This is a genomic window from Gabonibacter chumensis (assembly GCF_024741215.1).
Lineage (GTDB): Bacteria > Bacteroidota > Bacteroidia > Bacteroidales > Marinifilaceae > Gabonibacter > Gabonibacter massiliensis.
In genome coordinates, this window is record NZ_JANSKB010000001.1 from 230,686 (window position 1) to 346,028 (window position 115,343).

At 42.2% G+C, this 115,343-nt stretch carries 82 protein-coding genes and 4 tRNA genes (2 of these 86 only partly in view); 31 read left to right on the top strand and 55 right to left on the bottom strand.

Annotated features, from left to right (window positions below):
• From NVS78_RS01055 to NVS78_RS01135, 16 genes are all read right to left on the bottom strand, one after another.
• Positions 1–530, bottom strand: the 5' portion of a protein-coding gene (locus tag NVS78_RS01055) for a hypothetical protein (protein WP_286357547.1). Its footprint begins 4 nt before the window's first position; only the first 530 of its 534 coding nucleotides appear in the window; its start codon is at positions 528–530; its stop codon lies off the left edge, out of view.
• A gap of 7 nt (positions 531–537) precedes the next feature.
• Positions 538–1,068, bottom strand: coding sequence for a hypothetical protein (locus NVS78_RS01060; RefSeq protein ID WP_286357548.1), 531 nt, complete (start codon positions 1,066–1,068; stop codon positions 538–540).
• 13 nt (positions 1,069–1,081) lie between these two features.
• Complete coding sequence (locus NVS78_RS01065) at positions 1,082–2,926, bottom strand: hypothetical protein (protein ID WP_286357549.1); 1,845 nt, start codon at positions 2,924–2,926, stop codon at positions 1,082–1,084.
• 130 nt (positions 2,927–3,056) lie between these two features.
• A complete protein-coding gene (locus NVS78_RS01070) occupies positions 3,057–5,750 on the bottom strand; it encodes a S9 family peptidase (RefSeq protein WP_286357550.1) in 2,694 nt (897 codons plus the stop codon).
• 87 nt (positions 5,751–5,837) lie between these two features.
• Positions 5,838–8,438: a zinc-dependent metalloprotease gene (locus NVS78_RS01075; protein WP_286357551.1), complete on the bottom strand. Its 2,601-nt coding sequence runs from the start codon at positions 8,436–8,438 to the stop codon at positions 5,838–5,840.
• A 70-nt stretch (positions 8,439–8,508) separates the two neighbouring features.
• A complete protein-coding gene (locus tag NVS78_RS01080) occupies positions 8,509–11,151 on the bottom strand; it encodes a zinc-dependent metalloprotease (RefSeq protein ID WP_286357552.1) in 2,643 nt (880 codons plus the stop codon).
• 43 nt (positions 11,152–11,194) lie between these two features.
• Positions 11,195–13,582: a S9 family peptidase gene (locus NVS78_RS01085; protein ID WP_434802121.1), complete on the bottom strand. Its 2,388-nt coding sequence runs from the start codon at positions 13,580–13,582 to the stop codon at positions 11,195–11,197.
• Between the two features lie 90 nt (positions 13,583–13,672).
• Complete coding sequence (locus NVS78_RS01090; RefSeq protein WP_286357554.1) at positions 13,673–15,982, bottom strand: S9 family peptidase; 2,310 nt, start codon at positions 15,980–15,982, stop codon at positions 13,673–13,675.
• An 86-nt stretch (positions 15,983–16,068) separates the two neighbouring features.
• Positions 16,069–18,387: a S9 family peptidase gene (locus tag NVS78_RS01095; protein WP_286357555.1), complete on the bottom strand. Its 2,319-nt coding sequence runs from the start codon at positions 18,385–18,387 to the stop codon at positions 16,069–16,071.
• Positions 18,388–18,496: 109 nt separating this feature from the next.
• Entirely contained in the window at positions 18,497–20,152 is a 1,656-nt protein-coding gene (locus NVS78_RS01100) for a PKD-like family lipoprotein (RefSeq protein ID WP_286357556.1), read from the bottom strand.
• Between the two features lie 11 nt (positions 20,153–20,163).
• A complete protein-coding gene (locus NVS78_RS01105) occupies positions 20,164–20,925 on the bottom strand; it encodes a DUF4843 domain-containing protein (protein WP_286357557.1) in 762 nt (253 codons plus the stop codon).
• A 7-nt stretch (positions 20,926–20,932) separates the two neighbouring features.
• On the bottom strand, positions 20,933–22,459 hold the full coding sequence (locus NVS78_RS01110; protein WP_286357558.1) for a RagB/SusD family nutrient uptake outer membrane protein: 1,527 nt from the start codon (positions 22,457–22,459) through the stop codon (positions 20,933–20,935).
• A 12-nt stretch (positions 22,460–22,471) separates the two neighbouring features.
• The gene (locus NVS78_RS01115; protein WP_434802112.1) at positions 22,472–25,897 is read right to left on the bottom strand and encodes a SusC/RagA family TonB-linked outer membrane protein; all 3,426 of its coding nucleotides are present in this window, start codon (positions 25,895–25,897) and stop codon (positions 22,472–22,474) included.
• 110 nt (positions 25,898–26,007) lie between these two features.
• Entirely contained in the window at positions 26,008–27,207 is a 1,200-nt protein-coding gene (locus NVS78_RS01120) for a FecR family protein (RefSeq protein ID WP_286357559.1), read from the bottom strand.
• Positions 27,208–27,519: 312 nt separating this feature from the next.
• Entirely contained in the window at positions 27,520–27,828 is a 309-nt protein-coding gene (locus NVS78_RS01125) for a Fic family protein (protein ID WP_286357560.1), read from the bottom strand.
• 443 nt (positions 27,829–28,271) lie between these two features.
• Positions 28,272–29,171 carry a helix-turn-helix domain-containing protein gene (locus tag NVS78_RS01135; protein ID WP_059027245.1) on the bottom strand — a complete coding sequence of 300 codons (900 nt, stop codon included), beginning with the start codon at positions 29,169–29,171 and terminating at the stop codon, positions 28,272–28,274.
• 240 nt (positions 29,172–29,411) lie between these two features.
• On the opposite strand from NVS78_RS01135, the gene NVS78_RS01140 reads away from it, so the two are divergent.
• A complete protein-coding gene (locus tag NVS78_RS01140; RefSeq protein WP_434802113.1) occupies positions 29,412–30,533 on the top strand; it encodes an alpha/beta hydrolase in 1,122 nt (373 codons plus the stop codon).
• A 145-nt stretch (positions 30,534–30,678) separates the two neighbouring features.
• Here NVS78_RS01140 and NVS78_RS01145 read toward each other — a convergent pair whose 3' ends face one another.
• The gene (locus NVS78_RS01145; RefSeq protein WP_286357562.1) at positions 30,679–31,230 is read right to left on the bottom strand and encodes an RNA polymerase sigma-70 factor; all 552 of its coding nucleotides are present in this window, start codon (positions 31,228–31,230) and stop codon (positions 30,679–30,681) included.
• 589 nt (positions 31,231–31,819) lie between these two features.
• On the opposite strand from NVS78_RS01145, the gene NVS78_RS01150 reads away from it, so the two are divergent.
• Positions 31,820–37,549, top strand: a complete 5,730-nt coding sequence (locus NVS78_RS01150; RefSeq protein ID WP_286357563.1) for an alpha-2-macroglobulin family protein — start codon at positions 31,820–31,822, stop codon at positions 37,547–37,549.
• Between the two features lie 60 nt (positions 37,550–37,609).
• Here the strand turns inward: NVS78_RS01150 and NVS78_RS01155 are convergent, their stop codons facing one another.
• The 6 genes from NVS78_RS01155 to alaS all read right to left on the bottom strand — a co-directional run bounded on the left by NVS78_RS01155 (position 37,610) and on the right by alaS (position 46,862).
• The gene (locus NVS78_RS01155; protein ID WP_041502773.1) at positions 37,610–38,296 is read right to left on the bottom strand and encodes a response regulator transcription factor; all 687 of its coding nucleotides are present in this window, start codon (positions 38,294–38,296) and stop codon (positions 37,610–37,612) included.
• A 39-nt stretch (positions 38,297–38,335) separates the two neighbouring features.
• The gene (locus NVS78_RS01160) at positions 38,336–39,916 is read right to left on the bottom strand and encodes a sensor histidine kinase (protein WP_286357564.1); all 1,581 of its coding nucleotides are present in this window, start codon (positions 39,914–39,916) and stop codon (positions 38,336–38,338) included.
• 133 nt (positions 39,917–40,049) lie between these two features.
• Positions 40,050–40,733, bottom strand: a complete 684-nt coding sequence (locus tag NVS78_RS01165) for a hypothetical protein (protein WP_041502948.1) — start codon at positions 40,731–40,733, stop codon at positions 40,050–40,052.
• Positions 40,734–40,882: 149 nt separating this feature from the next.
• Positions 40,883–42,190: a TlpA family protein disulfide reductase gene (locus tag NVS78_RS01170; protein WP_286357565.1), complete on the bottom strand. Its 1,308-nt coding sequence runs from the start codon at positions 42,188–42,190 to the stop codon at positions 40,883–40,885.
• A gap of 214 nt (positions 42,191–42,404) precedes the next feature.
• Positions 42,405–44,123, bottom strand: a complete 1,719-nt coding sequence (locus tag NVS78_RS01175; protein WP_286357566.1) for a tetratricopeptide repeat protein — start codon at positions 44,121–44,123, stop codon at positions 42,405–42,407.
• Positions 44,124–44,222: 99 nt separating this feature from the next.
• Positions 44,223–46,862 (bottom strand): alanine--tRNA ligase, encoded by a 2,640-nt coding sequence (gene alaS / locus NVS78_RS01180; RefSeq protein WP_286357567.1) that lies wholly within the window; start codon positions 46,860–46,862, stop codon positions 44,223–44,225.
• Between the two features lie 143 nt (positions 46,863–47,005).
• On the opposite strand from alaS, the gene NVS78_RS01185 reads away from it, so the two are divergent.
• From NVS78_RS01185 to NVS78_RS01205, 5 genes are all read left to right on the top strand, one after another.
• Complete coding sequence (locus NVS78_RS01185; protein ID WP_286357568.1) at positions 47,006–47,974, top strand: M23 family metallopeptidase; 969 nt, start codon at positions 47,006–47,008, stop codon at positions 47,972–47,974.
• Between the two features lie 36 nt (positions 47,975–48,010).
• On the top strand, positions 48,011–48,346 hold the full coding sequence (locus tag NVS78_RS01190; protein WP_041502767.1) for a MerR family transcriptional regulator: 336 nt from the start codon (positions 48,011–48,013) through the stop codon (positions 48,344–48,346).
• 33 nt (positions 48,347–48,379) lie between these two features.
• The gene (locus NVS78_RS01195; protein ID WP_286357569.1) at positions 48,380–49,165 is read left to right on the top strand and encodes a Nif3-like dinuclear metal center hexameric protein; all 786 of its coding nucleotides are present in this window, start codon (positions 48,380–48,382) and stop codon (positions 49,163–49,165) included.
• A gap of 3 nt (positions 49,166–49,168) precedes the next feature.
• A complete protein-coding gene (locus NVS78_RS01200) occupies positions 49,169–50,011 on the top strand; it encodes a zinc ribbon domain-containing protein (protein WP_041502765.1) in 843 nt (280 codons plus the stop codon).
• Between the two features lie 108 nt (positions 50,012–50,119).
• Positions 50,120–52,738: a valine--tRNA ligase gene (locus tag NVS78_RS01205; RefSeq protein ID WP_286358445.1), complete on the top strand. Its 2,619-nt coding sequence runs from the start codon at positions 50,120–50,122 to the stop codon at positions 52,736–52,738.
• Between the two features lie 22 nt (positions 52,739–52,760).
• Here the strand turns inward: NVS78_RS01205 and NVS78_RS01210 are convergent, their stop codons facing one another.
• A complete protein-coding gene (locus NVS78_RS01210; protein ID WP_353620708.1) occupies positions 52,761–55,112 on the bottom strand; it encodes a S9 family peptidase in 2,352 nt (783 codons plus the stop codon).
• Between the two features lie 243 nt (positions 55,113–55,355).
• Here NVS78_RS01210 and NVS78_RS01215 point away from each other — a divergent pair, with 243 nt between their 5' ends.
• From NVS78_RS01215 to NVS78_RS01225, 3 genes are all read left to right on the top strand, one after another.
• Positions 55,356–55,925 (top strand): hypothetical protein, encoded by a 570-nt coding sequence (locus tag NVS78_RS01215; protein ID WP_286357570.1) that lies wholly within the window; start codon positions 55,356–55,358, stop codon positions 55,923–55,925.
• A 134-nt stretch (positions 55,926–56,059) separates the two neighbouring features.
• The gene (pckA, locus tag NVS78_RS01220; protein WP_041502763.1) at positions 56,060–57,667 is read left to right on the top strand and encodes a phosphoenolpyruvate carboxykinase (ATP); all 1,608 of its coding nucleotides are present in this window, start codon (positions 56,060–56,062) and stop codon (positions 57,665–57,667) included.
• 278 nt (positions 57,668–57,945) lie between these two features.
• A complete protein-coding gene (locus NVS78_RS01225; RefSeq protein WP_286357571.1) occupies positions 57,946–58,389 on the top strand; it encodes a fibronectin type III domain-containing protein in 444 nt (147 codons plus the stop codon).
• A 40-nt stretch (positions 58,390–58,429) separates the two neighbouring features.
• On the opposite strand, the gene lpxA is transcribed toward NVS78_RS01225, so the two are convergent.
• From lpxA to lpxD, 3 genes are all read right to left on the bottom strand, one after another.
• The gene (lpxA, locus tag NVS78_RS01230) at positions 58,430–59,209 is read right to left on the bottom strand and encodes an acyl-ACP--UDP-N-acetylglucosamine O-acyltransferase (protein ID WP_041502761.1); all 780 of its coding nucleotides are present in this window, start codon (positions 59,207–59,209) and stop codon (positions 58,430–58,432) included.
• Positions 59,210–59,278: 69 nt separating this feature from the next.
• Entirely contained in the window at positions 59,279–60,679 is a 1,401-nt protein-coding gene (locus tag NVS78_RS01235; RefSeq protein WP_286357572.1) for a bifunctional UDP-3-O-[3-hydroxymyristoyl] N-acetylglucosamine deacetylase/3-hydroxyacyl-ACP dehydratase, read from the bottom strand.
• Between the two features lie 2 nt (positions 60,680–60,681).
• Complete coding sequence (lpxD, locus tag NVS78_RS01240; protein ID WP_286357573.1) at positions 60,682–61,713, bottom strand: UDP-3-O-(3-hydroxymyristoyl)glucosamine N-acyltransferase; 1,032 nt, start codon at positions 61,711–61,713, stop codon at positions 60,682–60,684.
• Between the two features lie 325 nt (positions 61,714–62,038).
• Here lpxD and rimP point away from each other — a divergent pair, with 325 nt between their 5' ends.
• From rimP to NVS78_RS01290, 10 genes are all read left to right on the top strand, one after another.
• Positions 62,039–62,503 carry a ribosome assembly cofactor RimP gene (gene rimP / locus NVS78_RS01245; protein ID WP_286357574.1) on the top strand — a complete coding sequence of 155 codons (465 nt, stop codon included), beginning with the start codon at positions 62,039–62,041 and terminating at the stop codon, positions 62,501–62,503.
• A gap of 13 nt (positions 62,504–62,516) precedes the next feature.
• A complete protein-coding gene (nusA, locus tag NVS78_RS01250) occupies positions 62,517–63,755 on the top strand; it encodes a transcription termination factor NusA (protein WP_041502758.1) in 1,239 nt (412 codons plus the stop codon).
• 41 nt (positions 63,756–63,796) lie between these two features.
• Positions 63,797–66,574, top strand: coding sequence for a translation initiation factor IF-2 (gene infB, locus NVS78_RS01255; protein ID WP_286357575.1), 2,778 nt, complete (start codon positions 63,797–63,799; stop codon positions 66,572–66,574).
• Positions 66,575–66,647: 73 nt separating this feature from the next.
• Positions 66,648–67,106: a protein-disulfide reductase DsbD N-terminal domain-containing protein gene (locus NVS78_RS01260; RefSeq protein WP_286357576.1), complete on the top strand. Its 459-nt coding sequence runs from the start codon at positions 66,648–66,650 to the stop codon at positions 67,104–67,106.
• A gap of 35 nt (positions 67,107–67,141) precedes the next feature.
• On the top strand, positions 67,142–68,242 hold the full coding sequence (locus NVS78_RS01265) for a CapA family protein (RefSeq protein ID WP_286357577.1): 1,101 nt from the start codon (positions 67,142–67,144) through the stop codon (positions 68,240–68,242).
• Between the two features lie 40 nt (positions 68,243–68,282).
• Positions 68,283–68,660, top strand: coding sequence for a methylglyoxal synthase (locus tag NVS78_RS01270; protein WP_286357578.1), 378 nt, complete (start codon positions 68,283–68,285; stop codon positions 68,658–68,660).
• A gap of 87 nt (positions 68,661–68,747) precedes the next feature.
• The gene (locus NVS78_RS01275) at positions 68,748–69,170 is read left to right on the top strand and encodes a DUF6769 family protein (RefSeq protein WP_286357579.1); all 423 of its coding nucleotides are present in this window, start codon (positions 68,748–68,750) and stop codon (positions 69,168–69,170) included.
• A gap of 99 nt (positions 69,171–69,269) precedes the next feature.
• Positions 69,270–70,457 (top strand): efflux RND transporter periplasmic adaptor subunit, encoded by a 1,188-nt coding sequence (locus tag NVS78_RS01280; RefSeq protein WP_286357580.1) that lies wholly within the window; start codon positions 69,270–69,272, stop codon positions 70,455–70,457.
• A gap of 42 nt (positions 70,458–70,499) precedes the next feature.
• Entirely contained in the window at positions 70,500–73,613 is a 3,114-nt protein-coding gene (locus NVS78_RS01285; RefSeq protein ID WP_286357581.1) for an efflux RND transporter permease subunit, read from the top strand.
• 9 nt (positions 73,614–73,622) lie between these two features.
• Positions 73,623–74,813: a TolC family protein gene (locus NVS78_RS01290; RefSeq protein WP_286357582.1), complete on the top strand. Its 1,191-nt coding sequence runs from the start codon at positions 73,623–73,625 to the stop codon at positions 74,811–74,813.
• A 54-nt stretch (positions 74,814–74,867) separates the two neighbouring features.
• On the opposite strand, the gene NVS78_RS01295 is transcribed toward NVS78_RS01290, so the two are convergent.
• The 4 genes from NVS78_RS01295 to greA form a co-directional block, all read right to left on the bottom strand.
• Complete coding sequence (locus NVS78_RS01295; protein WP_286357583.1) at positions 74,868–75,503, bottom strand: HAD family hydrolase; 636 nt, start codon at positions 75,501–75,503, stop codon at positions 74,868–74,870.
• Complete coding sequence (locus NVS78_RS01300; RefSeq protein WP_286357584.1) at positions 75,500–75,994, bottom strand: PaaI family thioesterase; 495 nt, start codon at positions 75,992–75,994, stop codon at positions 75,500–75,502. The genes NVS78_RS01295 and NVS78_RS01300 overlap by 4 nt, the downstream gene beginning before the upstream one ends.
• Positions 75,995–76,063: 69 nt before the next feature.
• Positions 76,064–76,462 carry an HIT family protein gene (locus NVS78_RS01305; protein WP_286357585.1) on the bottom strand — a complete coding sequence of 133 codons (399 nt, stop codon included), beginning with the start codon at positions 76,460–76,462 and terminating at the stop codon, positions 76,064–76,066.
• 19 nt (positions 76,463–76,481) lie between these two features.
• Positions 76,482–76,958 (bottom strand): transcription elongation factor GreA, encoded by a 477-nt coding sequence (gene greA, locus NVS78_RS01310; protein ID WP_286357586.1) that lies wholly within the window; start codon positions 76,956–76,958, stop codon positions 76,482–76,484.
• Between the two features lie 299 nt (positions 76,959–77,257).
• Here greA and NVS78_RS01315 point away from each other — a divergent pair, with 299 nt between their 5' ends.
• Complete coding sequence (locus tag NVS78_RS01315) at positions 77,258–77,671, top strand: hypothetical protein (protein WP_286357587.1); 414 nt, start codon at positions 77,258–77,260, stop codon at positions 77,669–77,671.
• Between the two features lie 11 nt (positions 77,672–77,682).
• Here the strand turns inward: NVS78_RS01315 and NVS78_RS01320 are convergent, their stop codons facing one another.
• Positions 77,683–78,420, bottom strand: coding sequence for a tRNA lysidine(34) synthetase (locus NVS78_RS01320; protein ID WP_286357588.1), 738 nt, complete (start codon positions 78,418–78,420; stop codon positions 77,683–77,685).
• Between the two features lie 177 nt (positions 78,421–78,597).
• On the opposite strand from NVS78_RS01320, the gene NVS78_RS01325 reads away from it, so the two are divergent.
• A complete protein-coding gene (locus tag NVS78_RS01325; RefSeq protein ID WP_286357589.1) occupies positions 78,598–80,199 on the top strand; it encodes a YfcC family protein in 1,602 nt (533 codons plus the stop codon).
• A 52-nt stretch (positions 80,200–80,251) separates the two neighbouring features.
• Here the strand turns inward: NVS78_RS01325 and gcvP are convergent, their stop codons facing one another.
• From gcvP to gpmI, 4 genes are all read right to left on the bottom strand, one after another.
• Positions 80,252–83,140, bottom strand: coding sequence for an aminomethyl-transferring glycine dehydrogenase (gene gcvP, locus NVS78_RS01330; RefSeq protein WP_286357590.1), 2,889 nt, complete (start codon positions 83,138–83,140; stop codon positions 80,252–80,254).
• A 435-nt stretch (positions 83,141–83,575) separates the two neighbouring features.
• Positions 83,576–83,651 (bottom strand) — tRNA-His (locus NVS78_RS01335).
• A gap of 65 nt (positions 83,652–83,716) precedes the next feature.
• Entirely contained in the window at positions 83,717–84,304 is a 588-nt protein-coding gene (locus tag NVS78_RS01340) for a DUF3109 family protein (protein WP_286357591.1), read from the bottom strand.
• A 471-nt stretch (positions 84,305–84,775) separates the two neighbouring features.
• The gene (gpmI, locus tag NVS78_RS01345; protein ID WP_286357592.1) at positions 84,776–86,296 is read right to left on the bottom strand and encodes a 2,3-bisphosphoglycerate-independent phosphoglycerate mutase; all 1,521 of its coding nucleotides are present in this window, start codon (positions 86,294–86,296) and stop codon (positions 84,776–84,778) included.
• Between the two features lie 221 nt (positions 86,297–86,517).
• Between gpmI and NVS78_RS01350 the strand changes: the two genes are divergently transcribed.
• Together NVS78_RS01350 and NVS78_RS01355 are read left to right on the top strand one after the other, a co-directional pair.
• Positions 86,518–86,853: a PadR family transcriptional regulator gene (locus NVS78_RS01350; protein WP_041502741.1), complete on the top strand. Its 336-nt coding sequence runs from the start codon at positions 86,518–86,520 to the stop codon at positions 86,851–86,853.
• A gap of 10 nt (positions 86,854–86,863) precedes the next feature.
• A complete protein-coding gene (locus NVS78_RS01355) occupies positions 86,864–88,294 on the top strand; it encodes a PspC domain-containing protein (RefSeq protein WP_286357593.1) in 1,431 nt (476 codons plus the stop codon).
• A 68-nt stretch (positions 88,295–88,362) separates the two neighbouring features.
• On the opposite strand, the gene NVS78_RS01360 is transcribed toward NVS78_RS01355, so the two are convergent.
• The 5 genes from NVS78_RS01360 to NVS78_RS01380 are packed head-to-tail and all read right to left on the bottom strand — an operon-like array spanning position 88,363 to position 94,338.
• A complete protein-coding gene (locus NVS78_RS01360; RefSeq protein ID WP_286357594.1) occupies positions 88,363–91,569 on the bottom strand; it encodes a S41 family peptidase in 3,207 nt (1,068 codons plus the stop codon).
• 17 nt (positions 91,570–91,586) lie between these two features.
• Positions 91,587–91,922 (bottom strand): hypothetical protein, encoded by a 336-nt coding sequence (locus NVS78_RS01365; protein ID WP_286357595.1) that lies wholly within the window; start codon positions 91,920–91,922, stop codon positions 91,587–91,589.
• Positions 91,922–92,809, bottom strand: a complete 888-nt coding sequence (locus NVS78_RS01370; RefSeq protein WP_286357596.1) for a DUF4296 domain-containing protein — start codon at positions 92,807–92,809, stop codon at positions 91,922–91,924. The genes NVS78_RS01365 and NVS78_RS01370 overlap by 1 nt, the downstream gene beginning before the upstream one ends.
• 3 nt (positions 92,810–92,812) lie before the next feature.
• On the bottom strand, positions 92,813–93,601 hold the full coding sequence (locus NVS78_RS01375; protein ID WP_286357597.1) for an ABC transporter ATP-binding protein: 789 nt from the start codon (positions 93,599–93,601) through the stop codon (positions 92,813–92,815).
• Positions 93,601–94,338 carry an MlaE family ABC transporter permease gene (locus tag NVS78_RS01380; protein ID WP_286357598.1) on the bottom strand — a complete coding sequence of 246 codons (738 nt, stop codon included), beginning with the start codon at positions 94,336–94,338 and terminating at the stop codon, positions 93,601–93,603. The genes NVS78_RS01375 and NVS78_RS01380 overlap by 1 nt, the downstream gene beginning before the upstream one ends.
• Positions 94,339–94,473: 135 nt before the next feature.
• On the opposite strand from NVS78_RS01380, the gene NVS78_RS01385 reads away from it, so the two are divergent.
• Positions 94,474–95,550, top strand: a complete 1,077-nt coding sequence (locus NVS78_RS01385) for a mannose-1-phosphate guanylyltransferase (RefSeq protein ID WP_286357599.1) — start codon at positions 94,474–94,476, stop codon at positions 95,548–95,550.
• A 9-nt stretch (positions 95,551–95,559) separates the two neighbouring features.
• On the opposite strand, the gene NVS78_RS01390 is transcribed toward NVS78_RS01385, so the two are convergent.
• The 10 genes from NVS78_RS01390 to NVS78_RS01435 all read right to left on the bottom strand — a co-directional run bounded on the left by NVS78_RS01390 (position 95,560) and on the right by NVS78_RS01435 (position 106,860).
• Positions 95,560–96,810 (bottom strand): hemolysin family protein, encoded by a 1,251-nt coding sequence (locus NVS78_RS01390; protein ID WP_286357600.1) that lies wholly within the window; start codon positions 96,808–96,810, stop codon positions 95,560–95,562.
• Positions 96,807–97,421 carry an LPS export ABC transporter periplasmic protein LptC gene (gene lptC, locus NVS78_RS01395; RefSeq protein ID WP_286357601.1) on the bottom strand — a complete coding sequence of 205 codons (615 nt, stop codon included), beginning with the start codon at positions 97,419–97,421 and terminating at the stop codon, positions 96,807–96,809. The genes NVS78_RS01390 and lptC overlap by 4 nt, the downstream gene beginning before the upstream one ends.
• Positions 97,387–98,715 (bottom strand): tetratricopeptide repeat protein, encoded by a 1,329-nt coding sequence (locus NVS78_RS01400; protein WP_286357602.1) that lies wholly within the window; start codon positions 98,713–98,715, stop codon positions 97,387–97,389. Before NVS78_RS01400 ends, lptC begins: the two co-directional genes overlap by 35 nt.
• 142 nt (positions 98,716–98,857) lie before the next feature.
• Positions 98,858–99,586: a type III pantothenate kinase gene (locus tag NVS78_RS01405; protein WP_286357603.1), complete on the bottom strand. Its 729-nt coding sequence runs from the start codon at positions 99,584–99,586 to the stop codon at positions 98,858–98,860.
• 6 nt (positions 99,587–99,592) lie between these two features.
• Positions 99,593–102,850 (bottom strand): transcription-repair coupling factor, encoded by a 3,258-nt coding sequence (gene mfd / locus NVS78_RS01410; RefSeq protein WP_286357604.1) that lies wholly within the window; start codon positions 102,848–102,850, stop codon positions 99,593–99,595.
• A gap of 221 nt (positions 102,851–103,071) precedes the next feature.
• Positions 103,072–104,121, bottom strand: a complete 1,050-nt coding sequence (queA, locus tag NVS78_RS01415) for a tRNA preQ1(34) S-adenosylmethionine ribosyltransferase-isomerase QueA (protein WP_041502731.1) — start codon at positions 104,119–104,121, stop codon at positions 103,072–103,074.
• 38 nt (positions 104,122–104,159) lie between these two features.
• Positions 104,160–104,879: a tRNA pseudouridine(55) synthase TruB gene (truB, locus tag NVS78_RS01420; protein WP_286357605.1), complete on the bottom strand. Its 720-nt coding sequence runs from the start codon at positions 104,877–104,879 to the stop codon at positions 104,160–104,162.
• On the bottom strand, positions 104,876–105,661 hold the full coding sequence (locus tag NVS78_RS01425; protein ID WP_286357606.1) for an undecaprenyl-diphosphate phosphatase: 786 nt from the start codon (positions 105,659–105,661) through the stop codon (positions 104,876–104,878). The genes truB and NVS78_RS01425 overlap by 4 nt, the downstream gene beginning before the upstream one ends.
• A gap of 67 nt (positions 105,662–105,728) precedes the next feature.
• Complete coding sequence (locus NVS78_RS01430; protein ID WP_041502729.1) at positions 105,729–105,983, bottom strand: DUF3098 domain-containing protein; 255 nt, start codon at positions 105,981–105,983, stop codon at positions 105,729–105,731.
• A 10-nt stretch (positions 105,984–105,993) separates the two neighbouring features.
• Positions 105,994–106,860 (bottom strand): cell division protein FtsX, encoded by an 867-nt coding sequence (locus NVS78_RS01435; RefSeq protein WP_286357607.1) that lies wholly within the window; start codon positions 106,858–106,860, stop codon positions 105,994–105,996.
• Positions 106,861–107,173: 313 nt separating this feature from the next.
• On the opposite strand from NVS78_RS01435, the gene NVS78_RS01440 reads away from it, so the two are divergent.
• Both NVS78_RS01440 and NVS78_RS01445 read left to right on the top strand, forming a co-directional pair.
• A tRNA-Gly gene (locus NVS78_RS01440) sits at positions 107,174–107,246 on the top strand.
• Positions 107,247–107,263: 17 nt separating this feature from the next.
• Positions 107,264–107,351 (top strand) — tRNA-Leu (locus tag NVS78_RS01445).
• 63 nt (positions 107,352–107,414) lie between these two features.
• Here NVS78_RS01445 and clpB read toward each other — a convergent pair.
• The 3 genes from clpB to NVS78_RS01460 form a co-directional block, all read right to left on the bottom strand.
• On the bottom strand, positions 107,415–110,006 hold the full coding sequence (clpB, locus tag NVS78_RS01450; RefSeq protein ID WP_286357608.1) for an ATP-dependent chaperone ClpB: 2,592 nt from the start codon (positions 110,004–110,006) through the stop codon (positions 107,415–107,417).
• 241 nt (positions 110,007–110,247) lie between these two features.
• Positions 110,248–111,306 carry an S-methyl-5-thioribose-1-phosphate isomerase gene (gene mtnA / locus NVS78_RS01455; protein WP_286357609.1) on the bottom strand — a complete coding sequence of 353 codons (1,059 nt, stop codon included), beginning with the start codon at positions 111,304–111,306 and terminating at the stop codon, positions 110,248–110,250.
• Complete coding sequence (locus NVS78_RS01460) at positions 111,303–111,980, bottom strand: class II aldolase/adducin family protein (RefSeq protein WP_286357610.1); 678 nt, start codon at positions 111,978–111,980, stop codon at positions 111,303–111,305. Before NVS78_RS01460 ends, mtnA begins: the two co-directional genes overlap by 4 nt.
• A 294-nt stretch (positions 111,981–112,274) precedes the next feature.
• On the opposite strand from NVS78_RS01460, the gene NVS78_RS01465 reads away from it, so the two are divergent.
• The 3 genes from NVS78_RS01465 to NVS78_RS01475 all read left to right on the top strand — a co-directional run bounded on the left by NVS78_RS01465 (position 112,275) and on the right by NVS78_RS01475 (position 113,844).
• Entirely contained in the window at positions 112,275–112,637 is a 363-nt protein-coding gene (locus NVS78_RS01465; RefSeq protein ID WP_286357611.1) for a M48 family metalloprotease, read from the top strand.
• A 277-nt stretch (positions 112,638–112,914) separates the two neighbouring features.
• Positions 112,915–113,037 (top strand): hypothetical protein, encoded by a 123-nt coding sequence (locus NVS78_RS01470; protein WP_286357612.1) that lies wholly within the window; start codon positions 112,915–112,917, stop codon positions 113,035–113,037.
• A 636-nt stretch (positions 113,038–113,673) separates the two neighbouring features.
• Complete coding sequence (locus NVS78_RS01475) at positions 113,674–113,844, top strand: hypothetical protein (protein WP_286357613.1); 171 nt, start codon at positions 113,674–113,676, stop codon at positions 113,842–113,844.
• 408 nt (positions 113,845–114,252) lie between these two features.
• Here the strand turns inward: NVS78_RS01475 and NVS78_RS01480 are convergent.
• A tRNA-Leu gene (locus NVS78_RS01480) sits at positions 114,253–114,337 on the bottom strand.
• 192 nt (positions 114,338–114,529) lie between these two features.
• Here NVS78_RS01480 and NVS78_RS01485 point away from each other — a divergent pair.
• A protein-coding gene (locus tag NVS78_RS01485) for a TonB-dependent receptor (protein ID WP_286357614.1) crosses the window boundary here: on the top strand, positions 114,530–115,343 show its start. 1,595 nt of this gene lie beyond the right edge of the window; 814 of the gene's 2,409 nt are visible here — the first part of the coding sequence; it begins with the start codon at positions 114,530–114,532; its stop codon lies off the right edge, out of view.

Below are 115,343 nucleotides of genomic sequence, written 5' to 3' on the forward strand. Positions count from 1 at the left end.
TCATACCGGTGCTCGATTCGAATGATCTCCCCGTTAGGATCCCGGATCGTGTCCGTCACTCGTTTTCGAGGCCGTTTTTTATGGTACTGAACGGTTTTTATCTGCTGTTTCTCCTGCTCGGTAAGAGTATCATAATCTGTAATCTCACGTCCATTTCCAAAAAGAATTGAAAAAACTTTACCAGTAGCGCCCCACACGTAAACTTTTACGGAATAATAATTATGAAATACTTCTTCTTTTATATTGTACGGATATTCAATCGTATAATAAGAACGACCTTTATACCTTTCGATCATTTCTACCGTCATATCTACTGTTTTATCCGATACACGTTGACTTTTAATTACCGGAGGTTTATATTCTCTATAAAAACCAGGACCATGGCGCAATACCACCTCTTTTGCCAACTTTATCAGTTTTTTATTACGTTTTTCCGTGGACAAAGAATCCAAATTCTCTGCCGTGACCACCTCCGATAAGCTTAACAAACCTACCGTCATACAAAATAACGCCAATAATCGTTTCAGCATAATCTATCTATTCATACCGGTGCTCGATTCGAATAATCTCCCCGTTCGGATCCCGAAACGTGTCTCTTACGTGTTTTAAAGGTCTTCTCTTACGATGTTGAACGGTTTTTATTTTCCTTTTTTCTTTCTCGGAAAGCATATCATAATTTTGAATACCAAATCCTCCCCCGAACACGATATAAAAAACTTTACCGGTATCCTTCCACACATAAATCTTAGCAGAATATCCCCCCCAAAACAATTCTTCTTTTTTATTATATGGATACTCTATCGTGTAATAGAAACGATTTCTATACTTTTCGATCATTTCAACCGTCATATCTACCGTTTTATCCGATACTCGTTGACTTTTAATTACTGGAGGTTTATACTCTCTATAAAAACCCGGGCCGTGGCGCAGCACCACCTCCTTTGCCATCTTGATTAACTTTTTATCACGCTTTTCTTTGGATAAAGAATCCAAATTCTCTGCCGTGACCACCTCCGATAAGTTTAACAAACCTATCGTCATCCAGAATAATAGCAATAATCGTTTCATAATCTATTTAAATTTAAGGGGTTTCTCGTCGTTCCCTGCCATAAGTATAATATTTTTTAGGATTATTTTCTATATCTACAGGATTGCCTGCCGATATTCTCCTTTCATAATCATATACAATTCCCGGTAATTCACAATTCAAATCTGCATCAGACGGTCCGACTTCTCTTTCAACTCCTCTTACTGCCCAAGTCAACGGATAATGCGAATGGATAGATCCCACGACCAATAAATTGGCTTCCGTGGGGTCCGGGGTATGTTCGGGATACACAAAATTAACAGTAGCTGTCACATCACGATCCAACGTCACGATTTCTCCCAACACGTCTTCACCCGTGGAGTATTCGCCGGTTGCCGTGTTCAGGTAGATCAGGCTCCCGTATTCCCGAACCTGCCGGCTGTTTTGATTTTGAGTCGCAAATGCGACCGTTTTATTCCAAAGATCGACGGCCCGGGATTTCACCGCGGCATGATCTTTAAATTTAGCGATTCCAGGGTATTTCTCCTCGACTCTTACCACATTGGAATATAGAACACTACCGCTCGGGAGACGAACTTCAGCACGCACTTCAAAAAAACCGGGAGATATAGCCGTCCTTATATAACGAAAAGGATTACAGTCAGATTTCTCTGCAACGACCTGCCATCGCGGCATGCCCTCCCGCCGCATCATCACCTCGATATAAGTCACGGACGGATAAACATTTCCGGAAGACGTACGAGTTATCACTTCAACTTTTATATTATACCCTTTCATTAATTCAACAGAGGTCGTGTTAACATCCAATGTTACTTGAATATTTTCCTCTCCACCGCCACCGGTCCCCGGGTCCGGGGTTGTACTGCCACCGCTTCCCCCGGGACCGGTAGAAGACCCACCGCCTTCTCCTTCCGGATCGACAGGGTCACCGCCTCCCACACCGGGATTTGTTGAACCACCACTACCGCCACCGCCTATATCTATGAGGTAGAAAAGATCTACAACCCCTCTCAACGATTTAAAACTTTCTCTACATTTCCCCATATAAATCTGAAATGTCTGTTTAAGTTTCGGTCTGCTAATATCGCGATCGGAAAAAATAACCGCATCCACATACTCCATGTCGACAAAAATTTCCGGAAGCTTTACACCTCCGGTATATTCAAAAAGATATCTCCCGTGATTCAAAAAAATTTCACGTCGCTTTCTCTCACTAACACCATTGACAACAACCTCCCCATCATTCCCTCCATTAATCAGTTCAATATAATAATCAATATGCACCCTGTAATAGGAAGGCTCTATATGTCTTAATGCACTTTTGTTCCATGCAGTATCCGCCATCTGACCATTTGACCGTGCACCTTCTTCTTCTACAAGCAAATCTTGGGAAACACATAACAAAGAATCAACCTTTAATCCGCGTTGTTTCCATTTTCTGAAAAAAACAGAGCGCATCTCTTTTCGGGCGGGAGGCAATTTTACAAATATCCCCCTATCCACCAAACGGGGAATACCGAGTAGAATCTCCGGTTGCGGATTCCCCGCTATATCCGTAATCACGGGAAAGATCACACAAGCGTCGATTACCCCGAATTTTTCACTTTGAACCGGAATAAGGTAATGAAATCCCTCTCCAAAACCGACGCCGTATTGGACATGGTCCATTACCAACTTTCCCCCGCACGAATCGAGTAGCTGTTTTATCTCCTCTTCCCTATTCTGTTCGTTCACCTTCTCTATGAAAGAAAGACCCACCCGGTTCTCGCCTTTATAATTCAATCCTACATCCGTATCTATAATCTCTATGCCATCGTTACATCCATATAAAAACACTCCGATCAGTACAAGGCAGCATAAATAAATTAATTTTTTCATACTAAATTTTTATAATAATTCGAACTTCATACATTCATCCTTATTATTCGTTTGCCTTTTCCCAAACAGCAAACACAAAAAATTAGTACACGATTGTATTAGCAACTAAGCGTATAACCGCGGTAGCTTTTTAATAAAAGTTACCGTAGTTATATTTCTGGTCGATTCCCCTTTCGTTCACATGAATTCCCTCTTTCATCCAGCGAGGCATAGGAAGTCCTTTCAAATAGTGATCGAAGAACTGTTGCATGCGGAAGGTCCAGTCCCGCTCTGCCGCTTTATTGTAGAGAAAATGGCGTTCTCCCTTATAGTTCAGCAACCAGGCCGATTTTTGCAGTCTTCGCATGGCTAAAAACAGGTTGAGTCCTTCCGAATACGGCACGGCCTCGTCCGCGTCGCAATGGAAAATCAACAGCGGGGTCTGAATCCTATCGGCATACAGGATCGGAGAGTGTTTGATGTACATTTCCGGATCTTCCCACAAGGATTTCCCCAAACGGCTCTGGGTCTCCTCGTACATAAACATGCGAGGCATACCGCTACCCGTACGGATTCCCGTGTAGGCCGATATCATACTGGAAACCGCAGCCCCGGGACTGGCACATTTAAACATATTCGTACGGGTTACCAAATAGGCCACCTGATAGCCGGACCAGCTATGTCCCTGTATTCCTATGCGATCCTTGTCCGCTATTCCCCGGTCGATCAACATCTGCGTCCCGCTCACCACGGCATTGTAACTGCTCTCCCCGGGATCTCCGACGGTGAAATGCACGTCCGGCATAAACACGACATACCCGTTACTCACGTAGGTCACCGTGTTGATCATGCCGCTACTCAGAACGGGCACGATATAGTTGTGCAATTCTCTCGAGTGAGTTTCATAAAAATTCACGATCGTGGGATAAGTTTTCGTGGAGTCGTAATTTTCAGGCAGGTAAAGCAATCCCGCGTTTTCCTTTCCCTCAAAATTGGTCCACTTCACTAACCTTACGTTTCCCCATTTATAGTTTTTCTGCTGCGGATTAGCGTCCGTGATCCGTCGGGGACGTTTGAAGTCGCTCCTGCTCCACCACAAATCCCGGAATTCCGTGTAACTCTGTTTCGTCCAGATACAATTTTTTCCATCTTTCGAAAGTTGGTAGACATTGACGGCAAAAGGTCCCTCGATCAAACGGACAAACTTACTTTCAGGCGTAAAACGATAGATTCCCTGATCACCGTTATCCACCTTGGTGAACTCCAGCAAAAGATCTTTTTTCAAATCGATGATTTTTTCATCGTAATCCCGTTTCAACCAACGGAATGTTCTTTGGGTCTCCCGGCCGTACCCCTTCGTCAAACAATAAGTCTTTGTTTTTCCCGTCAGATCCACCACCCACAAATCGTAACGATCGTAAAGGATCACCCGGTCTCCGTCGGCCGTCCATCCCGCGATACCGTAAGGATCGGCAGGTTTAGGCAGGTCATGCCATTCATCGTGTACCGGATGACCGATAGCCCGGGAGATGTTTTCCTGTTTCCCTGTCCGTGGATCTATCTTATACCAGGCCTTCTCTTTCGCATGATAGAGCACGGCGTATTTCCCGTTGGGACTCCACTGAGGTTCCGTCTCAAAATCTTTCTCCAATACGATCGCTTCACCGGAATTCAGATCTATCAGGTAGATATCGGCATTGATATCGCTCTTCCAATCTGCAAAACGCTTGTAAGGCCCCCTGTCCACGGCAAAAGCGTAATCGTAGTAAGTACTCGCGGGAAGGATCAGTTTCTCCATGTTCTGTGTCGTGATCCGGTAACATTTTCGACGTTCCACGTCATAGGCGAACTTGACGTTACTCGGATTATAGCTGCTTTTACTTTGCTGCAAGGAAGAAACCTCATCGTTCCACGTCCACAATTCCAACTCAAAACTCGTATCCGGCCTCTCCTCCCTTTTCCTTCTTCTCGAAGAGATCGTATCCACATCGATAATTACCCGGTTCCCTCCGTTCGACAACCGGTAGGGACGATTCCGGGCAATATATTGTTCGGATATTCCTATTTTCGTGTAATCCAACAAAAAACGCACGGTTCCGTCCCGTAACGAAAAAACATACAATAGATCCGGATTTTTGATCCTCGAGGTATCCGAGGCAGCCACAAAAGAGCCTTCCGCATTTTGGGGTTGCAAAGTAAAATCCGTAACGATGGCTTTCGCATCATTAAAAAGCACCGCGTGACGACCTTTTAAAGGACCGTAATACAGAATCCCCTCTTTTACATAAAGGATATTTTTCCCCTTGTCCAACAATTTATAATCGCCTATACTATCTATCGCTACCGTATCTCCGGTCTCTATATTCCAACATACCAACCGTTTGGGAGCATCCTTTTCCTCCGACAGTTTATAAGTATAGGTAACTAAATGGCAACCGGAAGATTCCGAAAAATCATACTTCCGGTTCCAGTATATTTTTTTCATATCCCTCAAACGCAGTAAAAAGGTCGAATCCTGCATGCCCGTGGTATCGGCTTCCGGCTTCATCACCGTGTACCTTAACCATTTTCCCCCGGCAAAAAAATTCGGACGGGTCACGCGAGGAAGTTCCCGGGTCTCGCGGGTAGCCGTATTATATAAAAAAGTCGTCGGATCTTTCGGATTGCAATCGCTATCGATAAAAGTAAACTGATAGGCGACCCATTTTCCGTCTTCGGACATGTTCTGGGCATCCACCCGTTTCCACAGCTTATAATCCTCCATCGTCAACCTCTTTTTCTGGGCATACCCTTGAAAGCAACAAGCCGTCATCAAAAGAAATAAAAAGATATTTTTTGTCTTCATCAACGTGAATTATTGTGCCCGATTTAAGATCGTACCACGGGAATAAAACCCGTGGTACGAATCGGACTATTATGAAAAATGGATTAACTAATTTTTCTTCAATGCTTTCTTTATTCTGTAAAGCATCAACTCATAATGTAATTTGGTTTCGCCGGAGCTGTTCACGAGAGCCCGATTAATCAAATCCCTCGTTTTAAACAACATTTCCAGATAGATATGCGCCGTGGAGCCGTTCGAGGCTTCAAAATAAGGAATAGACGAATATCCGGCGATCTCCTCTTCCGAGGAATGATCGAGGGCAAAACGGTTTTGCTCGACAGACTGCATCCGATGAACCAACTCCGTTTCCCAAGGATTCAGCGAACGAAGTCCATCGGAGAATTGCGGGGCAAAAACAGTTGCCGGAGCATCTACGCAGGAGGTGGCGATAATACTGGCTAAAAACAATTGTTCCATATCCATATCGTGTTTCGTCAACGGACGGTTCCGGATGGTATTCTTCCATACCTCGTCATAAATATCCTGAATAAACTCCTCCTGAGTATAATCTCCTCCCGATTTCTGGGCTGCAATTCCCACGTAACGGAAACGGGACATAATACCGTTGAAAATTTCATCTTTCATCTTCAAGGAAGGGAGATCGCTGATCTGCATTCGGGTCAATACCTCTTTGTTGTCGATCCAGGAGAGATCCTTCGATAAATCGAACAGGTATCTCAACACCTCTCTTTGCGTCGCTTTCGGGATAACCTTATAGCTTGGCGCCTGATCCCCCTCTTCCACGTCGAAGATCTCGATACCTCCGATATAGATCATCAAAGGGCGGATGGTCGTTGTAAACAAACCCGTCAACTCCATGTTGAACAGACGACGGGCCTCCATATCCAAATCCCCCTCCTTATACCATTCAAAGAAGTTTTTGATAGCCCCTTTCATATTGGGCAACATATAATTCATGGCCTTAATCGGGTCGTCGCCCAAATCTCCCCGGACAACCTTCGGATCGAACTTGGCCCAGGAATCCGGATTCCGTCTATAAACACAATAGGGTTTTGCCTGCATCTCTTTGATCCATTTCTCCAACACGGGCTTTTCGGCCTTTACCTCTTTTACTCCCGGTATCGGCTTATACAAGTACTTAATCACCTCGTAATCGTACTCGCCCAAGCGATCCTGTACCAATAAAACCCCGTTTTTCACGTCTTCCGGCTGAGCAATACGGTTACAGGGAAAATCATCCATGACGGAAGGAACGATTCCGTATTTTCTCGTGAAAGAGGCCGAACGTAACGAATCCACCGGGTAGGCGGAAGAGGCGGCATAATTATCGGTCAACCCCAGGCAACGCCCGATGACCTGCATCATTTTCGCTTTAATCATCTCCCCGGTCTGCTCGTCGGACAACCGTGCTTTCCGCACGCTCGGGTCTGCCACCATGGTCTCTTCCGTGCGCGATGTATAAAAAACAGAAGCCATATTGGCATGCATATACACGGAGGCATTCAGGATCTCTCCCGTCCGGGGATCCGTATGCATGGAAGTTTGCGGGAAATACATCCACAAAGGAGAGTACCGGATGGTCGAATTCCTGATGTTATTGGCATCGAAAGAGGGATCTTTCGGAAATTCCACGGCTTGTACCACATTTTTTAAACCGATCTTTTCAAAAGCGTCATTCCAGGCTTCGGCTCCCTCTTTCACGTATTTTTTCCAGGTTTCAGGCATAAGCGTGTCGATATAAAAAACGATCGGTTTCTTCACGTCCACCAACTCTCCCCGGCTATACCTCTCCTCGTCAACCGGCTCCAATCTCCACCGTTTCGTGAGGTAATCCTGTTTAATTCCCTCGCAAACTCCGCGCAACTCCGATTGCACGACAGGACTCACCCCGATGCGGGAGTCGGCTAACCGAGGACGCATGGGCTCCTCCGGCAGTATCAACAGAATTTTGTTTACCGTAACGGAAACGGGAACGTCCTTCGCTTGCAGAAAAGCACCAAAAACCAAACGATCCACGTTAAATCCCAGGTTACAGGTTATCACGATATTGTCTTCATTCGCTTTTATTCCCAGTAATTCGGAGCGATGTTCTTGAAATTTATGTACCCGCTGTATAAAACCGAACAACGAATTGCCGGCATAACTGGAAAAAGGATTGGTAAAACGGGAACTCTCCATAAAGAATTTAGTCATATCCACCACGACAGCAGTACTATCGGGTGTATAAGCCTCGATCTTGTAGCTCTGGAAAATACCGGGAGTATTGGAACGTTCGATCATATCGTCGGCATTCTCTCCCATTCCCAGGTTCTTCACCTTACGGCGCAAGACCAACCGGGCTTGCAGCAACGAATCCAATTTCGTAAAACGGAAATGGTTGCCCCGGCCGGCAAATTGACCGACAACCCCCTCCCCGTTATCGCTGATATCTTCAATAGAGGAGGTCAACATCATATCCTTATTCAACAAATTCAAAGGGAACTCCACGTACACCTTTCCATTCATCAGGTGCATCTTCATGAGCCCGTCTGCCGTAACCGCCTTTTTCCCCTTAAACAGCTTGTCGTAAGCCGTCAGGGTCTCCTTTTTTTCCGCCTTCTTTTCTCCTTTTTTCTTTCTGGCCCAAGCACCATGGCTTACACCTATCAATAAAAGAGAAATAAAGCCTATATACATCAATTTTTTCATCTAATTCTCGTTTTTGATTTATGATTGACAAATAACCCGTTTCAAATATTTAGATTCTAAAAGTATCGGACTATTTCTCCAACGCCTTTTCGATCTTATAAATCAACAATTTATAATGTTGTTTCGTATCTGTCGATCCCGTACCGGCTTTACTTTTCAACAAAGCCAATGTTTTTTTCAACGTATCGAAATAGATATGATCCGTCGCGACATAGGGAGCCGTAATCCCCAGGAAAGAACCGAAGCCCATTTGTTCGGCTTTCTCTATCAACCGTTCGGAAATTTCCGGAGCTTCTGTTTTCCGGTTGGTATACATTCCCACAAACTCTTCGGACAAAATTCCGTAAGTCGCCCGGCTTTGTTCTTTCACGAACTCCGGAATGCGAATCATATTCGTTGTCAAGGCGAAAGGAGTCGCTTTCTGAACCGTAGCGATACCTGCCTTACCCATAATCGTACTCAACAAGCCGACCTGAAGATTTTTTTCCAACTGGCTCAATGTTTTACCCTGCCGGGTCGGCGCCCACACGAAATCATAAATATCCTTCATGTACTCCTCCGCCGTGTAAGGTTTATCGAACGTCTTGCTGGCACAAACCATCACGTTAGCCGTCTGTTGGATCAGGGCAAAAAACATCTCATCCTGTATATAGGAAGCGATGTTCCCCCGTAAAGGATAACCCTCCTGCATCTCCTCGGCGTCCAACCAATCCATATCCTTCAACTGGGACAACAGAAATTGGACGGCGCATTTCTGTTTCTCCTTAGCTACCGGAGCGTAACTCGGCAGAGCGTCACCGTCATACCGCTCGTTGATATAGATTCCCCCGATATTCATCAACACGTTATTCAGGTAACGGAAGTATTGATACAAGACCTCGTTATACATATTCAAACGGTATTTATACTCCGGATCGTCTTTTCCTACCCACTCGTTCAAATGAGCCAAAATGACCTTCAGGTTTTTAATACCGTAAGCACCTGCTTTCATCGCGTCGTCTCCCAAATCCTCTTCCAAAGAGCTCGGATCGATGCGCGTGCGGAATTGTTGTTTGCCGTAACGATAGATAGGATCTCCCGATTTTTCAGAAATCCATTTAGCCAAAGTGGGAACCTCGTCTTTCGGAGTCGCGGCGTCTAAAAGAGGAGTATACAACCAGGCGATAGAAAAATAATCGTATACGCCCAATTCAGGCGGTGTCAGTTTCACACCTCTCTCCTTATCTCCCGGCTGTGCCACGTAGTTATTCCGGGCATAATCCATGATGGAATAAGTCGTACCGTATTTCCGAGTGAACGAGGGAGAACGCAACGAATCTACCGGAACTGCGGCAGAAGCAGACATATCGTGCATCAAGGAAAGACAATGTCCTACCTCGTGAGAAACGACATAACGAATACAATCGCCGATTACGTCGTCATCCAAAATCACCTTTCTCACGTCCGGGTCAACAGCGGCCGTGTGCAAGAAACGCCAATCCTGCACCAACTTTATCACGTTGTGGTAAACATAAACCGAAGCATTGATGATCTCTCCCGTTCTCGGGTCCGTCCAGGAAGGGCCCATGGCATTGGCAACCGGAGACGGGGAGTAACGGATACAAGAGTATTTCAAATTATCCGGATCGAAATCCGGATCATCCGTCGGAAAATCTTTGGCAACGATGGCATTCTTAAAACCGATCTTCTCGAAGGTCTTTTGCCAGACCTCCACAGCCTGTTTCATGTAAGGCTTCCACATTTCAGGAAAAGCACTGTCGATATAAAAAACAATTTGTTTTTTAGGTTCCACCAATTCACCCCGACGATAGGCAGCCTCATCTTTCGGCTCCAATCTCCAGCGATTGGCATAGTAAAGAGGTTTCATGCCGTTTCCCTCGTTACTGAATTCCGATCTCCCCTGCCAGAAAATATTGATGCGGGGATCGGCAATCCTCGGACGCATCGGCTCTTCCGGCAAAAGCATAAAAGTACGGGTCATCACAGCCGTAAACGGCTCCTTGTACCAGTAATAAAATTTTCGATCCCTCAAGCTAACTAAATAAGTCAAGGAGGACTGTACGCTGATATTATCATCAAAAGCCTTTATTTTAGCAATTTGAGAATCTCCCTTTTTAAACTCCTTTTCAACCCAGGCACCACCCCACGTGATAGGTGCATAAGGAGAGAAGGGATTCAACTGACCGTTATCGCTCAACAGGAAATCGGTCAGATCGATCACCACGGCCGTACTGTCGGCGTTGTAAGCCTTAATCTCAAAATTTTCGATAATGGCCGGAACCGTACTGGTCGCTATCCGCTCCATCAGGTTTTTATCTTCCGAGGTATACGCGCAAACTACCTGGCGCAGGTTGATCGTAGAGTCCATTTTAGTAAACCGGACGTGCATCGGGTCATGCGGCTTTTCTCCCACGTTCGCGAAACCGTTATTGGTGATTTCCGTCACGGTAGAACCGATCAACATATCCTTTCCCAATATATTCAAGGGCAATTCGAAATAGATCTTATTATCCATCTTGTGAAGGGTTATCAACCCCCTCACGGTCTCACACTTTTTTCCTTTGAACAATTTGTCGTAAGAAGTCTCTTTCTTCTTCTCCACTTTTTCCTCCTTGTTATCCTTTTTCTTTTTTCTGGACGCCCCGTAAACCGGCACCACAGCACTTTGGATAAGCAAAAGGCTCGCTAAAAAAATGACCGTTTTTAGTCTCATAATAACTACATTTAATGATTTTATAAAAATTACAATACAAACTTTATCGCTTCATAAAATAATCCAGATCGGTCTGATAACCGGCCGAATCGTCACCCAAAAGGTATTTGGCAAAGTGATGCCACAACTGGTATTCGAAAAAACGACCGGCATTACCAAACCCGTGATTACAGCCGGGAAGAACATACATATCGAAATTTTTCCGGGCTTTGATCAAAGCATCAGCCATCCGTAAAGTATGAGCCGGATGAACATTATCGTCCATATCGCCTGTCACCAGCAAAAGATGGCCTTTCAGATTTTCGGCCAATGCCTGATTGATAGGTACACTCACCGTGTATTCAAATTCTTTCTCCCGCCTCATTTGTACGTCGATCATCTCGTGGGCTGGACGCAAGCGTTCCCATCCCCCGGACTCTCTTTTTTGCTTTTTCTCCGGTTCCATCCCCCGACGAGTCTCTTTCACCCCGTGATGTGTTTCCACCCATCCCGAATTATAAATCCGGTTGTCGTGATTACCGGCAGAAGAGACGGCTGCAGTGTAAAAATCCGGATAGGTACAGATGGCAGCTACCGACATAAATCCTCCTCCCGAATGGCCGTAAATTCCCACCCTCGAAGCATCGATAAAGGAATAACGATCGGCCAGTTGCTCGATAGCATATTTATCATCCGCCAAAGGGTAATCGCGCAAATTCCCGTATCCGTAGCGGTGGTAGAATTTCCCTCTCAAAGGACTTCCTCCCCGGTGGCCCATAGCCACCACGATAAATCCCAGTTGTGCCAGCTCGGTATTATACCCGTCATCCAACGAGAATGTCGTATTTACATACTCGAAAAAAGGGCCCGGATAGACAGAAGAGATAATCGGGTATTTCTTGTCGGGATTGAAGTCCGCCGGCTTCCACATGATACCGTAAAGGTCGGTCATGCCATCGGCAGCTTTCACCGTAAAACGTTCCGGGGCCCGCCATCCCATCTCGTACAGACGTCGTAGATCGGGTTTGGCCAACTCCATCATGACTTTGCCTTTCCTATCCCGCAAAAGGATTTCAGGTTCGTCGCTTACCGTCGCGTAAATATCTACAAAATAGCGACGCGTGGGAGAGAAAAAGGCCCGATGCCGGGCGTTCTCTCCTCCTAACAATTCAACATTTCCCTTGTCGATGTGCGCCCGGTAGATCAGACTGTAATAGGGATCTACCCCTTTTTCGCGGCCGTAGCCGTAAAAATATACCTCTCTTCTCAACGTATCGACGGAAATTATCGTCCCGGCAACCCAATCGCCGGCCGTGATTACATTCTTCAACACCCCATTCCCGTCGTAATGATAATAATGTCCCCATCCGGTACGTTCCGAACGATAAAGGATATCGTCCCCATCATGAAGAAAGGTGATGTTTTTCATCTGATAATCCACGAACGGCCGATCCTCCTCGTGGATCAGCACTTTCACCTCTCCTGTCTCCGTATCGGCCACACACAGTTCCACCTGGTCCATCGTCCGTTTATACCGTTCGAAATAAATTCTATCGCCTTTTTCCGCCGCATACACCACCTGTATCTCCTGATCCTGCCATTTATCGGCTTTTACCTTCACCGCCTGACGTTTTTCCACGTCGACGATAACCAGTTCCGGCTGAGAAATTTCTTTTGCGCCGGCCATATCGTATTTATATCGTTTTAATACCGGACGAGACTTCGAAAGGACATCAACTAAAAACAGCTCTTCCACCCGTCGGCTATCGTAACGCACGATATAAGCCTTTTTAGAATTTTTAAACCAACGGACTTTACTCTCCTGCTCCCCGTCTCCTGTTTGCGAACCGTCCTTGGCATAAGAAAAATAAAGCTCCCCGTCCACGGTCAACTGTATTTCCGTCGTATCTTTCCCCTTTTCCGGTATCCCTTTCATGTACAGGTTATGCTCTTTCGCGTATAAAATATAACTGCTATCCGGAGCGATAACCATCCAGGAATAACGCTCCCCATCGGCCTGTTCCGGCCTGGCTATCCGTTTTAGCTTCTTTGTATCCAAATGATACTCGCAATGAAGCGTGTCCAGCCTGAACGTGATCGTTTTTTCGTCAGGAGAGAATTTCAAACCGGAAATTTCCAGTTCCCGCGCATGGTAAGCCGCTCGGGTAATCTCACTCGCCTGTCGTGCCACATCTTCATTTTCGAACAGGAGTCGTTTTACCCCTTTTACCGGGTCCACGTAATAAAAGCTTTTCCCTTCCTCCGTGGTAAAATCAAACCAGAAACGATCCGAATTATTGACATACCTCGGGTACATGTCTAAACTAAACTTGGACAAATGTCCGAAAGAAAGATTCCGAAACTTCTCTGCCAATTCGTAATTGGCCTTTTGCTGAGCCGTAGCCGTCAAAACCATCCCCAACAGCAAAACAGGAATTAAAATAATACGCATCATCTAAAAATTATTTATGATTCGGTGATTGGGAGATTCGGTGATTAACACATTTTTCCCAATCACTTAATCTTTGAATCATTGAATCACTTAATTATTTATGTTTTCCCAATAATCGGCAGAATCATCTCCCAAAAGGTATTTTGCAAAATGGAACCATAATTTCCGCTCGTAAAACAGTTCGGCATCGCCACTGAAACCGTGATCCTGTCCCGGCAAGACGATCATATCGAAATTCTTTCCGGCCTTAATCAAAGCATCTGCCATCCGTAACGTATGAGCCGGATGGACATTATCGTCCATATCGCCCGTCACCAAAAGCAGTCCGCCTTTGTAGTTTTTAGCCAACTCCTGATTGGTACGCACCTGGAATTTAAAAACATGCTCTTCCCGGTCGCCGTTTACGCTATCTTCGATCACCCTTTTCTCTTCCGTTACCCCGTTATGGGTTTCGGTAAACCATTTATTATAAATCCGATTATCGTGATTACCGGCTGCCGCCACGGCGGCCTTGTAAAAATCGGGATAGGTACAAATGGCTGCCGTCGACATAAATCCTCCCCCGGAATGACCGTATATACCGACTTTTGTCGCATCGATAAAAGGATAACGATCGGCCAGTTGCTCGATGGCGTATTTATCGTCGGCCAAGGGGTAATCCCGCAAATTTCCGGCGCCATACGTGTTGTAATACTTTCCTCTCATAGGCGTTCCTCCCCGGTGTCCCACGGCAATTACGATAAAGCCCAGCTGAGCCAATTGGGTATTCCGGTCATGAATAACAGCAAATTGAGTAGGCACGTATTCATAAAAGGGTCCGGGATAAACCGAAGAGATAATCGGATAGTGTTTGGTAGAATCAAAATCAAAAGGTTTCCACATCACCCCGTACAAATCGGTTATCCCGTCGGCCGCTTTTACTTTAAAACGTTCGGGAGCCTTCCAGCCCATCTCTTTCACCCGGGAAATATCGGCTTTACCCAAGTCTATTATCTTTTTCCCCTTTTTATTTCTCACGACGAAGCGAGGTTCCATATCCACCCGTTGATAAGTATCCACAAAATAGTTAAAGGTTTTAGACCAATCCACCATGTGCGTGGCATTGTCAAAAGTCAACTGTACTACCCGATCAGGTTTATCCAAGTCCGCTTTACACAACGTATAATAGTAAGGATCGATATGCTTATCCTTGCCTAAGGCGTAAAAATAAATCGTACGTCCCACGGTATCGATCTCCGCGATAGGCCCGGCAGTCCAACCTCCGGCCGTAACCGTATTCTTCAGGTTTCCCTCGCCGTCATACAGGTAATAATGTCCCCACCCGGTACGGTTGGAACGAAATAATATATCCTGACCGTCATTCAAAAAAGAGACGCTTGCCATCTTAAAATCCAAAAACGGTTTATCCGCTTCATGAATCAATACTTTCACGTTTCCCGTCTCCGCGTCGATGACACAGATCTCTTTTTCATTGAAAGCCCGGTTGACCCGCTCAAAATAAATTTTCTCCGCTTTCTTATCGGTATACAAAACATCCACGTATTGATCGGGCCATCTATCGATGTCTATTTCCGTGATCTTCCGGGTTTCAATATCGATTATCAGAAACTGGCTTTGGGAAATCTCCTTATCCCCCGGCATATCATAACGATAGGTCTTTAACTTCGGACGAGGTTGAGCCAGATGATCGATCAGAAACAGCTCCTCCACCTTACGGGCATCTTCCCGGACGGCATAAACTTTTTTCGAATCCTTCATCCACGAAGCGATCGTCTCCACCTCCGTGTCCGAATCCGCAAACTCTTTGGCAAAGGTATAATCCTTCTCCGCATCAAAAGTCAACTGAATAGCCGTGGTATCTTTTCCCTTCGCCTTATTCCCCATCACATACAAATTGTGATTCCGGGCATACAGGATATAACAGCTATCCGGTGAATACTTCATCCAGGAAGCATACCCCGACCAGGGTTTTATCGTATCGATCTTCTCCACCGAAGCGGTCTTAAAGGTATAACGGTATTCCGCCTCGTCAAACTCAAACGTGAAAGACTTTTCGTCTTGGGCAAACTCGATATTTTGCAGGGAAAAATCTTTAGGATTATAGGCCTTCCGGGTCTCCCGGCTCAGCTGCCCGAGTAACCGGTCATGATCGAAAAGTAATTTTTTCTCCTTTTTCGCCGGATCCACCCAATAGTATTTCTTTCCTTCTCCCGTGGTCATATAATACCAAAAACGATCCGATTTATGAATAAACTCCGGATGAATGGCCATACTCATGTCGGAAATACCCGTCATCGTCCGTTTATTGAACTTCTCGGCCAATTTATAATTAGCTCTCTGCTGGGCAAAACCGTTCAAGGCAAATCCCAACAGCAAAATATAAAATAAAATATAACGCATATATTATTTATTTATAATTCTGTGATTTAGTGATTAGGCGATTCTGTGATTAACACATCTTCCCAATCACTTAATCATTGAATCACTTAATTATTTATGTTTTCCCAATAATCGGCAGAATCATCTCCCAAAAGGTATTTGGCAAAATGAGCCCAGAGTTTATACTCGAAAAAGGCCTCGGCTGCTCCGCGGAAACCGTGTCCGTTTCCCGGAAGCACGACCATATCGAAATTCTTACCCGCCTTTATCAAAGCATCGACCATACGAAGCGTATTGGCAGGGTGTACGGTTTTATCCATATCTCCCGTAACCAACAGCAGGTGTCCTTTCAAATTTTTAGCCAGCTCCATGTTGGTCGGCACTTTACAAGCATACTCGTAAACGGTACTATCCTTTCCGTCAGCCCCTTTTACCGTTTTGACCGTCTCTTTTACTCCATGATATATCTCGGACCAACCCCGGTTAAAGATATTATTGTCATGGTTTCCGGCGGAAGAAACTGCTGCCGTGTAAAAGTCGGGATAGGTGCAGATAGCAGCCGTCGACATAAAACCGCCGCCGGAATGACCGAATATCCCCACCTTCGTCCCATCGATAAAAGAGTAACGGGCAGCCAACTGTTCAATGGCATACTTATCGTCTGCCAGCGGATAATCCCGTAAACTCCCGTAACCGTACCGGTGGTAGAATTTTCCCCGCATGGGACTGCCTCCCCGGTGCCCCATGGCAACGACTATAAATCCGAGCTGCGCTAATTTCGTATTATGGCTGTCGTTGATCGTAAAGCTCGTGTTTACGTATTCAAAGAAAGGACCGGGATAAACCGAAGAGATAATGGGATACTTTTTATTCGGGTCGAAATCGGCCGGCTTCCACATGATCCCGTATATATCGGTCAACCCGTCGGCCGCCTTTACTTTAAAACGCTCCGGGGCGATCCATCCGATCTCTTTCAACAACCGGGTATCGGGCTTAGCCAACTCCATCATTACCTTCCCCCGATTGTTTTTCAACACGATTTTAGGTTCCATATCCACCCGGGAGTAGGTATCCACGTAATACTTCCGGGAAGGGGTGAATTTTGCCGAATGCTGGGCATTCTCCCCGCTTAATAAGGTAACCCCCTCCTTATCGATATGTGCTTTATAAAGCATGTAGTAATAAGGGTCCGTTCCCTTTTCCCGGCCGTGCCCGTAAAAATAGATCGTGCGACCGACCGTATCGATAGTGGCCATTTGTCCGGCCACCCAAGAACCGGATGTGATGGTGTTCAACAACCGACCGTTTCCGTCGTAATGGTAATAATGGGCCCACCCCGTACGCTCCGAGCGGAACAGGATGTCTTTTCCGTCATTCAGAATTACCGTATTCTGCATGTGGTAATCGCGGTAAGGCTTATCCACCTCGTGAATCAGCTCTTTTACCTCCATGGTCTCCGTATTGGCCACGCAAATATCCACCTCGTCCCAAGTACGTTTAAAACGCTGAAAGAATATCTTATCCCCGTTTTTACCCGGCTCGATCACCTGAATGTACTGATCCGTCCATTTATCGGCCGGAACCCGTTTCGCTGTCTTTTTTTCCACGTCCATGATCCACAATTCGTATTGACAAAGATTCTTCTCTCCCGGCATCTCGTAACGGTATCTTTCCAAGGTAGGCCGTTTCGTCAAAGAATTGATCACGAACATATCCTGCAATTTCCGGCTATCCTCCCTGACCATAAAAATATGCCGGGAATCCTTAAACCAACGGGCATTGGTTTCCGTTTCCCCCTCGGACTCTTGTTCAGCATCCCGGGCAAAGGAATAATATTTTTCGCCGTCCGCAGTCAACCGGATCTCGGTCGTATCCATTCCCTTGTATTTGTTGCCCCGTACATACAGATTATGATCCTTAGCATACAGGATGTATTTCTCATCCGGAGAAAAGACCATCCAAGAGTAGCGGGTTTGCCTATCCTCTTCCGATACCTCTTTCTCCGGCAAAGCTTTTACTTTTTTAGTCTTAAAATCAAATTCGTAATTACCGTCCATCGAAAAGGTCATTTTCGTCAGGTCTTTTGAAAACTCGATACTCGAAATCCTCAAATCTTTTTCGTTATAAGCCTTCCGGGTAATCCGGCTCACCCCTTGCGCGATATCCGAATTATTGAAAAGCAACCGCTTTTCTCCCTTCGCCGGATCGACGAAATAAAACAACCTCCCCTCTTCCGTGTAAAACTCGAACCAAAACTTATCCGTACCGTTAATAGCCTTCGGAAAAATACTCATACTATTCTTCCCGACCACACTTCCGAATGAAATGTTCCTAAACTTCTTTGCCAATTTATAATTTGCTTTCTGCTGGGCATCCCCTCCCATAAAAGCAAACACCAAGGACAGTAATAACAATAATTTTTTCATACATTTTTTTTGATTTACTTACGATTACCCACACGAACAAATAAAAAGGAATAGACCGAAGGGAGTTTTTACTCCCCTCGACTATTTATCGAAATACTAAAACAACATACTAATACAAATAATTTGCCCCCGGCTTTGCCCCTTCTCCGAATTTATATTTCAGATCCACGATCTCTCCGAATCCTTCTTTATGATAAATTTCCAACAATTCTACCGTCTCCTCTTCTTTATCATATTTTACTTCATACACATAAATTTCTCCGGACCTTAAAGCTACCGCTAAATGTGCATTATGCGTATCCCGATTATAATCCTTTACAGCCATATCCACAATTTCTGATCCATAATTCGGGGCATTGAGCATTTGAACAAATTTCGGAACACTCTCTGCATAAGGAAAGCCATATAAGGTATTACCACTCGCGATCATCAATAGTTTTTTCCAAGGTAATACGCTTGCCGCTTGATATCCATTCATTACGGAAGCATCCAAAAGACCACTCTTACTCTTCGACACAATCATTTTCATCCCCGGTTTATAGCGATACCCATCAAATTCAAAGGTGTAATTATGCCAATAATAACTATTCCCTTTTTTCAAAATCGAAATATAAGATCCTTTTCCACGCGGATAGTCTTCCCATGCATGAAAAATATACTCTCCATCGATATTTTTAAACAAAGATTCGTCTGCCCCCTTAAGACTCCCTAACTCCATAAAACTACCCGTGTAATTTCCACCGGCAACAATTGTAAAATCACCTCCATAATAATCTTTAACGCCACATTGGTCTACAATTCCGAAGAAAGTATTGTTTTCATCGATTCCGATAACTGCAATATTCCCATAAGGAGACGCTTTCCAATAAGGCAACAATTGTTTTATTTTTTTCCGGTTAAATATCGGTTCTTTCAAATAACGACCGGAATGTAAATCCGTGGCAACAGACATGGTTGCAGCATACACGTAATTGTCTCGATTCAATAACCATTTTCCTCCCCAGCAAAGAGCGGCATCCACGGGGTCAAAGTTGGCAGGCACTCCGTCAAAAAACTCGTCTTTAGCCGAACCGATTACAGACAAATCATTTCCGTTTAATTCCACCGGACCGCTTGCTTGAAGGACCATTACCTCATCCAGAAGATCAACATCATAAGCATACTCTTCATAAATAAAGTTTTCTACCAATTTGTGCGGTCCCCTACCTAAATTAGGAACAACATTTATATCTTGTCCGACATAAATCACCGTATCCACGCTCTTCTCCTTTCCTGTCTCAACATCCATTACAAATTTAGATTGTTTTTTAGACAGAATCATCGAGAGCTGCGATTCGCCCGATCCCCCTTTTGACAGTACCATCCAGCCGTTTTTCCAAGGAGATACAACCTCTATACCTATGTCTTCACTAAAAGTAACTCCTGTCTTATTATCAATTGCGGTCAGTACCAATCTATAATCTCCGATTGTCGTTGCTTCATGCATATAAATCAGTTGATCGCAAACTTTCGTCAGTTTCTTATCTTTCTCTATATACCAAGCATAAGTAGCGTCTGGATTCAACGTATCTATCGAAAAGCGAACCTTAGGCTCCAATGTTACCGACTCTCCGGGATAGAGCGTATAACTACTTTGTACGTTCTTTACTCCCACATTCTGCCAATTATCAAAATCGTTTATATCCTTATAATCGTAATTGCTTTTATCATCCAAACAACCGACAAGTATGAATACAATCACTATCCACAATACATTATTTTTCATAACCTTGATTTTTAACCTACTACAGGAATTACTATTTTTTCGCCTTTTTCGTCTTTCAACGGTGTCAATCCGGCAGCTTGATTCGCCGGATCGTTATTAAAGGCCTCTACCCGGTATTTTAATCGTTGAGAATATTTTTTTAACACTAAGCGGTCTTTCCCGTCGAAAACGACATCATCCTTGGACAACTCTTCTAAAAACATAATATATTTAGTTTCTGAATAGTTTCCGAGATAATAACTCTCGGCCACATTGAACGACGGAGCCCCCTGGTATCCGCCATCCAATTCCGTCCACCATTTCGGGCGTTCCAGTTTATCGGACACCTGAAATATAGCTCGTTGATACTTTATATCGGCAGTAACTTTCACCTCCTCGCTTTCGTCTATTTGCAATACAAAACGATATGCTTTCTCGGCTAACCGGGGATCATTCAGAAAAGTAACCGTTATCGTATCTAATTCCTGCCCGGCAGAAAACTCACATTTTTCCGGTAGTTCATATAACTCAGCCGGCAATGTCGTCAACTTGGGATCAGCAGACACACTAAATGCCCGACTCTCCGTTAACCATTTTCCCTTGGTTCTTATTGGAATCTCGACTGAAACTCTATCTTCATTATAGGTTCTAAAGGATAATACAGTACTATCTACCGTCGCATTCGCTACAAAAGAAAGAAATACCTTATTATCGGAAAACTCTTCGATTCCTTTTTTATCACAGGAAGTCAACGTTCCTATCAATATCAACGCAAAAACAATAAAAGATCTCATAACTGCATTAATTTATATTAGTTTCACTGTCCGGCAAAGGCACAACAAAATGTTCCTCCGAGGCCGTTATCGTTTTACCCGACTCTGCCGGAATATTTTTATTTAAACGCTTATACAGGTAAAAAGTCTGACCTTCACCGATCCAATCCCGACGCATATCATTAATTAATAAGTGATTGAATGTCTCCATGGTTGCATTCGATACGTCTATTATGGATTGATCCGTTTTTTTCAAGCCTCGCCCTTGTTTTACATAATTCAAATAAGTTTTTGCCTTTGCCAATCCGGCAGCATCTTTTTTAGCTAAAATTTCAGCAGCCATATAGTAAATCTCACTCATTCGAATCAACGGAACCAATGTTTTACTGATCTCGATCTGCGTCGAACCGCCACTGGTAGGATCATCATATTTTTTCAGTCGATAATAAGAGTTGTAATTTTCCCAGTCGTGTATCCAATTGGTATATCGACAATCATTAGAGATAAATGTTTCAATTTTATAATCATATGTTAAGTCCTTTTCGAAATAATTATTTTCAATTTCGGATATACATAAGAAGGTAGCCTTGTCTTCATCCGTAATATCATTCATTTTTTGATTTAATTCCGGTAGATCGATCACGTACAAACCGAACATCACATCCCTATACAATTTTGAACCGCCGGAAGAGGTACTAAACGGAAAAGCACGATTTTTGGCAACAAAAGTGATGATTTCATTGGCTTGTTCCAATGCCTCCGTCTCTTTCTGGGCATACAAATAGACTCTCGCCAATAAAGCCGTAGTTGCCCAATAATTCATATGATATCCTCTTCGATGAAAAAAGATATTATCTCCCGTTCCAGACATTTCAAAAGTCACCGACGGACTAAACGACTTAGCGGTATCAATCTGCCAGAGCAATTTTTTAGCTTCTTTCAAATCCTCGATAATCAATGTCAAACACTCGTCTACCGTTTTCGGGTTTGAGATATAAGAGGGATAAACGTCAATATAAGGAATAAATTTTCTACCTCCTGGCTGAGCTACAGGTGCCGGGGCAAACAAACGCAGCATATCGAACTGCAAAAATGCGCGTAAACCTAAGGCTTCTCCCCAAATCATCGATTTTTCCCGATTTTTCAAGGGAAACATATCCGGATCGGTATTTTCTATATTTTTTATAAGATTGTTGCAATTGGCCACGATATTATACGTCTCGTTCCATATGGATTCGATTTTCGGTTTCAGATGCTCGTTATCCCAACTATAGGCAGCCGCTCCCCTTTCCATAGCATTCATTTGGCTGGAAGAATACGTGTAATCGTACACTTGCCCCAAAGCATCCACAATACCCCAACTCATATTCATCCCGTACAAATTCCCTGTTCCCATTGTATAATAAATACCATTCAAGGCATGACGAAAACCGTCTGCAGAATCAAAAAGATCCTCTTCATCAATTTCATCCTCCGGTTTCACGTTTAACCATTCGTTACATCCCGATATAAAGAGCGGTAAAAACAATAACAATAAAAATCTATATTTTTTCATATTACCTAAGTTCTAAAAAGTTGCACGTAAGGTGAAATTTATACTTCTCGCAAACGGATAACTGGTCCCCCGCTCCTGTTTTACACTGGACAAACGGAAAATATCGTTCATTTGAAATTCCAGATTCAGCGTTCTCAAATAGATTTTTCGTAACAAATCCTGATTAAAATCGTAGCTGAGGGTCAACGTACTTAATGATAATACATTTTCATCCTGTACAAAGCGGGAGGTAGGCAGTGTTACCGCATCTCTGTTTTTAATATCTTTTAACGGAGCTATATCTCCGGGGTTTTCCCAACGCTGAGTCAGCACGCGTTTATCCACGTTACTGTTTTCGATATCCGCATTTTCCACACTATTGACCAAGGTTTCATTGTAGATCTGTTTCCCCCATTCATAAGAGAAAGAAGCAAACAAGCTAAATCCTTTATAGGTGGCATTTACCCCGAAAGAACCGCTGGCATCCGGTTCCGTATTTCCAAGTACAACCTGTTGCGATGCTTTCCATTGATTACTAACCTGACCGTTCCGATAAATATATAACTCTTTACCGGTAGTCGGGTCGATGCCCAAAGAACGAACCCCGTAAATAGAGGTCAAGGAAGCTCCCTCTTCGTATTTCATCAACGGTTTGGCATATTTCGGGTCATCTTCATATCCACTAACACTGTGCTGATAGTCTTCAGCCTCTTTATAGTAAGCATCCACTTGCTCATTATATGCTTTTAAAGCATCGGAAATTTTCAATATTTTATTTTGATTATGGCTCATATTTCCCCATAATGCGACATACCAATTTCCATCTTTCACAACATCAAATTGAGCTCTGATATCAAAACCCTCATTTAAGGTTTCTCCCATATTACTCTTATAGGAAGTAAATCCGGATGAACCGGGCAAAGTAACATCCGTGATCAAATCCACGGTCTTATCCCTATAATAATCAAAATTCAAAACGATACGTTCGTTCCAGAAACCTAAATCCGTGCCGATATTCATCTTATTCGTTGTCTCCCATTTCAAGTCTTTATTTCCCAATGCTCTTAATGCGACACCGAATCCGGCTATGTACCAACGGTCAAAAGTCTTATAAATAGTTTTTGCATTGTAAGGGGCGAAGTTGGTTTTTCCGGTCTGTCCGTAAGAACCTCTTAATTTTAAACGGGTTATTACTTCATTGCCCTTTAAAAAACTGTAATTATGAACATTGATTCCCAAACCTCCGGACCAAAAAGGCGCCCATTTCTGATCCAATCCGAATTCGGAAGACCCGTCGAAACGAACGGAAAGATCCGCTAAATAGACATCATTCCAGGTATAGTTGGCCAACAAAAGAAAACCCATCAAGCGAGTCAGGTTTTCAGATTTCGAAGGTTTATTATAAACCTCTGCCGCAAAATTCGGAGAGTGATATTTCCCGGAAGGGAAACCCCGATAATGAGACGAAGTACTCTCTGCCTTGCTATTTGTCGCATTCATTACCAAAGAAGCATTTAAGGCATGTGCGCCTCCCAATACCTTAGAATAATAAGCCCCAACCTGGGCATCCCATTTGGTAGACTCCTCCTTATTGATGTAAAGATCACCCATAAATTCCGTAGAAGATATATTCGAAGACTTAGGATCTATAAAACGTTCATTCTTAGATATAGTTTTCGTTATGGCGAACTGACCTTTTAATTGAAAATGATCCGTCACATATATCTGAGCCATCAAACGTTCGATAAAAGTATCCGATTTATCGTACTGGAAATTATTCAATAATGCCTCATATAAAGGATTATTCTTTCCTTCATTCGTTTCTAATTTGGAAAATTCCAGTTCCTGAATAAGATTACCTTGTTTGTCATAAGGACGGTCATACGGTTGCAAATGAGCATAATCGCTAAAATCCCCATAGGGAGAGTCTTGCGCATCCGTATAATTATACTCTATATAATTCACCACCTGCAACCAATCTCCAATTCGATAATCCACATGAAAACCGAGATCTAAATTATCCCGATAGGAGTCTTTCATCACTCCATTATCGTTTTTATAACTGACATCGAGTCCATACCGCAAATCATTGTTACCGCCTTCAACAGATAACGAATGTTTATGCATAAAAGCATTACGCAAAGGCAAAGAGAGCCAGTCCGTAGTAACCCCCTCCTTTATACGCACCAAGCGCTCATTATAAGCATTCATCGCCTGTGTCCAAGTTCCACCGAAAGCAATATTAGGATCATACAATCCGGCCCGTTTTTCTATTTCCAATTTTTCGGCAGCATTTGCTAAATTGTAGTCCGAAAGATCCGGCATTTCAATTTCTCCGGTCAAACTATAAGTAATCACCACCTCTCCCGGTTTAGGAGCAACCGTGGTAATCACCACGACTCCGTTAGCAGCCCGGGATCCGTACATAGCCGTAGCCGAAGCATCCTTTAGGATTTGTATATTCTCTATCCGCATCGGATCCATGTCGAATACTTTTTGAACACTGACCTCGAATCCGTCCATAATAAATACCGGAAGATTCGGATTGTTTTTCAACGAAGATTTGGATAGTGCATCCTTGTCTAATTCCTTTACCCCGATACCGGAACGTCCGCGGATATACATTTCCGGAACGGCATTCGGATCCGAACCCCATTTATTACTTTGTTGTATCCGGAAAGAGGGATCGAAAGTAGATAATGCTTTTATTACATTCGTTTTAGAAACCTTCAATAAGTCTTCCCTCCTGATAGAAACCGAACTACCCGTAAAACTCTCCTTTTTAATATTCGCATATCCGGTAACCACCACCTCTTCCACCTCTTTTACCTCCTCTTTCATCGTGATGACCAACTCTTTCTCGTCGTCTTTCGGGTCCTTGCTCAGACGATGTTCCACCTTTTCCATGCCGATAAAAGTGAATACAAGGATGGTCGTGTCCTGTTTGGGAATTTCAATGGTAAATTTTCCGTCGATATCTGTCGAAACGCCTAAAGTCGTACCTTTAATCACAACCGTCACGCCCGGAAGGGGTACTTTTTGAATATCGATCACTTTTCCTTTGATTACTCTTTTCTTCTCCTCTTTTTTCTCCTCTTTTACAGGGGTAATGATCACTACCTCGTTTTGGATTTCATAAGAAAGGGAAGTTCCTTTTAATAACTGATTTAAAACTTCTTCCAAAGCCGCGTTTTTTACATTGAGGTCTCTTTTGCCGTATTTCAGAACCTCTTCTACCTGATACAAGAAACGATAGCTCGTCTCTTTACTCATATTCGTGATGATTTCATCGATGGTAGCGTCTTTCATGTTCATGGTCAATTTCACAACTTGTTGGCCTGCATTGACCTGCTGAAAAAAGACCGACATAAACAGAAGAAGAACGCAGCGTTTAAAAATAAATCGCATTTTTAGCAATCTTTGATTCTCATCAAAGACCCCGATTCCGTTTTTTTTCATACTTTTACATGCTTAATGATTAATGATCGACTTGTTAATCGTTATCTAAACTCAATTTCCAAGCAGAAGATAGGACCAGTATCTTCTGCTTTTTATTTAACACTCAAATTTTATTGCATTCTTTTACGCACCACCACATTGTTTTTATTGACCTCGAAAGAGATTTTCGCCGATTTCTCTAACATCCGTAAAGCTTCCGAAAAATCTTCATACCGTTCCAACTCTCCGGAGAAATGATAATTTTTCACTTCCGGATTCATGTAGAAAACACGAATATCATACCATCTGCTCAATCGGGCCATAATCGATTCCAAGGTCTCGTTTTTCATCACGAAACGTCCGTCTTTCCAAGCCGAATAGGCTTCTGCATCCACTTCTCGAGAAGAGAGCTTCCCGCTTTTTTTATTATAAACAGCTTGCTGATTCGGATGCAATTCCACGGACTGATTACCTAAAACGACCCGAACCGCTCCCTGATTCAAAGTCGCCTCGACATCCTCCTCATCGGCATAAGCCTGCACGTTAAATTCCGTTCCTAAAACCTCTACCTGCAACCTATTCGGCACGTTGACAACAAAAGGATGACTTTTATCTTTCGCTACCACAAAAAAAGCTTCTCCCTTCAAAAATACTTCCCGCTTCCCTTCGCCGAACAACTCCGGAAAACGTATTTCTGAATCAGAGTTCAAATAAACCCTCGATCCGTCGGACAAAGTCAGATTATATTCCCCTCCCCGGGGAATACGGATCGTAGAATAACGAATCTCCCGCACTACCGTATCTTGTCCTCCTCCCTGTAAAGCCACACTCTTTCCGGTATTTAAGGCCACGACACCGTTATTTAAAACGATCTGCTGGACACTACTATCCTGCAATTCGATCTGCTCTCCTCCGGACGTAATCAAAATCGCCTTGGATGTTCCTACCTGAATACCGGTAAATTCGACAGGCGGTACGATCTCTTCCCGTTGTTGGAAAAACCACATGCCGACACCGACCAACAAAGCAATCGAAGCGGCGATCCCGATCCCCCAACCTAATTTCCGGTTTTTCTTTTTAAAAGGAGATAACTGTTGCTCGAGCGCCCTCCACTCTTTTTCAAGATCCAATCCCTCCACGTACTTATCCCGCTCCGCTTTGTTATCCGAATCCATAATCCGGTCATACAATCTCCGATTGTCCGGGTCAGCAGCCAACCAACGCTCCAATCTCTCCTCCTCCCCGGAGGAAAGTCCGTGAACAAATTGCTTGGCTATCAAACGGGATATTTTATAATCTTTAGGTTCTAACATAAAATTCCTCTCCTTCATTTACAGAACGACTAAGAAACTCAAAAGGATGACTCGCTCTCTCTATTATTTTCATTTTTAACATTTCAATAGCACTTGGGGACGGGGTAAAAGTGCTATATCGACTGTTTTCAAAAAACAACATAGAAGCAACATTTATCTAATTTAGCTTAGACGGAGCGATGGCAAACAAATTCAAAGTATCTCTATTTGTAAACCTTCGAGAAATGTTTTATACCTTTGCGCAAAACGAGAAACGATACGGAATATTCCCCGACCGCAATATTCGCATAAACAATATTTGTGATATATCTATGTACGAAGACCATGAATTCAGAGGTTGTTATCGGATTTTGCGCTCAAACGGTTCAATGTTGCCAAGCCTTTAACCGTTAGCAAATATTTCTGCCGTGGATGTCGTGGCTTATCTGGATAGAGCATACAAACAAATTCCTCTTTGATGGCAGGATTAAGTGAGTATTCCATAAAGTTTTCACGATTTTTTAATCCTATAGCCAGCATCAGTTCTTTTACAGACAGGCGATTGCCGGAAAGAGCCTTAATCAGGCGAATGATATTTTCATTGTCCGTATGCCATGCATCTTCGGTTCTTGTCGGGGAGAGTGTAATTGCGTTCTCCAAACGGATGTATCTGCCATAAGCCTGATACGAAATTGGTTATATGTCTAACTATTTGGCTGATGTTTAATCCTGTATAGTCAAAGGCTCTTTCTTGTTCAAAGTCATATTCAATAGCCCTTCGAATGTCGGGAGCAGATACGTACAATATAGTATCTCCACGAAGTACCCATTCCTTTTTCGTTATATTATAATTGCGAATTTGTCCTGCAAATTCGAACACATCGTCGAATACGCGCCGATGTAGAGCAGTTAGTCCGGCTATGTTAAAAGCAAAAGATCGTTCATTAAGTAACTTAGTTATGTTGGTAGAAACCTTATCCGCTTCTTCTGTTCCATTATCCTTTTCAGTATGAATATCTTTCGACTCATAGTAACTCTTGATAAAGTGTTATAGTTTGTTTTTTTACGGGATGGCGAAAACGGAGCCTGTCGTCGCCGAGGTATCAATTCGCCCGTCTGTATTCGTTAGGCGTTACGCCTGCATATCTTTTAAAAAAACGTACGAAATGCTGCGGATATTGGAAACCCAACGCGTAAGCGACTTGGGTGATCGATTTGCTATAATCAAACAAGATTTCCTTCGCTACGTCCAACATTTTCAATTGTATATATTCTTTTGCCGTTTTCCCTGTTTCCTTTTTGATCAAATCACCGAAATAATTGGGCGAGAGACAAATCTTGTCCGCAAAATATTGAACGGACGGCACACCTTTTTCCGAAGCAATCCCCGTACTCAAATAGTCATCAAGAAGTCTCTCGAAGCGAGCCAACACGTCGAGGTTCATATCCTGCCTCGTGATAAACTGCCGTTCATAGAATCGTAGACAATAATCCAGCAATAATTCTATATTCGTGCAAATCAGTCCTCTGGTATGTTTATCTATGGCATGTTGCAATTCCGTTTTTATTATAGACATACAGTTGAGAACGATCGTTCGCTCCTCTTTCGAGAGGTGCAGTGCCTCATTGGACTCGTAGGCAAAAAACGAATATTTTTTAATTTTCTGCCCCAATGAAGTACCGCGAATGAAATCAGGATGGAACAGCAAGCCCTTGGCTTTGGTCGGGATTCCCTCGATCGTGGAATAGCCGACGGTTTGTCCCGGAGCAATGCTGACTATTGTCCAATCGTCGAAATCATATTTGGTCTTTCCGTAGTTTATCGTACAGGCTACCGTCTCTTTCAAAAAGATCGAATAGAAACCGACCGTCATACGATACGGTTTCTGACTCTCCACCGTATCGAAATCGACGAAGTTGACTTGCGGATGTCGAGTCTCGAAATCGAACAGGTTATTGTATTGTTCGATCGTATCTACTTTCAATATAGGGGATTCATTCATATCCATAGCGACGACTTTTATTCAGAACAAAGATAGTGTTTTTATCGTACCCGAACCGGGATCACAACCGAAAACAGTAATCGGGGTAAATCTTTCCGTATATTCCGTGATTCAGGTAATATCGTTGAACATCAGACAGTAATAAAAATTGCAAAATCCGTAAATAAGGTAAATCGAACCTTGTTTTTGGTATGATACGGTATACGGTTATTCCGTATTTTTGTATTAAAACAATAAGATATGAAGAGCAATATGAAACGAATTTTATTTTTAACAGTATTGACAATTACAGCCTTATGCGTCCCATGTCACGGAAAAGGCAGAGAACGGACAACAAAATCGATAAAGAGAGTCGAAGCAAACGAAAATCATTTTAAAGCCGATACGAATATGAAGGAGAATTTGAATTTATCTCAAAAGTGGGACAAAGTATTCCCGCAAAGCGACAAAGTAAATCACAGCAAAGTAACTTTCCGTAACCGCTACGGTATCACGCTCGCGGCCGATCTGTATATACCGAAAAAAGTAGAGGGGAAATTACCGGCCATAGCCGTTTGCGGGCCGTTCGGAGCCGTAAAAGAACAATCATCCGGCCTGTACGCGCAAACGATGGCCGAACGCGGATTTTTAACCATAGCCTTCGACCCATCGTTCACAGGCGAGAGTGGCGGAGAACCCCGTTACGTGGCGTCGCCGGACATCAACACGGAAGACTTTTGCGCGGCAGTCGATTTCCTTTCGACACGCGACGATGTCGATCCCGAACGAATCGGCCTCATCGGTATTTGCGGCTGGGGAGGAATGGCGATCAACGCAGCCGCTATCGACACTCGCGTCAAAGCAACGGTAGCTTCGACGATGTACGATATGAGCCGTGTAAACGCTAACGGTTATTTCGATGCAACGGATGCCGATGCTCGCCACGAACTACGTAAACAACTTAATACACAACGGACTGCAGATTACCGGAACGGCACGTATGCACTTGCCGGCGGCGTGATCGATCCGTTGCCTGAAGATGCTCCGCAATTCGTGAAAGACTATCATGCTTATTACAAGACCGAACGCGGTTATCATCCCCGCTCGCTAAACTCCAACCGCGGCTGGAACAAAACATCGGCCCTGTCATTTATCAACATGCCTATCCTTTCTTACAGCGATGAAATCCGTAGCGCCGTACTCTTGATACACGGAGAAAAAGCCCATTCTCGTTATTTCAGCGAGGACGCTTTCAAAAAGCTGAAAGGCGACAACAAGGAGTTGATGATCATACCCGGTGCAAATCACACGGATTTATACGACCGTACGGATACAATACCCTTCGATCAGTTGGAAACATTCTTCAACAATTACCTGAAATGATATACGCGTAAAAAAGCGATGATTACCTACGCGCAAATTTTTCCGGCTTCATTTGTCCGACACGATTCGACAGATGAAGCCGGTCATCCATCCGTAACCCACAACCCAAAACAAAAAAAATAACACGACAAGAAAACCGAAGAGCTTAAATCCCTAACAAAATTAGAAGAATATAGAAATAATCCTTTAAAGAGGTTTTCAATAATTCTAACGAACGGTACTTCAATGTTTTAACAGTATTCACCGAAATCCCCAACAGCTCCGCAATCTCTTTATTTTGTTTTCCGTCCAAAGAGAGCTTGATGACGCGGGCGCTTTGCGGGGGCAAGGCATCAATGGCTTGGGAAATAATTCGATAAGACTCTTCCTCTATCAACAGATCTCTAAAAAAACTTTCATTGCCGACGACTTCCGAATCCATATAGTCAACCGTATCTTTCCGCGATTTCAAATAGTCAAAACAGCGATTACGTACCAATACATACAAAAAGATTTCCAGGTTAGGGATCGTGTCGTACTCTTCCCGTTTCTCCCACAGTTTGATAAATACCTCCTGGGCAATATCTTTCGCCGCATCCCCATCTCCGATATAACGCTTGGCGACGGTACACATGGACGCATAATATTGCTGGAACAAAGTCTTATAGGCTTTTACATCACCCCGCTTTATCGCATCAAAAGAGACTTTATCCACCATAGCATATAAAAACTACCCTATTTATTTCCAACACGAAAAAAATGATCGCTAATTAAAACTTCAAAAATTCCACAACAAAATCACCCCGTCAAAGATAATATCTTTATCTTGTTATTATCCATCAGCACGTTAAAAAGATTCAATTTCACCAGAATCAAGAGGTCATTTTAGCAGTATACTCTCTTGCAAAAAAACGACAACCAACTTATTCTCTTCTTTTTCTCAAAAAAGCGTTTTCTTCAATTCGTAACACAATCTGAAAAGTACCTTCATTTTTCTTTCCGGTACATCAACTTTACACGACACGGGGCCATAGAAACAATACCCCGGGAAAAACAATGCCATTATAAATCGGATAATTCAGATCGACAAACACGTTAGAGGTCCCTTCTTCTCATATATAGAAATATTTTCTAAATTCGGTGTTATTAAAAAGCCCTTTGGACATCGCATGTTTATGTAAATAGTTATTTATATCCTCAAAATTATCATTATTTTTATGGAATTATCCGTTGAATAGCATCTATAGAACAACTATTCAACTTTAAAAACGAATAATAAATTGACTATTGACGAAAAAATAAAGGAAATGAAAACAATAAGATTACTCGTAGCCATACTTTTCGTTCTGTTGGTAACAAACGGATTCGGACAGTCAGAAAAGGCAGAAGAAAATCCGAGGACAGCCTTGACCGAAGCTCGTAAAACGTATGAACAAGCCCTAAAAAAGAAAGACGCTCCTCTTTTGATTAAATCGATTATCCTACAGATCAAATACCAAAGTTTAATCGATCAGGACAGTATACCGACACTACTGTCTAATTTGGAAGCTTATGTCGTAACAAGTAAAAATCCGGTTGAAAAAAGTATTTTACACTCGCTTTTAGCCGAATTATATAAATCCTATTACATCAGCAGAGTCTTTGAGATTAACGGGCTGACTCCGATCACCGGATATATACCGGAAGATGTAAAAGTCTGGACCGGAAATATTTTTATCGAAAAGATTTTCCAACATATAGAGGCCTCTTTAAAGCCGACCAAGGAGCTTATTGCCACAAATAGCCTCCAATACAAAGACATTTTAATTTTAGGAAAAGATTCCCGGGAGTTCAGTCCGACGCTTTACGATTTACTTGTTTATCGTAGTATCAAACTGCTCTCTTCCATGAGCTACTACGTTTCCGACTTCTTTGAGCAAAAACCTCTCACGAACGATAAGCTGTTTGCTCCCGCAGACGAATTTGTCCAATTATCCGTTCCCGAAGAACCTTATAATTGCGACCAGTATATCATTCGATTATACCAATCCTTACTTCAAGTTCAATTAAACTCGGGACAAAAAAATACATTATTATGGGCCAATCTGCAACGGCTGAATTTCGTATCGACTCATATTACAAACGAAAACGCCTCCTCTCTTTATGAAAAAGCCTTATTCGAGTTAAACGACGAATACCGGAACGACCCTCTCCGGGTAGAGATATTGCATACTCTCGCTCAATTATACCTTCGAAAAAACATTGAACAACAGGAGTCTCCCATCCATAAAGAGAATCCGGAGAGCATCATAAAATCCGAAATGGAAAAAGAAGTTCGAAAAGCCCTTCAATTTTGCCAGGAAGGAATTCGACTCTTTCCCAACTATTTTAGGATTAACATCTTAAAAAATTTGGCAGAAACGCTCAAAAGCAGTGCCGTGAATATCAATCTTCTTCAAACGGTCTATCCGGGAAAAGACCAGATTATCCACGTAAACTACAAAAATACCTCTTCCATCAAATTCGAATTGTATAAATTAAACGTAAAAATGAACGACTACCTTACCGGTACCTCCAAAACCTATCCGAAAGAAAAAATATCAACCCGTTCGTATAAACTTCCTGCCTGGTTGCTTTCATACGACACGACTTTTCAGATCCCGATCTCCCGAATAGGCCTTTACGAACTGATTATCAGCAGCCAGGGAAACACGTTAGAAAAAGATACGCTCTATTTTAGTTCCAGCCGTTTTACCGGATTTTCACGTCAAATAGAGAAAAATACCAATTCCCTATTGGTATGCGATATGGAAAGCGGCAAACCCATATCCGGAGCAACAGTAAATATATATGATAGTAAAGGAGACAAAACTTACCATTACATTGCTCAATATCGTTCAGATAAAAACGGCATGGCTTCCATTCCCACGGACTATAGAAATACGCTCTGTTTTCAAATATCTTCCGGCGATGACACCCATGGCGCTATTAATTATCTACCCTCCTACTATTCTAATTATCAAGCACCCACACGGCAATTCGAGGTAAATCTATTTACAGACCGGGCCATTTACCGTCCGGGGCAGACGATCTATTTCTGCGGAATAGCCTGGGAGGCCAATAAAGAAAATTCAAAAGCGATCGCGGGAAAAGAGTACACCGTAACTTTCCAAGATGCCAATAACCAGGAGATCGCCAGTAAACGGCTTACCTCTAACGAGTTCGGATCTTTTGCCGGAAGTTTCACGATTCCCAAAGATATATTAAACGGTCAGGTATCACTCCGTACCAATGGTGCCAGACGTTTTGTCAGTGTTGCCGAATACCAACGTCCCAAATTCGAGATCACGTTCGATCCTGTAACGGGAAGTTATCAATCGGGTGACACGATTACCGTAAAAGGGAAAGCAAAAACCTATTCCGGAGTAAGTTTATCCGACTGTCAAGTCTCCTACACGTTATCCAAAAACAATTTCTACCGATTTAATCCCAAACGTTTTATATCCCACGGTGAAGTAATGACGGATCGCGACGGAAATTTTCAAATTCGATTCGCCACAGACACGACGACACAAGATACGCCTTATCCCGGAGTATACAACACTTACTACACGGTTTCGGTTACCATTACCTCTCCGAACGGAGAAACACAAACAAAAGAATTTACACTCCGTATCGACAAGACCCCTTACCAACTAAGCATACAACTACCCACGCGGTGGAACAAGCATAACCCTCTCGATGTAGAAATCGTAGCTGTCAATGCCAACGGTAATCCATTAGCTCAGACGGTAAACTACTCCATCGCAAAGCTCAAACCTCTTTCCAGCTTAAAAGAGTCCTATTCGATAAACAATGCCATCATTGAAAAAGAGATTTTCCACGGAGTCTATAAAACCGGGAACAACCCGTTACATATCGATTTATCCATTTATCCTTCCGGAGCTTACCTGTTCACGGCAGAAGGCAGTACCTCCAACGGGCAGAAGATCCGCAGACAAAGAATCTTTTATCTCTACGCTCCATCGGACAAACGTCCGCCGATATTGACTTATAACTGGCTTATAGAAGAAAAAACGACTTGTAAACCCGGGGAAGAAGCTAAAGTCATATTAGGTTCATCCGCCTCCGATATATACGTCTTATACGAAATATACGACCGGGGACAATTTATAGAAAGAAAACGTTTTGAGCTAACAGACGAGAACATCACGCTATCCGTCCCTTATAAGGCAGATTACGGAAAATCGATCCAATTGCTTATCACCTACGTGAAAGATCGACAACTATTCTATAATGCCGTCACCATTGAACGGCAGGAACCCGATAAACAATTGGATATTTTTACCAAAACATTCCGGGATCATCTTTCTCCCGGACAAAAAGAAGTGTGGAGTTTCACAATTCGGAACAAGGCGGGACAAGCCGTATTAGCCGAGCTCATGGCCGGGATGTACGATACCTCTTTAGATCAATTCGCCTCGAACAGATGGTATTTTAACCCTGTTCTCAGGTATTACGAAATAACACCTCAATGGATTTCCAACGCACTTACGGCCAACATTTACGGGTATATCGATTTTAAATCAAAAAATTATAAGATCCCCGAATTCAAATTCGACCGACTAAATCTTTTCGGTTTGAATTTCAATCAGCCCATCGTCGTTCGCGGATACGCTGCCGGCCGGGCGGCCAAAACCGTCATGCGAGAAGCAGTATTAGAAGAAAATAGTGTTACGGAATATGATTATGCCGGAGAGTATTCGGATAAAGCGAAATCGAATGAACGACAGGTTCCTCCCGTCCAAATCCGGCAAAACTTACAGGAAACGGCCTTTTTCTATCCGCAATTACGCACGGATTCCGCCGGAAACGTAAGCATTAAATTTACCGTACCCGAGGCCACGACTACCTGGCGTTTTATGGCCTTGGCCCATACCCCCGACATGGCTTACGGTCAATTGGAAAAATCGGTACTCACCAATAAAGAGTTTATGGTAAGCACCAACCTTCCCCGTTTTGTCCGTACCGGGGATCAGGTCGTACTCAAGGCTACCGTGAATAACCTCTCCCCGTCTCAACAACAAGGCAATATTTATTTGGAGTTATTCGATCCTATAACGGACAAAACGATTAGCAGACAAACGCAATCATTCAACGTAGCTACCGATCAAAACCAAACTTTCAGCTTCTCTTTTACAGTTCCGGAAGGGTTCGATATGTTAGGATGCAAAACCGTGGCCTCCTCTTCACTCTTCAGCGACGGAGAACAGCAAGTGATAGCTGTCGTTCCGGATGAAATACCGGTAACCAGAACCTTACCCATTTACATGATTCGCAAAGGAGAAGAGACGTTCGCGATGAACATACCTAAAAAGATTACTCCGTATCGGTTGACGCTTGAAATGACAGCCAATCCGATCTGGTACGCGGTACTGGCCCTACCGAGCATCAACACCCCTCAAACGGACAATGTCACCGAAATCACGGCATCCTATTATGTCAGCACATTAGCTACCGCAATCGCAAATGCCAATCCAGAAATTACCCGGACAATAAAAGAATGGCTTAGAAAACCGGGCAATACCCTGACCTCTCCTTTAGAAAAAAATGAAGAATTAAAATCCATTCTTCTCCAATTGACACCCTGGGTAAGAGAGGCTCAAAACGAAACCGGGCAAATGCACCTATTGGGAGAATTATTAGATATCAATCGTCAAGACTACATCCGTAAACAAGCCCTGACCCAATTAGCCCGACTGCAAAACAGCGATGGAGGCTGGAGTTGGTTTAAAGGCTCCAAGTCCAATACCTTTATTACCGAGAACGTATTAGAAGCCATGGCAAGATTAGTTAGAACCGGAGCGACGGAACTATCTCAAGAAGAAAAAACGATGCAAATTCAGGCTTTAAAATACTTAGACGATCAAATCGAAAGAGAATACAGTGAAAAAAACGAATATGGATATTCGCAATTACTGTACCTCTACACAAGGAGCTCGTTCCGGGATATTCCTCTAACAAACGCCTTAGAAGCCCACAAACACTATCTATCGAAATTCAAAGATTCCTGGGCCGATCTATCTCTTTATGAAAAAGCCCTCGTTGCCATGACATTGTACCGTTACGGTGAAACAGAAACGGCTAAACGCATTCTTCATTCGCTGAAGGAATACGCTACCATCACACCGGAAATGGGCATGTTCTGGGCCAACAACCGTTCGAATCTATTTACCAATTCAGCTATTCAAACCCAGGTGGCACTCATGAGTGCTTTTCACGAGATCGAAGGAGACTCCGAAGATACCGAACTCATGAAACAGTGGCTATTACGTCAGAAACAAACCCAAAACTGGGGAAGTACGCCAACAACCGTGGACGCCATTTACGCCCTTGTCCTCACGGGAAAAGAACAACTTTCTCAACAAGATCATCTGACGATAAAATTGGGAAACAAAAATATCAACGTCACGCCGGAAGAAGCAAAATTGGGATACATAAAGAAAAGCTATACGGCAAAGGAGATCACATCCAAAATGACGAAGGCAAGTATTACTAAAACCACCGATCAGGCCTCCTGGGGCGGTCTCTATCTGCAATATTTTGAAAAATTAGACAAGATAACGTCTCATTCCGGTGGGGTATCCGTGAACAAACAACTTTTCATAGAAGAAACAGGAAAGAACGGGAAAACCCTGATACCTTTAGCCGATCAGAAACTACGGATCGGAAATAAAATCAATGTTCGAATCACCGTACAAACAGGACAGGATATGCAGTTCGTACATTTAAAAGATTTACGTGCCGGTTGCCTTGAACCGACGGAACAGCTTTCCGGTTACCGTTGGCAAAACGGCATCTCCTACTACCAGGAGACCACGGATGCAGCCATGAATTTCTTCTTCGAATTCCTTCCCAAAGGAACCCATGTATTCGAATACACGTTATGGGTTGCACAAGACGGTGTCTACCAGGGAGGAATTGCCACCTTGCAATGTATATATGCACCGCAATATTCAGCCAACAGTAAAGCTTCTATATTAAAAATCGAAGAATAATTAAAAATGCCGTCCGAAACATCAACGGACGGCATTTATAATTTAGGGACATCACGATTGCTATTCCAGGATAAGCCGGAATCCCGAACCATGTACATTTTCAATTTTGATAGAAGGATCATCCTTAAAATATTTACGTAGTTTCGTCACGTAAACATCCATACTCCTCGCCGTGAAATAATCGTTCGAACCCCATATCTCATTCAACGCTTTTTCCCGCTGCAGTAATCCGTCCTTATGGTAGTATAACAACTCCAATAAACGGGATTCTTTCGGGGTAAGCTTTATCACCTCATCATTTTTCGTGATCGTTCTTAATTCCGTGTTGAAAACGTAAGCACCCAACTCTATAAATTTCGGTTTTACTTCCGTCTCGTCGTGCTCGCATCTGCTGAGAATCGCTTTTATTTTAAAAATAAGCAATTCGGAATCGAACGGTTTAACGATATAATCATCCGCCCCGATTTCGTATCCTTGTTTCATATCATCTTTCATGCTTTTAGCCGTAATATACACAAAGGGTACGGCCATATCGATCTCCCGAATTTTCTTACCCAGTGTAAATCCATCCATTTCAGGCATCATCACGTCTAAAAGACACAGATCAAATTTCTCTTTCCGGAAAGCTTCAAATCCGTCATGTCCATTCACGCAATGGACCACGTCATAATCGGACAACTCCAAATAGGATTTCAGAACAGATCCGAAACAAGGATCATCTTCTACCAAAAGTATTTTATGTCCCATACACTCAATTTTTAATTTACGGTTCAGGTTATAGTTTGTCTACTCTATTTTAAAAATAATCTCCACTAACGTCCCTTTGTTTTTCTTAGAAGTCAAGCGTATCGTCCCGTTATGCAACTCCACGATCGACTTCACGTAACTCAATCCCAATCCGAAGCCTTTTACATTATGCAGGTTTCCGCTCGGTACACGGTAAAATCGCTTAAACACTTTTTTCTGAGATTCTTTAGGTATTCCGATACCGCTATCTAAAACCCCAATAATAAAGTGTCCGTCGACACGACGTGTAAATATATAAATATTCAGCGAATCATACGAATACTTGATCGCATTATCTAACAAATTACACACGACATTTAACATATGTACCTCATCGGCCTCCATGACAAATCCTTCCGGATCCAACTCTTCCTTAATTTCTCCTCCCCGTTCTTCAACCTGTAACCGGAAATGTTGTACGGCCTCATCTACCAGTATATTCAAATCGGCCTCTACTTTATTCAAATGAATCTCTCTGCGGTCCAATTTAGCCTGAAGCAAAATACGTTCCACATATTTATTCATCCGGTCATTCTCCTTACGGATCATCGTATTAAATTTCAACAGCTGATCTTTATCATTCAATACCTTTTCCTTTTCGATTGCCGATGTCGCTAAAGATATGGTCGCCAAAGGCGTTTTAAACTCATGCGTCATATTATTGATGAAATCATTTTTAATGACAGATACTTTTTGCTGACGCGTAAGTACTACTATGGTGAAGATAAACACCCCCATTAAGCCGAAAATGCAAAAAGCGGAAGCGAGCAACATCCAACCGATATTTTCGTAAATCAACGAATCTGCCGATTCTAAGGTAATGCCTAAAATCGCATCCTTGACAATCCAATCCCTCGGGAATAAATCCGTACAATAGAAATTTTTCTTCAGGTCATCCCTTATCGCTTTTTGTTTCAACTCCTTCTTTCTTATGATCTCGTACTTAAAAGGAAGACGGATGTCCTTAGCATCCAATGTCATTCGCAAAAGCCTGTTGATGTCTACACCTTCCAACCGCTTTTCGACAGAAACATTTTCCGGGTCCTTCTCTTTTATCAATTTCAACATGAGATCCTCTAATCTCTTGTACAGAGCCTGTTGACTCAAATTACTCGTCGTATCTTGGATTCCAAATCCCAATGTCTTAATGCTTTGCTCCAAAAGGTCCTGATTCAGGTATCTTCTTTGCGGCAAATTATGAGGAGGGATGCTACCCGGGGTTTCGATCACGAAAGCAGTACTCTTGCTGGAGGATTTACTACCGTATTCCCATACCTGCGTAATAAAAGAAAAAGCCGGGAAATTTTCTCTTTCCATATTCGTGGAATCCCAGGGAATCACCTTTTTACTCTGCTCTTCAATACGCTTCATGTGTTCTGTTATTTCGGTAAGATAACGAACATTATTAATATCATCAATCGTATTTACCACCTGCTCCAGGGCTGCATGCACCTTTGAGGAGAAACGGATCTCGCTTTCTCTCATGCTGTATTTTATCCAAAACCACTGTACACCGACGACAGCGATAAAGGCGACCAACATAACGACGGTTAATATTCTGATTATTATTTTTTTGATCATACCAACAGAAATAGATTTAGCGAAAATAGTATTTTTTACGTCACCATGCAACAAAAAAGAGGTACCCGGGAAAGGCACCTCTCAAAAACAACTAAGTAATAAAAACGGGAAAATAAAACCATAAAATGGTTTTTTACTTTAATTTGTCTTCTAATACTTTGTATATATTACTTTCTTTATTCTCGATCATCATCTTTTTGAAAAGAGCTTTCTGTGCATCCAGACTATCAACCAACTCATCTTTTAAGATAAATAAAGAAACTTCCTTACCCGGATTTGCCTCGATTAAAGCTTTTGCCCAGTTGGCCCGCATTTTCAAGTAACGTTGAATCCTCAATTGATTGACGCCCATCAACATTTCATAATCCTTGCTCTTTTTCTTGCTATTGGCGATCTTCTCGTTTTTAGCCTCTAACTCCTTAATGGGTTCTTCGTATTTTTCTTTGAATTGCTTCTTAATGTTCTCGTATTCATCCATCAATCCGGAACCGTTTGCTTCAATCTCAGTCGGAAATTTGATCTTACCTTTAATCCAGATCATGTCCTTCGTATCCAGAATAATTTCAAGCGTCCTTTTCCCATCAATATCCACCCAAACACGTGCCGGAATTTTCAAACTATCCGTTCTCAGATCTATATTACCATCTTTCACTTCCTGTTCGGCAAGAATAGTCAAGCCCGGTCTCCCCGGCATCTCAGCCATTAATTTTACAGGTCCATTCAAGCCTTCCACTTTTCCCCGAACTTTAACCTGATCACTATTGCATGCACTTAATAGAAATGCGATAAGCACTAAAATTAAATTAATTCTTCTCATAATAAACATATTTGGTCTTTATTACTTAAAATACACATCCTGAGGATGTAATGGCATCTTCATGAGATACCCGCTAATTTACGACAAATATACAAAAATATCATTCATAAAAGAATTATCTGTCGGAAAGCTTCAAAAAATCTTAAGTATTACAGATCAAGCGTCTTAAAAAGCAATTCAGTCCCGTCAGGAGCGGGAGCCGTGGGTGTAATAATCTTTCCCATGGGATCTATCAATAAAAAACGAGGAAAAGTGTAAGCCATATAACGAGCGCAAAATTCGTCCCGTTTTTGAAGGATATAGTGTTCACCCGGAATATCGTTTTCCACTATATACTTCTCCCAAAGATCTTTAAGTTGTATATCATCCAACGAGAGAACGACAAAACGAATTTTTTTCTCTTTAAACTTCTCTTGCAAAAGCCTTAAAGCTTCAAACTTTTCCCTGGAAGCTTCATTCCAGGTCGCCCATACATAGACATAAACGTATTGACCGGCAAACGAGCGCAAAGAAAACTCCTCGCCCTGTTGATTCATCATCCCGAAATCAGGTGCGGTAGCCCCGGCCGAAAGTCGCCGCCAACGATCCACCAACCTCTCTATTCTCGATATTTTTGCCGTATCCGTCACCTCTTTCCAACAAAGCGAGAGCAAATAATCCGAATCCTTTAACCCCTTCGTCGTCACATGATTCATGATCACCTCCGACAACAAATAGTTTTTTATCGTCTGATTATGAATATTATCCAATACATAATTCACAAGCTCTCGTATATCCATACTACGTCCTTTGTAATATATGTAGTTCAACACGTATCGGGAAAAATCCCGCGAACCAATCAGATCTCCGTTGTCCAAAGAGAAACCGGAAACAAACTCATCGAATACAGGACCCGGAACATATTTCCCGTGTAATGAATCCATCCGGTGGAAATTAGGGTAGTAAAGAGCCCATCCGGCAACAACGTATTTGATCCGTTCCCGTTCCAAATCCGAAAAGGTCTCCCCAAAATTCTTAGCTTCCAACAGTAATATTTTTTCCCGAATCAGATTCTGCATCTCTTTTACGAACTCCTCTTCATCCAAATCAAAAAGTTTAAATTTCAATTCATCTTCTATTTCCCGTTCGTACAAATAATTATTGATGGCTCCCAACGTCCCGCGAAATTGTAAAGTTCCCCCAAAGTCCATCGAATTTACATTGATTTCCAGATCTTCACCGGGACTTAAAAACAAACTGATACCGTATCGATCCATACTCGCGTAAGTAGCACGCTCCAAACCTATTTTTCCGGAAAAAAAATTCTTATCATCCAAAGGAAAGGTAAATTCACGATTGTTGGCGGTGATCCGAACAACCGAGTCTTGCACGCCAAAACGCCCTCCCACCTGTACACTATCAGAATGTGTACACGCAACCAATGTCAAAAAATATATTGCCGCAAGCAGTACCCTCATACTTTCAAACCTAAAATGGGATACAAAGATAAATATTCGCACAATCACAATATGTTAAAGAAAAGGTAAATAAAAAGACCAAAAACCATTTTTTGAAGTAAAAAATAACATTACGAATATAAAAAATATTGTATCCCCTCAAGAAAAAAACGGATAAAAAGAAAAGACTATCTGAAAAATTACAGATAGCCTTTTCCAAATTATCAGAAATTAATTATTTTACGATCGAAGTAAAATCCGCATTATCGAAATATTTTGCAAACTCCATATCTGTTGCGGCCAATTGTTTCAAATCAGCATTCATGGCACATGCTTTCTTCAAGTTATCCAATACCATGGCATCGTCATTTGTTCTGGCTCCAATTACAGCCTTCAAATAAGAAGCCATAGCCGAATTTTCACCTGCATTCAATTTCTTTAAAGCTTCATTATTATTTCCGGCCAAAATATTGGCTAAAGCAGCGTTCACGCAACTACAATTTCCAAAATATCGAACTGCGTTATCGTAATCTCCCTTCATGATAGCAACAACACCTTTGTTATAATCTACTTCATTACCTACTCCGGTAGCAGCTCCGAAATAAACTTCAGCCTGTCCGATATTACCCTCTTTCAAAGCAATAGCACCCAAGTTATTCTGAACTGTTTTGTTATTAGCTGACAAAGAGTTGGCTTTCTCGAAATTAGCTTTTGCCAAATCGACTTGTCCCATTTCGAACTGAATCATACCGGCATCATTATAACCTCTCCAATCACTCGGGAACTGACTGATACAAACATTATAAATAGCTAATTTATCTGCATTGTCATCGAATAGGGTAGCAGAATATAATAACTCCTCCACATTCAATTCAGCAGGATTAGATTTAGCCAAACCTTTCAATTCTTCGTCCGATTTACCGATTAACTCGGCATTCACCACAAACATGGATCTTCTCAATTTCGGAAGAATTTGATCGGCAATGATCGTGAAAGCAGAAGCGATATTCTTGATCTCTCTTTCTCTCACTTCCGGATCAGAATACATAGAAAGTACGCGAAGGATCAACTCCTTATCTTGAATATTAGAAGCCTCCATAGCTTTTTGGAATCCTTCCCAATCTTCTGCCACCACGTATTTTTTGAAAAATTCAGCATCTTTATACTGTTGAATTTTATCTTTTTTCATTTGTTTCTTCATGAAAGTAGAAGAATTAGCCTCCCGCTTGTTAGCTAACTTCTCGTTCCAATCATAGCTACCGTCCGGAGAGGCATATGATCTAACATCGATACCGTTCAATTTCATATTTTCCTTAGAAGCCGCTTCCTTAACAAATTTCTGCAAGTTCTTCATCTCTTCGGAAGTCATCTCTTTGGAACGAATATTGGCTGCATTGATTAAGAAATAGATAGCAGCCTCTTCTTGTTGTTTAATAATTCTCTGGAAGGCATCAGCTCCTAAAGCGACAGCCGGTTGATTCTCTACTAAAGTTTCCGTAGCAATCACACCATCACCGATTTTTCTCGGTTCAAATTTCCGAGATGCCTCTCCTTTAGAACCCAGAATGTCGATCTCTAAATTTGAAAGTCTCATGGCATCTTCAAAAGGAATCCGACTCACGTAAGAAACCGTTTTTCCAGCCTCGTAAGGAATCACTTCGTTATTGCCCTGTACTTTTTCTCCTTGAATGGCTTTTGCCGCAAAGGCTTTTTCGCCTCCTTCATATCTCAATACCGGAGTGGCTTCAATTGTCACTTTTTTATGGAAATATTTTTCCGGGAAAGTAACATCAATTTTCAAATCAACCATACCGCCCTTCGTAACCAAAGTTTCAGGAGTTACCACATACGTAACTTCATTTGCACGTTTTTCCATCTTTTTCAAAGAAGAACAAGACACAGCAACAAGTCCGGTCAAACCAATAACCGCAACCAATCCAAAAGTTCTTTTCATAGAATTCTTAATTTTATTTGTAATACTCAAATTAGTTTTCACTTTTCCACAAAACAAATGTATAATTTTTTTTTAACATTACACATCGAAGTGCAAATTTTATACCAAATCCACTTTAATTTTGTCTAATATTAACCTCTCGGCTCTTTGGATCGCGTGCTCTACACCGTCAGGATCTGAACCTCCGGCAGTTGCAAAAAACGGTTGGCCGCCTCCACCGCCTTTCATTTCCTGCGCCGCATCTTTGACAATTTGTCCCGCATGCAAATCATATTCCTTTACTAAGGATTCACTGATCATCACCGTTAAATGGGGTTTCCCGTTGTATACGCCTCCTATGATCAAAACCAGTCTATCCACTTCTCCCTTCAGCTGAAAAGCCAAATCCTTCACCCTCGTAGACGGGAACGAGAGATTTTTAGATATAAAATGAATATCCCTTACTACCCGTTTACTGTTTTTCAGACCGTTTTTGGCTATTTTTAGCGACTCATTCTCAAACTTTTCAATATCTTTTTTCAATTCCACGTTCTCTTCCAACAGACTCCGAATATTCTCCAAAACCCCGCGATTGGACTTGAACATATTCTCCACCTCGTTAAACATATGGAAATGATTCAAAATGTACTCTTCGGCCTTTGCTGCCGTTATCGCTTCAATCCTACGTATCCCCGCGGCAACCGAACTTTCGGAAACGATTTTAAAGAATCCGAGTTGTCCGGTAGCATGGGCATGCGTTCCTCCACACAACTCCACAGATTCCCCAAATTTCACCACGCGTACCAAATCCCCGTATTTTTCGCCGAAAATCGCCATTGCTCCCATTTTCTTCGCCTCCCCTATAGGCACGGAACGATTCTCTTCCAGCAGCGAATTTTCCCGTATCCTACGATTCACGATAGCAGCGACCTTGTCCAACTCCTCATTCGTAACCTTCTGAAAATGGGAAAAATCAAAACGCAGATAGTCGTCACTCACGAATGACCCCTTTTGTTCCACATGCGTTCCCAACACTTCCCGCAAAGCATGATGCAACAAATGAGTCGCCGTATGGTTGTTTGCAATAGCCGTCCGTCTGTCCGTGTCAACCCGTGCCGTAAACGTCTGGGTCAGATCTCCCGGTAATTTATCCGTAATATGTACCGTCAATCCGTTTTCTTTCTGGGTATCGATGATCCGTATTTTTTCAACATCAGAAATAAGATAACCGCTATCACCTACCTGACCACCCCCTTCTCCATAAAAAGGAGTAATATTAAACACAAGTTGATAAAAGGTTTTTCCCTTGGTGATTATTCTTCTGTAACGGGCTATCCGTACTTCTGTTTCCGTGTAATCGTAACCCACGAACTCTTGAGTATCGTCTGCAATCAATTCTACCCAATCGTCTGTATCGACGGCAGCAGCAGATCTGGAACGTTCTTTTTGAGCCTCCATTTCCGCTTTAAATTCCCGGCGATTTACGACTAATCCGTTTTCCCGAAGAATCAATTCCGTCAAATCCAGAGGAAAGCCATACGTATCATAAAGTTCAAAAGCTACATTCCCCGGAACCGTCACGTAATCTTCTTCCTTCGTTTTAGCAATAATTCTGTCCAACAATTTTATCCCCTTATCCAACGTCTTAAAGAAAGCCTGTTCCTCTTCCTGGATCACACGCTCTATTAACACCCGTTGGTTAGACAATTCGGGATAATGTTGCCCCATAACTTCTATCAACACGGGAACCAACCTAAACATAAAAGCCTCTTTCTGGCCTAAAAAGGTATACGCATAACGTACCGCTCTCCGCAAAATACGACGAATGACATAACCCGCCTTCACATTGGACGGCAATTGCCCGTCGGTAATCGAAAAAGCTATGGTTCTCAAATGGTCGGCTACCACCCTCATGGCGATATCCGCCTTTTCATCCTTACCGTAGCGAATTCCACTAAGCTCGGAAATCTCTTCAAGAATGGGAGTGAATACATCCGTGTCGTAATTGGAACGTTTACCTTGAACGGCCATACACAACCGTTCAAATCCCATACCCGTATCCACATGGTGATTGGGAAGATTCTCCAAACTACCATCTGCTTTCCGGTTATATTGCATGAATACCAGATTCCATATCTCGATAACGAGAGGATGATCTTTATTCACTAATTCGCACCCCGGCTTCAATTTTCGTTCTTCTTCGGGACGCAAATCAATGTGGATCTCCGAACAGGGACCGCAAGGCCCCATATCTCCCATCTCCCAGAAATTATCTTTCTTATTCCCGAAGAGGATACGTTCCCGGGGTAAATAATCGGACCAAAATGTTAAAGCTTCCGTGTCCGTATCCAGATGATCCTCTTTACTTCCCTCGAACACCGTAGCGTATAATCTCTCTTTATCCAATTTCATCTCCTCGGTCAGGAACTCCCACGCGTAAGCAATCGCCTCCTTTTTGAAATAATCACCGAACGACCAGTTTCCCAACATCTCGAACATCGTATGATGATAGGTATCATGTCCCACCTCTTCCAGATCGTTATGTTTACCTGAAACCCGTAAACATTTCTGAGAATCGGCCACCCTCGTCGCTTTCGGCCGCACGTTTCCCAAAATAATATCCTTGAACTGATTCATCCCAGCATTTGTAAACATCAACGTGGGATCTCCCTTAATTACCATCGGGGCGGAAGGGACTATCATATGAGACTTCTTCTCAAAAAAATCCAGAAATTTTTGTCTGATCTCTGCCGACTTCATATAGCTATTTTTCTAAATAATTAAACTCCGCTAACGAACTGCAATCGTGTCCGAAAGGCCATAGAATTATAAGGTTGCAAATTTAGATTATTTCTTTTAACTTTGCGCCGGAAACAATAAATTTATTACAAACAAACCAGATTATGCCAAAAGCTGGGTATCATTTTAATTCAGAAACATTATCTTTCGATAAAATAGAGACAACTATAAGAAAAAGAATCAGAAAGGCCATTCAAAAATTCATCTCAAGTTTCTCTTTAGCCATCGTGATGCTTCTTCTTATATTTGCTTTTATGGATTCGCCCAAGGAGAAAGCCCTGAAAAGGGAAAACGAAGAGATCCTTACCCAATATCATCTATTAAGTAACGAAGTCAAACGGTTAGACAATATTTTAAAAGATCTCGAGCAGAGAGATGATAACATATACCGCGTCATCTTCGAAACGGACCCGATTGCGACTTCCATACGCCGGGCCGGTACGGGAGGAGTCAACAAATACGAGTACCTGGAGCACCTGAAAAATTCAGATCTGATTATAGAAACAGCCCGGAAAATCGATCAATTATCCAAAGCCATCTATATTCAGAGCAAATCGTACGACGAAGTCGAAAAGCTGGCCAAAAACAAGATCGAAATGTTAGCTTCTATCCCGGCCATCCTACCCGTTTCTAAAAATGCAGCACATCCTGTCTCTTCTTCGTACGGATGGCGTATGCACCCCATCTACAAAACGGTAAAATTTCATGCAGGAATGGATTTCACCGGTATCGTGGGAACTCCCATCTATGCCACGGGAGACGGAATCGTAGAGAGCAATACATTCGATAAAGGATATGGACGCCATGTTGTTATCGACCATGGCTTTAATTATAAAACCCTTTACGCTCACATGAAAGAGTCTCACGTGAAAAAAGGGCAAAAAATAAAAAGAGGTGATGTCATCGGATATTTAGGGAATACGGGGCTTTCCACAGGTCCTCATTTACACTACGAGGTCCGGAAAAACGGAAAACCTGTAGATCCGATAAACTATTATTTTAACGACCTTACCGCGGAAGAATTCGATGCCATGGTTGAGGCGGCTAATAATACGGGGCAGAGTATGGACTAAATCACTTTGTAATCCAGACCAAAATCATACGGGATTATGAAAAAAGAAGAACAAGATTTAAAAGTATATTACTCCATCGGAGAAGTAGCCGGTATGTTCGGCGTAAATGCTTCTTTGATCCGTTTTTGGGAAAAAGAATTCGACATCATAAAACCGCACAAAAACAAAAAGGGCAACCGACAATTCACCAAAAACGACGTGGATAATTTTCACTTGATCTATCATCTTGTAAAGGAAAAAGGAATGACCCTGAAAGGAGCCCAATTACAACTAAAAGACAGAAAAGAAGAAACGGAACTCCGATTCGAGATCATCAAGAAATTAAAAAACATAAAGGAAGAGCTGATTTCCATCAAGGATAACCTAAAGTAAAACGAACCTTTTTACGATTTAAACCCATTCGTCATGAAGATACAGGAGATTGTTCAGATCATCGAAGCGTATGCACCAAGAGAGTTACAGGCCGATTTTGATAACTCCGGGCTGATTTGTGGGGATGTCGAGCAAGAAATCTCTTCGATTTTACTTTGTATCGACGTAACAGAGGATGTCGTACGGGAAGCAATCCAAAAAGGACACAACCTTATCATTTCCCATCATCCTCTTATATTCAAAGGATTAAAACAAATCACCCCTTCAACTTACGTCGAAAGATCCATTATACTTGCCGTCAAGAACGAGATCGCGATCTACGCGGCCCACACGAACATGGACGTTATCGCCCAGGGAGTCAGCGGCAGAATGGCGGACAAAATAGGTTTGACAGATCAGGAAATATTGCAACAGGAAGGAGAGACGCCCTATCCATACGGATATGGCATCATCGGAACGCTGGATTCCCCTGTCGATCCCATCTTTTTCCTCCAACACGTGAAGGAGACTTTTCATTGTAAAGGTATCCGTTACACGACCCCATCCAAGAGACAAATCCAACGGGTAGCCGTATGCGGGGGAGCCGGGGCTTCATTTCTGTCAAAAGCGATTCTAAAAAAGGCGGACCTATACATTACGGGAGATCTCAAATACCATGATTTTTTCTTAACGGAGAACCGAATCATGTTAGCCGATATCGGACATTATGAAAGTGAACAATTCACAAAAGATATCTTTTATGAGTTAGTTACAAAAAAAATGCCTAAATTTGCCGTTCAGTTTTCTGATATTAATACAAATCCGATAAACTATTTATAATATATGGTGACGAATAACAATGAAAAAATGCAAGATCTGACAATTGAAGAGAAATTGCAGAACCTGTATGAATTACAACGAATTGACACCGAGATCGACAAAATCAAAACACTCAGGGGCGAGTTGCCGCTGGAAGTTCAGGACCTTGAGGACGAGATCGCAGGTTTAGAAACTCGTATCGAAAACTTTAAAACGGAATTGAGTGAATTGGACAAAACAACCGCTCAAAGAAAACAAGATATAAAGAAGGCTGAAGATGCCATCAAAAAATACAGCGAACAATTGGATAATGTTCGCAACAATCGGGAATACGACGCTTTGAGCAAGGAAGTCGAATTCCAAAAATTAGAAATCGAACTTCAGGACAAACGAATTCGCGAATCGCAAAAAAACAAAACGGAAAAAGAAGCTTTAATGGCAGAAGCCACCAAACGGTATGAAGACAAAGTCGCCGATTTGGAAGCCAAAAAAAGTGAATTGAACGATATCATCCAGGAGACACATAAAGATGAAGAGTCTTTGACGGCCAAATCGGAACAATTGGCTGCCACTATCGATGAGCGTCTCGTCACGGCTTACCGCAGGATTCGCGCCAATGCTCGCAACGGTTTAGCTGTCGTCACCGTGGATCGGGATGCCTGTGGAGGATGTTTCAACAAAATTCCTCCTCAAAGACAATTGGACATCCGTTCCCGGAAAAAAATCATCGTCTGTGAATATTGCGGCCGCATATTAATTGACAAATACATCTGTGACTACGACGGTTCACAGCAACAGGCAGACCTGGAAGCAGCACTTGAATCTCAGAAGAAGAAGAGCAGAAGAGTAAAAAAAGCGGATGAATAAAAGAAGCTGAATATGTAAATAAAATAAAGAGGTTGCCGGCAAGACATTCGGACAACCTCTTTTTTCAATTAAAAATTAGAAATCGTAAATTTAAAACTGTAAATGAAAATGGTTCCCACAAACTATGACCCGAAAACGAGCGAAGAGAAATGGTATCGATACTGGATGGAACACAAGCTCTTTCATTCTTCGGTCGACAAAACAAGAACTCCTTACTGCATAGTAATCCCTCCTCCCAACGTGACCGGAGTGTTGCACATGGGACATATGTTGAACAATACTATTCAGGATGTTCTCGTCAGAAGGGCCCGTTTATCCGGTAAAAATGCCTGTTGGGTGCCGGGAACCGATCACGCCTCCATCGCCACGGAAGCTAAAGTAGTAAACAGATTAGCCCAGAAAGGGATCAAAAAAACAGATTTAACGCGAGACGAATTTCTGAAACACGCCTGGGATTGGACGGAAGAGCACGGGGGTATTATTTTAAAACAACTTCGCAAATTAGGGGCTTCCTGCGATTGGGAAAGGACAGCCTTTACCATGGACGACAAACGTTCGGAAAGCGTTATCAAGGTTTTCGTCGACCTGTATAACAAAGGATTGATATATCGCGGAGTGAGAATGGTAAACTGGGATCCCAAAGCCTTGACCGCCCTCTCCGACGAAGAGGTCATCTACAAAGAGGAGCATAGCAAACTATACTATCTTCGTTACAAAATCGAAGGAGAAGAGGGGTATGCCATCGTGGCGACCACCCGTCCGGAAACCATCATGGGAGACACGGCCATGTGCATCAACCCCAACGATCCGAAAAATCAACATTTAAAAGGTAAAAAAGTGATCGTGCCTTTAGTAAACCGCGTCATTCCAGTTATCGAGGATGAGTACGTGGATACGGAATTCGGAACCGGTTGTTTGAAAGTGACTCCCGCCCATGACGTGAACGATTATAGGTTAGGCGAAAAATACAACCTGCCTTCCATCGATATTTTCAACGACAACGGAACTCTTAGCGAAGCTGCGGGACTGTATATCGGCATGGATCGCTTCGAGGTCCGTACCCGGATCGAACAAGATCTGAAAGCCGCGGGACTGCTGGAGAAAGTTGAATCCTACGAAAACAAAGTAGGTTATTCCGAGCGCACGAATGTACCGATAGAGCCCAAACTCTCCATGCAGTGGTTCCTGAAAATGGCCGATTTAGCCAAACCGGCATTAGATGCCGTTATGAAGGACGATATCAAATTCCATCCTGCCAAATTCAAAAACACATACCGTCATTGGATGGAAAATGTCAAAGACTGGTGTATCAGCCGACAGTTATGGTGGGGACATCGGATCCCGGCTTGGTTTCTCCCGGAAGGAGGATTCGTGGTGGCGGAAACAGCTGAAAAAGCGTTAGAATTAGCGAAGGTAAAAAGCAACAACAAAAGCCTCGCGCTTACCGATCTCCGGGAAGACGAGGACTGCCTCGATACCTGGTTCTCTTCCTGGTTATGGCCTATCTCCCTATTCGATGGAATCAATCACCCGGACAACGATGAAATCAACTACTATTATCCGACGAGTGACCTCGTCACGGCTCCGGATATTATTTTCTTTTGGGTTGCCCGCATGATTATGGCCGGATACGAATACCGAAAGGCCATGCCCTTCCGAAATGTCTATTTCACGGGAATCGTCCGCGATAAGATCGGAAGAAAAATGTCCAAATCTTTAGGGAACTCTCCCGATCCTTTAGACCTGATTGAACAATACGGAGCCGATGGCGTCCGCGTAGGCATGTTGTTATGCTCTCCGGCAGGAGGAGATTTGTTATTCGACGAAAGCCTACCGGAACAAGGACGAAACTTTGCAACAAAAATGTGGAATGCTTTCCGTCTCGTTGACAACTGGAAGGTCGCCGACATAGAACAACCTCTTCACTCGAAATTAGCGATCGAATGGTTCGAACAATACTTACGAAAAAGCGTAGAGACCCTGAACGCCCAATTCGACCAGTATCGGATATCCGAAGCCTTAATGACTGTTTATACCGGTTTCCGCGACGAATTCTCTTCCTGGTTACTCGAGATTATCAAACCTGCTTACGAGCAACCGATAGACCGGATGACTTACGAGAAAACATTGCGCCTATTTGAAGAGATGTTACAGCTCCTCCACCCTTTCATGCCGTTTATCACCGAAGAGATCTGGCAAAATTTACGGGAAAGAAAAAGCGGAGAAAGCATTATGGTTTCCGTATTGCCGACGATGGAAGAATACGATAATCGTTTTCTAACCGAATTCGAACACGCCAAAGAAGTAATTGCCGGCATCCGCAACATACGTAAACAAAATAACGTCGCTTTTAAAGAGGCTATCGTTCTAAAGATAAAAAGTAATGAACGCTATCCGAAAAGATTCGAATCCATTATCCGAAAAATGGGAAATATAGAACGGGTTGAGGAGGTTAGCGACAGCGTTAAAGGAGCATGGAGTTTCATTGCCGATACCGTGGAATATTTTATTCCCGCCGTCGGACAACTAAACACGGAAGAGATAAAAACAAAATTAGAAGCGGACCTGGCTTACGCCAAAGGTTTTCTGGCTTCCGTTATGAAAAAACTCGGCAACGAGAAATTCGTAAACGGAGCCCCGGCACAAGTAATCGAAAACGAAAGAAAGAAGCAGGCGGATGCCGAAGCCAAAATTAAAGCCATCGAGCAACAGTTAGCCGAATTATAAAATAAAGGTCGCTGAGCGACCTTTATTTTTTCCTGTTATACTCATCAATTTCCCGATAAGTTTCCGACGTGTAATCTCCTAAAAGATGCTTGGCAAAATGAAACCACATCTTCCGCTGGAAGAAATCATCCTGAATCCCGGAAAATCCGTGACGAATACCCGGGAGCACCACCAAATCGAAATTCTTCCCGGCCTTCAGCAATGCATCTGCCATCCGAAGGGTATTTCCCGGATGCACGTTATTATCCACATCTCCCGTCACCAACAATAAATACCCTCTCAGCTGTTTCGCTAACTCTATATTAGTCGGAACGCGGGTTTTAAAATAAGTCTCCCGACGAACGATCGTCGTGTCCTTCCCGGTAAGAGAATCCTTTACCGTTTCCCGGATTTCACGAACTTCTTCTTTTATTCCATGGTGGGTCTCTCCCCACCATTGGTTATAGATATTATTATCGTGATTACCGGCAGAAGATACCGCTGCCGTATAAAAATCAGGATACGTACACAAGGCGGCCGTAGACATAAAACCACCTCCGGAATGCCCGAAAATACCCACCCGCGAAATATCGATAAAAGGATGACGGGATGCCAACTGTTCTATACCGTACTTATCATCCGCCAAAGGATAATCCCTCAAGTTTCCGTAACCATAAGTATGATACCATTTATCCCGCAAGGGAGTTCCCCCGCGGTGCCCGAACGAAACTACGACAAAACCGACCTGAGCCAACCCCGCGTTGTAAACGGAAGTAACGCTAAAGACCAACGGGAAAGGTTCTGTCTGTGGTCCCGGATAGACATAGGAGATAACCGGATAAGTCTTGGTCGAATCAAAATCAAAAGGTTTCCACATGAAACCGTACAGATCGGTCACCCCATCGGCCGCCTTCACGGTAAAAGGTTCCGGCAGTTTCCAACCCGTTTCATACAAACGGGAAAGATCAGGTTTCGGTAATTCGAACACGACCTTACCTTTGTTGTCTCTCAACACACTCCTCGGTTCCAAATCCGCCCGGGAATAATTGTCCACAAAATAGCGTCCGGAGGGAGAAAAATCGGCGGCATGGGTTGCCATCTCCGGTGTCAAGATCTCAACACCTTTTTTCCCGTCTATATCGGCCTTGTTAATCCGTGCATAATAGGGAGGCTCTCCCTTTACTTGCCCATAGGCTGCAAAATACATCGTTCGACGGACCGTATCGATTTTTATCATTTTCCCGGCTGTCCATTCCCCCGAGGTAATTTCGTTTTTTAAATTTCCCTCCCCGTCATAATGATAGAAGTGTCCGTGTCCCGTACGCTCGGACCACCATATGATATCCTCCCCGTCATTCAGAAAAGAGATATGATAAAAATCGTCGTTAAAATAAGGCTTATCCGTCTCATTTATCAAAACCTTAACCTCACCGGTAATCGCATCGACCTCACAAATATCCAATTCGTCACATGTCCGCTTTTTACGTTGTACATAAAATTTATCCGTTTTCTTCGACACATATAAAACACTCAGTTTCTGATCCTTCCACTTTTCAATCGGAACCCGAATCTGTTTTTTGGCATCCACATCGAAAACAGAGAGATCGTACTGCGTCACGTGCTCGTCTCCGGCAAAAACATATTTATATTTTTGCAAACGAGGACGTTCTCCCAGGACATTAACAACAAATAAAGAATTTACTTTCCTGTCATCCGACCGTCTCACGTAAAACCGATTGGAATTTTTAAACCACACGATTTTGGCAGCCACCTTCTGAGCGGAAGTATCCTCTTCCGCGTAAGCATAGGAATGGTAAATTTCCCCGTCGGCAGTCAACTGGGTTTCAACGGAATCCTTTACCCGCATCGCGTACAGGTTATGTTTTTTAGCATACACCACGTAAGTACTGTCAGGAGAATAGCTACCGACAAGCCCCGGAGCACGGGATTTCGACTTTTCTTCTTTCTCTAAAGAATCCAATTTAACCAATCGCCGGGCAAATATGTCATAAGCAAATACAAAAGTATCCACCTGAAAAGTCATTGTTTTTTCATCTTCCTTGAATCGGATATTCTGCAAAGTTAAATTTTTACTATTTATCGGTTTGTGAGTGATCTTGCTTAACTCCCTCGACATAAAATCACGATCGAAAAGTTCTTGCTTTTTCCGGGCCTTCGGATCGACGAAATAGTAGCGCAAGCCGTCTCCCGTTTTGTACGTAAACCAAAATTTATCACTCTCTTTAAGAAATCGGGGTTCGACTTTCGTTGAGCCGATCAAATCATTTCCCCTTCCCCGCATAAATTGCTCGGCACGTTTATAGTTGGCTTGTTGACCGGTACAAATTAAAACAAAGAAACAAGGAAATAACCATAGAAAACATCTCATCATCATTATACTATTTTTTTAATAAACCTTTTTTCTCGAAATGGGAACGAAGATAGAAACATCTATTGGAATAATTTATTTTTTATAAAGACTTAATAATTTTTTAACAAACAAAGTTGAGTGATAAAACTCATCTACTCAAACGTTTGCATATGCTACAAAACATATTTGCAAATAAAAAAATCTAAATTCTTATCGCTAACTTTGTGAAGTATAAAAATAACATGCAGACTTCATATTTACCGGATTATGGAAATACGCCCGATCAATAAAGAGCTGGAACAATTGTTTCACCAGATTCGTCACCGGATACGCCGGTTACAGAACGGAAAAGGATTAGACAGCTTGGAAAGAATCGGGGCGGAAACCCAAGGACAAGTCGGAGCCAGCTATATATCCCTGAAAACGCTATCCCGGAACTATCCCCGAAATCTGGAACTCGCTCTCCTGTTATGGGGTACCCAAAGACGCGAAGAACAAATCTTGGCATGTTTCTTGTTACCTCCTTCTTTGGCAATTAAAGAAAAAATTACACAATTATTATCTTTGTGTTTCAATTTCGAAATCGCCGAATATTTTGGAACCCTCGTGTTATCCAAACGAGAAGATTTAGAAGAAATAGTAGATGAATTTTTGGAATCAGGCGCCCCCTACCTTCAAGTAGCCGCCTTAACCGCTATCGCAAGAAATCGGATCGACAAAAAGCTAAATACCCCGTTTTCGGCTAATTATATCCAAAACATCGCTTCTAAAATCGGGACGGATAAATACATTCGACTGATTTTCGAACGCTTGAGAAGCGGTGTAAATATAGAATGAAAATTGAATGTTAATAAAGCATAAAGGAGAAGAGGAAAAAGGAAGAAGACAAATTTATAACGAAATGTTTCCTACATTTGCAAAGTAATTACAGAAAAAAAGTATTAATAAATGGTTTATATAAATTTACTATTATGTCAAAATTAGATTTAAGCAAGTACGGAATTACCGGTGTAACAGAGATCTTACACAATCCTTCCTACGAAACTCTTTTCGAGGAAGAGACGAAACCGGGTTTAACCGGCTACGATAAGGGTGTCGTAACCGAATTAGGGGCTGTAAACGTAATGACCGGTATCTACACGGGCCGTTCTCCCAAAGATAAATTCTTTGTAAAAAATGCAGCAAGTGAAGATTCTGTATGGTGGACCTCCGATGAATATAAAAACGATAACAAACCGACATCCGAAGCTACCTGGAAAGCATTGAAAGAATTAGCTGTCAAAGAGCTGTCCGGAAAAAGATTGTTTGTAGTAGATACATTCTGCGGTGCAAATCCCAGTACCCGTTTGAAGGTTCGTTTTATCATGGAAGTAGCCTGGCAGGCACACTTCGTTAAAAATATGTTCATCCGTCCCACGGAAGAAGAGTTAGCTAACTACGGAGAACCCGATTTCGTTTGTTTCAACGCTTCCAAAGCAAAAGTCGAAAACTACAAAGAGTTAGGTTTAAACTCCGAAACAGCGACCGTATTCAATTTGGCCACGAAGGAACAAGTTATCCTGAACACTTGGTATGGCGGAGAGATGAAAAAGGGATTGTTCTCCATCATGAACTATCTGAATCCGTTAAGAGGTATTGCTTCCATGCACTGTTCCGCCAACACGGATTTGAACGGAGAGAACACAGCCATCTTTTTCGGTTTATCGGGAACGGGTAAAACGACCCTGTCTACCGATCCGAAACGTCTGTTGATCGGGGACGATGAACACGGTTGGGACGATGAGGGAGTATTCAACTATGAAGGCGGTTGCTATGCCAAAGTCATCAACCTATCCAAGGAAGCCGAACCAGATATTTACAATGCCATTACCCGCGACGCTTTGCTCGAAAACGTTACGGTAGATGCTAACGGCAAGATCGATTTTGCAGACAAGTCGGTTACCGAAAACACCCGTGTTTCTTATCCTATTTATCATATTAAGAATATCGTAAAACCGATCTCCAAAGGGGGACATGCTAAAAAAGTAATCTTCCTGACAGCCGATGCTTTCGGAGTACTACCCCCCGTTTCCAAATTAACCCCGGAACAAACTCAATACTACTTCTTAAGTGGTTTCACCGCCAAGTTAGCCGGGACAGAAAGAGGAATCACCGAACCGACACCGACTTTCTCCGCCTGTTTCGGAGCTGCATTCCTTTCTTTACACCCGACCAAATACGGCCAGGAACTGGTGAAGAGAATGGAAGCAGTCGGAGCTACCGCTTATTTAGTGAATACCGGATGGAACGGAACAGGAAAACGTATCTCCATTAAAGATACACGCGGTATTATCGACGCAATCTTAGACGGCTCTATCGATAAGGCCGAAATGAAGGAGATTCCCTATTTTAACTTGGCTGTTCCGACGGCTCTTCCGGGTGTTGACACTCAGATTCTGGATCCGCGCAACACCTATGCCAACGTTGCCGATTGGGATACAAAAGCCAAAGACCTCGCCGGACGTTTCGTCAAGAATTTCGAAAAATTCACCGGAAATCCTCATGGAAAATCCTTAGTCACTGCCGGACCGAAATTGTAATTCGATATTACGCCATATACTTAAAAGACCTTGCCGCTAAGCGACAAGGTCTTTTTTATCCATACGACCGTGATTAAAAAAACGATTAAAACCCGATACAAAACTTAAGTCATTATCCGTGATATTCATATCAAAGCAACCATTTGGCACGAGCACCTGCATATATATAATTTATATAACTATTTTATTTTTTATCAAAATAATACTAATTTATTTTTGATATCTAAACACAATACCCTATATTTGATATATTATTTTTATTAATTAAACTAATTATTATGAGATCAATTAAAAAATGGGCAATGCTATGCGCATTGTTATGCATTAACGTATCACTATTTGCTGTAACTTCGGTAACCATAACAGCCGAAGTTCGATACTATCCGGCTCCCGTAGAAAGATACATTGTCGAATACCGTAGACTTGATAAAACGGAATGGATCCCCGTCAAATCCTTTATTTCAACCATTAAAATTAAGGATCTAATTCCTGGTTACGAATATGCATTCAGAGCCCGCGTAGAAACAAGATACGGTTTAGGAGAGCCTTCTAAATCTGTTATCGTCGAGATTCGGGATGATGATTATGACATTTCGTACAGATTAGACTGTCCTCCCCCTCCGGGACCTGCAAAATCATACGCTCCCTCCTTTCTCGATAAGATATACACTATCGGTACAATAAAAGAGGGAACTAAAATCCCGTACAGACAAGAGGAATAAAAATTTGTACCAATAAAAAAGCGCCGATCGGCGCTTTTTTTTAACCTAAATATCCCTTCATAATTCCTCGTTTGCTATTACGAACGAAAAGGATGATTTCATCTCTTTCCTTAGAAGCAGGCATTTCCGCTTCAATCCGCTCTATCGCATCGGAATTATTCAAACCGGATTGATACAGAATCCGGTAGATATCTTGTATCTCGTTAATTTTTTCGTTAGTAAATTCCCTGCGGCGCAACCCGATAGAGTTTACCCCGGCATAGGAAAGCGGCAACCTACCGGCCTTCACGAAAGGAGGAACATCCTTACCGATCAAGGAACCACCTTGAATCATCACGTGACGCCCGATATGCACAAACTGATGTACGGCAGTCATACCTCCCAAAATAGCAAAATCGTCCACCACAACCTCTCCTGCCAACTGACAAGCATTCGTTATGATGCAATTATTGCCGATTTCACAATCGTGAGCAATATGGGCATACGCCATAATCAAACAATTATTACCGATTTTAGTGATGCCCTTGGCCGCCGTTCCGCGATTCACGGTCACACACTCCCGAATCGTGGTATTATCACCAATCATTACGATCGATTTCTCTCCTTTAAATTTCAAATCTTGCGGGACCGCCGAAATAACGGCTCCTGGAAATATTTTACAATTTTTTCCAATGTGCGCACCTTCCAATATGGTTACATTCGACCCGATACGCGTTCCTTCTTCTATCACCACGTTCTTATCTATCGTCACAAAAGGCTCAATCACCACATTATCGGCGATCTGCGCTTCCGGATGAACGTATGCTAACGGTTGTTTCATTCGTTTTTTATTTGATTTAAAATCTATTTTTTACACACTATCATTAAAATTCAGGATGCAAGTATACAATTACTTCTTGGTTTTTGCAACTTGCGCCATGAACTCTGCGACTTCACACACCAAATTTTTCCCAACAAAAGCATAAGCTTTCATGGTTACAATCCCGCGCCGAATCGGGGCGGTTTTTATTAATTTAAATATCAAGGTATCTCCCGGAACCACTTTCCGACGGAATTTTATTCCATCAATTTTCACAAAATAAGTAGAATAGTTTTCCGGGTCTTCCACTTGATTAAGCACCAAAATCCCCCCGCATTGAGCCATTGCCTCCACGATCAGCACACCGGGCATCACCGGCTCCTCCGGGAAATGTCCCACGAAGAAGGGCTCGTTCATGGTCACATTCTTACACCCGATCACAATATCGTCGGTCACCTCGTATATTTTATCCACTAACAAAAAAGGAGGACGATGAGGCAATAAGGATTTTACCTTATTGATATCCATCAACGGTTCCGATGTAACATCCACATCGGGGCAAACATCCCCACGTTCCGCATGAAGAATAGCTTTGTATATTTTTTGGGCCATAGCGGCATTTGCTTTATGTCCCGGTCTTTCTGCAATTACCCGTCCTTTGATAAAACGTCCGCACAAAGCCAAATCACCAATAACATCCAACAATTTATGACGAGCCGGCTCATTATCAAAATACAAGGTCAAGTTATTCAATATACCCTCTTTTACCTCTATCGAATCGTAATTGAATAGCTTTGCCAATCGATCGACCTCTTCCTGAGATATCTTGCGATCCACGATAACAATAGCATTATCCAAATCTCCTCCCTTGATCAGGTTATGTTGCAATAACATTTCAATTTCCCGCAAGAAAACAAAAGTACGGCAAGGAGCAAAATCCTTGGCAAAATCAACGTTATTTTCCGAATAAGTTGCATATTGCATTTTTAAATAGGGAGAATCATAGGCCACTACCAGATTCACGTTATAATCCTTATCGGGCAACAGGGTCAATTTGGTCAAACCGTCTTCACTCACATACTCCATCTGCTCTTTCACGACAAAATATTTCCGTTCCGCAGCCTGCTCTTCCAAACCTATCTTGGCGATTTCATCCGTATACATTTTAGAGCTTCCGTCTAAAATCGGAAATTCCTCTCCATCCAGCTCAATCAAACAGTTGTCTATTCCACTACCATACAAAGCAGCCATTGCATGCTCCATCGTATATATATGCACTCCATCTTTTTCAAGGCAACTCGCCCGATCCACAAATTTCACGTATTCAGCTAAAGCTGGAATTTCAGGAGTTCCGTCTAAATCTATCCGATGTATCTTATAACCGAAATTCTCTTTAGCGGGTTTAAAGGTAACCGTAACGTGCTTTCCGGTATGTAACCCTTTACCACTCAGAGAAAACTCTCCTTTCAAAGTTTTTTGCTTTACTGTCATCTCTATTTCGACTTTAAGGTTTTTATCTCTTTCTCCAAATCTTTTATCTGCCCGTAAAGTTCTGGCAATTTACGGAAAACGACATAACATTTCTGATACTTAGGAAGATCAAAAGCGGGGGATCCGCGAAGCACGGATTTTTCCGGTATATTTGCCGTGATACCGCTTTGAGCCGCTATCTGAGTTCCGGCACCTATAGTCAAATGACCGATAAGGCCTACCTGACCTCCAAAAACACAATTTTCCCCGATTTTAGTTGTTCCGGCCACACCCGATTGGGCTGCAATAACCGTATTGGCACCAACGACCACATTATGGGCGATCTGGATTAAATTATCCAATTTAACTCCTTTACGGATAAAAGTCGACCCCATGGTAGCCCGGTCAATACAAGTATTCGCCCCTATTTCGACATCATTTTCAATCACAACATTGCCGATCTGCGGAATCTTTTTATAGTGGTCGCCCTCGGGAGCGAAACCGAATCCATCGGCTCCGATTACGGCCCCAGAATGAAGAATGCAAGAAGCCCCGACGACACAACCCTGGTAAATCTTTACACCGGAATAGATAATCGTATTGTCCCCGATCGAAACGCCATCGCCGATATAAGCCTGAGGATATATTTTTACGTTATTTCCAATTTTTGCGCCTTTCCCGATATAAGCAAAGGCCCCGATATAGGGATTTTCCCCCACAACAGCAGAATCGCTAACAAAAGAAGGTTGCTCTATCCCTACCGGTTTCGGACGCATGCTCTCATACATTTGCAATAAAGTAGCTATCGCATCATAAGCAGATTCCACCCGGATAATCGTACAAGAAAGTTCTTGAGCAGGTTCAAATGTTTTATTCACCAAAACAATCGATGCCTCTGTCGTATAAATGTAATGCTCGTACTTCGGATTAGCTAAAAAGGCCAAAGTACCCGGCCGGCCTTCCTCAATTTTTGACACATTATTCACAGAAATCTCAGGATCCCCTTCTACAACCCCATTTAGCAGAGCTGCAATATCTTTTGCTTTAAACTCCATAACTCAAAAATTTCGGCAAACTTACAAATTTTATTTCGAACTATGTAAATTTATTACGAATATGTTTCATAATTTCCCCGGTACTTGATCTTTCTCCTACTGCCCTTTACCTGAAAAACCGACATAAACACTAAAGATTCATCCCGTCACGCGATCCAAATCTTGCCCTTAGGGATTTAGATAAAATGCACGTTAAAAACGAGTCATATAGAAAATTGGAAGAGAACTCTTTGTTTTTAAAATAATTAATACTATCTTTGCCACGGTTAAACACTGAGGGGGCGATATGTCCCCTCTTGTGTTATTTAAAAAGAAAAGAAGAGGAATGAAAAGCAAGGAGGAAATTAAGAGCATGATTGAGCGTATCGCTCAAGAGCAAAATTTATTTTTAGTCGATCTGACAGTTTCTCCGGAGAATAAGATTGAAGTTTTTATCGATTCGCTGAAAGGAGTAAATGTGGGCACTTGCCGTACGGTATGCAAAGAGCTGGAAGCCCTTCTCGATAGAGAAAGTGAAGATTTCGAGTTAACAGTTTCAAGTGCCGGTATCGGTTACCCGTTTAAAGTTCCCCAGCAATATGAAAAGAATCTGAACAATCAGGTAGAAGTACGTTTACAAAACGGTAATAAATTGCAGGGAAAATTAAAAGCCTATTCCGAAAAAGGCATTGTTCTGGAATACGAGGAGAAGCTGCGTGTCGAAGGGAAAAAAAAGAAAGAGACCGTTCTGGTTGAAAAAAACATAGATTTCATAGAGATAAAGGAGGTTAAAGATATTGTTATTTTCTAATAAGAAGAGAAAGATGGAAAATATTAATTTAATAGATTCATTTGCGGAATTCAAAGAACTAAAAAATATTGACAGAGCGACTTTAATGAGAGTATTGGAAGATATTTTCAGAAGTATGCTTATAAAACGTTACGAAACAGACGAAAATTTTGATATCATTATCAATATCGATAAAGGAGATTTGGAAATCTGGAGAAATCGTATCGTTGTGAAAGACGAGGAATTTGAAAATCCCAATACACAAATTTCACTTACTGAAGCCAAAAAAATCGATAACGATTATGAAGTAGGCGAAGAGGTGACCGACGAGGTCAAATTCAAGGATTTCGGACGTCGTTCCGTTCTGGCATTAAGACAAAATCTTTCTGCCCGCATATTGGAGTTGGAGAAAGATCATGTTTTCACGAAATACAAGGAAAGGGTGGGACAAATCGTCACCGGTGAGGTTTATCAAGTATGGAAAAAAGAGATTCTGGTGTTGGACGATGAGGGGAACGAACTTATCTTGCCGAAACAAGAACAGATCCCAAGTGATTTCTTCAAAAAAGGAGATACGATTCGGGCTGTTGTCATTCGCGTGGAAATGAGAAATGCATCTCCCTACATTGTACTTTCGAGAACTTCTCCCGTATTTCTGGAGCGCTTGTTTGAAAACGAAGTTCCTGAAATTTTCGATGGTTTGATTACCATCAAAAATGTAGTTCGCGTTCCGGGAGAACGAGCCAAAGTGGCTGTCGAATCTTATGATGACCGTATCGACCCGGTAGGAGCCTGTGTCGGAATGAAAGGATCCAGAATCCACGGTATCGTCCGGGAATTAAAAAACGAAAACATTGATGTTATCAATTACACGAACAACGTTCAACTATACATCACAAGAGCTCTTAATCCAGCGAAGATCAATAAAATAGAGATTGACGAGAAGAGTAAAAGAGCTAATGTTTACCTGAATCCCGAAGAGGTTTCCTTGGCCATCGGTAAAGGAGGATTGAACATTAAACTGGCGAGCCAACTTACCGGGTACGAAATAGATGTGTATCGCGAATTGGATCAAGCCGAGGAAGAAGATGTCAACTTAGACGAGTTCTCAGATGAGATTGAACCGTGGGTAATCGACGAATTGAAGCGAGTAGGCTGTGACACGGCTAAAAGTGTATTAGAATTAAGCGAATCAGAATTAGAGAGCAGAACCGATCTTGAGGTCGAAACAATCAGAGAAGTTCTTAAAATCTTAAGAGCTGAATTTGAATAATAAGACCTGAAGTATAATGCTTGTAAAATTAAAATCTTAATATGGCAGTAAGATTAAGTAAAGTTGCTAGAGAATTTAATGTAGGCCTGTCTACCATCGTAGATTTCCTACAAGATAAGGGGATTAAGATTTCATCTGATCCAAACGCAAAATTGACCGAAGAGCAATACGCTTTGGTTGCAAAAGAATTTTCAACGGATAGCGAGGCCAAAAAAGAATCTATTAAAGTTGATTTAAAAACGAGCCGACAAAAAAAAGAGGCTGTGACTATAGATACCTTAACCAATAGTCAGGAAGAGGAAGAAGAGAATAAATTCATATCAATAAAGGACGAGGTTAAGATCGAGAATAAAATCAAAGTTATCGATCGTATCGATTTAAACCGCATAAACAAACCTCGCCAGGAAGAGAAAGCCGAAGAGAAAAAAGAGAATAAGACGGTGGAACAGCCCCGGGTAAAGGAAGTTATTCGTCAAACGCCCAAAGTTGAGAATCGTCCGGCAACAGTAGTACCTCCGGCAAGAAAACAAGAACCGGAAAAGCCTGTAGAAAAAGAGACAAACACGGAAATAAATTTCAAATCCCCGACTCCCACGCTGAAAGAGGTGAAGGTTGTCGGTTCTATTGATCTGGACTCTATTAACCAACGAACTCGTCCTCCGAAGAAAAGCAAACAGGAGAGAGAACGTGACAAAAAAGAGCTCAAACGTAATAAGATAATCATTCCGGCTAAAGTTGATACTCCGGAGGATGATTCCTTGGAATCGGGAGACGAGCTGGAGATTCGAAAAAAAAGGAAAAGAATATTAAAGAAAGACGAGAAGATAGCTGTCGATTCTCCAAAATCATTAAAAATAGAGGAGAATAAAAAGAAACTCAAAAAGCTCAAAAAGAAAAAAGCGACAAAAGCCGAAATTACGGAAGAAGACGTTCAAAAACAGATTAAGGATACTTTTGCCCGCTTAGGTAACAAAGGTAAAACGAAAGCGGCCAAACACCGGAAAGACAAGAGAGAGGCTGTACATCAAAAAATGCAGGCTGAAATGGAACAGGCTGAGATCGAGAAGAACATCCTGAAATTGACGGAATTCGTTACAGTAAGCGAATTGGCCAACATGATGGATATCTCCGCGACTGAAATTATATCCGCCTGTATGTCCCTCGGTTTATTCGTCTCTATCAACCAACGCTTGGACGCGGAAACGATCAACGTTGTGGCGGAAGAGTTTGGATTTGCCGTCGAATTCGTCAGCATCGATATACAAGAAGCCATCGAGGAAGAGGAGGAGGATCTACCGGAACATTTAGAGGCTCGTCCCCCGATCGTAACGGTAATGGGACACGTCGACCACGGTAAAACCTCCTTATTGGACTATATTCGTAAAGCTAACGTCATCGCGGGAGAGGCAGGAGGTATTACCCAGCACATCGGAGCCTATAGCGTGAAATTACAGGACGGAAGAACAGTAACGTTTTTGGATACGCCCGGACACGAGGCATTTACAGCCATGCGTGCCAGAGGAGCACAGGTAACGGATATCGCTATTATCATCGTAGCTGCCGACGACAATGTCATGCCCCAAACCATCGAGGCAATCAACCACGCCAGTGCAGCTGGTGTACCGATCGTATTCGCTATCAACAAGATCGACAAACCAGGTGCGCATCCAGATAAAATACGGGAAGAGTTAGCTAATATGAACTATTTGGTTGAGGAGTGGGGAGGTAAATACCAATGCCAGGAGATTTCAGCCAAACAGGGACTTCATATTGAAGAGTTATTGGAAAAAGTATTGTTAGAAGCGGAAATTCTGGAACTAAAAGCCAACCCGTATAAAAAAGCGACCGGATCCATTATAGAGTCTTCATTAGACAAGGGCCGGGGGTACGTGGCTACGGTATTGGTTCAATCGGGAACTCTACGCGTGGGAGATGTTGTATTGGCCGGACAATATTTCGGGCACGTGAAAGCGATGTTCAACGAACGGGGACAAAAAATGGAAGAAGCAGGTCCTTCAACCCCGGCATTGATACTTGGTCTGAACGGAGCTCCGCAAGCGGGGGATAAATTTAACGTGATGGGGAATGAGAAAGAGGCTCGCCTATTGGCAAACAAACGGGAACAATTACAACGCGAACAAGGTCTGAGAACGCAAAAACACATTACGTTGGATGAAATCGGAAGACGAATCGCTATCGGAAACTTCCAGGAATTGAATATCATCGTAAAAGGAGATGTTGACGGTTCTATTGAAGCCCTTTCTGATTCGTTAATAAAATTATCGACTCAAGAGATTCAGGTAAACGTGATCCACAAAGCTGTAGGACAGATTTCGGAAGGAGATGTCATGTTGGCTGCCGCTTCAAATGCTATTATCGTCGGATTCCAAGTTCGCCCGTCATTGGGTGCGCGTAAACTGGCAGAAAAAGAACAAATCGATATCCGCTTGTACTCTATCATTTATACGGCGATCGAAGAGATTAAGGCCGCCATGGAGGGGATGCTTTCCCCTGAAATGAAAGAGGAGATCACGGCAACCGTCGAAGTATTGGAAACTTTCAAGATTTCCAAGGTGGGTACTATTGCCGGTTGTATCGTCAGAGACGGAAAAATATCCCGTAATTCGAAAATACGCGTTATTCGGGATGGAATTGTGATCAACACGGGAGAACTCGGTTCATTGAAACGGTTCAAAGACGATGTAAAAGAAGTCAGTAAAGGATTTGAATGCGGATTAAATATCAATAATTTTAACGATATTCAAGTCGGAGATATGATAGAAGGATTCGAAGAAGTAGCCGTAAAGAAAACACTATAATATTCCGGAAAAACATTGTGATTTCCTAATATTTTAGTAATTTGCCAATCCTGAATCTTTAAAAATTTGAAATATGAAAAAAGTACTGATTCTTACAGTCGTTTTGGCTTTGACGGTAATAGCAAGTGCACAGGTTTTAAAACCCGTAAAATGGCAAATTTCCGTAAAGAAGGTCAGCGAAGGAATTTACGACATCGTTTGCAAAGCCACGATTGAAAACGGATGGCATTTATACGACACGAAACTTCCGGAAGGAGGTCCTCAACCGACCACCTTCCATATAGATAGAGATGAAACTTCCGGTATCGAATTGGTAGGAGAATTTAAAGCGACAACTAAAGCATTGGTGGAAAAGAGTACCGCTTTCAATATGAATTTAGGATATTTCAAAGATTCCGTCACCATGGTTCAACGCGTCAGATTGACCAAAGAGAAAGCTAAATTAGTCGGCTACGTTGAATACATGGCTTGCTCTGACGGACAATGTATTCCACCCTCGGAAGAAGAGTTTGAATTCGATTTGAAAAAATAATCTTCAGGGCCGCCAGTAATGACGGCCCTTTTTCCATGAAAGCATACGTTATTATATTTTTAGTCGGTCTGATGGCCTGCCGGGAAGCGACTCCCGTCAAACCGTTTGTTTTTCCGGAAGAAGAGAAGGTATCTCTACTCTTTTGCGGGGATATCATGCAGCACTTTCCACAGATTCTCAGCGCATACGATTCTGTCCGGAAAGAACACAATTACATGAGTTCATTCAAATACATGGCCAATTACTGGATCCAGACAGATTTTACAATTGCAAATCTGGAAACGACTCTTTCCGACAAAGGCTTCAGCGGTTATCCAAGATTCTGCTCTCCCTGGCAATTAGCGCGGGACATGCATAGATGCGGCATCACTACCTTTGTGACAGCCAACAATCATTGCTGTGACCAAGGCGAACAAGGCATAAAAAAGACCATCTATTATTTAGACTCTTTACACATCGAACATACGGGAACATTCTCGGATACGGCCAGTTATCAGGATCGTTTTCCCCTCTATCTCGAAAAAGGGAAATTTAAGATGGCCTTATTGAATTATACCTATGGAACAAACGGCTTACCCGTGCCTAAAGGATGCGTGGTCTCGCTTATCGATACCAGCCGCATAAAACGACATATTCAAAAAGCCCGACAGGACTCAGCCAGCAACATCATCGTTTTCATGCATTGGGGATACGAATATCACTCAACTCCCAACACCACTCAAAAAAAACTGAACGAATGGCTGCACCGGCAAGGTGTCGATATCGTTATCGGTTCTCACCCGCATGTCGTGCAACCCGTAGAATACACGATAAACGGCAAAGACACGGTAGGCATTACCGTTTACTCATTAGGCAATCTCATATCCAATCAACATTACCGTTATACGGATGGAGGCATATCGGTCCGATTAACGTTAACCAGGAAAGCGGACGGCCTTTTCAGTTACCGGATGAAATACCTTGGGCATTACTTGTACCGTCCGCATGAAAACGGGGCAAAAAAGTATTACATCGTCCCAGAACCTATGGCCGACTCTATTGTAAAAGGCAATTATTCCATTTCCAGCAAAAAATATTTTCTTCACTTGGATTCATTATTGAAACAGATCGAAAAAATAAAAGAACAAAATAGGTGAATTACCGTAACAAACAAGTCAAACACTATATAGATAAAACATGAAATTAGCCGTTATTGCCCATGATGGGAAAAAAGCAGAGATGGTAGCCTTCCTGAACAGGCATCTCGAGTTTTTACATTCAGCAAACATTCATATCGTAGCCACGGGAACGACGGGAAAACACGTACAGGAAGCCGGGCTCGATGTCGAGAAATTGCTTTCCGGCCCTCTTGGCGGCGACGCCCAAATAGCAGCCCTCGTGGCAGAGCATAACGTACAAATGGTTTTCTTTTTTCGAGATCCATTGGATAAACACCCGCATGAACCTGATGTACAAATGCTAATGCGGGTATGTGACGTCCATAATGTTCCCCTCGCCACGAATCCCGCCTCCGCCGAATTGATGCTGAAAGGATTCGAAGCGATCAACAAATAAAATTGTTAACATTTTCCTAAAGCATTCTCATCGTTTGCAAATTATAGATCAGAACGTTATATTTGCAAACATCGGAATTCGTATATCATGAAAAAACGGCGCATAGCATTTATTCCACTCATCGTAGCGAGCATGATCATGCTACTTTACATGGCCATTCCCCACCACCATCACGGGGAGATGATATGCTTTATCCAAACGCATTGTACCCAACAGGAAAAAACCGGGAACTGCGGACATATTCACAATTCGAATTCTTGCGACAAAGAATGTGAGGTCCGATCATTATTTCAATTGGATATTATAAAACAACATCAAACAGATTGCAATTGTTGTTCGCATTTTACTCCGGATATCTTATTCCTTCCGCCGTTTCTTTTAACCGAAATGCATGATGACTTTCATGATGACAACATCTCTCGAAAATACATCATTCCATTTCAGGAACGACTCTATCCCCTATTCGTCAATTCAACCCTTGCCGGACGAGCACCTCCCGTTATGGTATAACGGAAATTTGCGTGTATTCACGGAATCCGTATTTCTCAGCATTTTTAATTCATATCAATCCTTTACTGTAAGGAGTTTATATCATTTTATCTAATTAATATGAGAAATATATCTATTTTATTACTCTTGCTCGCTATCTTATTTACGGCATGTCAGAATCAGAAATCTGAAAAACAAGAAACGATAACCGCCCAACAGGCGGACCATAATCACGATGAAAATACATCCTGTGATAAAGAGACTCCGAAAAACACGGAGCATAACGAAGATGAAATCATCTTCACAAAAGCACAGGCCGCCAAAACTAATTTTGAAGTTCAGGAAATTCATCCAAAAACCTTTCATCAAATAGTAAAAACAACCGGTCAAATATTACCGGCTCCGGGGGATGAAGCCATAATCGTAGCCACAAGTAACGGAGTGGTCTCTTATAATTCGCAACAGCTATTGGAAGGAAGCAGCGTAAAAAAAGGAGAGACATTATTCCATGTCTCCTCCCGCAACATGGCCGAAGGGGATTATTACAGCAAATTGAAAATTGCTTACGAAACGGCAAGAAACAATTACGAACGGGCAAAATCCCTTATCGATGACAAAATCATTTCCCAAAAGGAATACGAGACATTGCAAATGGAATATAAAAATGCCAAGATCGCATTCGATGCCATCGCTGTTAATAAAACGAAAAAGGGTGTCGGAATAACGGCTCCCATCAACGGTTACGTGAAAAACATACTGATTCGGGAAGGGGAATACGTTACCGTAGGGCAATCCATAGCAACATTATCCCAAAACAAACGTTTAGTACTCAGGGCTGAGGTTTCCGAAAAATACTACCATGCGCTTAAAAATATCAGTAGTGCCAATTTTCAGACTTCCTATGACAATAAAATATACTCCTTGAAAGAATTAAACGGAAGATTGCTCTCTTATGGAAAAACATCCGATAACGATTCTTTCTATGTGCCTATCTCTTTCGAATTCGATAACAGGGGAGAGATTATTCCCGGTTCTTTCGTGGAAGTATTTCTTATTTCCTCTCCTATCGCCAATGCATTGACAGTACCCGTGTCCGCCTTGACAAACGAGATGGGAATATTTTATGTTTATATCCAATTGGATGAGGAAGGATACCGTAAGCAGGAAGTAACCTTAGGGGCCAATAACGGTAAAGAGGTTCAGGTTATAAAAGGAATAAAAACCGGAGACAAAGTAGTGACTCAAGGAGCCTATCAAGTAAAGATGGCCGCCAATTCAGGTACAATCCCTCATGGACATACCCACTGACATAAACACCGTATCAAATACTCAGATTTATAGACTATATTTATGTTAAATAAGATTATACAGTATGCTCTTCATAATCGTTTAATCGTTATGATTGCAGCCGTAGGCTTGCTCTTATGGGGTTCCTACACGGCAAAAAATATGGAAGTAGATGTATTTCCGGACTTAAACGCTCCAACAGTGGTCGTCATGACAGAAGCTACCGGAATGGCTCCGGAAGAGGTGGAACGTATCGTTACCTTTCCGATAGAAACCGCAGTAAACGGGGCAACGGACGTACGAAGGGTACGTTCCTCTTCCACCACCGGATTTTCCGTGGTATGGGTAGAATTCGAGTGGGGAACCAATATTTACACCGCCCGGCAAATCGTTTCGGAAAAATTAGCCACTTTAGGAGAGACCTTACCGGATAACGTCGGACAACCGACCTTAGGACCGCAATCTTCCATACTGGGAGAAATGATGATCCTCGGTCTTACAGCCGATAGCACCACGTTACAGGATTTACGAACGATAGCGGATTGGACAATTCGTCCCAGACTCCTGTCTACCGGAGGCGTGGCACAAGTTACCGTTATTGGCGGCGATATAAAAGAATACCAGATTCTGCTTCACCCTGCCCGAATGAAATATTACAATATCACCATGGAAGAGTTATTACCCGTGGTACAAGAGATGAACCAAAACTCCACGGGAGGTATTCTTTATGAATACGGAAACGAATACATCGTGCAGGGACTTCTCTCAACCAACAATCTGGAGGATATAGGAAAAGCCGTAGTAAAGACAAACAATAACCGTCCTATTTTTTTAAGCGACATCGCCGATATCCGGATCGGAGCAAAAACACCGAAATTAGGATTAGCTTCCGAAAAAGGAAAACCTGCCGTACTGTTGACCATAACGAAACAACCCAACACCAATACGCTGGAGTTAACCGATAAAGTGGATCTGGCTCTCGGCGAACTACAAAAAACATTACCTGCCGACGTAAATATATCCTCGGATATTTTCCGGCAATCCCGTTTTATCGAAAGTTCTATTTCAAATATACAGAAAGCCTTGTTCGAGGGCTCCGTTTTTGTCATTGTCGTACTTTTTTTCTTTTTGATGAATATCAGGACGACCGTTATTTCATTAGTAGCCCTTCCGCTTTCCCTGCTTGTGGCTATTCTTGTCTTACACGCGTTAGGACTCACGATAAACACCATGAGTTTAGGAGGACTTGCTATCGCCATCGGTTCATTAGTGGATGACGCCATCGTAGACGTTGAGAACGTGTACAAACGACTACGAGAAAATCAATTGAAACCGACGGAGGAACGCCTCTCCTCCTTAAAGATCGTATTCGAAGCCTCGAAAGAAGTACGAATGCCCATTTTAAATTCCACGTTGATCATCGTGGCCTGTTTTCTTCCGCTGTTCTTCCTCTCGGGTATGGAAGGACGTATGCTCATTCCATTGGGAATTGCTTTTATCGTAGCCTTATTTGCTTCTACCGTAGTAGCTTTAACCCTTACGCCCGTATTATGTAGCTATTTACTGACAACTCCCCGAGCTCTAAAGAAAAACGAACGGGAACCGATCGTAGCCAGAGCCCTTAAAACAGTCTATAAAAAAGCTCTCGAGTGGGCTCTTAAACACAAAAAATTAGTCGTTGGTTCCAGCATAACTCTACTGATTTTCACCATTATCGTCATAGTCCATTTGGGAAGAAGTTTCCTCCCCTCTTTTAACGAGGGTTCCTTAACAATAAATATTAGCGGAATGCCGGGGATCTCTTTAGAAGAGTCTGACAACATCGGGAAAATAGCGGAAAATGTTTTACTAAATATCCCGGAAATCCAAACCGTTGCCCGCAAAACCGGACGGGCAGAATTAGACGAACACGCTTTAGGGGTAAATGTATCGGAAATAGAGGCTCCTTTCCTATTGGATAAACGCAGTCGCAATGAATTTTTAGCAGATGTACGTCATCAACTAAACGAGTTGCAAGGAGTGAATGTTGAAATAGGTCAACCCATTTCTCACCGAATCGACGCCATGTTATCCGGAACAAAAGCCAACATAGCGATCAAACTGTTCGGGGATGACCTGAATAGATTGTTTGCAATCGGCAGTCAAATCAAAAATGCCATTGAAAAAGTAGAAGGGATTGCCGATTTGTCATTGGAACAACAGGTGGAACGCCCCCAATTACAAATCAAACCGAAACGCGATATGCTTGCCAAGCAAGGAATCACCTTGCCGCAATTTTCTGAATTCATCAATATCGCCCTTTCCGGAAAGGTCGTTTCCCAAGTATACGAAGGAGGGAAAGTTTTTGATCTCACCATAAAAGTAGACGATAAAAACAGGAAAAATAGGGAAGAAATAGGGGAACTGATGATAGACGCCAACGGCAAAAAAATACCGTTACATTACGTGGCAGAAATCATTCCTTTCGTGGGACCCAACACGATCAGCCGGGAAAACGTCCAACGTAAAATCGTTATTTCCGCCAATGTTGCCGAACGCGATTTGAACGGAGTCGTGAAAGATATACAGAAAACGGTAAAAGAACAAATTTCCCTACCGGAAGGATATCACGTGGAATACGGGGGACAATTCGAAAGCGAACAGGCAGCTTCCCGGACCTTATTCATCACCTCTTTGATCTCTATCCTGATCATTCTGCTCCTTCTATTCAATGAATTCCATAGCCTCTCCCTGTCGGGAATCATCATGATCAATCTACCATTAGCCATTATCGGAGGAGTCATCAGCATATGGCTGACATCGGGAATCATCAGTATTCCCGCGATTATCGGGTTCATTTCGTTGTTCGGTATCGCCACCCGAAACGGAATATTGTTAGTATCACACTATAACTATTTACAAGCACAAGGTTATTCTTTATATGACAGTATTATTCACGGTTCTCTTGACCGACTGAATCCCATATTAATGACCGCTTTAACCTCCGCATTAGCTTTAATCCCTTTAGCCGTGAGTGGCGATCTTCCCGGCAACGAAATCCAAAGTCCCATGGCCCAGGTGATATTGGGCGGTTTGTTAAGTTCAACCCTATTAAACGGATTCGTTGTCCCCATCATGTATCTTCTATTGAAGCATAAAGAGAAAAAACAGGAAAACCTTGAATCAAACAATATATAAATAATACATATGAGAAATTATTATCTATCGTTAATCATAACCGGTCTGGTAATGCTAACAACCGGAGTTCACGCCCAAAATTCCATTCACCGGGTATTGAAAGAGATTGAAGAAAATAATAAAACCCTCCAGGCAAAAGAAAAATTGACGGACGCCCAGAAATTAGAAACCCAAACGGGTAAATACCTGGAAAACCCTACCGCCGAATTCGAGAAAATGTGGGGGAATCGCAATAATCCCGAATCGGAATACTCTTTTACCTTCAAACAATCTCTCGATTTCCCTTCGGTATACGGACAAAAAAACAAATTAGCCGAATTGAAATCGACTTCTCTCGATTACCAATTGGCAGCTTACCGGCAACAACTACTTTTAACAGCAAAACAAACCTGTATCGAAATCATCTATCTCAGGAAACAAAAGGAAGTGCTCGACAAACGATTGAGGAATGCCGAACAACTTGCAACCATCTATCAACGAAGAGTTGAAAGCGGAGACGCGAACCAATTAGAGATAAACAAAATTCAACTGGAATTGCTTGCAGCACGCAATCAAAGCCGTCTTAACGCGGCGGCTCTCTCTACGGCAGAACTACAACTATACAATTTAAACGGAAATATTCCTATAAAGTTCAATGACTTAGAGTATCCGGAAACCGATGTAATCCTTGACTTGGATACCATTTACAGAGCTTATCTCGCTACGGATCCGAATATGAAGAATCTTATAGGGGAACAGGAAGTTGCCAATCAGGAAGTGAAGGTCAGCCGATCACTGACCTTACCCAAATTCGACTTAGGCTACAAACGCAATGCTTCCGGTAACAATGTTTCCGCCAACGGTTTTGTTATCGGCATCTCTATCCCGTTGTTTGAAAATAAGAATACGGTAAAGAGAGCCAAGGCTCAAGCCGCATTTGTCACCACGACCATTGAAGAGAGTCGTCTTAATCTTCGTTCTTCACTGCAACAACTATACGAACAAGCGGTAACGTTGCAAACCTCACGCAATGAATACGCCGCCTTATTAAAACATCAACGTAACGTGGAGCTTTTGAATAAAGCACTTCAAGCCGGTCAACTTTCCATCGTCGACTACTTTACGGAATTAACGACCCTATACGACAGCCTGCAAAGCTTCCTTGATGTCGAACGGGATTACTACAATTTATTGGCACAATTATTTCAATACGAACTATGATTATATTCAGCGATTAAGTGATTCCGTGATGGAATAAATCACTTAATCGCTGAATCACTTAATCTCTTTAATTATCTCCTCCATGCAAAGAAGGACAGGGGCAACTTCTCGCAAACGCCGCTCGCTATTGTGTCCTCCGACGAACAAACGGACGTCAAATCCCAAAGCATTCGCAACCTCGGCATCATGCAAAGTATCCCCTATCATCAAAGTATCCCGAGGAACAATGGAATACGAGGAAACCATTTTTTCTCCCACAGCTGTTTTCCCTCCGGCATATATGTTGTCGGAACCGCATATCCCGTCAAAGTAATTCCGAATCTGAAAACGTTCCAACATCTCCTCTAACAAATTCTCCTGCAATGCCGATAATATATATTGCCGGATTCCTTGGCCCCGTATCGCCGAGAGAACCGGAACGATACCCTCCGTTAATTCGACACCATGACTTAAACTCCCGTATACATCCACAAATTCTTGAGAAACAGCGTCCCAATCGTCTCTATCGAAATCATATCCTAAAGACTCATAAAATCCTTTCACCGGGAAACCGAACAGATCCCGATAACGCTCCTCGGTTATTTTTTTTAAATTTTTTCCGGCTAACATCCGATTTAAGGTCTCCACGCTAATCCGGATATCATCCAGCAACGTCCCATTCCAATCCCAAACAATATTTTTATATCTCATCTCTCCTCATTTTTTTTATAAAAAGCCTCTATGCCTGTCCATCCCAAACGTTTCGCCGCAACCTCCTCAGGAAATACGCGATAGATCACATCCGCCTCACTTCCCAATTGTCCATCGGCGTTGAATAACTCCACATGCATTTTAACCAAACGACTCCCTTGTTCTACTATTTTAGAACGTAGCAGTAACTCACCCCTATCCGTGTACACGGTATTACGGTATTTTACGTTCATCTCGATCGTAACCCCCGCACTCCTTACCTTTGCAAACACATTCCAACAAGCAATCTCATCCATCAACGTAGCCTGTATCCCGCCATGCAAAACATTGAAAAAACCCTGAAATTCAGGACGAGGCATCCAATGACAGGTGATATAATCACCTTCCTCGTAAAATTCACACCGCAAACCGTACTCGTTCGCAGAAGCACAACCGAAACAATAATATCCCTCGTGCACTTCATAAGCATTATATAACTTCTTTTTTTCCATACTTCAAAAAAGAGGCTCGCTAAATAGTTTAGGAGCCTCCTTAAATCTTATAAAGATTTCATTTACCATTTAATTTTCAAAATGACGACGAATTAACTCCGCACAAGCTTCCATCTCCTCTTTCGAATATTGTTTTTTCGGATTTGCAAAATTCAATTCATTCCCTTCCTTCAAAGGGACCAAATGAATATGAGCATGAGGTACATCCAATCCCAACACCGCAACTCCCACCCGCGTACACGGGACACACTCCCGGATGGCCTTAGCGACTTTTTTGGCAAATACCATCAATCCGGCTAACTCTTTATCCGTCAAATCAAAAATATAATCTTCTTCTCTTTTAGGAACTACCAAAGTATGTCCCTTTTGCAAGGGTGCAATATCCAGAAAAGCATAATAATGCTCATCTTCAGCCACCTTATAGGAAGGGATCTCTCCTTGAACAATTTTAGTAAATATGGAAGACATAAGCCAAATCCGATCTTAGTTAAATAGAAATATCCATAATCTCAAATTCCATCAATCCGGCCGGAACCTGTACCTCCACCTTATCGCCCAGCTTTTTACCGATTAATGCTTTCGCTATCGGCGTTGTAATAGATAATTTCCCAGCCTTAAAATCCGCTTCGCTTTCGGACACCAAAGTATAAGTCATTGTGGCATTCGTTCTCGTATTGCGAATCGTCACTTTATTCAATATTTGTACTTTAGAGGTGTCGATCTGGGATTCATCAATAATCCGGCAATTCGAAATAATATCTTGCAACTGAGCGATTTTTGCCTCTAATAAACCTTGGGCATCTTTTGCCGCATCGTATTCGGCATTCTCGGAGATATCACCTTTTTCGATTGCCTCACCTATGGCTTTAGAAATCTTGGGCCGTTCTACATTTTGCAGATTATCCAATTCATCCTGCAGCTTTTTCAGGCCCTCTTTTGTAATATAAGATACCTTTTTCGTCATAATTATATGGTTTTATTAATTACTATATAAAAAAAATAAATGACACTTATCCTCCAATAAGTGCCTTTATCTAAAAAAGAATTCCATTTCTCCGGAATCCTCACCTCCTGCCTACAAATTTAAAACCTTTTTTTTTATAAACCAAACTTTCCATTAAAAAGTTATACTTTTCTTCTATATATCGATTACTTGGCCCCGTATCGAACAAAAAAAAGACGATGTACAAAAAGAAGCCGAGACATATATGGTAAATTGGTGTTTATTTTCTTAATTTGCAGGTCAATTCAAAAAACAAACAAATGGAGAAGCACGTGTTGGAAATAATTAAGACCGAATATCACGACAATGACGATCTGATCCAACTTTATGAAGATTGGGGAGATTCCCCCTATTTACAAGAAATATTTCATATTTTAGACGAACAAAATCCGGAATGGGTAAAAGAAAAAGAACTGGGAAGTTGGGCTGCCGAGTTTATTTTAGATATACTACTCGAACACGCGGACGAGTTGGAAAAGTTATCGCCTCGGGAACGAACGGATATGTTTCGGGAAGAGATTGAAGAACGTTACGCTGATTTCCATAGTTGCCGTCGGTTCGCATACGTCAACAACCTTTCCATTCGATTTGAAGAAGATCAGGCAACCGATTGCGAAGATATAGATGAATATATTTACGAAAACGGAGAGAAAATAGGATTTCCCCGTTTTTAACATTCTCTCTTTCAAGGTAAATACTCCGTTTGAATATTTCGCATTGCCGCGAAAAGATTATTTCGCACATGAGGGGATAAGGTCTCTAATTGATTTATAATCTTTCCGACCGCGTCTCTGTTCGTCGCTTTCTCGAAAGGGCAGTATTTTTTCTGTTGTTTAAATTGCCGGAGCGTCGCGTATTTTAATGTTTCGGCATTACCAAGATAAATCAAAGGACGAATGATCATAAAGGTACGTCCGAACATCTCCAGACGAGCAGGCATGCTACTGATTGTTCCGTTAAATATCATACTCATTAACAGGCTCTCTACCGCATCATCCCGATGATGTCCCAATGCCAACTTGCCACAACGTTGTTCCTTGGCAATATCGAAAAGTATTTTCCGGCGATGCCAGGAACAAACAAAACAAGCCGGTTTTTTAGGGTTTTGCTCCATATCGATCCGGATCGTCCGATGGATGTACGCCACGCCCAAACGTTCACAAAAGGATCTCAAATATTCACTGTCTACCTCGTACTCCACGTTCTCCACATCGATATGGGCCGCCACGACCGTATAATGTTGTTTGGGATCTTTCGCCCTCAAGGCTAAAACTTCGAGCAAGGCCAAGGAATCTTTTCCCCCCGATACGCCGACCAAAATACGATCCTCATCCGCAATCAAATCATAATCATATATCGCTTTTCCCACTTTACGGAAAAAATCACGCATAAATACCTTGTCTTGTTTTTCTTCTGTTACCATTCTTCATTTCATTTTTCCCGTCCGATCATCCCCCATCTGCTCCAGTCATCTTCCATCCACCACTCGTACCTCTATTCCCTATCCTCATCTGCATGCAAATTTAAGAATTCTAATAAACATCCTATTTCACTCTCGTAATTATTTGTAAATTTGGCCTCTCAATCTAATATCAAACCTATGCTGAAAAAAGTTCCCCATACTTATACTATTGTATTTTCAATTATCATCATCTGCGCCGTTTTAACTTGGATCATTCCGGGAGGCGAGTATGCCAGAGAAACCGTAGATGTCAACGGGATAGAACGCACGGTAATTAAAAGCGATTCTTTCCATGAAGTAACTAAAACACCTCAAACCTGGGAAATATTTTCGGCATTGTTCAACGGATTTGAAAAACAAGCCGGCATTATCGCTTTTATTTTAATCATCGGAGGAGCTTTCTGGATCATGAATAACAGCCGGGCCATAGACGTGGGCATCTTCTCTTTCTTACACTTTACCGCCAGTTTGGAACATCATTCATTTTTAAAAAAGATCGGAATTAATAATATCATCATGACAATGATCATGTTATTATTCAGTAGTTTCGGGGCCATTTTCGGAATGAGCGAAGAGACCCTTGCCTTCATCGTTATCATCATTCCTTTGGCCATCTCCATGGGATACGATTCCATTACCGGCTTATGCCTGGTATATGTAGCGGCCCACGTCGGATTTGCAGGAGCGATTCTAAATCCATTCACCATCGGTATTGCCCAGGGATTATCCGACTTGCCTCTATTTTCCGGTTTTGAGTACAGATTACTTTGTTGGGTTATTCTAAATATCGTACTTATCGCTTTTGTCCTTCGCTATGCGGCAAAAGTAAAGGCCTGTCCCGCATCTTCGATCGTGTATGAAATCGATACCAATTATTGGCGCCGTACCGAGATAAAAAACGACGAAAAAATTGAATACTCATCCACAAAATCCGGCTGGTTCGTCTATTTTTTCATCTTAATCAGTCTCATTATTTTCTCGTTCAATTATCCGACAAGTACATTGAGTATCGGAGAACATACAAGTCTCACAACCTGTATCGTCCCTATTCTCACGATATTGTTCGCGATTTCCGGCTTTTTCGGAATCCGGAAATCGTACCATTTCTTAATTCTCACCATCCTCGGTTTTACCATTATCTTCCTGATTATCGGTGTCATGGGCTATGGTTGGTACCTTCCCGAAATTTCCGGTCTATTTTTAGCCATGGGGATATTTTCCGGATTTGCCGCAGGTAAGAGTGCAGACAGCATCGTAAAATTATTTATCGAGGGTGTCAAAGATATATTGTCTGCGGCCCTTATCGTGGGGTTAGCAGGAGGCATTATCATCATCTTACAGGAAGGACATATCATCGATCCTATTTTACACGCTCTGGCTACTTTAATGAGTGAGGTCGGAAAAGTGGCTGCCGTCGGAATCATGTATATCATTCAGACTTTTATCAACATCATTATCCCATCAGGTTCCGCGAAAGCCGCTTTAACCATGCCTATTATGGCTCCCTTCTCCGATGTTATCGGCCTCTCGCGACAGGCCACGGTAATGGCTTTCCAATTCGGAGACGGTTTCACGAATATGATTACTCCGACTTCCGGTGTATTGATAGGAGCCTTGGGTATCGCTCGTATCCCTTACGATAAATGGATAACATTTTTCTGGAAGTTTTTAATACTACTCATTCTCATGGGTTTTATCCTCCTGATTCCGACAGCCACCATACCATTAAACGGATTTTAAAATCATAAAAAAAGCTGCGTTATTTACGCAGCTTTTTTATCATAGAACTAGCTTATTTCTGATCGGCATAAGCATCAATCGGATCACAAGTACACATCAGGTTACGATCGCCATAACCATCGTCTACACGACCCACCTGGGGCCAAAATTTATTATCAGCCACCCAAGCTAACGGGTAAGCGGCCTTACTGCGCGGATAGGAGTGATTCCACTCGTCAGCAGTCAAGACCTTATGCGTATGAGGAGCATTTTTCAACACGTTGTCCGTTTTATCGGCCTTTCCTTCTCCCACTTCAAGCATCTCCTCGCGAATGGTTTTCAGAGCTTCGATAAAACGATCCAGTTCCTCTTTCGGTTCACTTTCCGTCGGTTCTACCATCAAGGTTCCATGAACCGGGAATGACAACGTCGGAGCATGGAAACCAAAGTCCATCAAGCGTTTGGCTATATCCAATTCGGATATTCCATACTCTTTGTTAAACATATTGCAATCCCATATCATTTCATGTCCAACACGTCCCCGTTTACCTTTAAATAAGATCTTAAAGCCCAGCTTCTCGAAAGAAGAGGCCAAATAGTTGGCATTCAATATAGCCATCTCCGTAACCATCTTTAACCCCTTACCGCCTAACATCAACAAATAACCGTACGTTACAGGCAACATACCCACGGAACCGTACGGAGCAGCAGCCACCGCATGGATTCCATGTTCACCTCCGGTCTTCACCATAGTGTGAGTCGGTAAAAATTCTACCAGATGAGGTGCGACACAAATCGGTCCGACACCAGGACCGCCGCCGCCGTGAGGCATTGCAAAAGTTTTATGCAAATTCAAATGACAAGCATCTGCACCGATAGTACCCGGACTCGTCAAACCGCATTGTCCATTCATATTGGCACCATCCATAAATACCTGTCCTCCATTTTCGTGTATGATTTGGCATAATTCTTTAATGGACTCTTCAAAAATTCCATGAGTAGAAGGATAGGTAATCATCGCTCCGATTAGATTATCCCGATTCTCAATCGCTTTCTGACGGAAATCTTCCACATCGATATTACCTTCCGGATCCGTTGCCGTCACGATAATCTTAAACCCGGCCATTGAGCTGGAAGCAGGATTCGTTCCATGAGCGGAAGCAGGAATCAAGATAACATTCCGGTGTCCCTCTCCGCGAGAAATATGATACTGACGAATAACCATCAAAGCCGTGTACTCTCCGGCAGCTCCGGAATTAGGCATTAAACTGCAACCGGCAAACCCGGTCACCTTACATAACATCTCTTCCGTTTCACGGATCATTTGCTGATAACCTTCAACTTGTGAAAGCGGAGCAAACGGATGCACCCCACCTATTTCCGGCCAGGTAATCGGCAACATCTCCACGGCCGCATTCAATTTCATGGTACAAGAACCTAATGAAATCATAGAGGTAGCTAATGAAATATCCCGACGTTCCAAGTTTTTCATATAACGCATCATTCCGGTTTCAGAATGATAAATATTGAATACGGATTGTTGCAAGAACTCATCCTCGCGCAACATGGAAGGTTCAAGAATCGTGCGGTCGTCAAGGAATTCAACCCGCTCCGCCACCTTACCGGCAGCTTTGGCAAAAATTCCGATAATCGTATTGATCTCCTCTTCGTTGATTTTTTCATCGGTAGATAAACCGACAACCTTACCGCAACCGCAATTGCAATAAAAAAGATTGATCTCTTTTTCCAATGCCGCATCCCTGACGTTTTCCTGACAAACGCCTTCCGGTAACTCGAAACGTAACGTATCAAAAAATTTATTATGCTTCAGTTTATAACCGTATTTTTGAATCTCCGTAGCCAGAATAACAGCGGCAGAATGAATATGACGGGCAATCCGCACTAAACCTTCCGGTCCGTGATAAGCCGCATAAAAACCGGCCATCGTTGCATTTAACGCCTTGGCAGTACAGATATTCGAAGAGGCCTTTTCTCTCTTAATATGTTGTTCGCGAGTTTGTAAAGCCAACCGAAGAGCCTTGTTTCCCTGAGCGTCTATCGTCACCCCGATGATTCGGCCCACGATATTACGTTTATACTCTTCCTTGGTCGCCATATAAGCAGCATGAGGACCTCCGTACGCCATCGGAATACCGAAACGTTGAGTAGTTCCTACCACGACATCCGCTCCCCATTGTCCCGGAGGGGTCAACAATACCAAACTCATCAAATCCGCCACGACGGACAATAAAGCCCCGTTGGCATGTACCCGGTCGGCAAACGCCTTATAATCGCGAACCTCACCGTCAGCAGCAGGATATTGAATGATAGCACCGAAAACATCCGGAGTAAATTCAAATGTATCGTAATCTCCATACACCAATTCGATGCCTTGCGGAACGGAACGGGTTACCAATACATCCTTCGTTTGAGGGAATATCTTGTTATCGACAAATAATTTATTGGCTCCAGCTTTCTTCATCTCTTTACTTCTCAAACCAAACATCATGGTCATAGACTCGGCAGCAGCAGTAGCCTCATCCAACAAAGAGCAATTGGAAAGCTCCATACCGGTTAATTCCACTATCATCGTCTGGAAATTTAACAAAGCCTCCAAACGTCCTTGTGAAACTTCCGCCTGATAAGGAGTATAAGAAGTATACCAAGCCGGATTCTCCAGAATATTACGCTGAATCACAGCCGGGGTAATCGTATCATAGTATCCCTGCCCGATAAAGGTACGATATAATTTATTTTTAGACGCAACCTTCCTCATCCGCGTAAAAAACTCGGATTCCGTTAAAGGAGAAGGTAAATCCAACTCTTTCTTCAATCGAATGGATTCCGGAACAGTTTGATCGATTAGTTCATCAAGAGATTTGACACCGACTACCTTCAGCATATCCTCGATATCCTCAGGACGTGGTCCGACGTGCCTCCACAAAAATTTTTCTGTAGCCATTTATTTTACTCTGATTATTAATAGTTTATATTCAATTCACTCGTTTCGTCAACGATTGTGTAAAAGTAACTAAAATTCTATTGGAGACAAAATATCTCTCGATATTTAATGGAAACAGACAATGATAGCACACGGGAAGGGATACGACACAGCTTATCGTAGCTGTAGATTATCAGATAAAAGGATTGAGGAGATTAAGTGATTAGGGGATTAAGAGATTAGGGGATTGAGGGATTAAGGGATTGAGGGATTGAGGGATTAAGAGATTGAGGGATTAAGGAGATTAGGGGATTGAGTGATTGAAACGATAGATGATTGTAGATTTTAAATTGTAAATTAAATAAATCTAAAATGCATGGAAGGGATTGGGGAGATCGAATTGAACTCCGTATTACAATACAAAAAAAACGGTCAATTTTAACCGTTTTTATAAGTGGGTGGAAGATGGGGCTCGAACCCACGACCTTCGGAACCACAATCCGACGCTCTAACCGACTGAGCTACATCCACCATTTTGCTTTTGCGCTGCAAAGATAAAATAACTTTTTTTCTCTACAAAGAAAAGCATCTAAATTTTCAAAGCTTAAACTTGATTTTCCCCCGCTTTATCTCGTTTGCCACATAGCATAGCTGTTCGTACCACTCCGTTCCATACTTCTCAATCAAAGCATCTTTTAGAAAAATGTAAAGAGGAATACCTTTTTTTTCTCCCTTTATTTTCGCCCCCGCACAAATCTTCCATTCATCGTAATTAACTGCTTGATACGAGGGGTATCTGGTGATTCTAACCGGATACAAATGACAGGAAATAGGTTTGCGGAAAGTACTTTTCCCTTCCGTCCAGGCTTTCTCAATAGCACACCAACAACTTCCGTTTTCTTCAATAGCATAGGCACACTCCCTTCCATGAATCAAAGGCGTACCCAAATCGCCTTCCACATCAATGACAGCCCATCCCTGCTCTTCGACAGCCTGTATCCCCTCCGGTTTCATGTATAATTTAATGTTCCCGTAATTCTCCCGTATGTATTTCTCCTCTTCTTCTTCCAAAGGTGCCCCGGCATCGCCTTCAACACAACAAATACCTTTGCAAACCGATAAATCACAACAAAACTCTTTTTTGATCACGTCCAAGCTGACAATCGTATCCCCTATCTGTATCATGCAATTGAAAATTGAAATAAAACGGGCAAATTTAGTCATTTCTCATTACCCGACAATTTCCCGACCAATAAATCCATACGCCAAACCCGCAATTACAGGTTAGCGAAACCGGATCATTAAATCGAATCTCTCAATTGTAAGTTGCAGATCGAATCCATTTTCGATTTACAATTTACGATTGAGTTTCGATATCACCTTCTTTAAATCGTCCATCATTTTAATCCCCCACTCATTGTAAATTTTAGACTGTAGATTTTTTTAATTTACAATTTAAAATCTACAATCATCAATCACTCAATCACTCAATCACCTAATCCCCCAATCTCTTAATCTCTTAATCTCCTAATCACTTAATCTCCTAATCACTTAATCACTCAATCACCTAATCTCCCTAATCACTTAATCACTTAATCTCCTCAATCCTTTTATCTGATAATCCACGGCTAAACAACACATCCTCCCCGGGGATATTCAGACCAACAATGGTTTTCCTGTCATTTCCGGCGGGATAGGTAATCCCATAATAGTTAAAACCGTCGGAGCGACATCGGCTAAAACTCCATCCCGGAGATGATCACATTTAGAGTCCGTCACCCAGATACAAGGAACCGGATTCAGCGAATGGGCCGTATTGGGAGATCCGTCTTCATTCACCGCATTGTCCGCATTTCCATGATCGGCAATGATCAATACATCGTATCCGTTTTCCCGAGCTGCTGCCACCGTCTTTCCGACGCATTCGTCAACCGTCGCGACAGCTTTCTGAATAGCTTCATAAACACCCGTATGCCCTACCATATCCCCGTTAGCGTAATTCAAACAAATAAAATCCGCCTCCTTTCGTTTCAACTCTTCCACTATTTTTTCAGTCACGATCGGGGCCGACATTTCCGGTTGCAAATCATAAGTAGCAACCTTGGGAGAAGGGACCAGTATCCGTTTTTCTCCGGCAAAAGGCTCCTCGCGTCCCCCGTTCAAAAAGAAGGTAACATGGGCATATTTTTCCGTTTCAGCAATACGCAACTGTTTCAAACCTAAAGACGCGACATACTCCCCAATGGTATTCACCACGTTCTCTTTATCAAAAAGAATATGCAATCCCTGAAACTTAGCATCGTAAGGAGTCATGCAACAATAATACAAAGGAATGGTTTTCATCCCGAAATCAGGCTTGTCTTCCTGTGTCAACACAACCGTCAATTCTTTAGCCCGGTCATTTCGGAAATTAAAAAAGATAACCATATCTCCTTCCCGAATAGTCCCTATCGGATTCCCGTTTTCATCTACCCTGACAATCGGTTTTATAAACTCATCCGTTATCCCTCCCTCATAGGATGCCTGTACCGCCGCAATGACATCCGTTGCCGGCGTTCCCTTACCTCTTACCAAAAGATCGTAAGCCTCACGAATCCGTTCCCAACGAGCATCCCGATCCATAGCGTAATAACGACCGATCACGGAAGCTATCTTTCCGGTAGATTCAGCCATTTGCGCCTCCAGGAGTTGCAAAAATTCCTTTCCACCACGAGGATCCGTATCCCTGCCATCCATAAAACAATGCACGAAAGTATCTTCAATACCGTATTCCTTTGACAGCTCACAAAGGGCAAATACATGATCCAAAGAACTATGCACACCGCCCTGGGAAGCCAACCCCATAAAATGAACCCGTTTACCGTTCTCTTTAGCATAGATGAAAGCTTTTACAATTTCCGGATTTCGAGCAATGGAATGATCCCGGCAAGCCCGGTTAATTTTCACCAAATCCTGATACACTACCCGACCGGCTCCAATATTCAGATGTCCCACTTCCGAATTTCCCATTTGTCCGTCCGGCAACCCGACATTCTCACCGCTGGTATACAACAAAGAGCGGGGATTATTATTGGCCAAAGCCGTAATACAAGGAGTCGGGGTACTCCCTATTGCATCCGAATGATCATGTTTACCGATTCCCCAACCATCCAAAATCATCAATAATACCTTTTTCATATCTATTTTTTTATCGTTTCCTTATTTTTTCGATGCAAAGTTAATCTTTATTATGAAGTTTAATTCACTCTATTCAAGTAAAATCCACGAAAACGTTTGCCTCTTGTCCGAGAGATAAATTCATGCTTAAAAAAATATTTTTTATTTTTATAGTACCATGTATTGCATAATACTATTTTTTATTCATATCTTTGCCATACACAAAAACAAATACGCAGGACATGAACATTGAAAACACACAAGCTCAAATGCGAAAAGGAATCCTGGAGTATTGCATTTTGTTGATTATCTCACAAAAAGACGTATACGTCCCTGATATTATCAACAAATTAAAAGAGTCCAGGATGATCGTTGTCGAGGGAACAATCTATCCCTTATTGACAAGGTTAAAAAACACAGGCCTCCTATCCTATCGATGGGAAGAATCTTTACAAGGGCCTCCTCGGAAATATTATAGCATTACCGAATCAGGACGTCTTTTTTTAAAAGAGTTGGAAAACTCTTGGGAAGAGTTAACCTCTGCTGTAAATCATATTAAAGAAAATCACAACGCTTAATCCTATTACCATGAAAAAAACATATACCATAAATCTGAGCGGAAAGGTTTTTCATATCGATGAAGATGCTTTTGAAAAACTTCAGGATTATATCAATACACTCAAGAATCATTACATAAAGGAAGAAGACGGGACCGAAATCATGTATGATATCGAAAGCCGTATTGCCGAACTTTTCATGCAATATCAAAAAGAAAACTTCCGGGAATCCATCGTTTTGGAAGACGTCGAGAAAGCAATCACGACCATGGGGAAACCGGCTGACATTATAGACGACGAGGAAGAAACAGAAGAATCCAAAGGGAAACCCACACATAAACTGTACCGGGATCCGGATCACATGGTATTGGGTGGCGTCGCCTCGGGTTTGGCTTCCTATTGGGGAATTTCCATGATACTTATACGTATCTGCTTTATCCTTTTTTCTCTATATTACGGCATTTTCATTTTAGTATATATCGTACTCTGGACCGTTATTCCCAAAGCCAAGAACTCCAGAGAAAAATTAGAAATGAAAGGTAAAAATATCAACATCCCCAACATCGAACGTTCGGTAAAAGAAGAATATCAGGAAATAAAAATATCTCCGATACATCGGTTTTTCAAAAGGATAGGAGAGCTCATAGGTAGATTTTTCGGCGGGATAAGGAAAGCCTTTGCTTTTCTTTTCGGTTTATCTGTTCTCTTATTCGGTATCGTATCGCTCTTTACATTCATATCGATATTATTTTTACCCAACTTAATGCCGTGGGCGGAAGCGTACGAAGAAGCCATCTGCATGGTTTCTCCTTTTCATCTTTCCATCCTTAAAATCTGCTTTTTCTTCCTAACCGTTATACCCTGTTTATTCATCATTTTTCTGGCACTTAAAATATTGATCTCTTTCGAAAGTAACAATAGAACTATTCTGTTACCGGCCGGAGTAATATGGTTAGTCTGCTTATTTCTACTGCTCATTGTCGGATTATCGGAAGCACAGAATTACACGCAACGAACAATAAGAACCAACACCTCAACGCTTCTCAGTCCGTTGTCGAATAAAATCGTCATAGATCTCAACAATCGCTACAATACAGGTTATAATACTAATAGATATCGATCGATTTTTAGAGTCCGAGATAAAAAAGCATCCTTTTTGGTCTCTCCGGTAAAATTTTCCATCTTCGCATCAAAAGACGTCGAGGAACCCCAAATATTTTTCAATCGGAATACCAATGCCTCGGACTATCTTAACGCGGAAGATAAAGGTATCCGAATCAACTGGGAGTTGAAGAACGATACCCTACGAATGGACAATTATTTCAAAATCGAAGGTCCGTGGAGGGGACAAGAGCTGGATATCAGAATTCTCTTACCCAGTCATTGCAAAATAGAATTTACGGAAAACGTACCCAGAGATCTAAAATTTTATTATCTCGAAGGCCAGATAAAAGAATACTGATAATTGGTTTTTAGTTAAATACTTCTCTATTGATTGACGAAAAGGGCGTTGCAGCGCCCTTTTCTTATTCATTTCCGACCGATCTTCCCCAACAACTCCTCCACAGCTTTTTCCAACTGTTCATCCTTTCCCGAAACGACCTTTTCCGGAGAGTTCGCCACCTTCACATCCGGTTCCAATTGTTTGTTTTCCAAATAAGAACCGTCTGCCAGACGATATCCGACAATAGGGATACCGAAAACCAACGTCGGATCTTGTAAGCGCTCCCAGGAAACGCTTGTCATGGTACCCGGAACAGGCATCCCGATTAACTTTCCTATATTTTTATATTTATAGACCCAAGGGGTTCCGTGCGCATTCGAATAATTGGCTTCGCCTATAATCATAACGGATGGTTTGTTCCAACGACGGCTGGGCATATCACAGGCTTCCCGTCCCCTGACAACCTGAGTAAAATACCTTTCTCCGCTAAACAACACCTCAATGTCCTCGTGTAAACGTCCTCCGCCATTGAAGCGAGTATCAATAACAATTCCTTCCCGATCATTGTATTTCCCCAATATATCGGAATAAATCGAACGGAAACTCGGATCGCTCATGCTTGCGATATGCACATACCCCAACCGGCCGCTGGAAAGACGATCGACCTCCGCCGCTCTCTGTTTAACCCAACGTCTGTATAACAGCTGCCGCATACTGCTTTTAGAGATCGGTTTGATGACCTCTTCCCAACGCTCTTTCGATTCCGGATTATAGAATGAGAATAACGTTTTCTCACCTCTCTTTTTATTTAACATCGGAAAATAGTCCATCCCGATTTCGATTTTTTGTCCGTCAATCTTTTCCAAGATGTCTCCGGCCCGTACCTTCGACCGGGCGTTATCGAAAGGTCCCTTTTCCAATATTTCCGTAACGATCAAACCCGGCCGACGCTTATTCCATTCAAACAACAACCCCGTCTCGGCGGTTTCGTCTCCTCTCTCTTCCGGATAAAAACGACCGCCAGTATGGGACACATTCAATTCACCGAGCAGTTCACTCAACAACTCCGAAAAATCATAGTTATTGTTGATATACGGTAAAAATTTTTCATAATCCTTCGTCACGGCCGGCCAATCCACCCCATGCATATCTTTATCATAGAAACGCTTGGCCTCCTGGCGACGCACCCGGTCAAACATATAAGCCCTCTCGGCTACTTTATCCAATTCCATCGTGGCCCTATACACGACAGATGTTTGCTTATCGGATTGCAGATTAATCTTCTGCATATTCCGACTACCTAATAAAAAGAGATTGTTACCCGATTTATCCAGCACTAAAGAACCCCAGTTCCCGTTCAACTTATGCATCAGACGAGTATTTTTACTACGCAGATTCATCTCCCATAAACCGAGACCGCCCTCAAAAGAAGCCAGATAATACAGTTTCTCCCCTTCCCGGCTCAAAACGGCATCTCCCAATTCAGAAGAGCTCGGAGTCAATCGTACGATCCGATCTTCTATCCCTTTCAACTCCACGACAATCGCTTCCCGTTGTTGTTTCTCCTCTTTTTTCTCCTCCTTATAAGCCGATTTTTCCTCTTGCTTCAGCAACTCGTAATCCTCTTTACTCAACCTAAACCTATCGTAGGCATCCTGATTTAAAAAAACGATCATCACGTCTTCCAAAGAGCCCCACGAAGCATGATTCCTCATCCCGTAACGTTCACTCGAAAACAGTATCGCATTTCCATCCAACACCCACCGGGGATTACCATTCGAATAGCCGCTACGGGTCAAATTGATAATTTGCCCTCCTCCAGCCGCACTAACGATCCCGATATCCCCATAAGGATCATGTTTGTTTCCAATAAATTCCAAGGCGAACCATTTACCATCCGGAGACCATTTATAAGTGAAACCGTCTCCTGTTCGATAATGCATACTTCCATCGGTAATTTGCCGAACTTTCTTATTTTGCAGATCGACTACCATCAATTTATTACGATCCTCTATAAAAGCCAACTCTTTACCGTCCGGAGAAAATTGAGGGGCAAAACGTTCGACGGAAGAGGCGGGTAATACGGCTTCTTCATCGATCAACGTGGCATTCGGAAAATTAATCTCCTCTTTTCGGGCCATCTTTGCCGTATAGATATTCCAATTTCCATCGCGTTCGCTCGCGTAGGCCAATGTCCGGTTATCGGGAGCAAAACTCAACCATTTCTCCTGTTCCGGAGTCTCGGTAACCTGCTTTGTCGTCACGTAATCCGTAGATGTAACGAACACCTCTCCGCGTAAAATCAAAGCAATCTGCTTCCCGTCAGGTGAGACTTCGGCATCCGTCGCACCCGAAGTAAAAAGAAGCTCCTCTTTGTCATCAATGGCCTGATCTCCGCGTATTTCAACCGCAACTTTTTTAGGTTTCGACATCTCGTCTTTTGTATAAATCTCTCCGTCATACCCAAAACATAAGCGTCCGGTATTAGCAATACTCAAAAAACGCACGGGATGATTTTTAAACGAAGTGACGGGAACGACCCGATCCGGGGCGGTCAGGTTAAACGAATAGACATTGAAAGAACCTCCGCGTTCACTTAAAAAGTAAACTTTTTCGTCTCCCGGGGCGAAAACAGGATTTCGATCCTCTCCCTGCCAACCGACCAGGTTCGTGTGTTTCTTACTTTTTATATCATAGAGATAAATATCCCGAGTGACCGAAGAGGTATGATGTTTACGCCACTCATTCTCTCCACCCTTCTTATCATGATACAGAAATTGTTTACCTGATTTGGAAAAACAAATGCTTTCCGCGGGCGTTCCCAACATCTGTCGGGGCCTTCCTCCATTGACAGAAACCGCATAAAGTTCCGTTAAAGCCGGGGAAGGGAATAAAGCGCTTTCAGCCGGATCCTGTATCTGAGCCCCATAAACAATTTCTTTTCCATCAGGAGTAAAAGCATACGGAATCTCCTTACCCGAATAAGTGGTTAACCGTTTAGGAGTTCCTCCCTCTGCAAGCACAATGAATATATCCAGATTCCCGTAACGATCACTCGCAAAAGCGATGTATTTACCGTCAGGAGACCAGATCGGATAAGTTTCATACCCGGGATTCGTCGTTAATTGCTCAGCTCGCCCTCCATCTGCAGAAACTTTATAAATATCTCCCTTGTAACTGAATACAATTTGCTTACCATCCGGAGAGATACTCGGATAACGCATCCAAAGGGGACCCGCCGATAACACTCCCCAAATAAAACATAAAACAAGTGTCAAATACAATTTACTCATCGTTCTTTATTTTAGTATTATACCAAACGTAAAACAGAAGCCTCCTCTGACCATCTGAAGTGCTCCCAATCAGCTCCTTGCACAAGAGCCAATCCAGTTCTCAAATCACATCTTTTATCATATATATCAACCATACACGATAACAAATCATCCCCGGGACACCAATCCCGTTTATCACTCATTAAAAACCCAGCAACAATCATTCCCCCATAAAATTCCAAACCGGGAATCTCACGAATAAAACCTCCCGTGTTTACCACGTCTACAACATTCTGACCATCAATAACAACATATCCATTCCTCACCAAAGGATAACCCGGCAAGAAAATATAATTAGCCGCAATTTTTCTCATTATTTATTTAATCGATAGAGTTCCTTATTACGCTCTTCTTCTTTCGGAGTTTGATACAGTTTAAATATACCCGTATTCCAAACCTTTCCGTTCCATTCTTTTTCTCCCTTTTTTGTCTCTTCCCCAGCCAGAATACGGATGCGAAGTCTGTTATAGGTAGAATCGGCCACGTAATAAGACCACTTATAATCTCGTTTAATCGAATCCATCACCACCCACGTATCACTGATCTTCAGCGTATCATTCCGATCCGAAAGCAAATAAGAAAGGATTTTATTACTTCTTTTCCTGTCCCGGTGTTCAAATTTCAGACTTGTCTCAAAAGTATACATTCCGGGAGCAATACTATCCAATTCGATCTCGACATACGGATTCTGTCTATCTAACGCAACCGTATCCCTCATAACAATCTCTTTCATCCAATTCCCGGCACACAATAAACCAATGAATTCATCTTCAAACCGAACAGAATCACAATCCAAAGTATCGAATACCCACATTTTATAACCCGGCATTAAATTTAAGGAGTCCTGACCTGTCAATTGCTTATAAATACGCGTTTTCTCCGTTAACCTGCGATTCAAAGAATCAATAACGACATCGTATATTTTAGTAAAGAGAGTCGTTTTAGCCGAATAATAATGGACGCATGAGTCAAACTCCGCCCGCGTGATTCCATACTTCTCGAATAAATCATTATAATACATGTATTTTTTCCGGTCATCTCCACGGTCGTTTCCCTCCTCCTCCATCCATACCAGGAGAGCTCCGTCCACCATATGCATATCGATCAACAATGACGTGAATTTTTTTCTGTCTAAAGGGACTTTTTCCGAACAGGCCGTCATACAGGTTACTATCAATATAATCCACAATACATTTTTCATACGCTATACCTTATCTTTAGGTTTTGACTCCCCGCGATCCTCCCATTTTTCTTTTATCAATTGATTAAATTTCGAAGTAAACAAAAATTCGTTCAAAGCTTTGTTAGTAGCATTCATTATCTCCGCGTTATCGCCCTCCCACTCTTTTTTCCCTTCATGAATGAATAGAATGTTCTCGCCTATTTCAAACACGGAATTCATATCATGAGTATTAATAATCGTCGTCATTTGATATTCGTGAGTCAATTCCGATAGCAAATTATCGATAACAATAGAAGTTAAGGGATCCAAACCCGAGTTGGGCTCATCACAAAACAAATACTTCGGCTGCATGACAATCGCCCGGGCAATAGCAACCCTTTTTTTCATTCCTCCGCTTATCTCTGCCGGATACAATTTCCCCACGTTATCCAAGTTAACGCGGTTCAAACAAAACAAGGCTCGTTCCTCTTTTTCCTTCTCACTCATACGAGAAAAAAGATTCAACGGAAATTTTACATTTTCCAAAACGGAAAGAGAATCGAACAGGGCTCCCCCCTGAAATACGACCCCCAATTCCTCTCTGATCTTCTTTACCTGTTTCGTATCCATAGAGGTAATATCACGATCGTCATACAGGATCCGGCCGGAATCGATCGGATGTAAACCGATCAAAGACTTTAACAATACCGTTTTACCGGAACCGCTTTTCCCAATAATCAAATTGACCTTCCCCTCTTCAAAAACGGCATTGATATCCGACAATACAACTTTCTTATCAAATGATTTATATACATGTTCGACCCGAATCATTACAATAAGATTTTAGTTAATATCAAATTAAAGACTAATATCGCAATACTGCTATCCACAACGGCTTTCGTGCTTGCACGTCCGACTTCCAAAGCCCCTCCCTGAACATTATAACCGTAAAATGCAGGAATAGAAGTAAAAATAACCGCAAAAAACAGGGTTTTTATAATCGAATAAGTCACATAATACGGGTTAAACGAAAAATGCAACCCATGAATATAATCATCATAATTCACGACTCCCGACGCCAACCCGGAAAGGATTCCACCGATAATACCGACGAACACGCTAAACACGTATAAGATCGGATTGATAACCAAAGCGGCCGCAATCTTAGGACCGACCAAATAAGAAACGGAATTTACCCCCATGGATTCCAGCGCTTCTATCTGTTCCGTAATCTTCATACTACCGATTTCCGAAGCAATATTGCTACCGATCTTTCCTGCCAGAATCAAACTTACAATGGTCGAAGAAAACTCCAACAACAACGTTTCACGCGTCAAATAACCGATCAAATAACGGGGCAAAAGCGGGCTTGACATATTATATGCCGTTTGTAACGTCAATACAGCCCCAATAAAAAAGGAAATAATCATTACCAACACGATCGAGTTCAATCCCAATTTTTCAAATTCATTGAGCAACTCCTTCAAATAAACTCGTTTTTTTTCAGGCTTTGTGAATATTTTCCCCAGAAATAGTATATAAGCTCCTAACCGATCTAAAATTTTCATCAATACTAACTTCTTTATTAATACCCGTCTCCAATCCTTTCTCCAAATTTTATCGTAAAAATAGAAATTATTCACGGATTTATTACTAATTTCGACAACAATAAGAGGAATTTAATTTCAAAACCACGATTGAATATGAATAAAAACTCGTACTGCGTAATCATGGCAGGTGGACTCGGAAAACGATTCTGGCCAGTCAGCAACAAGGCTTGTCCAAAACAGTTTTGCGACATCATGAATACAGGTAAAAGTTTTCTGAGACAAACTTTTGAACGAGCAAATCAAATTTTCGACCTACAGAATATCATTATCGTTACAGGAACGGCCTACGAGGGCATCACAAAAGAACAAATACCGGAAATTCCGACCGAAAATATTTTAAAAGAGCCTTTCGGCAAAAACACCGCCCCCTGCATAGCCTATGCCGCCTATAAGATCGCGAGAACAAACCCCGAAGCCTCGATGGTCGTCGTCCCCTCCGACCATTTTATATTCAACGACAAAGAATACATCGACAACATCACGAAGGGCTTGGATTTTGTCGAGCAATACGGAGGATTGCTTACCATCGGAATAAAACCGACCCGACCGGAAACCGGTTACGGATATATCCAAATCAAAAAAAACAGAATCACGGAATACGTTTCCAAAGTCAAGACTTTCACGGAAAAACCGGATAAAGAATTAGCAAAAGTATTTATGGAGTCAGGTGATTTCCTTTGGAATGCGGGTATTTTTATTTGGAAAGTAAAAGAAATTATCAACGAATTTAAAAATCATTTGGAAGATCTTTACCTTCTGTTCGAGAATGAATATAAAAATGCTGAAAATCCTGATTTTGCCGAAAACATATCTCATATTTACAGCCAAAGTCCAAATGTATCCATCGACTTCGGCATCATGGAAAAATCCTCTAAAGTTTATGTGATCAAAGGTGAATTTGGCTGGTCGGACGTCGGAACATGGCACTCGTTTCACGAAATAAGTCCCAAGGACGAGAATCAAAATGTAAGTAATAATGGAAACGTACTTTTTATCGACTCCAAGGAGTGTATCGTGTGCGTTCCTCACCAGAAAAAAGTAATTGTAGAGGGTATTGATAATTGCATCATCGCGGAACAAAACGATTACCTTATGATTTGTACCCGGGAGCATGAAAACAACATCAGACACTTTGAAGATATGTTGAAACAAAAAGGAGCTTTCAAATAAAGCTCCTTTTCATATCATAACTTTAACCTCTTCAATACGTGCACTTTTTACCTGCAATATCTCAAAAGTAATTCCCTCAACGACAACTTGTTCTCCTTCCTTCGGAATATCTTCATTATAATACAATATCAATCCGGCCAATGTTTCGTATTCTTCATTTTCAGGAAGATCCAGATTGTATTTCTCGTTCAGATAATCGACCTCCAGACGGCCGGAAAAAAGATATTCGTTAGGTGCCAGCACCTCTTCCTTCAGGTTTAGATGATCATGTTCGTCCTCGATCTCCCCGAAAATCTCCTCCATAATATCCTCTATCGTCACCATCCCCGCCGTTACTCCGAACTCATCGACCACGGCAGCTACACTTTTTTGTTCTTTCGTGAAAAGATTCAACAAACGTAAAGCCGACATGGTTTCCGGGACGATCAAAATCTTACTGACAGCCTTAACAATCGTTTCCGGATGATGAAAAAGAGCCGATGAATGTACATACCCTATAACATTATCTATACTATCCTTATAAATCAAAATACGAGAAAAACCCGTCTGCACGAAGAGATCTCTCAATTCATCCAAACTTCCGTCCAACGGTAAGGCCACGATATCCGTACGGGGAACCATACATTCCCTTAACTTTACTTCGGAAAAATCCAACGCATTCCGGAACAACTTTATATCATGTTCATCTTCGTTTAACGTTCCCGAAGCCTCTCCTTCCTCTATCAGGTTATTCAAATCAATCTTTCCAAAAGCTCGATCTTCCTCCTTGTGCGCCAATTTCTTTCCCGTGAAAACCCGCAACAACAATCCCCCGAACCAAACGGAAAAATAGGATATAGGAAAAAATAAGATGTAAAATAAAAAGACAGGTACGGCAAAAATACGTAAAAATAAATTGGGACGTAACCTGAAGATGACCTTAGGCAAGAACTCCGCAACTGCCAACATGATCAACGTCGAAATTAACGTGACGGCAAACATTCGAAATCCTAAAGAGATGCCTATTTGCTCCAAACGGGGATCCAAATAATCCGACATGAAAATACCGTAAATAACCATGACCACGTTATTTCCGACCAAAATCGTGGTAATATACATTCCGGAATTAGACACAAACAAATCGATGAGCGTTTGGGTAATCCCCTTATTCGATTTGTCAATCTCGATACGTAATTTATTGGATGCCACGAAGGCTATTTCCATCCCGGAGAAAAAAGCGGACAGTAGCAAACAAGTTATTATGGCAACAAAAACGGTCATTTAGTTTGATTTTCTGATTCGGCTATTTTACCCGTAACATTCTTAAATTGTGGATTATTCAATTGCTGATCCGACTCAAATCCGTTATTTCCCTCTATCATCTGTTCCCCGGATGTAAAACGTGTGTATCGATCGGTATAAAGAAACTCTTTCTTCATATCCCAATACAACAACTCCGTTTCCAATTTTTTCCCCTCGGAATTCACTACAACTACTTCGTTACGAATTTCCCACAACATCTCATCTTCTAATTTTTTCGCGTATTTCGACACCAAGGAACCCACTTCGTTTCCCTCTTTATCATACAATATAGCGTGTATACCTTTCGGAAATTCATCGTATTTCTGTCCTTCTTTATTGTATTTATCATACTCGGGTGTTATCACTTTATATTTAATGCGGGCAGAGTCCGAATAGAGCAATGTAAGATTTTCTCCCGACATTTCGGGTCTATCAGTCCGACTTACAATCCGATCGATCTCTTTTTGGTCTGTTTTACAAGAAAAAAGCATTACCGTCCCTAAAATAAGGACGGTAATGCTTTGTATTTTCCATTCATGATGAAACAAAACCACACTATTCTTTATTAAATCTTGCGACCGTACTTTCATTTATCCAACCTCCGATTTTAACCGTGTCCCCAGCCTTTATAGAGTTGAAAAAAGCCTCTCCAGAGGTAGGGAAATAAACCGAATAGGTTTTTATCAACTCATCCGCCTCTGTCAAAACCTCAGGATCCACTTGCTTGGCTTTAATAAATTTATCTACTGCAGCCCAAAAAACGGTATGCTGTTCAAAATCATCCTGACTATAACCTTTACTTCCGAAAACATAGGCTTTTCCTATAAGAATATATGCCTTTCCGGAATTCGGGTTTATCTTCAACACTTCCTGAGCGTATTTTTTGGCTTGAGGAAAATTCTTTGTCGTTAAATAAAGCTGGGACAACATCATGTAAATATTCTCCTTCTCTTCGACATTCTCGGCTTTATCTATCGCCTCTTTAAAATATCGTTCGGCCTTCTCTATATCGCGCTTGCCCAAAAACATAACGGCCAAACCATAAGCCGCATCGGAAGAGGGCTCTAACTGATATATTGTCTCGGCAACGGTTGTATAGATCGGAAGATCCGTACACTCCCGTCTTCTCAACAGAGAAGAAATACTCTTCAATTCGTCCAAATTGGTTTTATTCGCTTCATATCTCGCCGTCAACAAACCAGCTAAAGTTTCACAATTCGCTAAACCGGAAGCAAAGAAGAAGGCATCTAAGTTTTTTTGACATCTCTCGAAATTCTCCCCGATTCTTCCGCCTCCCAAAATGTTCTCCTTAGCAAGCCGAGACAAATCGTCATACAAGTGCAACACCTCATCGGCCGAAAGTTGCTCCTCCTTAGCCAGTTCACAAGCCGTACACATCAACCGATCAACGACATCCGGAAGAGAAGCGTTTCCTTTCATCTCCACGGATTTCAGCAAATAATTATACGCTTGCTTCCTGTTTTCCACTCCCTGATCTCCATAGCGAAGCAAAGCCAAACCTTTACGTCCTAAAATATATCCTTCTCCCGCTTTGGGATCGTCCCCGAAATACTTTATACGTTGATCGTAAATCATCATCAATGTATCCAGATACTCTTTCTTTTGAGTACTTTTATACATATATTCTATAATATCTTCTCCCCGCACGTAAGTATTCTGTTGAAATGCCGGAGCATTAAGAAACACGTATCTCCAGGCAGGCAACGCCTCCTTGAAATTCTTCTGTCTCCATAATTCCGTATAAATTGAAGCATTATACAACGTTTGTATACTATCTTTCCCAAATTTCGATTCATTTTGGGCTTTTAAACCGCCAACGGTAAGTATACATATCCCAAACGCTAATACAGCAATTCTTTTCATATGATCCCTCTATTTTTAAGTTTAAATTAAGAAACAATTCGCTTTTATATTTCCCTAAATAATTTCATCCCGGGCAAATTTACCATTATTTTTTTTAAAAGTAAAGGCTTCAACGACTTTTTCTATAGGCACATTTTAATTATTATCTCCTCTTTTGAAATTCTAACATTTGATTTAATCCCACAATTACTAATTTTTCATCAAAAAAAACTTCCCGTTTTAAAGACTTTTTTAAGAAATGACTGGCTCCTCCCGTAAGGATAACTATTGCTTCCGGATTCTCTCGACGCAATTCATCTATATAACCACGTACTTCAAAAAGTATACCATTCATGACCCCGTCCAATATGGCCCCCGGAGTATCTTTTCCTATATATTCATACGTATCGGACCCTTCGACCAAAGGAAGGCTTAACGTGAATTCATTCAACGCACGAAAACGGATTTGCATGCCCGGGGAAATATTACCCCCCAGAAACACACCTTCCCCATTCATAAAGTCGAAAGTAATGGCCGTTCCCATATCGATAACCAATATATCTTTACCCGGAAATAAAAAAGCGGCGGCAACGCATCCGGCAATACGATCTATTCCCAACGTTTGAGGAGTATCATATCCTAAACGGATGGGCAACGACATGAGCGGGTTAGCTTCACAAAAAAAAGTTGCGATATCGCTTAGACAAGCTCTTAATCCTGTCGATATCGCCCCGGTGCTGGCCATAATTACATTAACCTCTTCTCCCCTCTTCCGCCAGCAGAGGGCTTTCTCGTACAATTCAGGGACTCCTGTCCCACTCTCGACAAAAAGATCATCTTCGAATACGGCATATTTGGTCCGCGTATTTCCTATGTCAACAACCAGATTCATTTCATATTAATTTTTCTCTGTAAATTCTTCCATGGCCTTTGTTATTCCGGATACCCGTCCAATATTTTCAATCCCCGTAAACACGAGGGTCAATTTATCGTTTCGTTCACTCATTTTACAAGGAATAACCTGTTTTTGCACAAACTTCAAAACGGCCGTAAAAATAGCAGAAGCGTAATAAGAAGAATGCTGATCGCCGATAAAATAAGCCACCATCTTACCGTTTTTTACCAATAAACGTTCTATTCCCAAGTTCACGCACCTTCTCCGGATTCGGACCACCTCCATCAAAGCCTCAACCTGTACCGGAATCTCTCCGAAACGATCCCGCAATTCAATTTCAAATCGCTGTAACGTATTCTCATCCGTGATATTATCCAATTCCCTGTACAAACGAATCCGTTCACTTACATTCTCCACGTAAGCTTCAGGAATCAGAATCTCAAAATCCGTATCGATAACACAATCTACCGAAAAATACTCGTTATTTTCCGATTTTCTTTCCTCCAATTCCGGAAATTCTTCATCCCTCAACTCCAACAAAGCCTCATTCAATATCCGCTGATAGGTCTCGTAACCGATCTCGGCAATAAATCCGGACTGTTCTCCACCTAAAATATTGCCGGCACCGCGAATATCCAAATCTTGCATCGCAATATTAAAACCACTCCCGAGTCCGCTATAATCCTCTATCGCTTTCAAGCGTCGTCTGGCATCTTGATTGATCAATTCCAACGGAGGTGTCAACAAATAACAGAATGCCTTCCGGTTAGAACGCCCCACCCGTCCCCTCAATTGATGCAAATCACTCAATCCGTAATTTTGCGCCTGATTGATAATCATAGTGTTGGCATTCGGAATATCCAAACCGGATTCCACAATAGTCGTAGCTATCAATACATCATAATCTCCCCGTATAAAATCATGCATCACGGTTTCCAAATCCTCTCCGTTCATCTGTCCGTGGGCCACACAGCTCCTCACTCCCGGAATCAGACGATGAATCAGGTATTGTATCTCCCGAATATTTTCCACCCGGTTATGAATGAAAAACACCTGTCCGCCACGTGCCAGTTCATAAGAGATCGCCTCTTTTATAACTTTTTCATCAAAACGATGCAATTCGGTAACAATAGGATAGCGATTGGGAGGCGGCGTCCGGATAATCGACATATCTCTTGCTCCCATCAAAGAGAATTGCAAGGTCCGGGGAATTGGCGTTGCCGTCATGGTAATCGTATCGACATTCAATTTCAAATGTTTCAGCCTCTCTTTTACGGCCACTCCGAATTTCTGCTCTTCATCAATAATCAATAGCCCCAAATCCTTAAAATGCACATCGGAGCTCGTTAAACGATGAGTCCCGATGATAATATCTACTTTCCCCTCGCTTAACTCTCTCAGTACCCGTTTTATGTCGGAACTTTTTTTCATTCTACTGATATACTCCACCCGACAAGGCATCCCCGCAAGCCTTTTGATAAAAGTATTATAGTGCTGATAAGCTAAAACCGTAGTAGGTACCAAAACGGCCACCTGCTTACTATCCGCGACGGCTTTAAAAGCAGCTCTTATCGCCACCTCCGTCTTTCCGAAGCCGACATCTCCACACACCAACCGATCCATCACGTGCGGATTTTCCATATCTTCTTTTACGGCCTGAATCGCCTTCATCTGATCGGGGGTCTCCTCGTACATAAAGGAAGCTTCCATCTCTTCTTGCAAATAACTATCCTTAGAATAGGCAAAGGCCGATTCTTTACGACGTTTGGCATACAACGCTATCAGCTCCCGGGCAATATCTTTCACCCTGGATTTCGTTTTCTGCTTCAAACGGTTCCAAGCATCTCCCCCCAATTTATTGACAACCGGAGGAACACCGTCCTTTCCCTTATACTTAGAGATCTTATGTAAAGCGTGAAGGCTGACATACAATTCCGAATTATTTTTATAGACTAAACGTATGGCCTCCTGTTCACGGCCGTCGTTATTAATCTTGACCAATCCGCCGAACCGACCGATCCCATGATCCACATGAACGACATAATCACCGGGATGTAAATTTTGCAATTCACTAATCGTAATAGATTCCCTCCCTTTTCTTATCTGTGTCGTTTTCAATCGATACTTATGATAACGATCAAAAATCTGGTGCTCCGTATATAGGCAAATCCTCAATTGTACGTCACAAAACCCCTCGTGCATAGTCCCCTCCACGGACTTAAAATTTACGATATATCCCTTGTCCGAAAAAATATCCCGTAACCGTTGAAGCTGCATTTCATTATTTGAACAAACGCAAAGCGTATATCCCTCTCGTTGTTTACTTTGCAAATGTTCCGCCAACAAATCGAATTGCTTGTTTACTGCCGGTTGTAATTCAGTCTCCATTCTCAGAACCTGCCCCCGAAAATAAAGATCCGATCCCCATTCAACGACCGGACACTTCCCGACCATTTGCAGGAGATCATCGGCAACAACCAACAAATCACCCGGATCATCCTGTTTTAATGTATTCAAACGATCACGGATCAAAAAAGTGTTTTTTAACCACCAAATCACTCCTTTCCCGAGGAATTCGGCCAACGTCCCGGATTTGCCGCCATCTACGGTCTCACTTAAATCCGGCACGAGTACGATGCGTTCTATTTGTTGTTCCGAAAGTTGGGTCTCCACGTCAAAATAACGAATACTCTCTACCTCGTCCCCGAAAAAATCCAAACGTACAGGACGCTCTTCCGCGAAAGAATAGATATCGACAATACTCCCCCGTATTGAAAATTGTCCGGGTTCATATACAAAATCACTCCTTTCAAAATCATATTCCGAAAGCAGGTCTTCCAGAAAAGAGATCGACAACTTATCTCCCTTAGACACAGGCATCGACATATCGGCTAAAACCTCTTTATTCACTACCTTTTCAGCCAATGCCTCCGTGTAAGTCACCACCCAACCGACCTGCTTATCCACCAACGCGTTCAACACCTCCGTCCGCACCAGAATCGAATCATTATCCTTATCCTCAAAATTACCGGAACGACGATAGGAAGCAGGCAAAAAACGAAGTTTTTCTTCCCCCAAAAGAAATAACAGATCATTATAAAAATAGGCCGCCTCTTCCTTATCATTCAATACGAACAATTGTACTCCATCGCTCTCTTTTCCAAGAACAGCCGCAATAAAAGAGAGTACCGAACCGACTCCATTTTCTATTTTCAATTTCACATCCGGACATCCATTCAAAGATTTTCGAATTTCGTCCACAACAGGATGTTTTTGAAATAACTGTAATAATTCTCTCGCTTCCAACATTATTTATTTTGAAAAGAGAGGGTGTTCCCATTCGTCAGGATGCACCCTCTCTCGTTTTTTCAAAAGATGTCTCAAAAATTTTCAAGAACGATCCTCTCGCCCAAAGCCTCCCTCCTCTCAATTAATTCCTTGGCATAGAGTCACGTGAAAAACTATTCTCGGACAATCTCATTTTACAGGATCAACATGGCATCCCCATAAGTTCCGAATCTATATTTTTCTTTAACAGCTTGATTATAAGCTTCCATAACAAAATCATAACCTCCGAAAGCTGCCACCATCATCAGTAAGGTCGAATAGGGCAGATGAAAATTAGATACAAAAGCATCGGGTACACTAAAATCATAAGGAGGAAAAATAAATTTATTCGTCCATCCGTCAAATTCCGTCAAACGGCCCTTTGTCGTAACACAGCTTTCCAACGTTCTAACGACAGTAGTACCCACCGCACAAACCTTATGTTTTTCATCCTTGGCATCATTCACTATTTTCACCGTCTCGGACCCCACGATAATCTGTTCGGAATCCATCTTATGTTTTGTCAAATCCTCCACATCAACTTCTCGGAAATTCCCTAATCCGACATGCAGAGTGATATAAGCGAAATCGATTCCTTTGATCTCCATACGCTTCATCAACTCCCGGCTAAAATGCATCCCGGCTGTAGGAGCAGCGACTGCTCCCTCTTTTTTCGCAAAAATAGTCTGATAACGTACCGCATCTTCCGGTTCTACCTTTCGGGTGATAAAACGAGGTAACGGAGTCTCTCCTAAAGCATACAGTTCCTTCTTAAATTCATCATACTCCCCATCAAACAAAAAACGTAACGTTCTTCCGCGGGAAGTCGTATTATCGATTACCTCGGCAACCATACTGTCATCTTCCCCGAAATACAATTTATTCCCGATCCGGATTTTACGAGCAGGGTCTACCAAAACATCCCAAATTCGAAGATCCCGATTCAACTCTCTCAGCAAAAACACTTCGATCTCGGCTCCGGTTTTCTCCTTATTCCCATACAACCTCGCAGGAAAAACCTTTGTATCGTTGAACACAAAAACATCTTTTTCTTCAAAATAATCAATAACATCCTTGAATACTTTATGTTCAATCTTTCCTGTTTTTCTATCCAATACCATTAACCTACTCTCGTCCCGATTCTGCATGGGATGTAATGCTATTAATTCCGTAGGCAACTTGTATTTAAATTTCGATAGTTTCATATGAGCAAACTAATTTATTATTTATCAAATTTTGAAAATCACAGCATTTCCTGCAAAGTTTCAACTACTTCATTCATTTTACAAGCATCTTCCACTTTAAATCCGCCCACCCGGCTTCGCCGTAAAGCAGAAAGATACGAACCGCTTCCACAGGCCTGTCCTAAATCATGTGCCAACGAACGGATATATGTTCCTTTACTACACACGATTCTTAACTCAACCACGGGAAGTTCCATTTTCACAATCTCAATCTCCCGAATCGTCACCCGACGACTCTTCATCTCCACCTCGTCACCCTTACGAGCCTTCTCGTAAGCACGAACCCCATCTACTCGTACAGCGGAGAAAATCGGGGGATATTGCTCAATCTCACCGACAAAACGAGTAATGATCTCTTCCATCAACATACGATTCACATGCTCATACGTAAAGGTTCCGTTAAAAGATGTCTCCAAATCGTAAGAAGGAGTCGTATGTCCGAAAGTTATCTCCGCGATATACTCTTTCTCTTCTCCCATGTATCTTTCAATCTCCTTCGTCTCCTTTCCCACGCATACGATCACGACCCCACTCGCCAACGGATCCAATGTCCCCGCATGCCCTACCTTTATCTTTCCGAATTTCTTTTTCAAACAGATCCGAACCTTATTCACCACGTCAAAAGAGGTCCAACGCAAAGGCTTGTCGATCACGATTACAGCTCCCGCCTGAAAATCTCCTTCTTCTCGAAATCGAATCTTACTCCAAACTTCTGTCATCCCAACACAATTGTCAATATTCCCACAATAGCACAATAAAAGGCGAACCAAATCAATTTCCCTCTTTTCACAATGCTTATCATCCACTTACAAGCGATACATCCGGAAACAAAAGCAGCGATAAACCCGATAATCAAAGATACAACGGGTACACCGTCGCCGGAAGAAAAATCCCCCTTTACTAAATCCAGCATAGCTTCTCCCAAAATGGGTATCAAAACCATCAAAAAAGAAAATTTGGCGACAATCTCTTTTTTATTCCCCAACAATATACCCGTCGCTATCGTCGAGCCGGAACGGGATAATCCAGGCAATACGGCACACGCTTGCGCCAAACCTATAACAAAAGCGTCCTTATAAGAGACATCGGCTTTCTCCCGAGGTTTGGCATAGTAGGCAAAAGTCAACAGCAATGCGGTCACTAACAACATACAACCCACGATCAACAAGCCCGAACCGAATATCTCTTCTACATAATCTTTAAAACAAAACCCCACAATCGCCACCGGAATCATCGATATAAATATTTTCAACACGTAAGCCATCTCGTCATTATACCTGAAACTAAAAAATCCCCGGAACAAAACAGAAACCTCTTTCCACAAGATCACAATCGTACTGCATACGGTCGCCGCATGAACCGCAACGGCAAACGTCAGATTCTTTTCAGCCTCAACACCGAATAATGCACCAAAAATTTGTAAATGTCCGGAACTGCTTACAGGTAAAAATTCTGTTAATCCTTGAATTATACCGAGCGCCAATGCTTCAAACCACTCCATAAATTTATATTAAATTGAGAACGGGAAAATTCCCATAACATCTTTTCGTCCTACCCCAATACTACGTCTATTTCTCCTCTTTTTTAGGTTTACGCATAATGCCCCAGAACACGAAACCGAAACCGAATAAAACAACCATCGGAGCTAAGGTTATTCTCCTAAAACTAAAAATGTCATAGTTAAAAGTATCCGGAGAATCAGATCCGCCTCCCATCATCAATAAAAATCCGAGCACGACAATCCCGAAACCGATCAAAATAAATTTATAGTTACTTTTGGGTATCGGGAAACCATCCTTCTTTTCTTTCAAATCATTTACCATATATCTTTTTTTATGTATACAATTCATTTAAATCCCTGTTCAAATATCGATGAACAGAATACCAAGCCGATATAAACGATAAAAACATACCGCAAAGAACGACAAATACCACCATGATAACGATCGTATCCCGATGTACAATGTTCATCACCCTTCCTATATTCTCTTGTAAAAAAAATATAGCACCCAACAGCACCAAGTTCGCGATCATAGCGCCGAAGAATCCTCTCCACATGCTGTCATACACGAACGGCTTGCAAATAAAGAAGGATCTTGCCCCGACTAACTGCATCGTCTTTATTAAAAAACGCTGTGAATACACGGCCAGATGTATCGTATTTCGGATCAAGGTAAACGATATCAACATCAGAACGGCCCCGACAATCAAAAAGAATACGCTTATCCGACGAATATTCTCATTGACACTTTGTATCATCGACTTCTGGTAATAAACATCATGAATGATATCGAATTTGGCTAATCCTTTTTCGACCATCGTCAAAGAATCGTTATTCGCGTAAGCCGGATTCAATTTAATCTCGATAGAAGGCAAAAGCGGATTCGCACCTAATATAGCTTCGAAATCCTCTCCCATCTCTTTCTTGAAAGCAGCAGCAGCCTGCTCTTTCGTTATATATTGAGAAGAATAAGTATAGGGACGGGTATCCAAGATTTTTTGTACCCGCTTAATTTCAGCTTCGTTTGTATTATCCTTAATTATGACAACGAAACCGATATTACGCTTAACATGATCCGACACCATGCGGGCATTCAATAGAATAAACACGAGAGCACCCACGACCACGAGCACCAAAGCAATACTGATCGTAGAAACAAAGTATGATCCTTTTACCCTTCTACTTCCTGTATGAGACATCTCTTTTCTTTAAAAAACACGACAAATATAATCATTCTAAACCCGAGAACAATCATTTCAATAAAAAAAACAAAAAAACGACCTCTAAATCCGTTCAATAACTGCATGAGAAACAGAATTTAATATATAAAACCGAAATAATTCCTTACATTTTTAAGAGAATTCGTTTGTACGATAGAAAAAATGACCTATATTTGCGTTCGCATTTGCGAAAATAGCTCAGTTGGTAGAGCATAACCTTGCCCAAAGCGAAGCGTCATCGACACAACCTTGGCGAGGTTTAAAGATACCAAAAGCGTTATTGATTATATTTGCGAAAATAGCTCAGTTGGTAGAGCATAACCTTGCCAAGGTTAGGGTCGCGGGTTCGAGTCCCGTTTTTCGCTCGTTCTTTTTCAATGTTGCTCGAGTGGTGGAATCGGTAGACACGCGGGACTTAAAATCCCGTGGCCATTGCGGCTGTGCGGGTTCAAGTCCCGCCTCGAGTACCACATGAAACAAAAAGCCGGTCGAGAATCTTACTTTCGACCGGCTTTTTGTTTCAACGTCATTTTTTATTTATTTTTAAAAATCAAGTGATCGTTCTCAACATCCACAACGATATGGCTATCTTTGGAAACCTGTTCGGCCAATATCTGTTTGGAAAGGTCATTTAACAAGTTTCGTTGGATAATTCGTTTAACGGGACGCGCCCCGAACTGCGGATCATAACCCGCTTCCGCGATCCACTCGACCGCTTTCTCCGTTACGTCCAAAATAATTCCATTGTTAGCAAGCATTTTATTGACACCATTAACCTGCAACCGAACGATATCCACAATCTCGGATTTTTGTAAAGGAGTAAACATAATCACCTCATCGATACGATTCAGAAATTCCGGACGAATCGTTTTCTTCAACAATTCGTACACCTCGTGATTGGTCTTTTCCAATACCTCATCCCGGTTATTATCATTCAAGTCCTTTAACTTCTCCTGAATAATATGAGCACCGATATTAGAAGTCATGATGATAATGGTATTTTTAAAATCCACCACCCGGCCTTTATTATCCGTTAACCGACCGTCATCCAATACTTGCAACAGGATATTGAATACATCCGGGTGCGCTTTCTCTATCTCATCCAACAAAACAACAGAGTAGGGTTTCCGGCGTACGGCTTCGGTCAACTGACCGCCTTCATCGTATCCCACGTATCCGGGAGGTGCCCCGATCAAACGAGAGACAGAATGACGCTCCTGGTATTCGGACATATCGATACGGGTCATCAAAGACTCGTCGTCGAACAGGAATTCGGCCAACGCTTTGGCTAACTCCGTCTTACCGACTCCGGTCGTTCCCAAAAAGATAAACGAACCAATCGGTCGCTTGGCATCCTGCAATCCGGCCCGATTACGACGCACGGCATCCGCCAAAGCGGCAATAGCCACGTCCTGACCGACTACCCGTTTATGCAACTCTTCCTCCAAATGCAATAATTTCTGACGTTCGCTTTGCATCATCCGACTTACCGGTATTCCGGTCCATTTAGATACGACCGAAGCTATATCATCCTCCGTAACCTCTTCCCGAATCAAAGAATCTCCATGCTTCATATCGGCTAACTTCGCCTTAATTTCCTCAATCCGTTGTTCCGCAGATTTTATTTTACCGTAACGCAATTCGGCCACCTTTCCGTAATCTCCCTCCCGCTCCGCACGGGAAGCTTCAAATTTATACTGTTCGATGGCATCCTTATTTTTTTGGATCTCATCGATCAAAGACCGTTCAGACTCCCATTGAGCCCGCAATTTCGTACGCTCCTGATTCAAATCGGCTAATTCTTTCTGGATCTCATCCAACTTTTTGCTTTTTCCATCCCGTTTGATCGCCTCTTTCTCTATCTCAAGCTGTTTGATCTTACGATCCAGTTCATCGATCTCTTCAGGAACGGAATTCATCTCCAACCGCAATTTTGCGGCAGCTTCATCCACCAAGTCAATTGCCTTATCCGGCAAGAAACGATCGGATATATACCGGTGCGACAACTCAACGGCAGCAATAATGGCATCGTCCGTAATCCGCACTTTATGATGGTTTTCATATCGCTCCTTCAATCCCCGCATGATACTGATAGCACTCATAACATCGGGTTCATCGATCATCACTTTCTGAAATCGACGTTCCAAAGCCTTATCTTGTTCAAAATATTTCTGATACTCGTTCAAAGTCGTCGCTCCGATAGCCCTTAAATCTCCCCGCGCCAACGCCGGCTTTAAAATATTGGCCGCATCCATCGCTCCTTCCGACTTCCCGGCCCCAACCAACGTGTGGATCTCATCGATAAAAAGAATGATATCTCCTTCCGATGCCAAAACCTCATTCACCACGGCCTTTAGCCTCTCTTCGAACTCTCCTTTATATTTAGCGCCGGCAACCAAAGCTCCCATATCCAAGGAATAGATACTCTTGGACGCCAAATTCGAAGGGACATCCCCGTTAACGATACGTTGAGCCAACCCTTCGGCTATAGCCGTCTTACCGACCCCCGGTTCCCCGATCAAAATCGGGTTGTTTTTCGTTCTCCGGGATAAGATTTGCAATACCCGACGAATCTCATCGTCCCGCCCGATCACCGGATCCAGCTTACCGTTGCGAGCCCGCTCATTCAAATTAATGGCATATCGCCCCAATGCATCGTAATTGTCTTCGGCCGACTGCGAATTCACTTTCGAACCCTTCCTCAACTCCTCGATAGCAGCTTTGACCTCTTTCTCTGTCATTCCGCTATCTTTCAATAATTGCGAAACTTGATCCCGGATGGATAACAAGCCCAATATAATGTGTTCCAGAGAGACATACTGGTCACCCATCTCTCCTGCGATCTTCGTTGCTTTTTCCAGCACCTTATTGGTATCTTCGGAAAGATAAGGCGATCCTCCGGAAACTTTCGGATAGGAATCAATCATCCGATCCAAAGCCGAAACCACGTTCCGTCCGTTAACTCCCAATTTGTTAAAAATAAAATTAGTGATATTTTCACCTTTAGCAATAATACCTTTCAACAGATGCCCCGTCTCGATGGCCTGTTGCCCTTTTTCCTGCGCAATCTGCACGGCTTCCTGCACGGCTTCCTGCGACTTAATTGTATAATTATTCATGTTCATAGTCTCATGCTCCTTTCGTGTTTAAGGAAATACAAAGGGTATACCGAATCTATAAACTAAAAGTTTCACATTTCCTTCTACAAAAAGAAGCACAAGATAAAACCATGACTATCAATACATAGAAAATTTTTCTCGCCTCTATGCCGAAACCGAATAGTTCAAAACGCCCACGCAAATAAGACATTTTGTCATAATTACAAAAAATAAATGACAAAATGTCCTACATACTATTAAAAGTCTTCTATTCCAGCCATTTTCGGAAAGAATCGGTAAAAGGAGGATATGCAATCCCTTTTTCCGTAATAACGGCCGTTATCAGATTACGAGGAGTAACATCGAAAGCAGGATTATATACTTTTACCTTATCCGGTGCCATTCGATGAACATACCACTTCTCGGTAACTTCTTCAGGAGGACGCTCTTCTATATGGATTTGCTCACCCGTCGAACAAGCCAAATCGATCGTAGAAGTCGGTCCCAACACGTAAAAAGGAATCCCGTAATATTTTGCCAAAACAGCGACTCCAGAAGTTCCTATCTTATTCGCCGCATCTCCATTGGCGGCCACCCGGTCACATCCGACCAAAACGGCTTGGACCCATCCTTTTTGCATTACAATCGACGCCATATTATCGCATATCAACGTGACATCCACTCCTGCTCTCTTTAGTTCGAAAGCCGTTAGCCTGGCCCCTTGCAACAACGGACGAGTTTCATCCGCGAACACCTTAAAATCATATCCGTTCTCTTGCCCCAAATAGATCGGAGCCAAGGCAGTTCCATATTCGGAAACTGCCAAATGACCGGCATTACAATGAGTCAGCAACCCCATTCCGGGAGACAATAACGATAACCCCCACTCTCCTATCCGCCGACAGGCTGCTGCATCCTCGGAACGAATGGCCTCCGCCTCCCGCCGCATAGCCTCTTTCATCCCCTGTACGCCATCGGATTCATGCACCCGGATACAATTTTCCATCCTATCTAAAGCCATAAACAGATTTACGGCCGTCGGACGAGAAGTTGCCAAGTATCTCTTTATCCGGCCAAACTCTTTATGAAAGCCCTGCATATCCTCTCCCCGGTAATTCTGCATACATACCGAAATCCCGCAAGCGGCAGCCACCCCGATCGCCGGAGCCCCTCTCACCTTCAACAAGTATATCGCTTCCCATATCTCTTCCGGAGTTTTCAACGTCAGGTATATTTCCTTGTTCGGAAGTTGCGTTTGATCGATAACGATCAATGTCCCTTGTTCATAATCCGCCCGAACAGTCACTATATCGAAAATCGTATTCATTGCTCAAATTTTTCCCGTAAACGTTTCAAATCTTTCCTCTCTTCCTCCGAAAAGGAAATTAAAATATCCTTACGGCATTCCGCCAGATGTACTACCTGACAATATGCTTCGAGGTTCTCCAACTTCCAATAGGCTTCCTCCACACTTTTTCCCCAAGTAATAGCACCGTGCCCTTGCATTATAATCGCGTTACGCCCCAAAGCCAAAGCGTCAACTGCCTCTTCTATCTCCCTCGACCCCGGTCTCGCGTACGACGCCAATCCTAACTCTCCCAAAAATATCTCCGCTTCCGAAACCACTCCCTCCTTCGGCAGATGTCCACACAAAGCAAAAGAGGTCGTATAAGGCGGATGGGCATGTACGCAAGCCCATGCACTCGGATTCCGACGCATAATAGCCAAATGGGTTTTTATTTCACTCGTGCTCGGTCGTTCTCCCGCAAGCTGTCGTCCCTGCATATCCACCATACACATATCTTCCGGTTTCATAAATCCCTTAGAGATATAAGTAGGGGTGCATAACACCATACTATCGTTCAAGCGTACGCTGATATTCCCTCCATTTCCATCCACGTAATTTCGTTGCCACATCCTCCGCCCAATATCACAAATCAACTCTTTAAGGCGTTCTATCTCTTCCGCATAAAAAATCTCACTATAATTTTTCAGGTTCATATGATGTTCTTTAAAACTTATCCACACAAAAATAAACATTTCAACCGGACACGTCCTTCTTTTTGAGAAAGAATAACCCACTTTAAGTCCGTTTCTCGACTGATTTATCTTAAAAAAACGAAAAGTAGGCTTCTCATCTACTATGAACATGAAAATATAGATATAGCATAAACACTAATGATTCAAGGAGTGGTATTCGTGAATTTTATACTTTTGCAGTGTTTAAAATAAAAAATTCGACGAAAATGAAAAATGGGTATTATTGCTTTTGGTGGTAGCTGGAAGTATGGTTCCATGAAACGCACAATTGACACGAAAAAGGTGTTGAAATCAGCTACCGACCTGACTTCTGCCATAACCTTGTCGGAAGTGCGATTCTCGCATAAACAGGAGCCAGAAGCCAACAATTACGGATTTGAACTTTGTATAAAGCACGGTTTTAATCCCTGCACAACGGCGAACGCACTTGAAAAGTTGAATAATTTATCGAAAGGACAAAAATCGTCTATGTTCCCAAAAATGTTTTCCAGCCATCCGGACGGGGAGAAACGTGTTTCACGGGTAAGGGAAAAAGCCGATGCCCACGTGAAAAAAATAAGTGGTATTTTTACATTTACACTCCAGCTTAAAGACATACAATATTTCTACACTTGCTGATAAAAGAATATTGTATGTCAATGTATTTTGCAATAAATATTATCCTGATTAAGGGTCCCGATCAAACATGCTAAATTTCTTCCGACGTATCAAATATTCAGGTAAAAGTTCGACCAAATCATAAAAAAACTGCCCAAATACCTTATAGAGGAAGCTATCATAAATTTGAAACTTCACAGGAAATGGTCTATTGATTAAAAACTATCAGGAATATATTCTTATTATTCCAATAATTAATCTAAATTTGCATTATAACAACCCGATAAGCGTTTGTCAGATGCTGAAAGTTGTCTATTTTGCCGTATCATTCAGCTTACCGGATGGCGGACATTTTGAATTAACGAAAGCGTTTAGTTTCACCCTCTTTCAGAAAAATGACCAGTTTTTTGCAGAGAGATAAACAATATACAAACGAATCATGAAAAAGGTGTATTTATTGATAATTTTATTGGCAACTATATTCGCGGCTTGTTCAGCCGATGACGACAATGACGAAGGAACTTCTTGGGAGATTAACATGACATCTAAAATCGAATCAAATGGCACCGAGTTCATATGTATATTCAGAGGCGAAGGAGGGATAACAAGTATAAATTGGGGCGATAAAGAGGATAACGAAACATTGAAACTAAAATCAGACGAAGATCTACCAGTCGTTCGCCATTTGGATGTAGGAACATACACGATTACAATTAAAGGGCATGGCTCTTTAACCTCGTTGGAATGTTGTTACGAAAACCACTTAACCACGTTAGATGTCAATAAATGTCCAACACTTGAAATACTAAGCTGTTCCCATAACAAACTAACGTCATTGAATGTTAGCTCTCATCCTAACCTTACACGCTTAACTTGTGTCGATAACGGACTAACATCATTAACAGTCGAAAAATGTTCTAACCTAATATGGTTAAATTGCAACCTCAATCAATTACCCTTTTTAAATGTTAGTGGATGCACCATGCTAAAAGTACTAAATTGTTGCAAGAATCAACTGACGACAGTCGACATCCTTAATTGCAAATCCCTAAAGAGTATGAATGTTTCTGAGAATAAACTCAGCTACAACGCCATGGAATTGATATATACGGCTCTTCCCAATGATACAGGCGGCCTAATCTTCGTGGATGAAGAACACACGGGTAACTTAGATATAGTTAAACATAAAGGTTGGGAGGTTCAAATATCCCCCAACAAAAATAATTAATAGGGTGTGTTAGCTTGGTATGAAGGGTGGTAGGTTTCGGCTTATCACCCATTTTTGTATTCCAATTAAAAAAGCCGACACCGATATCAGGAGTCCATTCAAAAGAAGATGATAGAATTTGAAATACGCAAATTCAAAGTAGTTCATTGTATATAAAAATCATACAATTGAACAGTCATCTGTATTCCCACTGATAAGCAAGCGGTATATTGCTTTGAAATGAGGACATTATTTTGCTTATTTAGATTTGATAAATAAATTCGGGTAACCTACGGGTTGACATGAATGACAATAACAAGAGGTATAATTAGGATGCAGTATACAAGGTTGAGCCGAGGAACAAAAAACACCCCAAAAAGATAACCCTCTCGACCTTCCGACCAAGAGGGTTATCTTTCGATTTTTTAGTACCCAGGGCGGGAATCGAACCCGCACGTCTTTAAAGGACACTGGATTTTGAGTCCAGCGCGTCTACCAATTCCGCCACCTGGGCAAGAACTCGGGTGCAAAAGTAGTGCTTTTCTTCAAATCTCCAAACAAAATGATTCTTTTTTATAGATATTCTTTACATTTTCGTCTGAAATCCCATAAAGAATTCAGTATACAACACGATTAAGGTCCATGAATGGAGGAGAACGGGATATTTTTAGTTATATTTGTGTATTCCGAATTCAAATAAACCGTTATGAAAATCCGACGAATACTTCTATTCCTTTTTTTTAATCTTTTCCTTTTTCCCTCTTTTGCACAGGAAAAAGGGGTAGTAAAAGGACGAGTAGTCGATCGTAAAAATAATGAACCCATTCCTTTTGCCAATGTAATCATCTGGAAAACGACTATCGGAGTCATTACCGACACCAATGGTTACTTCCGAATCGAAAAAATTCCACTCGGATTTAATCGACTCGAAGTAAGTAGTTTAGGCTACAAAACGATCCTATCTGAAGAATTTATGGTAAATACGGCTTCGGAAAAAACCATTAATATAGAACTGGAAGAGAGTAGCTTTGCTTTAGATCAGGTGACCATAAAAGCCGATCCCTTTCGTAAAACCAGCAACAGTCCCCTATCTCTACAACGGATCGGGATTGCCGAAATCGAGAAAAATCCGGGAGGTAACCGGGATATTTCCAAAGTATTGCAATCGATGCCGGGAGTCCTTTCTTCTCCCGCGTTCCGAAACGATTTCATTGTCAGAGGAGGAGGTCCAAGTGAAAATCGTTTTTACTTGGATAATGTGGAAATACCTAATCTAAATCATTTCGCCACCCAAGGTTCCTCCGGGGGAGTAGTAAGTATCATTAACGTGGATTTTGTCAAGGAAGTCGATTTTTATGCCGGAGCTTTCCCGGCATCGAGGGGGAATTTGATGAGTTCTTTATTGGAGTTCAAACAAATAGCGGGAAACCCGGATAAATTAAAATTCAGGGGCACTTTAGGAGCAACCGATTTCGGTCTCTCCATCGACGGTCCTCTAACTCCCAAAACAACATTCATTG

Bases quoted from the DNA above. Each gene is read 5' to 3' on its own strand.
- NVS78_RS01060 (WP_286357548.1), bottom strand. From the start codon at position 1,068: ATGAAACGATTATTGCTATTATTCTGGATGACGATAGGTTTGTTAAAC.
- NVS78_RS01065 (WP_286357549.1), bottom strand. From the start codon at position 2,926: ATGAAAAAATTAATTTATTTATGCTGCCTTGTACTGATCGGAGTGTTT.
- NVS78_RS01070 (WP_286357550.1), bottom strand. From the start codon at position 5,750: ATGAAGACAAAAAATATCTTTTTATTTCTTTTGATGACGGCTTGTTGC.
- NVS78_RS01075 (WP_286357551.1), bottom strand. From the start codon at position 8,438: ATGAAAAAATTGATGTATATAGGCTTTATTTCTCTTTTATTGATAGGT.
- NVS78_RS01080 (WP_286357552.1), bottom strand. From the start codon at position 11,151: ATGAGACTAAAAACGGTCATTTTTTTAGCGAGCCTTTTGCTTATCCAA.
- NVS78_RS01085 (WP_434802121.1), bottom strand. From the start codon at position 13,582: ATGCGTATTATTTTAATTCCTGTTTTGCTGTTGGGGATGGTTTTGACG.
- NVS78_RS01090 (WP_286357554.1), bottom strand. From the start codon at position 15,982: ATGCGTTATATTTTATTTTATATTTTGCTGTTGGGATTTGCCTTGAAC.
- NVS78_RS01095 (WP_286357555.1), bottom strand. From the start codon at position 18,387: ATGAAAAAATTATTGTTATTACTGTCCTTGGTGTTTGCTTTTATGGGA.
- NVS78_RS01100 (WP_286357556.1), bottom strand. From the start codon at position 20,152: ATGAAAAATAATGTATTGTGGATAGTGATTGTATTCATACTTGTCGGT.
- NVS78_RS01105 (WP_286357557.1), bottom strand. From the start codon at position 20,925: ATGAGATCTTTTATTGTTTTTGCGTTGATATTGATAGGAACGTTGACT.
- NVS78_RS01110 (WP_286357558.1), bottom strand. From the start codon at position 22,459: ATGAAAAAATATAGATTTTTATTGTTATTGTTTTTACCGCTCTTTATA.
- NVS78_RS01115 (WP_434802112.1), bottom strand. From the start codon at position 25,897: ATGAAAAAAAACGGAATCGGGGTCTTTGATGAGAATCAAAGATTGCTA.
- NVS78_RS01120 (WP_286357559.1), bottom strand. From the start codon at position 27,207: ATGAAGGAGAGGAATTTTATGTTAGAACCTAAAGATTATAAAATATCC.
- NVS78_RS01135 (WP_059027245.1), bottom strand. From the start codon at position 29,171: ATGAATGAATCCCCTATATTGAAAGTAGATACGATCGAACAATACAAT.
- NVS78_RS01140 (WP_434802113.1), top strand. From the start codon at position 29,412: ATGAAGAGCAATATGAAACGAATTTTATTTTTAACAGTATTGACAATT.
- NVS78_RS01145 (WP_286357562.1), bottom strand. From the start codon at position 31,230: ATGGTGGATAAAGTCTCTTTTGATGCGATAAAGCGGGGTGATGTAAAA.
- NVS78_RS01150 (WP_286357563.1), top strand. From the start codon at position 31,820: ATGAAAACAATAAGATTACTCGTAGCCATACTTTTCGTTCTGTTGGTA.
- NVS78_RS01155 (WP_041502773.1), bottom strand. From the start codon at position 38,296: ATGGGACATAAAATACTTTTGGTAGAAGATGATCCTTGTTTCGGATCT.
- NVS78_RS01160 (WP_286357564.1), bottom strand. From the start codon at position 39,916: ATGATCAAAAAAATAATAATCAGAATATTAACCGTCGTTATGTTGGTC.
- NVS78_RS01165 (WP_041502948.1), bottom strand. From the start codon at position 40,733: ATGAGAAGAATTAATTTAATTTTAGTGCTTATCGCATTTCTATTAAGT.
- NVS78_RS01170 (WP_286357565.1), bottom strand. From the start codon at position 42,190: ATGAGGGTACTGCTTGCGGCAATATATTTTTTGACATTGGTTGCGTGT.
- NVS78_RS01175 (WP_286357566.1), bottom strand. From the start codon at position 44,123: ATGAAAAGAACTTTTGGATTGGTTGCGGTTATTGGTTTGACCGGACTT.
- alaS (WP_286357567.1), bottom strand. From the start codon at position 46,862: ATGAAGTCGGCAGAGATCAGACAAAAATTTCTGGATTTTTTTGAGAAG.
- NVS78_RS01185 (WP_286357568.1), top strand. From the start codon at position 47,006: ATGCCAAAAGCTGGGTATCATTTTAATTCAGAAACATTATCTTTCGAT.
- NVS78_RS01190 (WP_041502767.1), top strand. From the start codon at position 48,011: ATGAAAAAAGAAGAACAAGATTTAAAAGTATATTACTCCATCGGAGAA.
- NVS78_RS01195 (WP_286357569.1), top strand. From the start codon at position 48,380: ATGAAGATACAGGAGATTGTTCAGATCATCGAAGCGTATGCACCAAGA.
- NVS78_RS01200 (WP_041502765.1), top strand. From the start codon at position 49,169: ATGGTGACGAATAACAATGAAAAAATGCAAGATCTGACAATTGAAGAG.
- NVS78_RS01205 (WP_286358445.1), top strand. From the start codon at position 50,120: ATGGTTCCCACAAACTATGACCCGAAAACGAGCGAAGAGAAATGGTAT.
- NVS78_RS01210 (WP_353620708.1), bottom strand. From the start codon at position 55,112: ATGATGATGAGATGTTTTCTATGGTTATTTCCTTGTTTCTTTGTTTTA.
- NVS78_RS01215 (WP_286357570.1), top strand. From the start codon at position 55,356: ATGGAAATACGCCCGATCAATAAAGAGCTGGAACAATTGTTTCACCAG.
- pckA (WP_041502763.1), top strand. From the start codon at position 56,060: ATGTCAAAATTAGATTTAAGCAAGTACGGAATTACCGGTGTAACAGAG.
- NVS78_RS01225 (WP_286357571.1), top strand. From the start codon at position 57,946: ATGAGATCAATTAAAAAATGGGCAATGCTATGCGCATTGTTATGCATT.
- lpxA (WP_041502761.1), bottom strand. From the start codon at position 59,209: ATGAAACAACCGTTAGCATACGTTCATCCGGAAGCGCAGATCGCCGAT.
- NVS78_RS01235 (WP_286357572.1), bottom strand. From the start codon at position 60,679: ATGACAGTAAAGCAAAAAACTTTGAAAGGAGAGTTTTCTCTGAGTGGT.
- lpxD (WP_286357573.1), bottom strand. From the start codon at position 61,713: ATGGAGTTTAAAGCAAAAGATATTGCAGCTCTGCTAAATGGGGTTGTA.
- rimP (WP_286357574.1), top strand. From the start codon at position 62,039: ATGAAAAGCAAGGAGGAAATTAAGAGCATGATTGAGCGTATCGCTCAA.
- nusA (WP_041502758.1), top strand. From the start codon at position 62,517: ATGGAAAATATTAATTTAATAGATTCATTTGCGGAATTCAAAGAACTA.
- infB (WP_286357575.1), top strand. From the start codon at position 63,797: ATGGCAGTAAGATTAAGTAAAGTTGCTAGAGAATTTAATGTAGGCCTG.
- NVS78_RS01260 (WP_286357576.1), top strand. From the start codon at position 66,648: ATGAAAAAAGTACTGATTCTTACAGTCGTTTTGGCTTTGACGGTAATA.
- NVS78_RS01265 (WP_286357577.1), top strand. From the start codon at position 67,142: ATGAAAGCATACGTTATTATATTTTTAGTCGGTCTGATGGCCTGCCGG.
- NVS78_RS01270 (WP_286357578.1), top strand. From the start codon at position 68,283: ATGAAATTAGCCGTTATTGCCCATGATGGGAAAAAAGCAGAGATGGTA.
- NVS78_RS01275 (WP_286357579.1), top strand. From the start codon at position 68,748: ATGAAAAAACGGCGCATAGCATTTATTCCACTCATCGTAGCGAGCATG.
- NVS78_RS01280 (WP_286357580.1), top strand. From the start codon at position 69,270: ATGAGAAATATATCTATTTTATTACTCTTGCTCGCTATCTTATTTACG.
- NVS78_RS01285 (WP_286357581.1), top strand. From the start codon at position 70,500: ATGTTAAATAAGATTATACAGTATGCTCTTCATAATCGTTTAATCGTT.
- NVS78_RS01290 (WP_286357582.1), top strand. From the start codon at position 73,623: ATGAGAAATTATTATCTATCGTTAATCATAACCGGTCTGGTAATGCTA.
- NVS78_RS01295 (WP_286357583.1), bottom strand. From the start codon at position 75,503: ATGAGATATAAAAATATTGTTTGGGATTGGAATGGGACGTTGCTGGAT.
- NVS78_RS01300 (WP_286357584.1), bottom strand. From the start codon at position 75,994: ATGGAAAAAAAGAAGTTATATAATGCTTATGAAGTGCACGAGGGATAT.
- NVS78_RS01305 (WP_286357585.1), bottom strand. From the start codon at position 76,462: ATGTCTTCCATATTTACTAAAATTGTTCAAGGAGAGATCCCTTCCTAT.
- greA (WP_286357586.1), bottom strand. From the start codon at position 76,958: ATGACGAAAAAGGTATCTTATATTACAAAAGAGGGCCTGAAAAAGCTG.
- NVS78_RS01315 (WP_286357587.1), top strand. From the start codon at position 77,258: ATGGAGAAGCACGTGTTGGAAATAATTAAGACCGAATATCACGACAAT.
- NVS78_RS01320 (WP_286357588.1), bottom strand. From the start codon at position 78,420: ATGGTAACAGAAGAAAAACAAGACAAGGTATTTATGCGTGATTTTTTC.
- NVS78_RS01325 (WP_286357589.1), top strand. From the start codon at position 78,598: ATGCTGAAAAAAGTTCCCCATACTTATACTATTGTATTTTCAATTATC.
- gcvP (WP_286357590.1), bottom strand. From the start codon at position 83,140: ATGGCTACAGAAAAATTTTTGTGGAGGCACGTCGGACCACGTCCTGAG.
- NVS78_RS01340 (WP_286357591.1), bottom strand. From the start codon at position 84,304: ATGATACAGATAGGGGATACGATTGTCAGCTTGGACGTGATCAAAAAA.
- gpmI (WP_286357592.1), bottom strand. From the start codon at position 86,296: ATGAAAAAGGTATTATTGATGATTTTGGATGGTTGGGGAATCGGTAAA.
- NVS78_RS01350 (WP_041502741.1), top strand. From the start codon at position 86,518: ATGAACATTGAAAACACACAAGCTCAAATGCGAAAAGGAATCCTGGAG.
- NVS78_RS01355 (WP_286357593.1), top strand. From the start codon at position 86,864: ATGAAAAAAACATATACCATAAATCTGAGCGGAAAGGTTTTTCATATC.
- NVS78_RS01360 (WP_286357594.1), bottom strand. From the start codon at position 91,569: ATGAGTAAATTGTATTTGACACTTGTTTTATGTTTTATTTGGGGAGTG.
- NVS78_RS01365 (WP_286357595.1), bottom strand. From the start codon at position 91,922: ATGAGAAAAATTGCGGCTAATTATATTTTCTTGCCGGGTTATCCTTTG.
- NVS78_RS01370 (WP_286357596.1), bottom strand. From the start codon at position 92,809: ATGAAAAATGTATTGTGGATTATATTGATAGTAACCTGTATGACGGCC.
- NVS78_RS01375 (WP_286357597.1), bottom strand. From the start codon at position 93,601: ATGATTCGGGTCGAACATGTATATAAATCATTTGATAAGAAAGTTGTA.
- NVS78_RS01380 (WP_286357598.1), bottom strand. From the start codon at position 94,338: ATGAAAATTTTAGATCGGTTAGGAGCTTATATACTATTTCTGGGGAAA.
- NVS78_RS01385 (WP_286357599.1), top strand. From the start codon at position 94,474: ATGAATAAAAACTCGTACTGCGTAATCATGGCAGGTGGACTCGGAAAA.
- NVS78_RS01390 (WP_286357600.1), bottom strand. From the start codon at position 96,810: ATGACCGTTTTTGTTGCCATAATAACTTGTTTGCTACTGTCCGCTTTT.
- lptC (WP_286357601.1), bottom strand. From the start codon at position 97,421: ATGAAAGTACGGTCGCAAGATTTAATAAAGAATAGTGTGGTTTTGTTT.
- NVS78_RS01400 (WP_286357602.1), bottom strand. From the start codon at position 98,715: ATGAAAAGAATTGCTGTATTAGCGTTTGGGATATGTATACTTACCGTT.
- NVS78_RS01405 (WP_286357603.1), bottom strand. From the start codon at position 99,586: ATGAATCTGGTTGTTGACATAGGAAATACGCGGACCAAATATGCCGTA.
- queA (WP_041502731.1), bottom strand. From the start codon at position 104,121: ATGAAACTATCGAAATTTAAATACAAGTTGCCTACGGAATTAATAGCA.
- truB (WP_286357605.1), bottom strand. From the start codon at position 104,879: ATGACAGAAGTTTGGAGTAAGATTCGATTTCGAGAAGAAGGAGATTTT.
- NVS78_RS01425 (WP_286357606.1), bottom strand. From the start codon at position 105,661: ATGGAGTGGTTTGAAGCATTGGCGCTCGGTATAATTCAAGGATTAACA.
- NVS78_RS01430 (WP_041502729.1), bottom strand. From the start codon at position 105,983: ATGGTAAATGATTTGAAAGAAAAGAAGGATGGTTTCCCGATACCCAAA.
- NVS78_RS01435 (WP_286357607.1), bottom strand. From the start codon at position 106,860: ATGTCTCATACAGGAAGTAGAAGGGTAAAAGGATCATACTTTGTTTCT.
- clpB (WP_286357608.1), bottom strand. From the start codon at position 110,006: ATGAACATGAATAATTATACAATTAAGTCGCAGGAAGCCGTGCAGGAA.
- mtnA (WP_286357609.1), bottom strand. From the start codon at position 111,306: ATGAATACGATTTTCGATATAGTGACTGTTCGGGCGGATTATGAACAA.
- NVS78_RS01460 (WP_286357610.1), bottom strand. From the start codon at position 111,980: ATGAACCTGAAAAATTATAGTGAGATTTTTTATGCGGAAGAGATAGAA.
- NVS78_RS01465 (WP_286357611.1), top strand. From the start codon at position 112,275: ATGAAACGCACAATTGACACGAAAAAGGTGTTGAAATCAGCTACCGAC.
- NVS78_RS01470 (WP_286357612.1), top strand. From the start codon at position 112,915: ATGCTGAAAGTTGTCTATTTTGCCGTATCATTCAGCTTACCGGATGGC.
- NVS78_RS01475 (WP_286357613.1), top strand. From the start codon at position 113,674: ATGAATGTTTCTGAGAATAAACTCAGCTACAACGCCATGGAATTGATA.